This is a genomic window from Rhodococcus sp. DK176 (genome assembly GCF_038447315.2).
GTDB classification, from domain to species: domain Bacteria; phylum Actinomycetota; class Actinomycetes; order Mycobacteriales; family Mycobacteriaceae; genus Rhodococcus_F; species Rhodococcus_F jostii_A.
In genome coordinates this window covers 6,866,364-6,980,073 of sequence record NZ_CP118321.2, presented here as the reverse complement: position 1 = coordinate 6,980,073, position 113,710 = coordinate 6,866,364, and the positions used below count along the sequence as shown (strand labels likewise).

The following is a 113,710-nucleotide window of genomic DNA, read 5'->3' as shown; positions in this document are numbered from 1 at the left end:
TCTGATCGTGATCGTCGGGGCCACCGGCGGCGGCGCGGCCGACCAGTTGCGTGCGGCGCTCGACCGGGCGGAGGCCCGCATCGTGGTGGGGCGGGTGCGGTGCCGCCCGGGCGGTTCACAGGTCACCGCGCTGCTGCCCGACGGGCGGGTGGTAGTCGGGCTGCCCGGGAACCCGTACGCCGCGGTCGTGACGCTCCTGACCACGGTTCCGTCCATCGCGGCCGCACTCACGGGCCGCGGCCCGGCACCGCGTCAGCTGGCGCGAATCGCGAATGCGTCCGAGGTCAGTGGTGACGCCACCCGCATCCTGCCCGCGGTCCCCCAACCGGACGGCACGTGGCGCGTCGACCCCGGAATCCGCACCGCGCATCTCGCGGGCCTGATCGACCGCGAAGCGCTGGCGCTGGTCCCTGCCGGTGCGGCCGACGGTGATCTGGCCGAACTGGTGCCGCTACCGCGCTGACGGGTCAGCGCTGGAACGACAGGGTTCGCTGCGCGGCCGGAATTCCGCTGCGGTAGCGCTCCGCCACGAGGTCGACGATGGCCGGATCGACACCGAGCGGCTCGGCCACTCCGTCCGCACCGGCATCGGCGAGGCGCGCGTGAAACAGTCCGTGGGCCAGGAGATACGACGCGACGAACACGCGCTTCTCGCCGCCCGCACGCAATCCGGCCACCACGTCGGGGACGCGCGGCTGCGCTGTCGCCACGTAGCCGATCCGGACCCGCGACGCGACGAGCTCCGACAGCAACGCCGCGGCGCGCCGGATGTCACGCAGGGCCCGCGGGTCGGACGATCCGGCCGCGGCGAGCACGACCGCGTCGCCGGGCCGCCAGCCCACGTCGACGAGGCGCCGCAGCAGGACCTCCGCGAGGACGGGGTCCGGTCCCAGCGCCCGGGTCACGGCCACCGAGGGGTGACCACTGTCCGCGACTTCCCGCGGAACGTCGGTGTGGACGTGGTAGCCGGACGCGAGGAACGCCGGGACCACGACGGCGGGCCCGGTGATGTCGCGGAGCACCTCGGCCGGTGAGGGCCCGAGAACGTCCACGAAGGACACCCGGGTGGGTCCGACCTGCTCGGCGACGGCGTCGGCGAGCGCGGCGATCATCTCCACGCCCCGGGGACTCCGCGTTCCGTGTGCCACCAGTACCAGTGCTGTCTCGTTCATTGCTGTCCCTCCTCACGTGAATCGACGCAGTCGACGGGGTCGAGAGCGAGGCGGTATCCCCGCTTGACCACCGTCTGAACGGCTTTCGGTGCACCCAGGGACGCCCGCAGCCTCGCCACGGCCGTCTCCACGGCATGGGTGTCGCCGCCACCGCCGGGCAGCGCCGCGAGCAGTTCGTCCCGGGGCACGACCCGGCCGGGCCGGGCGCCGAGCGTGCGAATCAGCGACATCGCGGCGGGGGGCAGCTGCCGCACCTCGCCGTCGACGACGACGCAGCCGCCGCGGATGCTCAGCTCGTGTCCGGCGGTCTGGATCTTGTTCGCCCGCCTGGGCAGTTCGTCGGCGATGTGCCGCGCGAGCGCACCCAGCCGAGAGCGCGCCGGCATCGTCGTCGGCACCTCGAGTTCGCGCAGCGGTCCGGCGGTCACCGGCCCCACGCAGGCCGCGAGCACGCGGTGCCGGAACGAGTGCAGCACCATCTCGATCATTCCGGTCTCCTTGGCGCGGGTCAGCAGCGAGGCCACCGCCGGTGCGCTGGTGAAGCTGACCGCGTCGAGGCCGCCGGAGGCGATCAGTTCGATCATCCGGTCCATCGGGGCCTGGTCCTCGAGCGGCGTCCACCGGTAGACGGGGACGGCGATCACGTCGGCGCCCGCACAGCGGAGCACCTCGCAGAAGTCCGCGACCGGCTCCCATTCCGTGGTGGCACCGTGCAGCTGGACCGCGATGCGCTTGCCTTCGACGCCCTCACCGAGCAGGTGATCGAGCACCTCCGCCGACGACTCCGAGGCGGGTGACCACTCTTCCCGCAGGTCCGCGGCCCGGATCGCGCCCTTCGCCTTGGGTCCGCGGGCCAGCAGGCGGCTCGCCGCCAGTGCGCGGCCCAGTTCCTCCGCTTCACCCCAGCCGTCCGCGGCCTCCATCCAGCCGCGGAAGCCGATCCCCGTCGTCGCGACGACGATCTCCGGCGGGTTGTCGATGATCTGGCGGGTGACGCGCTCGAGTTCGGTGTCGTCGGCCAGCGGGATGATGCGGATCGCCGGAGCGTGCACCACGGTGGCACCACGCCGCGTCAGCAGTGTGGCGAACTCTTCCGCACGCCGGGACGCCGTGATCCCGATCGTGAACCCGCACAGCGGCGTGTCGTCGTTCACGCGTTCGTGCTGTGAACCTGGACGACGCCGGCCCACACCCGCACGTCGTACACGGGCAACCGCACCGACTCGTCGTCGAGGCAGCGACCGTCGACCAGCGAGAACACCTGCTTGAGCAGCGGTGACGCCACGGTGGGCTCGCCTGCCCGGTCACCCACGAGGCCGCGGGACATCACGGCCGCGCGCCCGAACGGGTCGATGTTGCCCACGGCGCGCAGCGATCCGTCCTCGAGCAGGAACAGTGCCACCTGCTCACCGCCCCGCAGCAGCACCGCCACCCCGAGACCGGGAATCAGCTGGCTGAGCGGGCACGCGGACGTCCATTCGAGACGGCCTGACTTGACGCTCTCACGCCTGGTTCCACTGGCACTGTGCACATTCATGTCGACGACGGTCATCACAGTCCTCCTTCGGGCTGGTGTGTATCCGTGCTTGGATACATCGTTCGGGGTCGGTGTTTCCGCAGCGTTAAGTGGGGATTACTCCGATGTAGAAGCTGCGAATTTCGGCATTCCCATCAACACCGGGACCTTCCGGACGCCCGTGTCGTCGAACGAGACGGTCGGATCGGCTTCCTCGGGCGCGTTGACGAACGACACGAACCGCGACAGCTTCTCCGGGTCCTCGAGCACGCCCGCCCACTCGTCCTTGTATCCCAGAACGTGCTTGGCCATGGCAGCCTCGAGATCGGCGGCGATGCCCAGGCTGTCCTCGCACACCACGGCCTTGAGGTGGTCGAGCCCGCCTTCGAGGGACTCGACCCACGGCGCGGTGCGCTGGAGACGATCCGCGGTGCGGATGTAGAACATGAGGTACCGGTCGATGTAGCGGACCAGGGTCTCGTCGTCGAGCCCGCCGGCGAGCAGCTGGGCGTGCTTCGGCGACTGGCCGCCGTTGCCGCCGACGTACAGGTTCCAGCCGTTCTCGGTGGCGATGACGCCGACGTCCTTGCCGCGCGCCTCGGCGCATTCGCGGGCGCAACCCGAGACACCGAACTTGATCTTGTGCGGGGACCGCAGGCCGCGGTACCGGTTCTCGAGGTCGACCGCCATGCCGACGGAGTCCTGCACGCCGTACCGGCACCAGGTGGATCCGACGCAGCTCTTCACGGTGCGCAGCGACTTGCCGTAGGCCTGACCGGACTCCATGCCCGCGTCGACGAGACGCTTCCAGATCGCGGGCAGCTGCTCGACGCGGGCGCCGAACAGGTCGATGCGCTGACCGCCGGTGACCTTGGTGTAGAGGCCGAAGTCGCGGGCCACCTCGCCGATGACGATGAGCTGTTCGGGCGTGCATTCGCCGCCGGGCATCCGCGGCACCACCGAGTAGGTGCCGTTCTTCTGGATGTTGGCCAGGAAGTGGTCGTTCGTGTCCTGCAGGCCCGCCTGGTTACGGTGCAGGATGTGGTCCGAGTCGGTGGACGCCAGGATCGATGCGACGACGGGCTTGCAGATGTCGCAGCCCGAACCCTTCCCGTACTTCGAGATGAGCGCGGAGAACGTGCGCGTGTCGGTGACCTGCACGATCTCGAACAGCTCGGCGCGGGACTGCTCGAAGTGCTCGCACAGCGCCTTCGACATCACCACTCCGGACGACGCGAGGAGCTGCTTGATCGTCGGCAGGCAGCCGCCGCACGTCGTTCCGGCGTTGGTGCAGCTCTTGACCTGTGCGATGTCGCAGGCACCGTCGGCGATGGCGCCGCAGATCGAACCCTTGGTGACGCCGTTGCAGGAGCACACCTCGGCGTCGTCGGGCAGGGACCCGGCGCCGGGCTTCTCCCCCGCCGGCGAGATGAGCGAGGCCGGATCGCCCGGCAGTTCACGGCCGACGAGCGGGCGCAACGACGCGTATGCGGAGGCGTCGCCGACGAGGATGCCGCCGAGCAGCGTCTTCGCGTCGTCGGACACGACCAGCTTGGCGTAGGTGCCCTTGGCCGCGTCGCTGAGCACCACCTCCAGGGCGCCGGGGGTCTCAGCGTGCGCGTCGCCGAAGCTGGCGACGTCCACACCCATCAGCTTGAGCTTGGTGGACAGGTCGGCGCCCGGGAACTCCGCCGCCCCGCCGAGCAGCCGGTCCGCGACGATCTCCGCGGTGGTGTAGCCGGGAGCGACGAGGCCGTAGCACCGTCCCTCCACCGCGGCGCACTCGCCGACCGCGTAGATGCTCTCGTCCGACGTGCGGCAGCCGAGGTCCGTGATGATCCCGCCCCGCTCGGCGACCTCGAGGCCGGCGTCGCGGGCCAGCTGGTCCTGCGGCCGCACACCCGCGGAGAACACCAGCAGCGCGGCCTCGATCACCGAACCGTCGGACAGTTCGACGCTGATCCCGTCCGGACCCTCGGTGATGCCCGCGGTGCCGACACCCGTGTGGACGGTGAGACCCAGGTCGGTGACCAGGTTGGCGAGCAGCGCTCCACCGCCCTCGTCCACCTGCAGCGGCATCAGCCGGGGCGCGAACTCGACCACGTGCGGTGTCATGCCCATCAATTTGAGCGCGTTCGCGGCCTCGAGTCCGAGCAGACCACCGCCGACGACGACACCGACGGCGCCGGGACCGGCCGCGTCGGCACGCTTCCGGATGCCGTCGAGGTCGTCTAGCGTGCGGTAGACGAAGCACTCCGGCCGGTCGTGCCCGGGGATCGGCGGCACGAACGGGTACGAACCGGTGGCCATCACGAGAGCGTCGTACGCGACGACCTCGCCCGAATCGGTGGTGACCTTGCGGGACTCCCGATCGATGGTCGCGGCCCGACGGCCGATCCGGAGATCGACTTGAGCGTCGTCCGGGTAGTCGTTTCCCGCAAGCGCAAGCTCCTTGGGGTCCCACGCCCCCACGTAGGAGGACAGTCCCACCCGGTCGTACGCGGGGAGGGGCTCCTCGCAGAGCACCGTCACCGACCAGTCGTCCGACTCGTCGCGCGCACGCAACGCCTCGACGAATCGATGTCCGACCATTCCGTGCCCGATGACCACTGCTGACTTGCGGCTCATGCCGTCGCTCCTTCTAGCTGAATTACTCGAGTTCATGCGGTACTGCGCGAGGTCACGCCGAAACCGACACCTTTTCGTCGTCGCCGTCGGAGACGGTGAGCCCACGAGTGACGGACGGGCGGCGCAGGAAGACGAACCAGGTGACGAAGATGCACGCGATGTAGAAGGCGAGGAACACCCAGAACGCCATGGTCGCCGATTTCGCGGTGCCGCCGTAGGACGCGCGCAGCACCAGGTTGATGCCGACACCGCCGAGACCACCGATGGCGCCCGCGAACCCGATGAGGGCGCCGGACATCGCCCGCGACCACGCCGCCTTGGCGTCCCGGCTCAGTCCCTCGAGTCCCTGCGCCTTGGCCTCGAAGATCGACGGAATCATCTTGTAGACCGAGCCGTTGCCGATACCCGCCAGCAAGATGAGGGTGATGAAGCCGAACACGAACGCCACCAGCACTCCGGCCGTGGCCGCGCCGGGCGTGCCGTCGTCGATGGTCCCCGCGGTGACCAGCACTGCGGCGGCGAGCGCCATGGCGACGAACGTGTACAGCGTGATCTTGCCGCCGCCGATGCGGTCGGCGAGCTTGCCGCCCATCGGCCGCGCGATGGAGCCGAGCAGCGGTCCGATGAAGGCGATCTGCGCGGCGTGCAGCGCAGCCGCGGCGGGGGTGGCGCCACCGGCGAGGAAGTTGATCTGCAGCACCTGGCCGAACGCGAAGCTGAAGCCGATGAACGATCCGAACGTTCCGATGTAGAGGAAGCTGATGACCCACGAGTCGGAGAACTTCAGCGCCTTGGCCATCGACCGGAGATCGGACTTCTGGTTGCCGAGGTTGTCCATGAACAGGGCGGCGCCGACCGCGGCGACGGCAATGAACACCAGGTAGACGGCGCAGACGATCCACGGCTCCGTGTTACCCAGGGTGGCGATCACGAGCAGGCCGATCACCTGGATCATCGGGACGCCGATGTTGCCGCCGCCTGCGTTGAGGCCGAGCGCCCAGCCCTTGAGGCGCTGTGGGTAGAACGCGTTGATGTTGGTCATCGACGAGGCGAAGTTGCCGCCGCCGACGCCGGCGAGGGCGGCCACGAGAATGAACGTCGTGTAGGACGCGCCGGGGTTCATCATCAGGTACAGCGTGAACAGCGTCGGCACGAGCAGGACCAGGGCACTGAAGACCGTCCAGTTTCGGCCGCCGAAGCGGGCCGTCGCCACCGTGTACGGGATTCGCAGAATCGAGCCGACGAGGGTCGGGACCGCGACGAGGAAGAACTTGCCCGCCGCGTCGATGCCGTAGATGTCGGTCGGCATGAACAGCACCATGACCGACCAGATCGACCAGACGGAGAAGCCGACGTGCTCAGCGACTACCGACCAGATCAGGTTCCGCTTGGCGATGTCCTTGCCGCCCGCCTCCCAGGCGTCGACGTCTTCCGCGTCCCAGTGCTCGATGTAGTGCTTCTTCACCCGGGCCTCCTCGTTGTGTGGGAGACCCAAAGGTAGAAAACCGGTGTTGCGGCGGTGCTGCGGTCGGTGACCGCAGCGTCAACTGATCCTCACTTTTCAGCTGGGCCGATGTGAGGTTTCCCGCATGTTTCCTAGACGTGTCGAAGAGCGTCCTGCGGCTCCGAATCGACGTGCCAGCTGTCCTCGAGCATGCGTGGCTTGCACGCCTGGAACGCTGCGATGAGGAGGATCACCACGCCGAACGTCAAGAATCCGAACGACAGTGTCCACCCGCCGGAGGCATCGTGGAACACCCCGAACAGCAACGGGCCGAGGCACGCGACGGCGTAACCCACACCCTGGGTGAAACCGGACAGCGTCGCCGAGCCGACGTGGCTGCGCGTGCGGAGATTGATCAGTGTCAGCGACATCGGGAACGTGCTGGGCCCGAGCCCGAGCAGCACGATCCACAGGATCGGCGCGCTCATCGGGGCGAGCAGCAGTCCGCTGAAGGACACGAGGTAGCAGACCGCGCAGCCGATCACGATCGGGAACGGGTTGCGCATACGCGCGCACAGCGTCGGGGCGCCGAACGCCGCGACAAGTCCCATGAACGAGAACAGTCCCACCATGGCACCGCCGAACGCCTCACTCGCGCCGGCGTCGGACAGGATGTCGGGGATCCAGGTGAACATCGAGTACGTGATCATCGACGTCATCCCGAACATGCCGGCCATTCCCCAGCCGACGGGCGATCGCCAGGCCTTCCCGTGGGGACGGTCCGCCGGAACGTCCGCGGGCGGTTGCGCCGTCACGACAACGCGACGTCGTTCGCGGGTGAGGAGGAGGATCCACGGGACCGCCGCGACGAAGCCGAGGAGCGCCCACACGCCGATCGAGAACCGCCAGCCGAATGCCTCGGCGAGCGGGACGGCCACGAAGGCGGGCGCGATCGTGCCGATTTGCACGCCGACGATGTACACCGAGCTCATCACGGCCAGCCGGTCGGAGAAGTAACGCTTGACGAGCGGCGGAATCACCACGTTGCCGATTCCCATGCCTGCCAGCGCGAGCGCCGACAGCGCCAGCAACGACCAGGTGTCGCTCATCAGGGCTCTGGTGAGCATGCCGACCGCGGCCATCAGCATCGCGACGAGGGCGGTCCGTTCCAGGCCCCACCGCTTGGCGATGAGCGGCGTCCCCAGTCCGAACAGCGCGAACATTGCCGTCGGCACCATTCCGAACACCCCGACGACCGTCGGTGAGAATCCGATGTCCTCCCGGATCTGCGAGGCAAGTGGGGTGAACGAGGTGACCGCCAGCCTCAGGACGAGAGCCGACATGGCGATCGCACAGAAGACGAGGAGGCGGCCGCGTAGAAGAGTCACATGAGAAATCATAGGATGACAGGATGACCTTTGGAAAACCCGTGCGCCGCTCGAGTCTGATCTCACAGGTCACCGAGCAGCTGCGCGACGAGATCTGCAGTGGCCGGTGGGCGGTCGGCGCGAAGATCCCCACCGAGACCGCGCTGTCCGAACTCACCGGAACGGGACGCAACACCGTCCGCGAGGCAGTGCAGGCCCTCGTCCACACCGGCCTGCTCGAACGGCGGCAGGGATCCGGCACATACGTCGTCGCCACCTCCGACGTCGGGGGCACCCTCGGCAAGTACTTCGCAGGCGCGCACGAGCGCGACGTCACGGAACTGCGGCAGGCGCTCGACGTCACCGCCGCCGCTCTCGCCGCCCGGCGCCGCACCCCGGACGACGTCACACGCCTGCAGAGCCTCCTCGACGAGCGCTCCCGGTGCTGGGCCGAATCCGACACGGAGGCCGCCGTCGCTGCGGACATCAGTCTGCACCGCGCGATCGTCGAAGCGAGTCACAACGCGGTGTACCTGGAGTTCTACGACTCGCTACTGCCCTCGATCGCCCAGACCGTCGACCGGCACGTGCACGCGACCGGTGCAGGGTTCCACGACGAGCACGGGCGGCTGATCCAGGCGGTGGTCGACGGAGACGAGGCCGCCGCGACCGCGGCCGCCCGCGATCTGTTCGCGGAGCTGCTCACCTAGAGCAGGAGGCGTACCACGTCGGCCGTGCGGGCGAGTCCGGGAAACGCCTCCGCGGTCGAGCGTGGGTGCAGCACGTGGACGGCGAGCCTGAACAGCACCGCACGCAGGAGCATCTGCGGCCATTCGGGCAGATCTTCCCAACGTCCGATGAGGGCCTCGTCGGCCCCACCCCAGGAAATGGCATCCACCACGGCCACCGCCGCCGCCCACGACGAGGGACGCCAGTACGGAGTGATGTCGGTGATCCCGGGCGCGAGCGCCCCGGCGAACAGGACGGTGCCGAACAGGTCTCCGTGCACCAGCTGGTCCGGGCTCGTGACGGGCTTGCGCAGCGTCGCGAGTCCGGTGATCAGTTCCAGGCTCTTGCGACCGTCGGGGGACGGCGTCTCGAGCTGTTCCGCACCCTTCGCGCTGCGCAGCGGGATCTTCTCCCAGGCGGCCCGATCCGCCGCCACGAACACGTCGACCTCCGCCCACGGCGCGACCGGGGGCTGCACGAGGAACCGGGGACGGTCGAGCTGCGAGGTGGCGGCGTGGAGCCGACCCGACATCGACACGACCTCGTCGTGACGCGGTTCGGGCGTGCCCTCGATGAACGTGTCGGCGCGCCACCCGGACACCACGTACCGGCCGTCGGTGGACCGCACGGGACGCGCGAGCCGCACCCCGTCCACCTCGAGCGTCTCGCGGACCTTGGCGGACCATGCGGCGCGCGCGTGGTCGGCGACGGCTGACAGGACTACGTCTCCACAGAGCCACCCGCCGTCCCAGTCCGCACCGAGTGGGATGGGCTCGACTTCCCGGAGGCCGAACGTGGAGCACACGTGTTGAGGGGGTTGGCCTGTGCTCACGGACTCAACGCTACCGCCGGGTGGGCCGGTGGCACTGCAAGGCGCGCTGGCCCGGAGACGGCAATCATGCCGTGGCGGAGGTCAGTAGACAGGCAGGCTGGTGTCCACCTGTTTCGCCCATGCGATCACGCCGCCCTGCAGATGTGTGGCGTCGGAGAATCCCGCCTTCTTCAGCGCGGCCAGCGCCTCCGCCGACCGGACCCCGGTCTTGCAGTGCAGCACGATCGGCTTGTTCTGCGGAAGCTCCGACAGCGCCTCCCCCGACAGGATGCGGTCCTTCGGGATCAGCACGGCACCGGGCAGGTGGACGATGTCCCACTCCACCGGCTCGCGCACGTCGATCAGTTCGATCTCCTTGCCGGAATCGAGGAGATCACGCAGCTCCGTGGCCGTGATGGTCGAACCGGCCGCCGCCGCCTGACCCTCGTCGGACACCACGCCGCAGAACGCGTCGTAGTCGATCAGTTCGGTGACCGGGGTCCGCGCCGGATCCCGGCGCAACGTGATGGTGCGGTAGGTCATGTCGAGTGCGTCGTAGACCATCAGCCGTCCGAGCAGCGACTCCCCGATGCCGGTGATCAACTTGACCGCCTCGGTGGCCATGATCGAACCGATCGACGCGCAGAGCACGCCGAGCACACCGCCCTCGGCGCACGACGGCACCATTCCCGGCGGGGGCGCCTCCGGGTACAGGTCCCGGTAGTTGAGTCCGCGACCGTTCGGCGCGTCCTCCCAGAACACGGACGCCTGGCCCTCGAATCGGTAGATCGAGCCCCACACGTACGGCTTGTGCGCGAGGACGGCGGCGTCGTTGACGAGGTACCGGGTGGCGAAGTTGTCGGTGCCGTCGAGGATCAGGTCGTACTGCTCGAACAGTTCGACGGCGTTGTCGGGCTCGAGCCGGAACTCGTGCAACCGGACGTCGACGTTGTCGTTGATCTCGCGGATCGAGTCGCGCGCACTCTCTGCCTTGGGACGGCCCACGTCGGACCGGCCGTGGATCACCTGCCGCTGCAGGTTCGACATGTCGACCTCGTCGAACTCGACGATGCCGAGCGTCCCGACACCCGCCGCCGCCAGGTACAGCAGGGCGGGTGAGCCGAGGCCGCCCGCGCCGATGACGAGGACCTTCGCGTTCTTCAGGCGCTTCTGCCCCGCCATGCCGACGTCCGGGATGATCAGGTGCCTGCTGTACCGCGCCACCTCGTCGCGGGAAAGTTCGGCGTCCGGTTCCACCAGCGGCGGCAGTGCCTCGGTGGTCTTCACAGAACGGTCAAGCGACACGGTCCACTCCTGACGATTGCGCGACAGCTTCCGATACGTCGGACAGCATTGAATTCAACGCTCCGACGGGGTCCATTCTTCCCCTCCCGCCGGCAGTCGCGCGGGGCGGCCCCTGCTCACGCCCTCGGGAACGGCCACGGATTGAAATGGCAGGTCAGACCGTTCATCGGGACGATACCCTCGGGGTCGAGCTGCGCGATGTCGTTGTTGGCCGTGCCGAACGTCTGCTGCATCATCACCGGCGCGAGTCCGCCCTCGGTTTCGCACGGCTGGTGGTCCTGGTAGCCGATGGCGTGCCCGACCTCGTGGTTGATCTGGTACTGCCGGTACGACCCGATGTCGCCCTGGAACGCAATGGCCCCCCGCACCCAGCGCGGCTCGTTGAGGACGACGCGATCGATGCCGGGGTTGTAGCAGGACACCTCCAGCTGGATGTCGTAGCCGCACGCCTCACGGATGGTCATCTGCGACGTCAGCGACACCCGGAAGTCGGGGTCGCCCTGGTCGACGCGGCGGAACGCGAACCGCGGGTCCTTCGTCCAGCTCTTCGGATTCGACAGCGTCTGGTCGACCATCCGGCCGAACGACTCGTCACCGCCGAACCCGGACGTGTCGACCCCGTCCTCGATCTCGACGCTGTACGTGAATTCGCGCTCGGTGCCCTGCCCGATCTTGGTCCCGCTTCCGGGAACCACGTGCCAGGTGCCTGCGCCGACCGCCGTGAACGGGCCTCCCTCGGGCAGCGCGCCCGAGGGAAGTTCGGCGGCGAAGTTACCGTCGGCCTCCGGCGGGATCCCGATGACGCTCGAACCATCGGTGTCGCGGGACAGGGTGCCGAATCCGGGTGTGTCGGTCTCGGCCGTCGTCTCGCTGCCACTGCCGGTGTCCCGGACCGCGTCGACCACCACGAGAACGGTGACCACGAGCAGGATCGGGATCGCGTAGGCCCGCCAGCCGTAGGTGGAGACGAACCGGCCGATGCGGCTCTGCTTCCTCGCCTGCCGCTCGGGGCGCGGGTTCCGGGGCCTGCCGACGTCGCGGCTGGTCGGGTCCCATTGCGCACGGAGCGGCTGATGCGACTGCGCCTGCGGTGCCGACTGCGAAGCGCGGGGACGGACGTCACGCTGGTCGATGCTGCGCGATCGTCGCTCCCCGTCCTCGGAGCTCTGGGGAGCCCGGCCGCGAACCCGCGGTCCTCCTCGGTCAGTCACGCAGCCCAGAATCTCACAGTCCGGCACCGCCTCGTCCCAGCGCACCGTCCGCAGGTCATTCGGCGTGTCACGCAGATGCGATCCGCAACGTCGCGGCTACCCGGATCACCAGGCGCCCCCGAACCCCACAGGACCCCAGTTACCGGTCAGGCAATATCCTTGACCGGGCGAGTCCAGCGAGTCCACCATGAACGGTTCACTACGCGCGGGTATCGTTCAGACAGTTACACAGAATGTGACGCGGAATACTTGTGCAGATTGGAAGCGCTATGACTGAACTCGCGGATCGGACGAACTCCGATCGCGATGCCACGCCCGGAAAGGGCACCGGGGCCCGTCGCAGCACGCGACTCCCCCGTGACGCCCGGCGACTGCAGCTACTCGCCGCAGCCAGCGAGGTCTTCGTCACACGCGGATACCACGCTGCCGGTATGGACGAGATCGCCGAGTGCGCCGGTGTGAGCAAGCCCGTCCTCTACCAGCACTTCCCCGGCAAGCTCGAGTTGTATGTGGCGGTGCTGCAGAGCTATGTCGACAGCCTGATCTCCGGCGTCCGGCAGGCACTGCGCTCGACCACGGACAACAAGCAGCGTGTCCGCGCCGCGGTGCAGGCGTTCTTCGACTTCGTCGACAACGACTCGCAGGGCTTCCGGCTCGTGTTCGAGTCGGACCTCATGGGTGAGCCGCAGGTGCAGAGCCGCGTCGAGCAGGCCACCGAGGCGTGCGTGGACGCGGTGTTCGACCTCGTCAGCCACGACTCCGGTCTCGATCCCTACCGCGCCCGCATCCTCGCTGTCGGCCTCGTCGGCGCCAGCCAGTTCACCGCGCGGTACTGGCTCGAGGCGTCGCGCCCGATCCCGAAGGAAGAAGCGGTCGACACGACGGTCACGCTCGCGTGGGGCGGTCTGTCCCGCGTGCCGCTGCATCCCGAACAGCGCTGACACCGCGCATGGGAAAGGGCCCGCAGTCGAGTCGACTGCGGGCCCTTTCCCGTGTGTTCACTTGGTCGGAGCGAATCCGACCTTGCGGATATCGGACGGGCCGATCTCCACGTAGGCGATCTTGCTGGACTGCACGAGGTACTTGCGTCCCTTGTCGTCTTCCAGAGACAGGATCCCGTCGCCACCGGTGAGGGCGTCCGAGACCAATGTCTCGACCTCGTCCGGGGTCTGCTCGCTGCTGACGATGAGCTCACGCGGGCTGTCGATTACACCGATCTTGACCTCCACGGTCAACCTCCGAACTCTCCGAGAAACATCAGCTGTCCTGGCCAGGCTAATGCAGTGGCCGCCGCCGGTGCGCGTCTGTGGGCTGTGCCCTGAGCGAACATGCCGTCATACCAGGCACGACGGCGGTGCCGTCACACGAGACCCAGCACGGCCATGCGTTCGGCGTGCATCTCCTGCATGCGGTCGAACAGCGCGACGACGCCGTTGAGGTCGCCGGACGCGGAGATGACGAGTTCGGTGAGCGCCTCCCGCTGCGCGAGGACGAACTGTGCCTGGGTGATGGCCTCGCCGAGCAGTCGCCTGCCCCAGAGCATGAGGCGGTCCTTGTCGCGGTTGCTGGCCTTGATCGCCTGCTGTACCTCGTGGACGACGAACTCCGAGTGGCCGGTCTGCGAGAGCACCTCCTCGACCGTCCGCGACACCTCGGCGGGCAGCGAGTGCCCGATCTCGCGGTAGAAGTCGGCGGCGATCCCGTCACCGACGTAGGCCTTCACCAATGCCTCGAGCCACGTCGACGGTGTGGTGGACGCGTGGTAGTTGTTCAGGGGGCGGACGAACGGATCCATCGCTTCGAAGATGTCGAACCCACGCGCGGTCAGCGCCTTCTCGAGCATCTCGAAGTGGCCCATCTCGGCGGCGGCCATGCTGGCGAGCGCCACTTTGCCCTGCAGGGTCCGCGCCATCTGCGCGTCCTCCGACAGCCGGTAGAACGCGGAGATCTCGCCATACGCGAGGACCGCGAAGAGTTCACTGACGCCGGGGTGATCAGCGGGAATGGTGGAATCAGAGGATGCAGGCGTGTTGGGCTCCATGGCGCCACAGCCTAGTGGGTCACCCAGTGATGTTTGCCATGCGAACCGGTTGTGGGGCGTTCTCCAGCTACAATGATCGTGGGCAACCGCTCGTCACCACGTTCGCCTCCACGGAGAACGCGGTTTGAGTGATGATCGATCACGATCCGATCAGCGGTTCCCACCGATAATGTGCGCGCACCTGATCGACGGTCCCAGCCGCGCCTCGCCGAAATCTCCGATTTCAGCGCTGAGGCAGTGGCAGGATCGACTCGGAAGAGGACATCGACGAGCGTCGACTGGGAAATCGGGCCGACCAGCGGCCTGGCCCTTACCTCGTGCGTGCGTGCAGCTACGAGGAAGGCCAGTCCCCTGAGCAAGATCACTGTCGACCATGAAGACGACGCAACCGAGACCACGCTGTCTGCGCAACTCGACTCCACGCACGTCGCCCCCACTTTCGCCGAGCTCGGAGTTCGTGACGAGATCGTCCGCGCTCTCGACGAGATCGGCATCGAGCGGACGTTCGCGATCCAGGAGCTGACGCTCCCCCTCGCCCTCGCCGGCGACGACCTGATCGGTCAGGCCCGTACGGGCATGGGCAAGACGTTCGGTTTCGGCGTCCCGCTGCTCCACCGCATCTCCAGTGGCACCACCGGGACGGCCGCACTCGACGGCACTCCCCGCGCACTGGTCATCGTCCCCACCCGCGAGCTGTGCATCCAGGTCACCAAGGACCTCGAGGGCGCAGCGAAGTACCTGAAGGGCGAGAAGAACAAGCTCGAGGTCCTCGCCATCTACGGTGGCCGCCCCTACGAGACGCAGATCGCGACGCTCCAGAAGGGCGCCGACGTCGTCGTGGGCACCCCGGGCCGTCTGCTCGACCTCGCCAACCAGGGTCATCTGATCCTGGGCAAGGTCGAGGTCCTCGTTCTCGACGAGGCCGACGAGATGCTCGACCTGGGCTTCCTGCCCGACATCGAGCGAATCCTCGGAATGGTGCCGGACAAGCGCCAGACGATGCTGTTCTCGGCGACCATGCCGGGTCCGATCATCACGCTCGCCCGCACGTTCCTCACCCAGCCGACGCACATCCGCGCCGAGCAGGCCGACGACTCGGCGGTGCACGACCGGACCAGCCAGCACATCTACCGGGCGCACGCGCTGGACAAGGCGGAGATGGTGGCCCGCGTGCTGCAGGCCGAGGGCCGCGGCGCGACGATGATCTTCACCCGCACCAAGCGCACCGCCCAGAAGGTCGCCGACGATCTCGCCGAGCGCGGTTTCTCCGTCGGCTCCGTCCACGGCGACCTCAATCAGGTCGCTCGCGAGAAGGCGCTGAAGGCGTTCCGCACGGGCAAGATCGACGTGCTGGTCGCAACGGACGTCGCGGCCCGCGGTATCGACATCGACGATGTCACCCACGTCATCAACTACCAGTGCCCCGAGGACGAGAAGACGTACGTCCACCGGATCGGCCGCACCGGCCGGGCGGGCCGCACCGGCATCGCGGTGACGCTGGTGGACTGGGACGACATCCCGCGCTGGCAGCTCATCGACAAGGCTCTCGGCCTCGGCATCCCCGATCCGGCGGAGACGTACTCCAGCTCCCCGCACCTGTTCGAGGAGCTGTCGATCCCGGCCGGCACGACCGGCACGATCAAGCGCCCCCGGGTGGAGAAGGCCGAGAAGGTCACACCCGAGCGGAGCGAGAACACGGGCGCCGAGCGGAGCGAGAACACGGGCGCCGAGCGGAGCGAGAACACTGATACCGGGCAGGGCGAGAAGGCCGAGCGCACGGAGCGTCCGGCACGCACCCGCACCCGCCGCCGCACCCGTGGTGGCCGCCCCGCGGACTCCGTGGGCCCCAAGTCCGTGTCGCCGGAGCCGACGGCACCCGAGTCTGCCGCTCCGAGCGGGGACACCGACGGCGAGGGTGCCTCCAAGCCCCGCCGGCGTCGCCGCCGCCGGACCACGAAGGTCGGCGCCGCCGCGACGAACGCGGAGTAAACATCCACCGTGCTCGCACCTGAGCGGCGCTCGCGCGCCGATCACGTCGTCGCTGCCGGAATCGCCGTTGCGGTCGTGGTCGCCCTCACCGTGGTGTGGTTCCGCAGCGATGCCCGGGGCACCACCTCGGTCACCGCCGCCGAGCCGCCGCCTGCGCTCGTCACCGCCCTGATGGTTCCGGAGACGCTGCGCCCGATCTGGGACTCCGCCAGTTCCGCCACCTCCGCACCCCTCGTCGTCGGTGGTGCGGTCGTCACCGCCGACGGTGGGGACGTCGTGGGACGGGACCGGATGTCGGGTACCGAACTGTGGCGGTACGAGCGTGATCTCGACCTGTGCGGTGTGACGGCGTCGTGGGGGAAGGTCGTGGCCGTCTACCGTGACGACCGCGGCTGCTCCCAGGTCACCGAACTCGACGGCGGCACCGGCGAGCGCCTGGCGCAGCGGAGCAGCGACGCCGATTCCGATGTGACGCTGAAGGCCGACGGTACGTATGTGGCGTCCCTCGGCGACCGCCGGCTGGAATTGTGGCGCTCCGACCTCGTCCGCACCGTCGAGTACGGCCGGGTGGACGCGCCCGTGAATCCCAGGAAGCAGCCGCGTAGCGGATGCACGCTGATCGACGTCGGTTCGAGCAGCAGCAGACTGTCTGTTCTGGAGCGCTGCCCCGGCGAGGTGGCCGATCGTCTGACGGTCATGAACCCGTCGCCGAAGGACAATCAGGAACCCGAGGAGTACGGGTCGAGCGTCTTGGCGGGGGTGGATGCCGGCGTCGAGGGCGCCCGCATCCTCGGGGTGTCCGGCGAGACCACGGCCGTCTACCTACCCGCGGGCCCGTCGCACGGACCGCGGATCGGCCTGTTCGACGGCACCGGCAACGCCGTGTCCGAATACGCGCTCACCCTCGGGGTCGGCCCGAATCCCGTCACGTCGACGAGCAGTTCGGTGGTCACCTGGTGGACCGGTTCGGACGTGGTGTCGCTCGGCGCCTCCGATCTCGCACCGCACTGGATTTTCCCCGGCGCTCTCGGCCCGGGAGCGGTGATGGCCGGAAACCTGCTGGTTCCGGTGGAATCCGGCATCGCCGTGCTCGACCTGTCGACCGGCGCGTTGCTTCGCACGATTCCGGTGACGCGTGATGCCGCGGCGGGGCCGATCCTCACGACGGTGGCCGGCGACGTCGTCCTCGAACAGCGCGGCGATGCTGTCGTGGCGCTGCGCTGAGGTCGCCCCTCACGCAGGTTCGGCGAATACCACGAGATAGCCGTCGAGGTCGCGGATCCAGATCTCGCGATGTCCTGCATTGGGATTGACGTGCACGTCCGTGACCACGTCGGCACCCGCCTCACGCACCCGCGCGACGGTGCCGTCGAAGTCGGGGGTCTCGAACCAGATCGCCACCCCGTTTCCCCGCGGGAGCGAAGGATCGCCGAGGGGGCCGTGGTGGTGGCCCTCGTCGAGCCGGTGCAGTTGCAGGATCATGTGCCCGTCGACGAGGAGTTGCTCGTAGTCCCGTCCGCCGTGGCCGCGGCGCGCGTCCAGGACCTTCCGGTACCACTCGCCTGCGCGTTCGACGTCGTCGACGGCGAGGAGCGGCTGAGCCCGCATCGTCAGGGTGTTGCTTCGAGGCGTATCCGAGACTGTCATGGCCCCGACGTTAGCGCCGTGCTCTCCCCCGCACTTGGACGAATGAGCATGCCGTCAACGGAAAGTGGCGCGGTACGCGGACGGTGAGACGCCGACCGTGCGCGAGAGGTGTTGTCGCAGAGACGTCGCGGTGCCGAATCCCGCGGCCGCCGCCACGTCGTCCACCGGCAGGTCGGTGTTCTCGAGCAGTTCGCGGGCGCGGATGATCCGCTGTTCGAGAATCCACTGCGTCGGCGACATCCCCGTCTCGGCCCGGAATCGCCGGGTGAACGTGCGCACGCTCATCGACTCCCACGCGGCCAGCTCCCGCAGCGACAGCGGTTGATCGAGATGCGACAGCGCCCGGGCTCGCGCTCGCGCCGTGGACACACCGTCGGCGTCCGGGACGGGTTCGGTGATGAACTGCGCCTGACCACCGCTGCGATGAGGCGGCACGACCGTCCCCCGCGCCACCTCGTTGGCCACCGACGCACCGTGGTCGAGACGAATCATGTACAGGCACAGGTCGATTCCGGACGCGACGCCGGCGGCGGTGAGCACGGCTCCGTCGTGCGTGTAGAGCACGCCGGGGTCCAGGTGCACGTCCGGGTACAGCCGCCGGAACGCGTCCGCCGACTTCCAGTGCGTCGTGGCACGCCGGTCCTCGAGAAGGCCTGCCGCGGCGAGAACGAACGAACCCGTGCAGATCGATGCGACCCGAGTGCCCGGGCGAATGTGCGCGAGGGCGTCCGCGAGGTGACGGGGCAGGCGCCCGTCCTCCGGCGGGTCGTAGTCCTGATCGGACGCCGGGATCACGACGGTGTCGGCTGTGCCGAGCAGTGCCGGGCCGTGCTCGACCGTGATCGTCACGTCGGTGTCGGTCCGGACGGCGCCGGGTGTGAGGGTGCACGTGAGGACCTCGTACAGCGGTTCACCCTCCCGCGATCGCGCCTCACCGAGCAGTCGGTGGACGATTCCGAACTCGATCGGGAGCAGACCGTCGCGCACGAACACGACCACGCGATGACGACGCAGCGTCCGCTTGCCTCTCGAATCGGACATGGCCCGATTGTTTCATATATCGTCCCACCGGCCACTGTCGCGGCCACCGCAACGCGTCCATGATCGGAGAGGTCAGGACGACCGAGCGGAAGGCGAACCATGAAGATCCTGTGGGTATCGGCACATCCCGAACCGAAGTCCCTGAACGCAGCACTCCGCAGCGACGCCCTCGCGGCACTGCGCGGGGCCGGCCACGACATCCGGACATCGGACCTGTACGCGATGCGATGGAACCCGGTGGTGACAGCAGACGATTTCGGACACAACCCCCACCGCCGCCTCCTCGTCGGCGCGCGGTCGGGTCAGGCCCTGACCGAGGGCGCCCTGGCCCCCGACATCCGCGCCGAGCAACGCAAACTCGCGTGGGCCGACGCGGTGGTCGTGCAGTTCCCGTTGTGGTGGTACGGCATGCCCGCGATCCTCAAGGGCTGGTTCGACCGGGTCTTCGTCGAGGGTTACGGCTACGGACTGCGCCGCGAGGACGGCTCCACCCGGCGGTACGGCGACGGAACCCTGGCCGGCAAGCGGGCGATGACGGTCGTCAGTTTCGGCGGCAGCGCCGACAGCGCAGGCCCACGCGGGATCAACGGCCAGATGGACGAGGTCCTGTTCCCGATCCACCACGGAATCTTCTGGTACACGGGGATGTCCGTATTGCCACCGGTCCTTATCGACAGCGCGGACCGGTTGCCCGCCGAGCACTACCCCGGTGTCGCGGCCCGGCTGATCGATCGCCTGTCCGGCCTGTTCACCGACGCGCCGTTGCCTTTCCGCTCCCAGAACGGCGGCGACTACGACGCCCGGTTCGTGCTGCACGAGGACCGGGCGCCCGGCGTCACGGGACTACGCGCCCACTATGCCGACGCGGATTCCGGCACATGCGAATCGGAGGCCGAAGTCCGCATCACCGCGATCTGCAACGTGTTCTAATTCACGGCATGGCAACCTACGTGATCACCGGCGCCGCCTCGGGTATCGGGGCGGCGAGCCGCCGCACACTCGAGTCCGGCGGTCATACCGTCATCGGAGTCGACCTCGCACACACCGACGTGACCGCCGACCTGTCGACCCCCGGCGGACGAACCGCGGCGGCCGACGCCGTGACCGAGGCGAGCGGCGGCGTCGTGGACGGTCTCGTCTGCTGCGCCGGACTCGGGTCGCTGTCGCACGTCCCGGGCGGCACACTCGTCGCGGTCAACTATTTCGGGGCCGTGGAACTCGTGACCGCACTGAAGCCCGCCCTCGAGCGCGCGGGCGGCGCCTCGGTGGTGGTGATCTCGTCGAGCAGCACCACCACGCAGCCGGGGATTCCCGAGAATCTGGTGACCGCGTGCCTCGACGGTGACGAGGCGGAGGCGGTGCGCATCGGCGACCAGGTGACCGCCATCCCGGCATACCCGGCGTCCAAGCTCGCACTGGCCTGGTGGATTCGGCGTGAAGCGGTACGGCCCGAGTGGATCGGCAGCGGCATACGACTGAACGCGATCGCGCCGGGCATGATCGACACACCGATGACCAGCGGGGACGACCTCGACCCCGAACTGGCGAAGGCGCTGGACTTCTATCCGGTCCCGCTGGGCAGGCGCGGACGCCCGGACGAGATCGCCACGCTCGTCGAGTTCCTGCTCGGACCGGGGTCGACACTGTTCTGCGGCAGCGTCGTCTTCGCCGACGGGGGCACGGACGCCCAGTTACGCCAACAGGATTGGCCCGCCGCGTGGAATCCGACGCCGGAAGAACTTACTCGGCACTTCCAGGCGAAAATGTAGCCAGCTCGGATCCCGCCCAGTGCTTGGCGAGGTTCTCGGCCAGGTCCCGGTACGCCTGGGCACCCTTGTTCTTCCGCCCCGCCAGCACCGTGGCACCCGACGCCGTCGCCTCCGCGAATCGCACCGTCCGCGGAATCGGCGGAGCGAGGACCGGCAGGTTGTAGCGGTCGGACACGTCGGAGAGTACGTCTCTGCTGTGCGTCGTGCGGGCGTCGTACAGCGTCGGCAGCGCTCCGAGCAGCACCAGGTCGGGGTTGGTGATCTGCTGCACCTCGGTGACCGTCCTCAGCAACTGCCCCACACCCCGGTGGGCGAGCGTCTCGCACTGCAGCGGCACCAGTACCGACTGCGCCGCCGTGAGCCCGTTGAGCGTGAGCACACCGAGCGACGGCGGGCAGTCGATGATGATCGTGTCGTAGTCGTCCAGCAGCGGCGCCAGAGCGCGCTTGAGAGCGAACTCACGACCGGGACGCATGAGCAGCAACGCTTCCGCGCCCGCGAGGTCGATCGTCGCGGGCAGAAGGGCGACACCGTCCTCGGTGTCGATCACGGCCTCCTGCGCCGTCAGATCACCCGTCAGCACCTCGTGGACGGAGGCGTCCAGGCGGTCCGGGTTGTGCCCGAGGGAGAACGTCAGACATCCCTGCGGGTCGAGATCCACCACCAGAACCTTCTGGCCCAGCCCGACGAGGGCTGCGCCGAGAGAAGCGACCGTGGTGGTCTTCGCGACCCCACCCTTCTGATTTGCCACTGCAAGAACCGTTGTCACGGCTCGATCCTTACCTACTTCGTCCCCGGAGGCGAGCCATACACGCAGATTGACTGACATGATGGATGGATGCCACCCAGTGATTCGCCGCGCGGCCGTCGGATCGTCCTCCTCCGACACGGCGAAACGGAATGGGCCCGTTGGGGTAAACACACCGGTCGGACCGACGTTCACCTCACCGAACTGGGTGAAGCCCAGGCGCGGCGGGTGGGCCCGGCGATGGACGCCCTCGAACTGCGCGACCCCCTCGTCATCGTCAGTCCGCGGCAACGCGCCCAGGAGACGGCGGAGCTGGCGGGATTGAAGATCCAGCGCACCTGGGACGCACTCGCCGAATGGGATTACGGGATCTACGAGGGCATGACGACTCCCGAGATCAGGCAGCAGGTGCCGGACTGGACCGTGTGGACGCATCCGTGCCCTCGCGGCGAACAGGCCGAGCAGGTGCACACCCGGTGCGACCTCGTACTGTCCGTCGCGCATTCGCAACTCGTCGACCGCGACGTGATCCTCGTCGGGCACGGCCACTTCTCGCGGGCGCTCATCGCCCGCTGGGCGGAGCTTCCCATCAGCGAGGGGCGCCGGTTCGCGATGTCGCCGGGCGCGTATTCCGTCCTCGGCTTCGAGCACGGGGCGCAACAGGTGGTCAGCCACAACGTCACAAGCGAGGAAGGTGCCCGATGATCCGACGCGCAGTACCCGAGGACGTCTCCGCGATCACCGCGATGATCTACGAACTCGCCGAACATCAGCGGGCCCGCGACGAGTGCACCGTCACCGCCGACCAGATCGACGACGCGCTGTTCGGCCCGCAGCCATCCACGTTCGCCCACGTCGCGGTGAACGACGACGACCGGGTCGTCGGGATCGCGGTGTGGTTCCGCAACTTCTCCACCTGGGACGGAACACACGGCATCTACCTCGAGGACCTGTTCGTCAGCCCGTCCGAGCGCGGCGCCGGGCACGGCAAGGCCCTGCTCGCCACACTCGCGAAGGAGTGCGTCGACAACGGCTACACCCGACTGTCGTGGTCGGTGGTCAACTGGAACAAGCCGTCGATCGCGTTCTACGAGTCGCTGGACGCGCACCCGCAGGACGAGTGGACCACTTACCGGCTGACCGGGGAGCCGCTCGGCCGCCTCGCGTCCGAGGTGGGCTAGCGGTCCGACGGGTTGTCGTTGTCGGCCTCCTGGCCGTACTCGGCAGCCATCCACTTCGACGTGGGACTGCTGAACAGGCACCCGAGGGCCGCCACGACGACGACGCCGAGCAGCACACCGAAGAACGGCTGGTGCGAATCGGTGAGCAGCGACCACGCCACCGGAAGCAGGAGAAGTTGGGCGACGATCGCGATCGCCCGCCCCCAGCGCCGGCCGAAGATCAGCGCGAGCCCGGCGGCCAGCACGGCGCCACCGAGAATCGCGAACCAGGCTGCGGTGCCGTATCCACTGCTGACGCTCTGGTCGTGCCCGAGCACTCCCCTGATGACCAGCACCACGGCGACACCGACCGCCACCGCGCCCTCGAGCGACACCAGGGCGCCCGCCGCGCGGACCGTGGTGGGCGTGGACTTGCTGAGAGACGGCTTCGGCACGTCGGCCAGCCTAGAACACCCCGTCGCCGGCGGCCTCGGATGGTGACACGTGCCGCCCCCGCTAGGCTTGGGCCCCGTGCGCGCGCTGCTGATCGTCAACCCCAATGCCACATCGACGACTCCGGCCGGGCGTGATCTCCTCGCCCACGCGCTGTCGAGCCGGGTGCGGTTGACGGTCGCGCACACGACACACCGCGGTCACGCCGCGGAACTGGCGCAGCAGGCCTGCGTGGACGGGATGGGCCTGATCATCGTCCACGGCGGCGACGGCACCGTGAACGAGGTGGTCAACGGACTGCTCGGCACCCCGGCACCGAAGTCGATGAGCGCCGTGACGGTGGGGCCGATTCCCCCGATCGCCGTCGTCCCCGGTGGGTCGGCGAACGTGTTCGCCCGCTCGCTCGGCATCGCGCCCGACCCGGTGGACGCCACCAACCAGCTCATCGATCTCCTCGCCCGCAGGCAGCGGCGCCGGATCGGGCTCGCGCACTGCGACAGCCGCTGGTTCACGTTCAACGCCGGTCTCGGCTGGGACGCCCAGGTGTGTGAGGCGGTCGACATGCACCGCAAGAACGGGCGGCCGGCCACACCGGCGCAATATGTCCGCGCGGCGGTGCGCGTGTTCTTCCGATCGAAATACGCCGAGCCGACCCTCACCGTCGAGGTCCCCGATCGCGATCCCGTCGAGGGCGTTCACTACGCATTCGTGTCGAACGCGAGTCCCTGGACGTATCTGAACAAGCGGGAGGTCCACACGAATCCCGACACCACCTACGACACCGGCCTCGGCGTCTTCGCGATGCGGTCCACCGCGATTCTCACCACGCTGCGGGTGGCCCGCCAGCTGTTGACCCCCGGAACCCGTCCGAAGGCGAAGAAGCTGGTCCGGGTCGACGACGTGCCGTCCGTGCGGATATCCGCGTCGGAGCCCATCGGACTGCAGATGGACGGCGACTACATCGGACTGCGCAAAGTCGTCGAGTTCGTGTCGGTGCCCGAGGCGCTGGATGTCGTCGCGCCGGCGCGACCCTGAGCAATTCTCGAGAATTGCCGTTTTCACCTAGCGGGAAGTGCCTGCACCGGGTACAAAGGACGGCGCACCTCGAAGGGCAGCCTAAGAACGTGAGCTCCCCCACGGTGCGGCGGTTTTCTATTGACATCCCGCCAGTTCGTGAAAGCATTCACAAGCAACAGTGCGGAAACATTCTCTACGCACACATGAACTCATGAAGACGAAACGGTGCATTACGCACCCAGTTAAGGAGCAGAAGGATGGACTGGCGCCACAAGGCAATCTGTCGCGACGAAGACCCCGAGTTGTTCTTCCCTGTGGGAAACAGCGGTCCGGCTCTCGCGCAGATTGCTGATGCCAAGGTTGTCTGCAACCGCTGCCCGGTGACCGCCGAATGCCTCTCGTGGGCACTCGAGTCGGGCCAGGACGCCGGTGTGTGGGGCGGCATGAGCGAAGACGAGCGACGCGCACTCAAGCGCCGCAACGCTCGGACGCGTGCCCGCACCACCGTCTGATACTTCAGAAGGAGACGGGCCCGGCACCACATGGTGCCGGGCCTTTTGCTTGCCCGCCGATCAGTACCGCGGCCCACGACGGCCCAGCGGTACGCGTAACACGGCATCCGTTCCACCCTCCGGCCCGGGGTGCAGCCCGAGGGAACCGTTCAGCTCGGCGGCCACCAGAGTCCGGACGATCTGCAGACCGAGACGGTCGGACCGCTCGAGGCTGAAACCGGGCGGCAATCCCCTGCCGTCGTCGTGGATCACGACGTCCAGCCACCGCGCAGAACGCTCGGCCCTCATGGTGACCGTGCCCGGAGCGCCGGGTTCGAAGGCATGCTCGATCGCGTTCTGCACGAGTTCGGTCAGCACCATCACCAGCGGCGTGGCCCGCTCCGCGGAGAACACCCCGAAGCTGCCCTCCCGGCGGACCTTGATCGGCGTACTCACCGTCGCCACATCGGACAGGATCGGCACCAGACGGTCGACGACCTCGTCGAGGTTCACTTCCTCGTCCACCGACATCGACAACGTGTCGTGCACGAGGGCGATCGACGTGACGCGGCGCACCGATTCGCTCAACGCCTGCCGGGCTTCCTCGTTGTTGGTGCGGCGGGCCTGCAGTCGCAGGAGCGCCGCCACGGTCTGCAGATTGTTCTTCACCCGGTGATGGATCTCGCGGATCGTCGCATCCTTGCTGAGCAGGGCGCGATCCCGCCTCTTCACCTCGGTGACGTCCCGCACGACGACGGCGGCGCCGACGCGCTTCCCGCCGGGTTTGAGGACCAGCGCCCGGAGCAGGACGGTCGCTCCCCTGGCCTCGATCTCCATGCGGCGGCCCGGCTTGTCGGCGATGGTGTCGCGGATGTACCCGGCGACCTCCTGCGACTCGAACGGATCCGTGACGAGCGACCGCGTGGTGGCCGCCAGGTTCTGGCCGATCAGGTCCGAGCTGAGACCCATCCGGTGATAGGCCGACAGCGCATTGGGACTCGCGTAGACGACGCGGCCGTCGGTGTCGAGGCGGATGAAGCCGTCGCCGGCGCGAGGACTCGAGTTGGTATCCGACCGGGCCTCCCGGATCGGGAAGGTGCCGTCGCTGATCATCTGGCACAGATCCTCGGCGCAGTCGAGATACGCGACCTCGAGCGGGCTCTGCGCCCGCTGGTGCGACAGGTTGGTGTCCCGGCTCAAGACCGCGATCACTTCGCCGTTCCACCGCACCGGGACCGCTTCCCGGCGCGGCGGCAGACCGGCGTGCCCGCCGCCGTCCTCGGGTCGCACGACGCGGCCCTCGAGCAGCGCCTGCAGCACCTGCGGATGTTCCGACTCCGACACGACGGTCCCGACGACGTCCTCCGGGAAGGCGGTCGACGCGGTGGTGGGCCTGCAGTGCGCGACGCAGATCACGGTGCCGGTCGGGTTGGTGGCCGCGGAATCCGTTCCGACCCAGAGCAGAACGTCCGCGAAGGAGAGGTCGGCGAGCAACTGCCATTCACCCACGACGCGCTGGAGATGATCGACGGCCTCGCCGGGAAGGTCGGTGTGTTCGGCGAGCAGGTCGCTCAGTGTGGACATCGTCGGTGGCTGTCAGCTCAGGAGATCACTGCGATCAGGTCGCCCTGCTGGATCACGTCGCCGACCTTGACGTCCACGGAGGTGACCGTGCCGGGTTCTTCGGCGATGACGGGGATCTCCATCTTCATCGACTCGAGGATGACGAGGGTGTCGCCCTCCTTCACCTCGTCGCCCGCGCTCACCACAACCTGATACACCGTCGAAACCATTTCGGCGCGCACGTCTTCTGCCATTGTGATCCTTCACTCCCGGGTGTCGAGAAAGCCCTGTTGCAAGGACACCCAACCACACGTGGAAGACTGTGGTGAAAAGAAGGGAGATCTACTCATGGGTAAGCGTGGTCGTAAGAAGCGCAGTCGCAAGGGCAACGCCGCAAACCACGGCAAGCGTCCCAACGCCTGACGCGCCGTAGAACGCACCAGGGGCCGGAAAGCAGCGATGCTTTCCGGCCCCTGATTGCTGTTCTGACGAGTTATGCGTCGGGTTCGGTGTTCGTGATGAGGATCGTCCGCCGTAACTCTATGGAGAGCCTCTGACGGAGGCTTTCCGGTGCGTGCTCCCCGCCGCACTTGCGGTTCACGAGAGACTTCACCTTCTCCTCGATGCCGTACGCCTCGAGGCACGACCCGCACTCGTCGAGGTGCCTCTGCAGCCGCGCCCGCGACGCCGCGTCGCATTCACGGTCCAGCATCAGCCAGACGTCCGCGATGACGGCGGAGCAGTCGAGCTGCTCGAATTCGTCCTGCTCGCTCACCGAGAAACCTCCTGTTCCGCGCTCACTACACTGTCGCCGGGCACGTCGTCGGTGCCCCCACGGTTGAATCCACGTTCGCGTGCGACGTCGGCGAGCAGACCCCGGAGCTGCTTGCGCCCGCGGTGCAGTCGCGACATCACGGTCCCGATCGGGGTGCCCATGATCTCGGCGATCTCCTTGTAGGGGAATCCCTCGACGTCGGCGTAGTAGACGGCCATCCGGAACTCCTCCGGCAGGGCCTGGAGTGCCTCCTTGATGTCGTCGTCGGGCAGCGCGTCCAGGGCCTCGACCTCGGCGGATCGCAGCCCGGTCGACGAATGTTCCGCCGTCGCCGCCAGCTGCCAGTCGGTGATCTCGTCGGTGGGGTACTGCGCGGGCTGGCGCTGCTTCTTGCGGTACGAGTTGATGTATGTGTTCGTGAGAATCCGGTACAGCCACGCCTTGAGGTTGGTGCCCTCACGGAACGAACGGAACGCCGTGTAGGCCTTCACGTACGTTTCCTGCACGAGGTCCTCGGCGTCCGCCGGGTTCCTGGTCATCCTCAGAGCAGCGCCGTACAACTGATCCAGAAGTGGGAGCGCGTCCCTTTCGAAACGCGCGATCAACTCGTCCTGTGGCTCGGCCTGGTCTGCCGTCGGACGGTCATGTTCCTGCACGCTGATCCCTTCGGTCGCCGTGGGCGTCAACGTTACCGCCAACTGCAGACGCGACGTGGGCTCCATCACCGAGGACATCACGATACGGACCACTCCCTTCGATGCACTCTGTTCTTCTGCAGGTACCAACACGCCTCCCGTCCGCTGTGTTCCCGACCGCGTGGCAGAGTGTCTGTCCATGGCCGGAACTGCCACTCCCGCGACGAAGCTGCTCGCGAAACACCGCATCGACCACACCGTGCACAGCTACGCGCACGATGCGCGGGCGGAATCGTACGGTTCGGAGGCCGTCGACGCCCTGGGCGAGACGGTCGGCGTCACCGCCCATCAGGTGTTCAAGACGCTGGTGATCAAACTCGACACCGGCAAGCTCGCGGTGGCGGTCGTGCCGGTGCCGGAGAAACTGTCGCTGAAGGCGGCGGCCGCGGCGCTGGGCGCGGGCAAGGCCGTGATGGCGGACCGTACCGAGGCGGAGCGCTCCACCGGGTACGTCTTCGGGGGCATCTCACCGCTCGGGCAGCGCAAGGCACTCCCGACCGTCGTCGACGAGTCGGCGCTCGACTGGGACCGGGTGCTGTGCAGCGCGGGCAGGCGCGGACTCGAGATCGAACTCGCGCCCGCCGACCTGGTGCGGCTCAGCGGAGCCGTCACCGCGGCGGTCACAGCAGGCTGATCTGCTCCCCCACCTGAGCCTCGTCACGACCGGCGGCATCGGGGTCGAGGAGTTCCGGCCCGTTGTTCTTCACGCTGTTGACCAGCGTGGACACCCGCCGGACGGTGATGTCGGCGATGGCGTCGGGTGACACCTCGAGCAGATCCGTCGACGCGGGATGCTCGGGATCGAGCCACGCGGACCAGCGGTCGCGGGGCATCACCAGCGGCATCCGGTCGTGCACGTTCTCGAGCTGGGCGGCGGAGTCGACCGTGATGATGCTGCAGCTCAGGACCGGGTGCGACTCCGCGACCGCGGGATCGTGCCACACCGACCACAGCCCGGCCATGTACAGGCGCGAGCCGTCCTCCGGCGACATGTAGTACGGGATCTTTTTCGCCTTACCCGACTTCTTCCCCGCGGCCGCCGCATCGACCTCGGTCTGCCACTCGTACCAGCCGTCCATCGGAACGAGGCAGCGCTTGTATTTGAACGCGTTCCGGAATGCCGGTTTGTTGTCGACCGAATCCGCTCGCGCGTTGAACAGCACCGGCCCCTTGCCGAGCTCCTTCGTCCACGACGGCACGAGCCCCCACCGCATCCGCCGGATCCGCCGGGCGTCGTGACGGTCGACCACCGTCAGGACCTGCGTGGTGGGCGCCACGTTGTAGTCGGGCGGACTCTCCTCCTCGCCCGCCTCGTTGATCGCATCGAGGTCGGCGGCGAGTGTCGCCGGATTCGCAGTGGTCGCATACCTGCCGCACATGCCCACCAGAGTGGCACGAACCACCGACACCCGCGACACGCCGCCCACCCCGCCCGGCGACCCGCCCGATAGGCGAAGATGGAGACCGTGAGCCTGAGCCTGTGGAACGCCCCCCGCGCCGAAGCGCCCGTCGTCGCGACGGTCGCCCTCCCCGGATCGAAGTCGATCACCAATCGCGCGCTGATCCTCGCCGCACTCGCGGACGGTCCGTCCACCCTCACCGGGGCACTGCGCAGCCGGGACACCGACCTCATGATCGAGGCTCTCCGCACGCTCGGCATCAGCATCGAGACGGTCGGCGCCGACACGACGCTGCGGGTCACCCCCGGACCGCTCCAGGGTGGTGCGGTCGACTGCGGCCTGGCCGGCACCGTCATGCGGTTCCTGCCGCCGGTCGCCGCACTCGCGAGCGGAACGGTTCACTTCGACGGAGACGAGCAGGCGCGCACCCGGCCCCTCGACACGATCCTGGACGCGCTGCGCGGTCTCGGCGCGGACATCGACGGCGACTCCCTCCCGTTCACGGTCCGCGGTGCGGGCTCGCTGCGCGGTGGACGGGTCACCATCGACGCGTCCGGCTCGTCACAGTTCGTCTCCGGGCTGCTGCTGTCGGCGGCCGCATTCGACGAGGGCGTCACCGTGCATCACGACGGCAAGACGGTCCCGTCCATGCCGCACATCGACATGACGGTCGAGATGCTGCGCGAGTCGGGCGTCGAGGTCACGACCCCGGCGACGGGCGGGGAGGCCGACACATGGCGGGTGAGCCCCGGTGTCGTCCGGGCCGTCGACCGCGCGATCGAACCCGACCTGTCGAATGCCACCGCTTTCCTGGCAGCCGCCGCCGTCACCGGCGGTGAGGTGACCGTTCCCCTGTGGCCGAGCAGGACGACGCAACCCGGAGACGCGATCCGCGAGATCCTCCTGGCGATGGGCGCGGACGTCCGACTGGACGGCGCGAATCTCACCGTCCGCGGGCCGCAGCAGCTGACCGGCATCGACATCGACCTGCACGACGTGGGCGAACTCACCCCGACCGTCGCGGCGCTCGCCGCACTGGCGGACGGGCCATCGCACCTGCGGGGCATCGCACACCTGCGCGGTCACGAGACCGACCGGCTCGCCGCGCTCGCACACGAGATCAACTCGCTGGGCGGAAACGTCACCGAGACCGAGGACGGCCTGACGATCGTCCCGGCAGGCCTGCACGGTGGAACGTGGCGCTCGTACGCCGACCATCGGATGGCGACCGCGGGCGCAATCGTCGGGCTGCGGGTCGACGGCATCCGGATCGAGGACGTCGGCACCACGGCCAAGACCCTGCCCGGTTTCGAGAACCTGTGGGCCACAATGCTGTCCGCAGCTGCGGGCACCGAGCGGAAGGCGAGCTTCTGAGTCGCAGGCAGTACGACGAGTCCGACGTCCGGGTACGCCCGGGCCGAGGAACGCGCCCGCGCACGAAGACCCGGCCGGAACACCTCGCCGCGGAGTCGGCGATGGTCGTCTCGGTCGACCGCGGCCGATGGGGTTGCGTGCTGGGCGGCGACCCCGAACGTCCCCTCGTCACCATGCGCGCCCGGGAACTGGGCCGCACCCCCATCGTGGTGGGCGACGAGGTGAGCGTCGTCGGTGACCTGTCCGGCAAACCCGACACCCTGGCGCGGATCGTGCGGGTCGCCGAACGCTCCACGGTGCTGCGACGCACCGCCGACGACACCGATCCGTACGAGCGGATCGTCGTGGCCAACGCCCAGCAGCTGCTGATCGTCGTGGCGCTCGCGGACCCGCCGCCACGGACGGGATTCGTCGAGCGTGCGCTCGTCGCCGCGTACGCGGGCGGGTTGAGTCCCATCGTGTGCCTGACGAAGAGCGATCTCGAGCCGCCCGAGGAGTTCGCGAGCGCGTTCGCCGACCTCGACGTTCCCGTCGTCGTGGCCGGTCGCGACGATCCCGTCGACGAGGTGCTGTCGATGCTGTCGGGCCGGCTCACCGCGCTGATCGGCCATTCGGGGGTCGGGAAGTCGACTCTCGTCAACCGCCTCGTGCCCGACGCCGACCGGGCCGTCGGCGTGGTCTCCGGCGTCGGCAAGGGCAGGCATACGTCCACGCAATCGGTCGCGCTGCCGCTTCCGACGGGCGGCTGGGCGATCGACACTCCCGGCATCCGGTCGTTCGGACTGGCCCACATCTCCCCGGAGAACGTGGTGGCCGCGTTCTCCGATCTGGCCGCGGCCATCGAGGACTGCCCGAGAGGGTGTACCCACCTCGGCCCGCCCGCGGACCCGGAATGCGCGCTCGACCTACTGGAGGGCAAGGCCGCCAAACGCGTCGACGCGGTCCGTCACCTCCTCACGGCCATCGCATCCAACGAAGCCTGGTGAGGGACGAACCGCGTCTGTAGCGGAACTTTTCTAGCGGGACAGCAGCGCGCGCAGACCGCGGCGCTTGCGGGTGCGCTTGATCGCGGTACTCAGCCCCTGACGGCGGCCGGTCACGGGATCGATTGTCGCCGTGGTGTTTCCACCGAACTTGCGTTCCGACGCCGTCTCCGGCGCGTCGTCCGCGGTCGCCTTGAGGTACTTGTTCGGCAACGACAGCTTGGCGATGGTGCGCCACGACTTCGCGTACTGCACGAGGAAGGGCCCGGTGGTGTACGGCAGGTCGTACTTGTCGCACAGTTCCCGCACCCGCACGGCGATCTCCGAGTAGCGGTTGCTGGGCAGGTCGGGGAACAGGTGGTGCTCGATCTGGTAGCTGAGGTTGCCGGACATGAAGTCCATCAGCTTGCCGCCCTCGATGTTCGCGCTACCGAGCATCTGCCGCAGGTACCACTGGGGCTGCGTTTCCTTGTCGATGTCCGCCTTGGTGAACTTCTCGGCGCCGTCCGGAAAGTGCCCGCAGAAGATGATCGCGTTGGTCCACACGTTGCGGATCATGTTCGCGGCGATGTTGGCGGTGAGAGTGCTCTTCCACGCGGGACCCGTGACCGCGGGGTGGATGACGTAGTCCTTGAGGATCTGCTTGCCGACCTTCTCGCCGACCTCGCGGAGCTTGCGCTGGGTGTCCTCGCTCGGCACGCGCCCCTTGGCGACCTTGCCGAGTTCGAGATGCTGCGCCGCGATGCCGTACTCGAAGAACAGCGCGAGCAGCGTGTTGTACAGGAGATTGCCGGTGTTGAACGGCTTCCACCGCTGGTCGCGCGTGACGCGCAGCAGTCCGTATCCCACGTCGTCGTCCATGCCGAGGACGTTGGTGTACTTGTGGTGAATGTAGTTGTGCGTCTGCTTCCAGTGAGCGGACGGTCCCGTCACGTCCCACTCCCACGAGGTGGAGTGGATCTCGGGATCGTTCATCCAGTCCCACTGGCCGTGCATGACATTGTGGCCGAGTTCCATGTTCTCGATGATCTTCGAGAGGGAAAGCATGGCCGTGCCCGCCAGCCAGGCGGGACGCCGCTTGCTCGCGAAGAGGACGGCTCGGCCACCGATTTCGAGGGAACGCTGCAGTCTGATCGTGTTTCGCACGTACCGCGCGTCACGCTCCCCGCGGGACTCTTCGATATCGCGCCGGATCGCATCGAGCTCGCGTCCGAGCGACTCGATGTCGGCTTCGGTGAGATGTGCGTATTCCTTGACGTCTGCAATCGCCATGGGGGACCTCCTCCTGGCTGGGTCGACAGTTCACACCCGTGGGCGCTGACTCGACCTACCGTACCGTAAGTTACGACACCGTAGGTTACCTGGGTGTAGGTGTGAGTGAAATCACCGTCGACGGCGAGGAATCTTGGCCTCCGCGCGGGCGCGCAACGCCGACAGCAGACCGCGCCGCTGCCCCGTGACGGGATCCGTACGCAACGTCTCGACCATGGCGGCGCCCGCATCACGGGCGTCGCGGAACTTGCGTTCCGAGGACGTCTCCGGGGCGTCGTCCGCCGTCGCCCGCAGGAACCGGTCGGGCAGGGCGAGTTTGTGGATCGTGCGCAGAGCCAGCAGGTACTGCTTGGCGAGCGAACCCGTGGTGTACGGCAGGTCGTACTTCTCGCACAGCGCCCGGACCTTCACTGCGATCTCCGGGTACCGGTTGCTCGGCAGGTCCGGGAACAGGTGATGCTCGATCTGGTAGCTGAGGTTCCCGCTCATGAAACCCATGATCTTGCCGGAATCGAAATTCGCACTGCCGAGCATCTGCCGGAGATACCACTCGTGCCTGGTCTCGTTCTCGTATTCGTCCACCGTGAACTTCTCGGCACCATCCGGGAAGTGCCCACAGAAGATCACCACGTAGGCCCACAGATTCCGCACGAGATTGGCGGTGGCGTTGGCCGTCAGCGTCGACTTCCACGCCGGTCCCGCGAGCACCGGGAACAGGAGGAAGTCCTTGCCGACCTGGCGGAAGATCTTGCGCCCGAAATCCTTGTTGGCCTGGGAATTGAGCTGCCCCTTCTCCGCACCCTCGAGCTCGGCGGCGAACGTGAGGTCGTGGAGCGCGATCCCCCACTCGAACGTGGCGGCCAGGATGATGTTGGCGAAGGGCTGCAGCAGGTTGATCGGCCGCCACTCCTCGTCGCGGGTCATCCTGAGGATGCCGAACCCCACATCGGAATCCATTCCGACGATGTTGGTGAACGTGTGGTGGGAGTAGTTGTGCGCCCGCTTCCAATGCTCCGAGGGGCCCGTCTGATCCCACTCCCACGACATGGAGTGGATCTCCGGATCGTTCATCCAGTCCCATTGGCCGTGCATCACGTTGTGGCCGAGCTCCATGTTCTCGATGATCTTCGAGAGGGAGAGCATCGCGGTGCCCGCGAGCCAGGCCGGGCGGTAGCGGCTTCCGAACAACGCAAGCCGGCCGCCGAGCTCCAACAGCCGTTGCGCCCTGATGGCCCGGCGGATGTAGCGGGCGTCGCGAACGCCCCGCGAATCCTCCACGTCGAGCCGGATACCATCCAACTCACGCCCGAGCGATTCGATGTCCGCTTCGGTCAGATGCGCGAACTCTTTGATGTCGGTGATCGCCACCGTGCTCCTCCGTCTGGTGAGAGTCCGAGAATAGCGGAGTCAGGTGAACAACACGCTCACGCTTACGCGTCGAGCGTGCAGTCCCCTGCCGCCGCGGAGATACAAGTCTGGACTCGGTCACCTTCGGCGTGCTGCTTACCCGACCTCAGGTCGATGGCATGCCCGGCGAGAATCGGCACGACACAGGTCTGGCAGATACCCATCCGGCAGCCGAAAGGCATCAGTGCCCCGACCTGCTCCCCGGCCTCGAGGAGAGTGGTGGCACCGTCGACCGACACGGTCTTGTCGGCCTTGGCGAACGTGACGGTCCCGCCCTCGCCGGACGTGTCCGCACGGGAGACGGCGAACCGCTCGAGGTGCAACTTGTTCTCGATGCCCTCGTCGCGCCACAACGTCTCGATCTCGTCGAGCATCGGCAGCGGGCCGCAGGCCCACGTCTGACGTTCGCGCCAGTCGGGGCACACCTCGTCGAGCGAGGACAACGCGAACTTGCCCTGACTACGGGTGAGCTGGATCTTGCACCGGAAGTCGTCGTGCTCCTCGTGGAGCTGGGTGAGTTCGTCGGCGAACATCACGTCGGCGTCGGTGGGCGCCGAGTGGACGTGGAAGACGTCGGGAAGCTGACCGCGCCGGTTCATGGTGCGCAGCATCGCCATCACGGGCGTGATGCCGCTGCCCGCGGTGAGGAACAGGATCCGCTCCGGCGGCGGGTCGGGCAGCGCGAAGTTGCCCGTGGGGGTCGCGAGCCGCACGATCGTCCCCGAGGGCACACCGTTGACGAGGTGACTCGACAGGAATCCCTCGGGCATCGCCTTGACGGCGATGGAGATGAGCTTGTCGTCCCAGTTCGGCGGCGAGGTGAGGGAGTACGAGCGCCAGTGCCAGCGCCCGTCGATGTGCAGACCGATGCCGATGTACTGGCCGGGCTCGTAGTCGAAATCGAATCCCCAGCCCGGCTTGATGACGATCGTGGCCGAGTCCGCGGTCTCCGCGCGCACCTCCACGATCTGTCCACGCAGTTCGCGAGCCGACCACAGCGGGTTGGCCAGATGCAGGTAGTCGTCGGGCAGCAACGGCGTCGTGAGCCGTGCCGCCGCGCCACGCAACCAATTGAGCTTGGACCGCTTGGCGGGCACGACCGCTGCTGCGGGCGCCTCGATCCAATCCTTCAGACCCATCCGACCTCCACCTTTTCCGTCATGACCTACGCTACCGAAGGTTATCAAGTTACGGTACCGTAGGTTACCCCGAGGTAAGCGGGCGTACCGGTCAGAGTAGTTCGAGCAGGAACGGAAGCTCCTGAGTGGCGTACCACGCCAGCACATGATCCTCCGCGTCACCGAGGACGAACTCGGCATCGGGGTCCCCGAGATCCGCCTCGTCGATCGCCGACACGGCCCGCTCGATGTCCGGCTCCGCCTCCGCCAGGTCGACGTGCACGGACGCGACCGTGCCGATCGTCACCGGACCGGGCAACCGGACCACGGCGTCGTCGAGGTCCGGGCGCGGCGTCACGTCGTCCACGTCCGCGGCGACCACGGCGCGACGGAACCGAACCCCGTCGCTCCCGCTCTCCCCCACCCGGCCCGCGATCAGTCGCAGCGAGGCCCGGGCCGCCTCGGCCATCGCGACCTCGGCCAGTTCCTCGTCGTCGCCCGACGAATACGCCTCGCGGAGCGTGGGGGTGACGGCGAACGCGGTACGGCTCATCGGATCGAACTCCCGGTCGGTGACGAGCCGCTGGAGGATCTCGATCGTCGCGGGAACGTACACCCTCGTCATGCGTCACCCGTCATTCGCACCGCGGACTTCTCACCGGCTGGCATCCAACAACTCCTCGAGAGATTCGTACAGCAGCGCCGCCACCACATCCACGTCGGCCATGGCATCACGGTCTGCATTCAAACCGTAGTAGACGTTGCCGTCGTAGGACGTCAGACCGATGCTCAAAGTCTGGTTTTTCAGCAGCGGCGACACCGGATACATCTCGAGCATCCGCGCTCCCCCGACGTACAGCGGCAGCTGCGGACCGGGCGCGTTGGTGATCATCAGGTTGAACATCCGCTGCGAGAAACTGCTCGCGACACGGGCACTCATCGCGTGCAGGGTGGCCGGCGCGAACCCCGACAAACGCACCAGGGTCTCCGCGGTGACCCGCTGACTCTGCTTCGCGTGCGCCTCCATGGCGTGCGCCACGTGTGACAGCCGCACCACGGCATTCGGTTCCCCGACCGGCAGGTCGATGAGGAACGACGACACCATGCTCCGCGGATCCGCCCACTCGCCGCGGCGTGATGCCTCGTCGTCGGCCTCGGGATCCGTCGCGTACACGGACATCGGAACCATCGCGCGGACCGTGGTCGACTCGGCCACCGGCTCGCCGCGGGAGAGCAGCCAGTACCGCATCGCACCCGACACGACCGCGAGGATGACGTCGTTGACCTCGCACCCGTACTGCGCGCGAATCTTCCGGTAGTCACCCAGTTCGGTCTTGACCACCGCGAAGCGCCGATTGCGGGAAATGGTCGCGTTCAGCGGACTCGCCGGCGCCACCTGCGTGGCGGTGCGCACGACGGCGGCCACCTTGCCGACGGCGCGCACGGTCTCACCGAGCGCAGACGCCATGTCGCCCAACGTCATCCGCAGCGCCGCCAGCCCTTCGCCCGGCCGCGCCACCATCTCCGCCAGCGCCCCGGCGATGAGGGTGGACTCACTGGGGGCGGGGCTCGGCATCCACAGTTCCTCGGCCATGGGCCGCCGGGTCTTCGCCGGGTCCAGGATCACCTGGCCGATCTCGAGCGCCGTCTCGCCGTCGACCAGCGAGGAATGGGACTTCGTGAAGATGGCGAAGCGATTGTTCGCCAACCCCTCCACCAGGTACATCTCCCACAGCGGTCGTGTGTTGTCGAGCGGCCGGGACGTGAGCCGCGCGACCAGATCGTGCAACTGGGCATCCGATCCGGGCTTCGGCAGCGCCGACCGCCGGACGTGGTACTCGATGTCGAAGTCCTGGTCGTCCACCCACACCGGCCGCGACAGTCCCAGCGCCACCTCCCGCACCTTCTGCCGGTAGCGGGGCACCAGGCTCAGCCGTTCCTCGACGAGGCTCAGTAATTCCTCGTAGGACAACCCGTTTCGCGGCTTGCGGAAGATCGCGAGCGATCCCACGTGCATCGGCGTGCTGCTCGCCTCGAGAAAGTAGAACGACGCGTCCTGCGTAGTCAGTCTCGTCACCATGTCGGCGCCTGTCCCCCTTGCATCCCGTCTCGATCGACCTCGAGAAGTATCGCTATCTCGTCCGCGGTGGCGCCGCCGTCGACGTGGTGGACACCCACCATCCCGACGGCCACCGCACCCCGGACATTGACCGACAGGTCGTCGACGAAGATACAGTCCGCCGGGGCCAGACCGAGCGCGTCGGCCGTCAGCCGGTAGATCCGCGGATCAGGTTTGGCCACACCGACATCCCCGGACAACACGACCTGATCGACCAGCCGGCCGTCACCGAGTTCTCGCAGCCACTGCGCGCCGGGACCACCGGGATCGTTGCTCAGGATCGCGGTCCGCACCCCACGAGTCCGGGCACCGGCAAGGACGGACGACAGGCCGTCCATGTCCGAACCGGGACCCGCGAGAACTCCTCCGAAGTCCAATATCAATCCCCGCACGTTCCCACCCTAGGGTCCGCTCCCCGGTTCGGCGACACGACGACGGGATCCGTGCGAGTATGACCGCTACGACGGCCGTCTCATGCCGAAACCGGGGGGTAAGAAATGAGTGAGTCCTACACGTTCCTGTCACGGGTGCCGCGCTTCGAGCCGGCCGCCGGTGACGTTCCCGCACCGCCTCTGCCGGGGCATTCGGCGGTGCCGTCGAGCGGGCGGCACGCGGCCGGGCGCAGCAGGCACCGGTCGTCGCCCCACTCGGGGGCGTCGCCACGCACCGCCACGACGCAGCCGGGAACGCTGCCCCTTCCGTCGCCGGACGTCCAGCGATTCACGGAGCAGGCGTTCCGGCTGGTCCTCGAAGTGCTGGATCGGCGCCGCAACGTGCGGCAACTGCGGCCGCTGGTGACGCCGTCGCTCATCGACGTCGTGCGCACGCTCGCGCTGTCGGAGTCGCCCGCCCGGCGACTCGGTGTCGCGACGCTCGTCCGCGTGCACCTGTGCGCCGTGGAGCCGTGCGCGTTCGAGGCCTTCGGCACCTACGGCCGGGGACCGCGGATCTTCGTGATCGCAGCCCGTGTCGAACAACAGTCCGACACGGGCTGGACCGTCACCTCGCTGGTGATCGGCTGATCGACTTCTCCGCGGTCAGCGCCTGCGCTTGGTCCGCGGGGCCTTCTTGCCCTTCGACTGCGACCGCGCGGCCTCACGCCGCTGACGACGGGTTCCGGCGTCGGCGGCATCGTCCGACTCGGCTGCTCCGCGGCGGCTGAGCTGGGCGTTGCCGTCCTCGGCAGGTCCGGAGTACGTGAGCCCGCGGGGCTCGCCGTCGTCCAGCCCCTTCGCGCGGAGGGCGGACGGTGCCGCCGTGCCCTGCGCCTGCTGCGCCGCCTCCTGGGTCGGCAGTGGCCGCGGCGCGGCCGGAGCGGGCGAGGCCGCCGCCGTCGCCGCTGCGGACGCCGCGGTGACGCTGACGCCCGGGGCCTGCGCCGCCTGCGGGGCGGCTGCCTCGACCTGAAGGTTGAACAGGAATCCGACCGACTCCTCCTTCAGGCCCTCGAGCATGCCGCCGAACATGTCGAAGCCTTCGCGCTGGTACTCGACGAGCGGATCACGCTGGGCCATCGCCCGCAGGCCGATGCCTTCCTTGAGGTAGTCCATCTCGTAGAGGTGCTCGCGCCACTTGCGGTCGAGCACGCTCAGCAGGACGCGGCGCTCCAGTTCGCGCATCGATCCCGCGCCGGCAACACCGTCGATCTCAGCCTCACGCCGGGCGTAGGCGTCGTGTGCGTCCGTCAGCAGGGTCTCGCGCAGCTCGTCGGCGGTGATGTCGTTGGTCTCACCGTCGCCGTCGCCGACCAGTTCCTTGTAGTCGACGCCGACCGGGTACAGCGTCTTGAGGGCCGTCCACAGCTGTTCGAGATCCCAGTCTTCGACGTATCCCTCGGCGGTGGCGCCGTCGACGTACGCGGTGACCACGTCGGTGATCATCTTCTCGACCTGGCCCTCCATGTCCTTGCCCTCGAGGATCTGGCGGCGCTCGTTGTAGATGACCGTGCGCTGCTGGTTCATCACCTCGTCGTACTTGAGGACGTTCTTGCGGATCTCGAAGTTCTGCTGCTCGACCTGCGTCTGAGCGCTCTTGATGGCCTTCGAGACCATCTTCGCCTCGATGGGAACGTCGTCGGGCAGGTTGAGGCGGGTCATGATCGACTCGAGCGCCGCGCCGTTGAACCGTCGCATCAACTCGTCGCCGAGCGACAGGTAGAACCGCGACTCACCCGGATCGCCCTGACGGCCGGACCGGCCGCGCAACTGGTTGTCGATACGCCGGGACTCGTGCCGCTCGGTACCGAGGACGTACAGTCCGCCCGCCTCACGAACCTTGTCCGCGTCAGCCTTGACCTCGGCCTTGACCTGGTCGAGGACGTCGTCCCACGCCGCCTCGTAGTCGTCGGGCGTGTGGACGGGGTCGAGTCCCTGCTTGCGGAGCGCGATGTCCGCGATGATGTCGGGATTGCCGCCGAGCACGACGTCGGTACCACGACCGGCCATGTTGGTCGCCACGGTGACGGCGCCCGACCTGCCGGCCTCGGCGATGATCTGAGCTTCCTGCTCGTGGAACTTCGCGTTCAGCACGTTGTGCGCCACGCCGCGCTTGGTGAACTGCTTCGACAGGTACTCGGACCGCTCGACGCTGGTGGTGCCGATCAGGACCGGCTGGCCCTTCTCGTGCCGCTCCACCACGTCGTCGACGACGGCGTCGAACTTGGCTTCCTCGGTCTTGTAGATCAGGTCGCCGTTGTCGACGCGGACCATCGGCCGGTTGGTGGGGATCGGGATGACGCCGAGGTTGTAGATCTGGTGCAGCTCGGCGGCCTCGGTCTCGGCCGTACCCGTCATGCCCGACAGCTTGTCGTAGAGACGGAAGTAGTTCTGGAGCGTGATCGTGGCGAGGGTCTGGTTCTCGGCCTTGATCTCGACCTTCTCCTTGGCCTCGATCGCCTGGTGCATGCCCTCGTTGTACCGGCGGCCGACGAGGACGCGGCCGGTGAACTCGTCGACGATGATCACTTCGCCGTCGCGGACGATGTAGTCCTTGTCCTTGGTGTAGAGCTCCTTGGCCTTGATGGCGTTGTTCAGGTAGCTCACGAGCGGCGAGTTGGCGGCCTCGTACAGGTTGTCGATGCCGAGCTGGTCCTCGACGAGCTCGACGCCGGCCTCGTGGACGCCGATGGTGCGCTTGCGGATGTCGACCTCGTAATGCACGTCCCGCTTGAGCAGCGGCGCGATGCGGGCGAACTCCGCGTACCACTTGCTCGAGGCGTCGGCGGGACCGGAGATGATGAGGGGGGTCCGGGCCTCGTCGATGAGGATGGAGTCGACCTCGTCGACGACGGCGAAGCTGTGACCGCGCTGGACGAGATCGTCCAGGGAGTGCGTCATGTTGTCGCGCAGGTAGTCGAACCCGAACTCGTTGTTGGTGCCGTATGTGATGTCGGCCGCATAGGCTGCGCGACGCTCGGCGGGCGACATGCCGGACAGGATCACGCTGGTGTCGAGTCCGAGGAAGCGGTGGACACGGCCCATCCACTCGGAGTCGCGCTTGGCGAGGTAGTCGTTGACCGTGACGACGTGCACGCCGTCTCCGGCGATCGCATTGAGGTATGCGGGCAACACGCAGGTCAGGGTCTTGCCCTCACCCGTCTTCATCTCGGCGATGTTGCCGAAGTGGAGGGCGGCACCGCCCATGATCTGCACGTGGAAGTGCCGCTGGTCGATCACGCGCCAGGACGCCTCGCGGGCGACCGCGAACGCCTCGGGCAGCAGTTCGTCGAGCGTCTCGCCGTCGCGGTAGCGGGCGCGGAACTCCTCGGTCTTCGCGCGGAGTTGCTCGTCGGTCAGGTCTTCGACCTCGGGCGACAGCGAGGAAACGTGGTCGGCGATGTGCTTGAGCCGCTTGACCATGCGACCTTCACCAACACGGAGCAGCTTCGATAGCGACAGCGACGGCACAGTCTTGTTCGTCCTCAATCTTCGGCAGTGGATGGGTGACACACAAAATCCGGCCGGAGGTCCGAGAACCCCGGCCGGATTCCATGGTAGGCGCTTCCGCGATCGGACGAGTAGACCGACCGCTCGGATCGTCAGGCGGAACGGGAGTACATCACGCCAGACGTATCAATCCGTAGTCGAACGCGTGCCGCCGGTAGACGACGGTCGCCCTGTCCGACTCCTTGTCGTGGAACAGGAAGAAATCGTGTCCTACCAGCTCCATCTCGTACAAAGCATCGTCGACGGTCATCGGCGTGGCCTTGTGTTCCTTGGTACGCACGACATGACCCGGTGTGTGCTCGTCCGGCATCTGACCGTCCAGGGAGATGTCGGGACTGATGCCGAGACTGTCGTCCTCGGCGAGTGCGGCGGTGGCCTCCGCCACCGACACCGGGGTCTTTTCCCCGTAGTGGACCTTTTTGCGGTCCTTGGTGCGGCGGAGCCTGCTCTCGAGCTTGGCGGTCACCGACTCGAATGCTGCATAGAAGCTGTCGGCGCATGCCTCGGCTCGGGCTACCGGCCCCTTGCCTCGGGCAGTGATCTCGACGCGCTGGCAGTTCTTTCTCTGGCGTCGATTAGGTTCGTGGTGAAGTTCGACATCGAACAGAAATATGGAGGGATCGAAGCGCTCGAGGCGCGACAGCTTCTCGGAGACGTACACGCGGAAGTGGTCGGGTACCTCGACGTTGCGTCCCTTGACGACGATCTCGGCGTTGGGGGTATCCGTCTTCTCTTGTGCATCCGTTGTGCGGTCGTCGACGAAAACCGAGGCTTGCGAAGGGGTCGTCACTCGTACCTCCCGATTACGGCCCCGCCCCTTGATGGGCGGCGGCGAGTTTGAGCAATGCCGGAAGGGGGTCCGCCCGGCACCAGGTTCGAAGTTCCACCTCCTACCTGTGTTTTCGGGTGTGTCCGCGACGCTAGTACGTAACGCGCGCGAGTGCCACTGTTCGGCAGAATTTCATCCGACACCCGCCACGACGACCACCGCGCTCACTCGGATACCCACTCGCGACAGCACCCGGACCGACTCGGTGGCGGTCGCCCCGGTGGTCGACACGTCGTCCAGCAATACCACCGATATCCGTTGCAGTGCAGCCGGTTCCGACGCAAGATGTCGCGCGAATCCTTCGCCGCTCCGCGTCAACCGGACACCACCCTCGAGGTTTACTCGACGTTGATCTGCGCTCAGTCCGACCGAATCGCGCACGGCGCGCCGCATCACGAGCGCGGGGCACACGCGCCTGCCCCCCACCGCGGCGACGGCGATCCGGGTGACGGGGTCGCCGCCGCGTCCCCTGGCGGCCCGGGGACGCGTCGGAGCCGGCACCAGAACCACCGGGGCGACGTCCGGCGGGTCGAGTTCACCCCACTGCTGCAGACGGCCCAGGGCGCCCGCGACGGCGGACCCGAGGGGCGCCGCGAGATCACGCCGCCCGCGTTCCTTCGCGGCGATCACGGCCCGACGGCGGGCACCCGAGTACGGACCGAGGGCCCACACCCCGACCCCGGGATCCACGCGGGGCCGGAGCAACACGGGATCGTCGGCCAACTCCGTGGCGCAGCGGGCACACCACTGCGTGCCCGGGACCCCGCACCCGCCGCATTCGGCGGGCAGGATCAGGTCGAGCAGACTCCGGAGGCCGGGCAGGGCGCGCATGCGGGCAGTATCGGCGACCGCACCGACAGCCTCAGCCCGGCAGGACCGGGATCGCCTTCACACCCGTCAACCCGGGAACCTCCCGCCAGTACCGGTCGCCCGCCGGATCGTTGTTGTTCAACTGGAACACCGCCCGCGAGTCGGCGACGAACTCCGTGGTCGTCGACGCGTCCACGGCCACCACCGGCGCGGTCAGATTGCGGCTCGGCAGCGCGTCCATCCGCGAGCCATCGACGGCCACCTGGACCACCGGGATGTCCGAGGCCGCGCGCGCGACGACGATCGTGTCGCTCGTGCTCCAGTCCAGCGACAGCGCCGGGCTGCCCAGACCGATCGCGACCGCACGGGGATTCGTCAACGCGTACTCACCGCCCGGCATCTGGGTGACGATGGCGAGATAGACCTTGCCGTCGACGATCAGCGCCGCGCGCACCCCGTCACGGGACAGCCGCAACTCGGTGATCGTTGCACCCAGCGCGGTGACGGCGCCGGCGTCGACGTTGACCACCGACGTGCGGCCGGTGCCGGGCTCGCGCAACACCCGAATGACGGTGTTACCGTTGACCGCTGCCCAGATCGCCGAATTGTCGGGTGCCCATGTCGGGCGGGTGATCGCGCCGCCCTCGAGCACCGACGCGGCACCGTCCTCGTACGCGCCGACCATGAGCGAACTCGCGGGTTCCGGCGCCGGACGCCCGGTGTCCGCGACGGCGGCGACCAGCTTTCCGTCCTGCGACAGTGCGAGCGAACGCATGTTGCGGGCCGAACCGAAGTACCCGGGCACCGGAGTGACACCGGTCTCGGTGACGCTCACCATCGACCCCTCGCGCAGCGCGTGCAACCCCACGGTGGCACTCGACGTCGCGAACGGATTCATCGACGCGACGTCGGCGGTGGTCCACCCGTTCGGGAACCGCTCGTCGAACGGCTCGCCGTCGGCGAGCAGCACATAGGGGCCCGAGATCTCCGCGTTGGCCAGCGTCCAGATCACCTGCGCCGCGAACAGCTGTTTCGCCTGCGCGTCCATCGGCGGCACGCCGGCGAAGTCGATCCGGATGCCGCCGAGCCCCACCCCCACCTGCGCGGTGCGGCCGTCGGCCTTCGTGATCGGGCCCCGCACGGACACGCCGTCACCGAGCTCGTTGCGCACGGCCGGGGCCAGGGCGGCCTTCGGCCCGTCGATCAGCAGGCCGATCAGCTGGGACGCCATCTGATCCTGAGCGCCCGACACCCAGCGCGGATCGGGCACCACCGTCGTCCCGGCCGGGTCGAGGAAGTACAGCGATTTGCGCTGGTACGTGTTGAGGAACTGCGCTCGGTCGAGGATCACGCCCGCGGGGAGCTCGGAGATCCGCCACTCACCGCCCTGCAGCTCGAGACTGATCTTCGTCTCGAAGCTGCCCTCCTCCGCCACGTACAACCCACCGGGCTCGAGCTGCCCCACCTTGTTGGCGCGGATCGTGTACGTTGCCTGGTCGGCCGACCGTGTCTCCGGGAGGACGTCGACCTTGTCGACGATGGTTGCGCTGGCCGCGTCGTCCCACCTGCCGGACACACCGGGGGTGAGGAACTGGCGGGCCGCGAGATGCCGGTTGGACGGGTCGGTACTGGCCTTGAAGAAGTCGCGCAGCAGCAGGTCGGGTTCACGCCCCGGCGCGGGGGCCGCGACACTCGAGCCCGGTGAGTCACGGTTGATCGTGCCGATCGCCTGCGGCGTGGAGGAGTCCGGGAGGCTCGCGCACCCACTGACCGTCACGAGCACCGCGAGGACGATCGCCCCGCACACCGACCGCGACAGCAGGGCAGATCGCCGGCCGGGCGTCACAGGTCCTGCTCCGGTCGATGCGAACCGTCTCGGTCACCGACGTGTGCTCGCTCACGCTTCTGGGGAATCGTGCGGGACTCGTCGGCCGCCGTCTCCGGGCTCCCGTTACGCACCGGCAACGTGGTGTCGCCCGGGACAGGCTGCCCTTGAACGTATTTCGCGGTTCCCGGCTTCAGCGGCAACGGGCTCGACACGACCTTGCGGCCCCGCACCCGCGGCAGCGTCAACCGGAAGCAGGCACCTTGGCCGGGTTCGCCCCACGCCTCGAGCCTGCCGTCGTGGAGATTCGCGTCCTCCACACTGATCGCGAGCCCGAGGCCGGTACCGCCCGACCGTCGCACGCGCGACGGGTCGGACCGCCAGAACCTGTTGAACACCAGCTTCTCCTCGCCCGGCCGCAGTCCCACGCCCTGGTCGCGCACGATGAACGCCGCGGCGCTGTCGTCGGCGCGCAGGCGCAGCAGCACCGGTTTGCCTTCTCCGTGATCGATCGCGTTCGCGAGGAGGTTCCGCAGAATGCGTTCCACGCGACGCGGGTCCACCTCGGCCATGACTGCCTGATCGGGCAGGTCCACGATCAGTTCGGTCCCGCTCTCGCGCGCGAGGTGACGGACCGTCGAGACCGCCGCACGCGCACACATCCGGACGTCGAGTTGCTCCGCGGCCAGTTCCGCCACACCGGCGTCGTGCCTGCTGATCTCGAGGAGGTCGGCCAGCAACCCCTCGAACCGGTCGAGTTCGGCGACCAGCAATTCCGACGACCGCCGGAGCACGGGGTCGAGGTCGTCGCTGCCGTCGTGGATGAGGTCGGCCGCCATGCGCACGGTCGTCAGCGGGGTCCGCAGCTCGTGGCTCACGTCGGAGGTGAATCTCTTCTGGAGATTTCCGAACTCCTCGAGCTGGGTGATCTGTTTGGACAGGCTCTCCGCCATCTCGTTGAACGACATCGCCAGCCGTGCCATGTCGTCCTCGCCGCGCACAGGCATGCGTTCCTTCAGCCGGCCGTCGGCGAAGCGCACGGCGATCCGGGACGCCGACCGGATGGGCAGAACCACCTGCCGGGCGACGAGGAGCGCGATGGCCGCGAGCAGCACGGCGAGCACCGCACCACCCACCAGCAGCGTGCCGCGGACCAGCGACAGGCTGCGGTCCTCACTGGCCAGTGGGAACACGAGATACAGCTCGAGCGTGGAGATCGCGGACGCGGTCGGGCTCCCGACGATCAACGCCGGCCCCGAATAGCCTTCGGGATCGTTCACGGTGGCGAACTGGTAGGCCACCTGACCGGCCTGGACGAACGCCCGCAGCGATTCCGGGATCTGGTCCGCCGGACCGCTGGACGTCGGGGCGCGGGGGCCGTCACCAGGCACGATCAGCACGGGATCGAACGTTCCCGCCGACCCCGACGCCTGACCGGCGTCGGGCTCCCGGTTCGTCAGCGCGGCCCGGGCACCGTCGAGCTGGGTGGTGGGCGAGCTACTGTCGTCCGCGCCGGCCAGCTGCCCCTCGACCGTGCTGCGGGCACGGTCCATCTCCTCGGTCGCCGCGTTGATCTTCGTTTCGAGCAGACGGTCGGTGATCTGGCTCGTGAGCACGACGCCGAGCACGACGATGACGATGAGCGACAATGTCAACGTCGAGACGACAACCCTCAGCTGCAGCGAACGACGCCACGTGTGCGCGAGGGTATTGCTCAGTGAGTGACCCCACCGAAGGATCGGCGAAACGCGTCGGTTGACACGACGCCGCCATCGGGAAACACCTGTCACGGCGGTCCGGCCTTGTAGCCGACCCCCCTGACCGTCAAAACCACTTCGGGATTTTCGGGATCAGTCTCGACCTTGGCCCGCAGACGCTGAACGTGCACGTTGACCAGTCGGGTGTCGGCTGCATGTCGGTAACCCCACACCTGCTCGAGCAGGACCTCACGGGTGAACACCTGTCGCGGTTTGCGCGCCAGAGCCACCAGGAGATCGAACTCGAGGGGGGTGAGGGAGATCAGTTCTTCGCCCCGGCTCACCTTGTGGGCGGGGACGTCGATGACGATGTCGGCGATGCTGAGCAGCTCGGCCGGCTCGTCCTCGGTCCGGCGAAGCCGTGCCCGGACCCGCGCCACCAGTTCCTTCGGCTTGAACGGCTTCATGATGTAGTCGTCCGCGCCGGATTCCAATCCGAGGACCACGTCGACGGTGTCCGTCTTGGCGGTCAGCATCACGATGGGGACACCGGAATCGGCCCGCAGGACGCGGCACACGTCGATGCCGTTCATGCCGGGCAGCATCAGGTCGAGCAGCACCAGGTCCGGGCGTGTCTCCCGGACCGCGGTGAGCGCCTGGGTCCCGTCCCCCACCACATACGGATCGAATCCTTCGCCGCGGAGGACGATCGTGAGCATCTCCGCGAGCGCAGTGTCGTCGTCGACAACCAGAATCCTTGGCTTCATGTCCCTATCGTTGCATCTTCGGAGGCCGTAACAGCCCGTTCGCCGTTACGGCGTGCCGTGTTCTTTCTCGTCACGGCGTGCCGTGTCGTCACTCAAGAGTGCCAGGTTTTCGGCGAGCGTGATCGGATCGGTGTCCGGGGTGAGCACCCACCACGGCGAAATCCAGTCCTTCACGGCCAGCTCGCGGTACACCTCGCCGGTACGTTCCTGCAGTCCACGGTCGCGTTCGTAGGCGTCCAGCGACCGGCTCGCATCCGCCGATTCGCGGCCGCGGGCGCGTTGCGCGGCGAGCGCCACGGGGACGTCGAGGTACAGCTGCAGGTCGGGCCGGGGCAGCCCCAGCCGCTCGAATTCGAGGTTCTGCACCCAGCCGACGAACTCCCCGTCGGCCCCCTGATGCAACCGGGCCGCACCGTACGCGGCGTTGGACGCCACGTAGCGGTCGAGGATCACCAGGTCGTGTTCGGCGAGCAGCTCCGCGAGCTCCCCGACGGCACCGGACCGGTCCAGCGCGAACATCACGGCCATCGCGTGCACGGAGTCGCTGAGGTCACCGTGCGCGCCCTTGAGGGCCTCGGACGCCAGATCCGCGTGCACGGACCTGCCGTACCGCGGAAAGTCGAGGGTGCCGACCGTCAGGCCCTGTTCGGTGAGGCGTCCCACCACTGCGCCGACGAGTGTTCGCTTGCCGGCGCCGTCCAGGCCTTCCAGCGCAATCAGTTTTCCCACGAGGAAGAAGGCTATCCCCCGGCCCGCACGCGACGGGCCGGGGGACGCCGCGGCCTCTAGTAGCGGTAGTGCTCGGGCTTGAACGGGCCCTCGACGTCGACGCCGATGTACTCCGCCTGCTCCTTCGTGAGCTTGGTGAGCGTGCCACCGAGCGCTTCGACGTGGATCTTCGCGACCTTCTCGTCGAGGTGCTTCGGGAGGCGGTACACCTCGTTGTCGTACTCCTCCGGCTTCGTCCAAAGTTCGATCTGCGCGATCACCTGGTTGGAGAAGCTGTTGCTCATCACGAACGAGGGGTGTCCGGTGGCGTTGCCGAGGTTCAGCAGGCGGCCCTCGGACAGCACGATGATCGAGTGGCCGTCCTTGAATCGGAACTCGTCCACCTGCGGCTTGATGTTGATGCGGGTGACCTCGCCGGAACGCTCGAGGCCGGCCATGTCGATCTCGTTGTCGAAGTGGCCGATGTTGCCCAGGATGGCCTGGTGCTTCATCTGCTTCATGTGCTCGAACGTGATGATGTCCTTGTTGCCCGTGGACGTGATGACGATGTCGGCCCAGCCGATGGCCTGCTCGACGGTCTTCACCTCGAAGCCGTCCATCAGCGCCTGGAGGGCGTTGATGGGGTCGACCTCGGTGACCGCGACGCGGGCTCCCTGTCCGCGCAGAGCCTCCGCGCAACCCTTGCCGACGTCGCCGTAACCGCAGACGAGCGCAGCCTTGCCGCCGATCAGCACGTCGGTGCCGCGGTTGATGCCGTCGAGCAGCGAGTGCCGGGTGCCGTACTTGTTGTCGAACTTGCTCTTGGTGACCGAGTCGTTGACGTTGATGGCCGGGAACGTGAGCTCACCGGCGGCCGCGACCTGGTAGAGACGCAGGACACCGGTGGTGGTCTCCTCGGTGACGCCCTGGACCGACTGCGCAACCTTGGTCCACTTGGTCTTGTCCGCTTCGAGGGACTGACGCAACAGGGCGAGGAACACCTTGTACTCGTCGGAATCCTGCTCGTCGTCGGTGGGCGGCACGACGCCGGCCTTCTCGAACTGCGCGCCCTTGAGGACGAGCATCGTGGCGTCGCCGCCGTCGTCGAGGATCATGTTCGCGGGCTTGTCGGCGTCCGGCCAGGTGAGCATCTTCTCGGCGGCCCACCAGTACTCCTCGAGCGTCTCGCCCTTCCACGCGAAGACCGGGGTGCCCTGCGGCTCCTCGGGCGTGCCGTGCGGGCCGACGACGATCGCGGCGGCGGCGTGATCCTGCGTCGAGAAGATGTTGCACGAGGCCCAGCGGACCTCGGCGCCCAGAGCGGTGAGCGTCTCGATGAGGACGGCCGTCTGGATGGTCATGTGCAGCGAACCGGAAATGCGAGCGCCCTTGAGCGGCAGCACCTCTGCGTACTCGCGGCGAAGCGCCATCAGTCCCGGCATCTCGTGCTCGGCGAGCCGGATCTCCTTGCGGCCGAACTCGGCAAGCGAAAGGTCCGCCACCTTGAAATCGATCCCGTTTCGGCTCTCGGCCACGGGCGTGGTTGAAACTGAGGTCGTCATCTGCCTCTCCTGTTTGACTGCTGTTTCGGTCAAGGCTATCGGTACTGCGGCCCGAGGGTCACACTCACGTGAGGCTGCGCCGCGGGGCGGTCACTCCCGATCGGCCCCGTCGACCGCCTCGTCCACGAAAGGCCCCAGAAGAGCTCCCAGATCCTCGGCGACGTTGGCCTCGGATTCGGGTGGCATCGAGATGTAACTCATAGCGAGGCGCACGATGGCGCGGCTGAGAATCCCCGCGTCCGACGGGTTCGCCCGCACCCAGCACCGCTGGAAGACGTCGGCGAGCCGCCTGGACGCCCGCTCGATGATCGGCGCGCTCTCGGTCGTGATCAGACGCAGCAGATCGGGCTTGGTCTCGCCGCGCAGAAGTGATTGCACGAGCGGGTCGGACAGGCTGGCCGCGAAGAACGCGGTGAACCCGGAGAGCAGCGCGGCACGACCTTCCCCGACATTCGCCACGAGCGCCTCGTCGACGGCGTCGACTAGTTCGTCGGCCAGCCGGAGGGCGTACGCCTCCGCCAGCCCCTGCCGGGACTTGAACTCGTTGTAGAGCGTCTGCCTGCTCACCCCGGCGCCGGCCGCGACATCCGACATCGTGATGTCCGACCAGTCCTTCTCGAACAGGAGATCTCGCATCGCATCGAGTACCGACTGACGCAGCAGCAGGCGCGCAGCCTCCTGATAGGGCACCCGGACACGCGACGAAGTCATGGCCAAGACACTAGTGCCCGCTGCCTCCGGGGTACTCGCCCGGTACTGCCGCTCCGGCACCCGGACGTCGAATCCCGTTGCGTGTCAGACCTCGCCGCGGCTTCGTCTCTCCATCATCGAGTGGCGGCGGCTGTAGGCGAAGTAGATGATCACGCCGAGCGCCATCCACACGATGAACCGGATCCACGTCTCGACGGACAGATTCACCATCAACCACAGGCAGGCGAGGACGGCGAGGACGGGCACCCACGGGACCAGTGGGACACGAAATCCGCGGGGCAGGTCCGGTCGCGTCCGGCGCAGCACGATCACGCCGACCGACACGAGGACGAACGCGAACAGCGTTCCGATGTTGACCATCTCCTCGAGGGTGCCGATCGGGAAGATCCCCGCGAGCACCGCCACCACGACACCGACGAGCACGGTGATCCGAACGGGTGTGCCGTGCTTGCCGGTCGGCGCGAGCCGCCTCGGCATCAGTCCGTCGCGGGACATGGCGAACAGCACCCGGGTCTGCCCGAGCATCAGCACCATCACCACGGTGGTGAGGCCCGCGAGCGCACCGAACGAGATCAGGTTCTTCGCCCACGTGATCCCGTGGATGCCGAACGCGGTGGCCAGATTGGAACTGTCCCCGGCCAATTCGTGGTAGTCGACCATGCCGGTGAGCACCAGCGTCACCGCCACGTACAGGATCGTCACGATCAGCAGCGATCCCAGAATTCCGCGGGGCAGCGCCTTCTGCGGATCCTTCGTCTCCTCGGCGGTGGTGGCGACGATGTCGAAACCGATGAACGCGAAGAACACCAGGCTCGCCGCCGCCAGCAGGCCGTACCAGCCGAACGTGCTGCCGCCGGCGCCCGTGACGTAGGAGAACAGGGACTGGTGGATGCCCTCGCCCGTGCTGCCCGCCTCGGACGGGGGAATGTACGGGGAGTAGTTGTCGGTGTCGATGTAGAACGCGCCGACGACCACCACCACGAGCACCACGGCCACCTTGATCGAGGTGATCACGAGGGAGACCCGCGACGACAGCTTGGTGCCCGTCGCCAGCACGACGGTGATGATCGCGACGATGAGTACCGCACCCCAGTCGAACGTGACCGAGCCGATCTGCGCCACCGGCGTGTGGTTGCCGATCACCTCACCGAGATAGAGCGACCAGCCCTTGGCCACGACCGACGCGGCGAGCGCGAATTCGAGGATGAGGTCCCATCCGATGATCCACGCGATCAGTTCACCGAACGTCGCGTAGGAGAACGTGTACGCACTGCCCGCGACCGGAACGGTGGAGGCGAATTCGGCGTAGCAGAGCGCGGCGAGCCCGCACGCGATGGCGGCGATCACGAACGCCGCCGACACCGAGGGACCGGCGACGTTGCCTGCCGTGCGCGCGGTGAGCGTGAAGATGCCGGCACCGATGACCACGGCGACACCGAAGACGGTCAGGTCCCACGCCGTCAGATCCTTGCGGAGTTTGGTCTCCGGTTCGTCCGTGTCTCGGATCGACTGCTCGATCGACTTGGTGCGGAACAATCCGGTCGGCCTGCCGCCGAGGTGCGGTTCTCCGCTGCCTTTGTCCTGGATGGCCACATCAGCCTCCTCAATCGAAAGTTGCCGTTCAGCCTATGCCTTCGGTTGCCCGGAACAGGTCGGGTTCGATGTAGATGCGGCGAGCCGCGGGGACTGCGCCGCGCACTCGCGCCTCGGCCTCGTCGATGGCTTCGGCGACCGCGCTGATGTCCGATCCGGCGGCCACGGCCACTTTCGCGGCCACGAGGATTTCCTCGGGTCCGAGGTACTGAGTCTTGCAATGGATGACGCGCTCGATCTTCTCGCCGTCGACGAGGGCTGCGAGAATGCGCGACTCCTCGTCGGCGGTGGCTCCTTCACCGATCAGCAGGCTCTGCATCTCGACGATGAGGATGATCGCGATGATTCCGAGCAGGGCGCCGATGCAGAGGGTGCCGACACCGTCCCACACCGGATCCCCGGTGAGCATCGTCAGTCCGACACCACCGAGCGCGAGAACCAGACCGACCAGTGCACCGGTGTCCTCGAGCAGCACGACGGGAAGCTCCGGGCTGCGCGACGTGCGAATGAATCCCCACCAGCTCGCTGTCCCCTTGAGGGGACGCGACTCCCGCACGGCGGTGAGGAAGCTGAACGTCTCGAGCCCGATGGCGATCACCAGGATGACCACCGCCACGAGGGGCGACGTGAGTTCCTCGGGGTGCTGGATCTTGTGGATGCCCTCGTAGATCGCGAACAGCGAACCGAGGCTGAACAACACGAGCGCGACGACGAACGAGTAGAAGTAGCGGCTACGCCCGTACCCGAACTGGTGCAGATCGTCTGCGGCGCGTTCGGCCTTCTTCTGGCCGAGCAGGAGCAGGCCCTGGTTGGAGGTATCGGCCACCGAGTGCACGGATTCCGCCAGCATGGACGACGAGCCGGTGATCAGGAAGCCGGCGAACTTGGCTACCGCGATACCGGCATTGGCGCCGAGCGCGGCGAGAATCGCCTTCTTTCCCCCATGAGCCGACAACTGACTTCTCCTCTCGGTCGCGCACGACCCTCACGACGGGCCGCGGAGCCCTTCTCGGATCGCAGGGCGGGTCACAGGCTACGCGATCGGCGGGCCGACCCTCGCACTGAACAACTGGGCACACTCGGTGCCCGCGGTCACCACCACTTCGGGGTCCTCGGCCGCGATCCAGACGGCGTTGCCCTGGGACAGTTCGAGGGCATCGGTTCCGCACCGCAACTCCACCGAACCCGAGGTGCACAGCAGAATATGCGGTCCCTCCGAGTCGAGCCGGTGCTCCGTGGGGCCGTCCGGTGACAGATCGATCCGCGCGAGAACGAATTCCGGCGCCGGCGTGGAGTACACGAATTCGCCACTGCCCGGGCGCTCTTGCGCCTCCAGTATCGGAATGTCGACGGTGTCGAAGTCGAGGACGCGCAGCAACTCCGGAACGTCCACGTGCTTGGGTGTGAGTCCCCCGCGCAGCACGTTGTCGGAGTTGGCCATGATCTCCACGGCCATTCCGTGCAGGTAGGCGTGGAGGTTGCCCGCGTCGAGGTACAGGCCCTGCCCCGGTTCGAGGGTGACCCGGTTCAGGAGGAGCGCGGCCAGCACCCCCGCGTCTCCCGGGTACACCTCACTCAATTCGAGGGCCGTGCGGATCTCCGCTGCGAACTCGCCGTCCTTCGTATTCGACAGATAGGCGACGCATCCGTCGAGCACCCTCGGCATCAGCGCGCCGAGCACCGGCTGCGGCAACGTGATCCACGTGGTGAACAGCGCGCGGAGACCGTCCGAGTCGGGTTGTCCGGCAATCAGGCCGACGTAGGGCTGCAGCTCCGGAACCGCGATCGCCTCGAGCAGCTTGACCGTCCGCTGAGGGTCCCGGAAACCAGCGAGCGCGTGGAACCGGCTGAGGGCCACGACGAGTTCGGGTTTGTGGCTGGCGTCCTTGTAGTTGCGCACCGAGGATTCGAGCGGGATTCCCGCCTCGTTCTCCCGGGCGAACCCCTCCCACGCCTGCTCGGTGCTCGGGTGGGCCTGCAACGACAGGGGTTCCTCCGACGCGAGCAACTTCAGCAGGAACGGGAGGCGATCGCCGAACGTCTCCACGCTCCGCTTGCCGAGCTGGCGTTCGGGTTCCGAGTGCACCAGGTCCAGAAGGGACCGGGGCCCCTCCTCGGTGAGGACGCGGGCGGGATCACCCGGGTGCGCGCCCAACCACAGTTCCGCCTCCGGATGCGCGGTGGGAACCGGAAGTCCACGCAGCTGTGCGATGGCTGTGCGCGATCCCCACGCGTAGGACCGGAGCGCACCTTCGAGTCGGTGCACTAGATACCGCCGATCAACTGGAGATACGCGGCAGTCATGTCGAGCCTGCCGACGAGAACCGCCGCCTGTTCCAGCTCGGGACGCTGCGATGGAACCTGGCCCTCGTCCGAGGATGCGACGACGAGGTCGACGTCGCCCAGGGCGGCGATCCTGCGTTCGACGAGCATCCGATCGGCGTCGGCCGACAACACGAACGTGCGCACCGGGCTGGCCGAGGGCGGACCGTCCAACTCGGGATCGTGGAATATCGAGTCGTGCGCGGAGAGCGCCTGGTCGACACGGAACGTGCCCGCCGCGCTCAGAACGTCCGGAAGTTCCGACGCGGTCGCCACACGACCCGCGTGCAGCAGCGCCTCGGCGCCGTGCCGGGCCAGTTCCACCGTGCTCTCCGTGTCACCCGTGAGCACGATGCGGCGTCCCTGCATGCGGGAGGCCAACGATTTCGCGGGATTGTGGAACACCTCGCTGTTCGGCCTGTCACGCAGCGCCTCACCGTCGACGGCGTCGGCGATCTGCTCGAGGTCGGGAACCTCGTCGCCCCAGCGTTCCGAACCGACCACCCGAAGGACGGCCAGCAGTACGGCGAAGTACCGCAGCAGACCGTGCCGGGTGAGTGCCCGGACCCGCGGCGCGAACATGACGACCCGTCCGGCCGCCGCGGCCTGCAACGGCCCTTCGTCCGGCGCCGCCACCACCACTTCGGCGCCGCGGCGCACCGCCGCGTCGATGGCCTGCACGAGCCGGGGGTCGCCTGCGTCGTCGCCGGCCACCACCACCACGTCGAGCGGGCCCACCCACACGGGGGTCCGGGTGGCGCGCACCAGCGGGAAACCGATCCGTTCGGCGAGGACCGCCGTCAGGATCGCCGCCCCGCGGCTGGCACGCCCCGCGCCGGTCACCACCACCACGCTGCGCGGACGCAGCCCCTGCAGTCGTTCGAGAGCCCCCTCCTCGACCGCGGACCGGGTGGCCCGGATCTGGGCACCCCCCATGGCGGCGGACCGCAACACGCCCTCGGTGTCCGCCGCGACCAGTGCGTCCCCGTCGTCCAGATCGAACAGGGGCGTCGGCGCTGTCATGACACCGCACCCCCTTTCTTCGTCAGTGCAAGCCACATTCGCAACACGTGCAGAACCTGTAGTTCCAACTATGGCAGTCAGGCTCGGACGATGCCCAGTATCTCGGTAACGAGTGCATCTACCTCGGCCGCCGTCGCCGCCTCCACGTTGAGCCGCAGGAGCGGCTCGGTGTTGGAGGCCCGCAAGTTGAACCACGCACCGTCCGCGAGTTCGACCGTGACACCGTCGAGCCGGTCCACGACCGTGGTGCGGTCTGCGAACGCCGACAACACCGCGTCGGTCCTTTCGGCGGCGTCCGCGACGGTCGAGTTGATCTCTCCCGACGCCGCGTACCGCTCGTACTTCGCCATCAGCTCGGACAGCGGACGATCCTGCTCCCCCAGCGCCGCGAGAACATGCAGTCCGGCGAGCATCCCGGAGTCGGCGCCCCAGAAGTCGCGGAAGTAGTAGTGCGCGGAGTGCTCGCCGCCGAAGATCGCGCCCGTCTCGGCCATCTGCTGCTTGATGAACGAATGCCCCACCCGGGTGCGGACCGGGTGTCCGCCCAGCTCCGTCACCAGCTCGGGCACCGCGCGGGACGTGATGAGGTTGTGGATGACGGTGGCGCCGGGCTCCTTGGCCAGCTCCCGCTCCGCGACCAGGGCGGTGACGGCGGACGGCGACACGGGGTTGCCGAGCTCGTCGACCACGAAGCAGCGGTCGGCGTCGCCGTCGAAGGCCAGACCGATGTCGGCACCGGTCTCACGGACGTATCGCTGCAGATCCACGAGGTTCGCCGGGTCGAGCGGATTCGCCTCGTGGTTCGGGAACGTGCCGTCGAGCTCGAAGTACAGCGGCTCCAGCTTCACCGGCATCGGCTCGAACACCGCGGGAACGGTGTGCCCGCCCATGCCGTTGCCCGCGTCGACGGCCACCGTCAGCGGGCGGAGGTCGGACAGGCTCACCAGTCCGCGGACGAAGCTCGCGTACCGCTCGAGCACGTCCTCCTCGGACACCGCGCCGGGAGCGCCGTCGAACACCGGAACCCCGTCGATGACCTCGGCCGCGATCGTGGCGAGGCCCGTCTCCTGCCCCACCGGCTTCGCGCCTGCGCGGCACAGCTTGATGCCGTTGTACCTCGCCGGGTTGTGGCTCGCCGTGAACATCGCACCCGGGCAGTCGAACAGCCCCGACGCGAAATACAGCTGATCGGTGGACGCGAGACCGATGAGTACGACGTCCAGGCCCTGGGCGGTGACGCCGTCGGCGAATGCGCGGGCCAGTTCCGGGGACGACGCGCGCATGTCGTAGCCGATCACGACCTTCGTGGCGCTGTCCTCGCGAACGAGTCGTGCGAATGCGCCACCCACATCCTGCACGAACGCGGCGTCGATGTGTTCACCGACGACACCCCGCACGTCGTAAGCCTTGATCACGGCATGTACGGACTCGGCTGATCGCGCCACTTCTTGTTTCTCCTTTACGAGCACCAGTGCTGGCGCAAGCCTAATGCCTGCCCGTCGCGGGCACGGCACGCCGCGGGCCGCAGGCCCGGAAGCAGGCGGGGACGTCAGTTGGAAGGGTCGGGAAGTACCCGCAGGTGGCCGCGGCGACCGGTGCGCGCCGGGCCGGGCTGGGTGCCGGTCTCCGCGCGATCCTCGGTGGACACGGTCCGTTCGGACCGCCAGCGATCGCCGAGGCCCGCCTCCCGCACGGCCTCCGCCAGCGCGGTCAGGTCGTCCTCGTCCGGGGTACTCGACGAGAACCCACCCTCGTACCGAACCAGTTCCCAGCCCTTGGGTGCGGTGATCCTCGACGCGTGCGTTTCGCACAGATCCCACGAGTGCGGCTCGTCGACCGTGGCGAGCGGGCCGACGACGGCGGTGGAGTCGGAGTAGACGTACGTGAGCGTCGCGACAGCGGGGTTCTTACACCCGGGGCGGCAGCATCGACGCAGAGATCTCACAGCTAGGGAGCCTAGCCCCACGAAGGCCCGACACCTACTCGGACACACCGAGAGTGTGCGGCTGTCGTAATGTCCACACCATGTCCAGAGCACGACGCAGGCGTCCCGTGACCACCCGATCCGTCGACCGACGGGGACGGGGAATCCGCGGGTCCGTGTTCCCTCCGGACGCGCCGGCACGACGGAGCCGCGCAGAGAAGTTCGATCTGGTGGTGCTCGAGGCGTTCGCGCCGATCGACGCGCGCTGGCGCGAACGCCTGACGAAGCTGGACATCGCGGTCGACGAGGTCCCGAAGATTCATGCTCTCGACCCGGATTCGGTCAACTGGCCCGCCGAGGTCGTGGCGGACGGGCCCGTGCCACTGTCCCGACTGATCCCGGCCGGCATCGACCGGCACGGATCCACGACGCGGGCGCGAGTCGTCCTGTTCCGGCGACCGCTCGAACAGCGCGCCAAGGACCCGGACGATCTCACCGACCTGGTGCACGACGTGCTCGTACAGCAGGTGAGTACGTACCTCGGAGTCGAACCCGAGGTCATCGACCCGGATCTGCCGGGCGACGAAGACTGAACTAGACGATCCCCCGCTTCAGGCGCCGGCGCTCACGCTCCGACAAGCCACCCCAGATACCGAACCGCTCATCGTTGGCCAGTGCGTAGTCGAGGCATTCGTCCCGCACCTCACAGCCCAGGCAGATGCGCTTCGCTTCCCTGGTGGAGCCTCCCTTTTCGGGGAAGAAGGCCTCAGGGTCGGTCTGCGCACAGAGCGCGCGCTCCTGCCACTGATCCTCGATGGTCTCGAACAATTCGTCGAAACCGGTCACCAGACTCAACGCCGGGCGGGGGCCCGTCGTCTCGACTTCCTGTGCAACGAGTTCCGGCACAGAAATTACTTTCACACTGTCTTCTTGCACACTGGCTTCTTGCACACAGACTTCTTGAACACAGACGCCGTCCGCTGCGCCTGCTTCGGAATTGGTCTGCGGTTCGTCGCTTACTGTGCTCCAGCGAGTCTCCGACTCGATCTGCTCATTGGGCATCGTTCCGCCTCCTCACCTGTGATAGCGCAGAAAATTTCGATCGATCATGTACCCCGAACCGAACACCCCTGCCACCCGTTCGAACAACCGTTCGAATTGATCCCCGCTGCAAGCGATCCCACGCCCACAACGTCGGAATGACATATTTGTGATTAGACACGCCCAGCGTGTCGCGGTCAAGCTAACCGTTGAAAGTCGATTACTATTTCGCGCTCTCGATTCGCTCCGGGGAAGCAGCACACGGGAGGCGGGCGGCCACCGCCTAGGCTTGCACCGTGAACGTGACTGTATTGGTTGGCGGGGTGGGTGGGGCCCGGTTCCTGCAAGGCGTGCGGAGACTTCTGGGGGCCGATGCGCCCGGTGGTGGGGGCGCCGATTCCGCGCACCGGATCACTGCGGTGGTCAATGTCGGTGACGATGTGTGGATGCACGGGTTGCGGATCTGCCCGGACCTGGACACCTGCATGTACACCCTCGGCGGTGGTATCGACACCGAGCGTGGGTGGGGGCATGCCGGGGAAACCTGGAACGCCCGGGAGGAACTCGCCGCCTATGGTGCGAAACCGGATTGGTTCGGGCTCGGGGACCGGGACATCGCCACCCATCTGATCCGCACCCAGATGCTGCGGACGGGGTATCCGTTGTCGGCGGTGACCGAGGCGTTGTGCAACCGGTGGCAACCGGGTGTGAGCTTGCTGCCGGTGACCGATGATCGTAGTGAAACTCACGTCGTGATCACCGATCCCGAGGACGGGGAGCAGCGGGCGATCCATTTCCAGGAGTGGTGGGTGCGGTACCGCGCCCAGGTGCCGACGCACAGCTTCGCGCACATCGGCGCCGAGCAGGCCGCGCCGGCGCCGGGGGTGCTCGAGGCGATCGAGACTGCCGACATCGTGTTGCTGGCGCCGTCGAATCCGGTGGTCAGTGTGGGGGCGATCCTGGCGGTGCCGGGGATCCGGGGCGGCCTGCGCACCACCGCCGCGAAGGTGGTCGGGATTTCGCCGATCGTCGGCGGAAAACCGTTGCGGGGCATGGCCGACGAATGCCTCGACGTGATCGGGGTGGACACCTCGGCGGAGGCGATCGGCCGCTGGTACGGGGCCCGGTCCGGGACCGGGATCCTCGACGGCTGGCTGGTGCACGACACCGACACCGCGGAGGTCCCCGGGGTGCAGGTGCGGAGTGTGCCGCTGATCATGACCGACCCGGACGCCACCGCGGCGATGGCGCGGGCGGCGCTGGACGTGGCGGGGGTGACGTTGTGACCGAACCCGCGGGTGCGTCCGGGCTCGATCACGCCCCGGGCGGTGCGATCGAAATCCGGCCCATCGCGGGCCTGCCCGAGTTCCGGCCCGGCGACGACCTGGCGGCCGCGATCGTCGCGGCCGCGCCGTGGCTGGCCGAAGGCGACGTGCTGGTGGTCACCAGCAAGGTGTTCTCGAAGGTCGAGGGCCGGATCGTGTCCTCCCCGACCGACCCGGAGGAACGCGACGCGGCCCGCCGACGCCTCGTCGAGCAGGAAGCGGTCCGGATCGTGGCCCGCAAGGGCCGGACCCTGATCACCGAGAACCGGCTCGGGATCGTGCAGGCCGCGTCGGGGATCGACGGCTCGAACGTGGCGGGTTCCGAACTGGCGTTGCTGCCGGAGGATCCCGATGCCAGCGCCGCCGCCCTGCGCGAGGCGATCGAGGTGGCGTTGGGGGTGCGGGTGGCGGTGGTGGTCACCGACACCATGGGCCGGGCGTGGCGCAACGGTCAGATCGACGCCGCGATCGGTGCGGTCGGGTTGCCGGTGCTGCACGGGTACGCCGGGTCCCGCGACAGTCAGGGCAATGAACTGGTGGTGACGGAGGTGGCGGTCGCCGACGAGATCGCCGCCGCGGGCGATCTGGTCAAGGGCAAGCTCGGTGGGGTACCGGTCGCGGTGGTGCGGGGCCTGGATCTGGTCGACGACGGTTCGCGGGCACAAGATCTGATCCGCCGCGGCGCCGAGGACCTGTTCTGGCTCGGCACCGCCGAATCCGTCGAGCTGGGACGGGCGGAGGCGGTGCTGCTGCGCCGCTCGGTTCGCCACTTCGCGACCGACCCGGTCGACCCGGACGCGGTGCGGGCGTCGATCGCGGACGCGCTGACCGCGCCCGCCCCGCACCACACCCGACCGGTCCGGTTCGTGTGGATCCGCACCCGCACGGTCCGCGACGCACTGCTGACCCGGATGCGGGAGCAGTGGCGCACCGACCTGGCCGCCGACGCGATGAGCGCCGACGCGATCGACACACGGGTGGCCCGCGGCAACATCCTGCTCGACGCACCCGAGGTGATCATCCCGTTCTGCGTCCCCGACGGCGCCCACCACTACCCCGATCAGCGCCGGCGGGCGGCGGAGTCGACGATGTTCACCGTCGCGGTCGGTGCCGCGGTGCAGGGGCTGCTGGTGTCGTTGGCGACCAAGGGAATCGGCAGCTGCTGGATCGGGTCGACGATCTTCGCCCCGGACACCGTCCGCGGCACCCTCGACCTGCCCGCCGACTGGCAACCCCTCGGCGCGATCGCCGTCGGCCACCCCCTCGAACCACTGACCCCCCGACACGCCGCCGACCCCGGCGACGCCCTGATCGAGAGATGACCCACGCGCAATGAGCGCCGAATCACTGCACCGCACCGCGACCGCCGCACTCGAGGGCTGGAAGACGCTCGACGAGAACGACGAATCATTGCGGCACACCATGCTCGCGTTCCTCGCGTCGGCGCCGCTCGGGTGCCTGCGGGAGCACGCACCCGGACACATCACGGCGTCCTCCCTCGTCCTGGACGAGGGAGGATGTCACGTGCTCCTGACCCTGCACCCCAGGGTCGGCCGGTGGATCCAATTGGGCGGGCACTGCGAGCCTTCCGACGAGACCGTCGTCGACGCCGCGCTGCGGGAGGCGTGCGAGGAATCGGGAATTCCCGACCTCCGGATCGATCCCGACCTGCTGTCGGCGCACACCCACCCGATCACATGCTCACTCGGACAACCCACCCGGCACCTGGATCTCCGCTTCCTCGTCCGCGCGCGGCGCGACGCCCACATCGTGCGCAGCTCCGAATCGACGGACCTCCGCTGGTGGCCGGTGGCCGCACTGCCGCCGAACGCGGAGAAGTCCACGATCGACCAGCTCGTGCACCTGGCCGGACTGCGCTAGCGGCGCTGTTCCGACGTCGGGCGTTTCGCCGAGATACGGTCGCCGGGGGATGTTCCCCAGATCGCCGGGTCGGCGTAGCCGAGATCCCCCGAACGGGCCGCACGTTGCTCGGCAACCCGATCCGATCATCCGCGTAATCCGTTGGGACGCCTCGGGTCCGGATCGCCGATCCCTCCGTAAACGAATCGTCGGGCGCCACTTAGCGTGTGAAGCCGTGCGTCACTTCACCAGCGCTTCGGCGGAAGCCGGGCCCTTCATGGCCGGAGGTAGCCGATCAGAGTTGCGTGGTAGAGCTGGGACTGCACGACTCCCCCGGGATCAGGGCTGTTTCTGGTTGGTGATGTATGGGGCGACGTTTGATTGCGGGGTCTCTCCGGCGGAGGCAACGAAATACGATGGTGGCGAAGAGTGACTGCAGAGGTTTGCCCGGGTGTGGTCGGGGGAAATTGCTGTCGCGGATGCCGTGCCGAGACACCCTCGAGGCTGGTGCCAGAATTGACGGTTCAACTGTCGGTGGGTCGTGGGTCGTGGATCGGCAGATGCACGTGATCGTGCTTCGCGTTGAACTCGGTCAGCGCCACACCGAACGCGTCACACACCTCTGCCATGATCTCCTCACAGCGGGTGAGCATCGGACGGGTGGTGAAGATCAAACTTGCCCCCACCGACGCGCAGGCGCATGCGCTGCACGACACGCTGATGTTGTGTAACACCGCCGCAGGCGTGGCGTCACGGGTCGCGCAAGCGAGCGAGGATTGCCGCGCGTTCGCCCTGCAGAAGGCCGTCTACCACCAGTTGAAGGCGTTGGGACTGTCGGCGCAACCGGCGGTCCGCACGATCAAGAAGGTCGCGGACGCCTACGCGACGCGGGGCGCGAACCTCGAGGCCGGTAATTATGGTCCGCGTGGCGGCAAACGCGCCACGGATATCGCCGCCGCGGCGATCGGGTTCCGGGCGTTGGCGGCGCAACCGTTCGACGATCGGTGCCTGTCCTGGAAACAGCAGGGCTCGACGATCAGTATCTGGACAAGCGAAGACCGACTCAAAGCGGTGCGGTACGTGTGCGCGCCGTGGCAGCGTGCACTCCTGGAACACTGTTGTGGTGAGACAGATCTCGTGTTCCGCGACAACATGTGGTTCCTCCACGCGACGGTCGACGTCCCGGCACCCGAACCGGTAGTGGTCGAGGAGTTCCTCGGCGTGGACCTGGGGATCGTGAACCTCGCGGTCACCTCCGATGACACCGCTGCGTCGGCGGACTGGTCCGGTGGGGCGGTCACCGCACGCCGCGGCAAGTACACGCGGACAAGGCGAACCGGATCACACAGGATCGGTTTGTGTGCCGGGTGTGTGGACATGTCGATCAGGCAGATCACAATGCCGCGTTGAACATCGCCTACCTGGGATACGCGAAGTACATGACCACGACGCACGGCTATTGGGCCGCCTAATCAACCGGCCTACGGTCGGCGCGCACCTGACAGCCAGTCGGGGACGCGACTGGCAAACCCGGCCCTTCAGGGCAGGGGTACGTTGATCTCTCACACGTCCGTGCTGAACCGGACCCCGCCGTCGGGCAACGTCACGCCCGGCCACACCCGGGCCCCGCGCAGGAGTTCGCACCGGGCGCCGATGTCCGCTCCGTCACCGATCACCGCGTCACGCACCAGAGCCCGCGGCCCGATGCGCGCGCCGAAACCGATGATGGACCGTTCGACGGTCGCTCCGGCCTCGACCACGGCGCCGTCGAACAGCACCGCGCCGTCGAGTCGCGCGCCCGCACCCACCTCGGCGCCGCGGCCGACTACGGTCCCGCCGATCAGCAGCGCGCCCGGGGCGACACCCGCGCCCGGGTGGACGAGCGATTCGCCGCGCGGTCCGTCGAGCGCAGGCGACGGAGCGATGCCGCGCACCAGGTCCGCGGAACCGCGCACGAAGTCCTCGGGGGTGCCCATGTCGCGCCAGTACGAGGAGTCGACGTGTCCGTAGATGCGGGCGTCCTCGGCCAGCAGCGACGGGAACACCTCGCGCTCCACCGACACCGGACGGCCCTCGGGGATCCGTTCGATGATCTCGCGCTTGAAGACGTAACAGCCGGCGTTGATCTGGTCGGTCGGCGGGTCCTGCGTCTTCTCCAGGAACGCGGTGACCCGGCCGTCGGCGTCGGTGGGCACGCAGCCGAACGCCCGCGGATCCCCCACTCGCACGAGGTGCAGGGTGACGTCGGCGTCCCGGTTCCGGTGGGTGTCGAGGATCGCGCCCAGGTCGGTACCGCCGAGAACGTCGCCGTTGAAGACCATGGCGTGGTCACCGCGCAGCTTCGGCAGAACGTTGCGGATGCCGCCACCGGTGCCGAGTGGTTCGGTCTCGGTGACGTAGTCGATCTCGAGCCCGAGCTTGGAACCGTCGCCGAAGTACTCCTCGAAGACCTCCGCCTTGAAGGACGTCCCGAGGACCACGTGCCTGATCCCGGCCGCCCCGATCCGCGCGAGCAGATGCTGGAGGAACGGCAGACCCGCCGTCGGCAGCATGGGTTTGGGCGCCGACAACGTCAGCGGGCGGAGCCTCGTTCCCTGACCGCCGACCAGCACCACTGCGTCGGTCGTCTTCTCAATTGCCATGAGTCGTTCCCCCCTCGTTCTGGTTCGTGCGTCGTTCCCGGACTGCGGCAGCCACGGCGATCTTCGACCGCACTGCCAATCCTCCCCGAAGTGCCCACCGAAGCGGCGCCTGCCACCAGTGGGGATGACGATCGGCCTGGAACCGGTACGCGCTCTGATGGTGAGCGGGCAGCATCAGTTCCGGATGCTTGCCCGCGGCGTGCCCCTTCGCGTGGGTGACCTCGGCGGAGGGCACGTACACGTTCAGCCACCCGGCCTTGCCCAGGCGGTCGCCGAGGTCGACGTCCTCCATGTACATGAAGTAGCGGGAATCGAAGCCGTTGATCGAGTCGAAGGCCGCGCGCCGCATCAGCAGGCACGAACCGGACAACCAGCCGACCGACCGCTCGCTGACCGTCTCGTTCTCCTGGCGGTAGCCGGCAGTCCACGGGTTGGACGGCCACACCGTGCCCAGAATCGCGTGCCCGGCACCCGACACGAGGTCGGGCACCTGGCGCGCCGACGGGTAGATGCTCCCGTCGGGTTCCAGAACGAGAGGTCCGAGCGCCCCCGCTCGCGGCCAGCGCTCGGCGGCCGCGAGAAGTACGTCGATCGATCCGGGCGCCCAGCGAACATCCGGATTGGCGATGACGACGAATTCGATCTCGTCGTCGATCTCCGCCACAGCCCTGTTGATGGCACCGCCGTAGCCGATGTTCCCGCCGGTGCGCAGCAGGCGCACGTGCTCGTGCGCCGCGTCCGCGGCCTCGGGGGCGCCGTCCGTCGATCCGTTGTCGGCCATCACGACCTGCGGATCTTCTTTCGTCGCCTCGGCGAGAGTGCCCAGGAACTGCTCCAGATGCTCACCTGGCGAAAAGGTCACCGTCACCACGGCCAGCTTCGAACTCACGCGGGCAAGCGTAGCCGTTGGGAGCAGGTCCGCCTCACACCGCTTCACGCACAGCCGCATGCAACGCGTCTCGCCACGGCCGCAACGGGGTCAGCCCGGCGTCGGCCCACGCGCGGCCGGACAGCACCGAGAACGCCGGTCGCGGGGCGGGCCGCACGAACTGGGCACTCGTGCACGGCCGGACTCGCTCCGGGTCCGCGCTTGCTTCCTCGAACACGGCGCGCGCGAGGTCGAACCAACTCGCCCGGCCCGAATTGGTGGCGTGCAGCACCGGCGCGTCGACGTCGCTGCGCCCCGCGAGTTCGAGCAGTGCATCGGCCAGGTCGCCGGCGAATGTGGGCGAGCCCACCTGATCGTCCACGACGTCGACCGTGTCACGTTCGCGCTCGAGCCGGAGCATGGTGGAGACGAAGTCGGAGCCGACCCCCGTGTAGACCCATGCTGTGCGCACGACGTGGGCGGACGGAAGCGCTGCGTGGACGGCGCGTTCGCCGGCGAGTTTGGTGCGTCCGTAGGCGGTCGCCGGACCCGTCGGGGCGTCCACCTCGTACGGCGTGTCGCCCTGCCCGGCAAAGACGTAGTCGGTGGAGACGTGAATCAGCCGGGCACCCACCCGGGCGCACGCCGCCGCCAGGTTCCCCGGCCCTGTCTCGTTCACCGCCCGGGCGGTGTCCTCGTCCGACTCCGCAGCGTCGACCGCCGTGTACGCCGCGCAGTTGATCACCACCGATCCGGGTTCGACCTGCTCGTTCACCGCGCCGGGGTCGGTGATGTCGAGCTCAGCGGACCCCACCCCCCGGGCGGGAATTCCCGTCGCCTCGGCTCGTCGGAGGAGGTGCCCACCCAGCTGTCCCCGGGCGCCGGTCACAAGGATCTTCGTCACGGGGGTCAGTCTGGCACGCCGATCGACGCCTCCCTGCTCCCGGCGCGTCGACCAGTAGCCTGGTTTCCGTGTCACACGAGCAACCCGCACCAGACGCACCCCCGAGCACGGCTCGGCGGCCGATTCACATCGCTGTGGCGGTGCTGTCGGTGCTCGCCCTCGTCGTGACGGGATTCGCCTGGCGGAGTATCGACTCGCTGCGCAACAATCTGGCAACCGCGGGCGGTCTGGGACTCGGCGGAAGCGCCGACGGCGCCGTCGACATCCTCATGGTCGGCACCGACAGCCGCACCGACGCCCACGGTAACCCCCTGTCCCAGGACGAACTCGACTCGCTTCGGGCCGGCGAGGAAGTGGCGTCCAACACCGACACCATCGTCCTCATCCGCGTGCCCAACGACGGGAGTTCCGCCACCGCCATCTCGATCCCCCGCGACTCCTACGTCGACGTGCCGGGCATCGGCATGTCGAAGATCAACGCCGCGTACGGGGCCACCAAGGAGACCGAGCGGCTCGAACTCGTCGAGGACGGCGCCACCGACGAGGAAGCCGAGGAGGAGTCGACGAAGGCCGGCCGCGAGGCGCTCATCCAATCGGTGGCCGACCTCACCGGGATCACCGTCGACCACTACGCCGAAGTCGGGCTGCTCGGGTTCGTCCTCCTCACCAACGCCGTCGGCGGCGTCGACGTCTGCCTCAACGAACCGGTGGACGAGGACATGTCCGGCGCGCACTTCCCCGCCGGTGAGCAGACGTTGAAGGGTGCCGACGCACTGAGCTTCGTCCGCCAGCGCCACGACCTTCCCCGCGGCGACCTCGACCGCATCGTGCGTCAGCAAGTGTTCATGGCCTCGCTCGTCGGCAAGGTGCTGTCCGCGAAGACGCTCAGCGACCCCGGCAAGCTGAACGAACTCAGCGGCGCCGTGCAACGCTCGGTGGTGCTCGACGACGACTGGGACATCATCGAATTCGCCACCCAACTGCAGGACCTCGCCGGCGGCAAGGTGCAGTTCGAGACGATTCCGGTCGCGGATCTCAACGGCATGACCGATTACGGCGAGTCCATCGTCGAGGTCAAGCCGAAGGACGTGAAGAAGTACGTGGCCGGTCTCGTCGGCGAGGAGCCCACCGACTCGGAAGACACCACAACGTCCGAGACGCCCAAGATCGACGCCTCGACCGTCACCGTCGACGTCGCAAATGCCAGCGACGTCGGGGGCCTCGCGAACGGCGTCGCCGACGCCCTCACGTCGCTCGGCTACGGCCAGGGCGAGGTCGGCAACTACACAGGTCAGTCGGTGAGCGAGACCACCGTCTTCGCGCACTCCGCGGACGACAACAGCGCCAAGGCGGTCGCCGCAGCACTCGGCGGACTCCCCACCGACACCGACGCGACACTGCCCGAAGGCTCGGTGCGGGTGGTGCTGTCGAGTGACTACCAGGGCCCGACGTCCGCCGAGACCACCGGCACCACCACGTCGTCCGAGTCCTCGGAGACAGGCCTCGAGCCCGCGTCCGCAGCAGGAACGACCCCCACCCCGGCACCGCCCGGCCCGCCCATCGATGCCGGCTCGTCGGGCCCGCGTTGTGTGAACTAGAAAACGAGAGACGGATCGTGTCCATGAACCATGCGTCCCGCACGCTGACCGACGCCCTGCTCGACCCCATCCTGAAGAACGACCCGGCCGGCCCGCGCGTCACGTTCTATGACGACGCGACCGGCGAACGGGTCGAACTCTCGGCCCTCACCCTCGCCAACTGGGCGGCCAAGACCGCCAACCTGCTGCGTGACGAGTTCGGCGTCGAGCCCGGCGCCCGCGTCGCGGTGCTCCTTCCCGCGCACTGGCAAACCGCCGCAGTTCTGCTCGGCGCATGGTGGGCCGGCGCCGAGGTCGTCCTCGAAGCCGATGCGGACGCCGAGATCGCACTCGTCTCGGCCCAGCACCTGGGCGACGTCGAGGACGTACCCGAGGTCGCGGCGCTGTCGCTGGACGCGTTCGGCAGGCCCGTCCCCGACCTCCCCGTCGGCATCACCGACTACGCCACGTCCGTGCGCGTCCACGGCGACCAGTTCCGGCCGACGGTCGCCGGACCCGCACTGGCGGGCAAGAGCGTCGACGACGTCCTCGCCGCAGCACTCGCCTCCGCCGAATCGCAGGGAATCACCGGGACCGACCGGGTGCTGTCCGAAGAGGCGTGGGACTCCCCCGACGCCCTGATCGACGGTCTGGTGGCGGTCTTCGCGGCCGGCGCGTCACTCGTGCAGGTCACCAACGCCGACGCCGCAGCCCGGTCGAGGCGCGTCGACACCGAGAAGATCACCCGTCAGCTCACCCGGTAGCCGCCGTCCGCGAGGCCCGCGGCGACCTCGAACCTGTTCCGGGCACCACGGTGCCGCAACTCCTCGAACAGGTACCGCAGAGCGAAGGTCCACCCGTACGTAGCCCATTGGTCGGCGTGGACCGCTTCGTGTCGCACGAGCGATCTCGCCGGTTCCCGGCCGGTGAGAAATGCGCCGCCGATCGTCGTCCCGCCGCGCGCGTACCCACCCCGCATCCCGCTGCACACGAAGATGCCGAACTCGGCGTCGAACGCGATGCGCGCACCCCACAGCCGGGCATACGCTAACGCCAGCCGTGTGATCGCCGCGGACTGCGAGCTCCCCCGCGACGCTCGGATCATCGGCACACCGCGGCTGCGTTTCACAGGCGCAGGATAAGTGCTCGAGGCGACGTTCATCCACAACTTCTCGCCCATCCACAGACCAACCTGAAGTCTCAGTTCGCGCGCGGCAGGGATGACGCGCCCGCCACGATGCTGCCGATCATGACCGCACGCATTCGTACCCTGAAAGAACTCACCGACGCCGGATCCCCCGCAGCACCATCGCCGCCCTGTGCCGAGGTGGCAGCTACCACCGCGTGCTGCCCACGGTGTACTCCCGCGTCGAACCCGACACGTACATCCGGTGCGCCGCCGTGTCGGCGTGGCGGCCGGCCGCGGTCCTGAGCCACCGCACCGCGGCCTGGCTCTACGGCTGGTTGCCCGAGCCGGCGGTCGTCGAGGCGACGGTTCCCCGGGGCTGCGCGTCACGCCGCCGGACTGGCTTCGGCTGTTACCGCCGCGACCTCGCACCGCACACGGTGTCGATGGTGTCCCTTCTTCCGGCGGTGTCGCCCGCCCAGGCGCTCTTCGATTGCGCAGGCGTCATGCCCGAAGGAGACGTGGCGTCCCTCGTCGACAGCGAACTCGACCGGAGCGTCGGTCCGCACCGTGACCTCTGCGCCGCTCACCACGGCCGGCACGGCGCGCCCGCGGCACGACGGCTGTTACGCCACGCTCCCCTCTTAGCCGCGTCGGAACCCGAGCGGGTACTCGGTCGCGAGCTCAGCCTTCGCGTTTTCCCGCTCGAGGCCGGATCGTGGTCGAGGTCGACGGCCGCGAGTTCCACAGCGAGAACGACCGACGGCGTCAGAACTGGCTCGTCAGTGAGGGGTGGATGGTGCTCCGCTTCGCGGCCTACGACGTGCTGGCGCATCCCGATGTGGTCGCCGGCGAGATCTTCGATTCGGTGCGTCGACGGCGTCGCAGTCGGCGCCCGAAGTGAACTGAGCCGCCACTCCTTGCTCCCCCAGGGCTGATTCGGCCCCCGGAGCAGCGAAGAGTGGCGGCTCAGTTCGACGCGCTCAGCCCAGCAGCTTGTCGCGGAGTGCCTTGTCCTTGTCCAGGACCATCTTCTCGAGCCCGTCCTGGAACGCGACCATCTGCTGCTGCAGGGCGGGGTCGGAGGCGCCGAGGATGCGGACGGCGAGCAGGCCCGCGTTGCGGGCGCCGCCGATGGACACGGTCGCGACGGGGACACCTGCGGGCATCTGCACGATCGAGAGCAGCGAGTCCATCCCGTCGAGGTATTTCAGCGGGACGGGCACACCGATGACGGGCAGTGGGGTGGCCGATGCCACCATGCCCGGCAGGTGTGCGGCACCACCGGCGCCGGCGATGATCACCTGGATGCCGCGGCCGGCCGCGTCCTTCGCGTAGTCGAGCATGCGCTGCGGTGTGCGGTGCGCGGACACGACACCGACCTCGAAACGCACCCCGAACTCGGCGAGCGCCTCGGCGGCAGCCTCCATGGTGGGCCAGTCGGAGTCGCTGCCCATGATGAGCCCGACCTGTGCGCCCTGCCGTGCTGCCGTGTCACTCACCGTGTACATCCCATCCGTCGGTCCATTCAGCGTGCGAGAGCCAATGCGCGGCGCGCTCGGCGCGCTCGCGCACCCGCGCCACGTACTCGGGGTCGTCGATCGAGCCGGGTCCGCCGACGATGTTCACGTGGCCGATCTTCCGGTCCTCACGTTCCCCCTTGCCGTACAGGTGGATCTTTGCGTCGGGCATTCGGGCGAAGAGGTGGTGGACGCGTTCGTCCATGCTCATCTCGGGGGCCGTCGGTGCACCGAGCACGTTCGCCATCACCGTGATCGGTGCGAGCGGTGCGGTGTCGCCGAGCGGATAGTCGAGGACCGCGCGCAGGTGCTGCTCGAACTGTGAGGTGCGGGCGCCGTCCATGGTCCAGTGGCCCGAATTGTGCGGGCGCATCGCTAGTTCGTTGACGACGAGCGTGCCGTCGGTGGTTTCGAACAGTTCGACGGCCATCGCGCCGACCACTCCGAGTTCGGACGCGATGCGCAGCGCCAGTTCCTCGGCGGCCTCGGCGACCGAGTCGGGCAGCGCCGGGGCGGGGGCGAGGACCACGGCGCACTGTCCGTGGCGTTGCACCGTCTCCACGACGGGCCACGTGGCGCCCTGACCGAACGGTGACCGCGCCACCATCGCGGACAGCTCACGCCGCATCTCGACCTTCTCCTCGACGATGAGGGAGACACCCTGGTCGAGTTGCTGGGTGACGATGCGCTCGGCTTCGTCGGAATCGTCGGTGATCCACACGCCGCGACCGTCGTATCCGCCGCGGACGGCCTTGATCACGACGGGCCATCCGTGTTCGGCGCCGAACTTGACGACGTCCTCGGCCCAGGTCACCTCGGCGTAGGCCGGGACCGGTGCGCCGAGTTCGGCGAGCTTGCGGCGCATCGCCAGCTTGTCCTGTGCGTAGATGAGCGCCGTCGGCGGCGGCTGCACGTTGACGCCCTCGGCGACCAGGACGTCGAGGTGCTCGGTGGGCACGTGCTCGTGGTCGAAGGTCAGCGCGTGCGACCCGACCGCGGCCCTGCGGAGCGCGTCGAGGTCGGTGTGGCTGCCGAGGACGACGTCGGGGCTCACCTGGGCTGCGGGTTCGTCGGCGGTGCCGGAGAGCACCCGCAGGGTCTGGCCGAGCGCAATCGCGGCCTGGTGGGTCATCCGCGCGAGTTGGCCGCCACCGATCATCGTCACGACGGGTTGCCCGGCGGTCAGATCGCGGGGTGTCGTGGGACGCGGTGTGGAGTCAGAGTTGCCGGTCACGGGTCACTAGTTTGTCACGTCCGGCGCTGGGTTCCGCCGCCGAGGTGCCGGTGGGCAGTTTCTGTGATTCTCCTGATGATCTCGCCGCCAATTGGTGGTATCCGGTCCGACTTTCGTAAACTCATCCGTTGTGTCATTTGTCGACGGCGTCCTAGCACGCGTTCCCCAGCCTTTTCGGGCTCTCGCGTTGCGGCATCACGAACTGATCAAGTTCGCGATTGTGGGCGGCACCACCATGATCTTCGACCTCGCGATCTTCTATTCGCTGAGCCTGACGATCCTCGAAGAGAAGCCCGTTGTCGCAAAAGTTCTGTCCGGAATTCTCGCGACGGTCCTGAGTTATATTCTCAATCGCGAATGGTCGTTCAAGAACCGTGGCGGGCGTGAACGTCACCACGAGGCCCTGCTGTTCTTCACGATCAGCGGGATCGGTGTGCTCCTCGCGGCGGCGCCGCTGTGGATCGCCAACAACGTGTTCGACATCCGCGCCAGCCAGGAGAACCTGACCACGCTGGTGGTCGTCGACTTCGTGCTCAACTACATCATCGGAAACCTGCTGCAGATGGTGTTCCGCTTCTGGGCACTCCGCCGGTTCGCCTTCCCCGACGAGAACGTGCACATCATCGATCCGGACCTCGTCGACGAGGCCGTCGAGGAAGAGTTCGGCCACTCCTGATCGTCAGCGCGGTTCCCGGATCCCGGTGACCCGCGTCGGCACGTGCTCGCGGGCGATGGGAACGAAGATCGCGAACAGGGCCGGGCGGCGACGCTGCAGTTCCAGCCGGCCGCCGTCGGCCTCGATGAGCGCACGGGCCAGCGCCAGGCCCACACCGGTCGAACCGGCCCCCGAGAATCCGCGGTCGAAGATGTGCGGCGCGAGGTCGTTGCTGACCCCGACTCCTTCGTCCGACACCTCGACGCACACCATGGTCTCGCGGGGCGACGTCTCCTCGCCGGGCGTCCTGAGATTCTGACCCTGGATCAGGCGCACCGCCACGGTGCACGTTCCCGCCCCGTGCATGAGTGCGTTGTCGACGAGCACCGCGACGGCCTCGCGGAGCCGGGAACCGGTGGTCGACGCCATCACGTTCGTGTCCCCGCGCAGCAGCAACTCGCGGTCGGCGTCTTCGAACGGACGCTTCCAGTCCGCGATGACCACGCCGAGCTCCCGGATCACCGACACCTGGGTCTCGGTGCCGCTGCTGCGTGACGAGCGGACCAGTTCGTCGATCGCGATGGTGAGACGGTCCACCTGCGCCATCGCCTCGTCGGCCTCGACCACGACCGCGGGGTCCGAGTGCACGGACAGCTCGTCGAGCCGGAGTCGGACGGCTGTGAGGCGGCTGCGGAGCTGATGGGAGACGTCCGCGACGAGCGCGTGTTCGCGCTGCAGCCGTCCCGCGATCTCGACGGTCGCGGAGTCCAGGACGTCGGAGACGCGGTCGAGTTCGGGGATGCCGTGACGCCGGGTGTCCGGCCGGAAATCGCCCTCCGCGAGTCGGGCCGCCCGGTTGGCGACGTCCCGCAGTGGATCGGCGAGCCGCTTCGCGGTGACGTAGGCGACCACGGTGCCTGCGGCGATGGACACGAGCACCAGCAGCGCGACGGCACCGACCGCCTGGCGTTGCTGGGTGCGCATCTCGTCGGACGGCACCTCGAGGCGTAGCGAACCGGATGTGCCCATCGCGAGTGATTCCACGAGAGGCGACTGCACGGACGATTCGCCGATGTCCACTCGCGCTGCGCCGTCGTCGGTGGTCGGGTAGACCACCACCAGGCGGCCCCCGGCGGGCGTCAGCAGACGCAGGGAGTTCGTGTCGAGATCTCCCTCGACGACGCCGTTGACGCCCTCCTGGGTGATGATCTCCGTCGCCATCCGATCGAGCCGGACCTGGAGATCGCTCCGGTTGAAATCCTCGACCCACAACCACGCCGTGTAGATGAGCGGCACCCCGAGCAGCAGCGCCGTCAGGATCACGACTGCGAGGATCGACTGGAGAATTCTGCGGCGCACTACCCCGCCTAGTCGGTGTTGATGCGGAAGCCGACGCCGCGGACCGTCGCGATGCGACGCTCGGCGGCGGGGCCTTCGTCACCGATCTTCCGGCGAAGCCACGACATGTGCATGTCGAGTGTCTTCGAGCCGCGCAGTTCCACGTCGCCCCAGACCTCCGCGAGGATGGTGTCGCGGGACACCACCTGCCCCGCGTGCTCGAGCAGCACCCGGAGAAGCTCGTACTCCTTGTTGGCGAGGGCGATCTCGGTGCCGTTCACGAGCACCCTCCGGGCTGCCGGCTCGAGCCGGATGCCGCCGACCTCGACGACGGAATCCTCGCCGCCGCCGCGACGGCGCAGCAGGGCGCGCACCCGTGCCATCAACTCCGCCAACCGGAACGGCTTGCCCACGTAGTCGTCGGCGCCCGCGTCGAGTCCGACGACGAAGTCGACTTCGTCGGTGCGTGCGGTGAGCATGAGCACCGCCAGTTCCGAACTGTGGGCGCGTACCTGCCTGCACACCTCGAGACCGTCCATCCCCGGGAGTCCGAGGTCCAGGATCAACAGGTCGTACGCTCCGTCGAGCGCCTGCTCCAGCGCTGCCGGGCCGGTCTGCTCGATGGTGACGTCGTATCCCTCCCGGCCCAGTGCTCGCGACAGCGGGGCGGCAATGGCTTCGTCGTCTTCGGCAAGCAATACAGCAGTCACCTCCACAGCGTACGGAGGTGCGAAGACGGCTGTGACCGGTTACCAGCCTTTGCCGGTGTCGGCGTCGCCGCGCGGGTCGTCACGCTCCCGTTCGCGGTGGAGATCCATCGCGTCGAACACCTGGTGATAGAGCAGCGAGTGGACGCGCTGCACGTCGGGGATGTCGTCGAATTCCAGTGGATCGTCCGAGGACGACACGATGACCAGCGTTCCGGTGCGCAGCATCCGGTCGAGGAGGCCGTGCCGGAACTGGACGTTGCTGATGCGCCCCATCGGAATGTCGATCCCGGTGTGCGTCATCACACCCTGGCGGATGAGGACACGCCGGTCGGTGACGATGAAGTGGGTGAACTTCCAGCTGAGAAACGGCGCGACACAGCGCCAAACGACGAGGCCCAGCCATGCCACGAGGACGACGACGAGCACGACGTTCAGCGCGGAGCCGTCCAGCTTGTCCTCGGCGAATCCCGCCGCGAAACCCGCCACGGCCGTCGCCAGCAGAAACGTGACGGCGGGAAGCAGCAGCATCTTCCAGTGTGGATGACGGTGAAGCAGCAGTTCCTCGTCCTCGGCGAGGGCGTCCTCCGGATATCCCATGCGAAGAGTGTGCCTCTATCGCATGCGGCTGAGCACTATCGGGGTGATGACGATGATGATGCCGTACAGCACCATCCACACTCCGACCACGATCACGAACACCTCGAGCGACAGTTCGGGCTGCAGGAGAACGAAGCCGCCGGCGACGACGCTGATCACGCCGAGCACGATGGTCAGCCCACGATCCGCGACCGAACCCGAGGCGCCTTCCACGATCTCGAGCACACCCCGGAACACCCACCACGCACCGACGACGAGCGCGATGATCACGACGGTCTGGAGGGGGCTCCTCAGCACGAGGAACGCCAGAAGTATTGCCAGGGCGCCGGATACGCCCACCAGGGTCCGCGCGGCTGCCCCGGCCTCGACGTCGGCGAACGCCCGGATGATCTGGACGATCCCGAAGCCGAAGAACTGGATGGCGATCAGGACCGCCAGCACTGTGAGCGTCACGTGCGGCCACACGAGCACCGCGATGCCGAGACCCAGTGTGAGCAGACCGAGCACCACCGTGAGACCGGTCAACGTGCGCCGGGCTGCGGTGACGGAGGACTCCGGAATTGAGGTACTCATGTACCACAGTGTCGCACTACTCGGTGCGCACCGGGCGTAAATGTGTGATGTCACCTGCGGCGACGGCGATCGTGCCGGGCTGACCGTCGGGGGCGATCACGACCCGGCCCTCCGCGTCGACGTCCGTTGCGATGCCGATCAGTTCACGCCCGCCGGGCAGTTCTGCGCGCACTCGCTGGCCGAGCGTGCCGCAGCGGGCGCGGTAGGCCTCGGCGAGTTCCGTGACGTCCCAGTTGGCGTCGTGCCATTGCTGCCAGCGATCGGCGATGGCGCGCAGCACCGCCCGCACGAGGGTGTCGCGGTCACTGACCTCGGCACCTTCGAGGACGAGCGACGTGGCGTGCTCGACGGGCAGTTCGTCCCTCGTGAGACTCACGTTGAGACCGATTCCGACGACCACCGCGGGATCCGGTGCGGTGGCGGACACCTCGGCGAGGATGCCGGCGACCTTGCGGCCGTCGATGAGCACGTCGTTGGGCCATTTGAGTTCCGCAGGAACCTTGGCGGCAGCGCGGAGCGCGTCGACGACGGCGACACCGGTCAGCAGTGGCAGCCACCCCATGTCCTGGACGCTCATCCCCGGCATCGTCAGCAACACGGAGACCGCGATCTGCGCCTGCGGCGGACTCACCCAGGCGCGTGAGTGGCGGCCCCGGCCGCTGCCCTGGAATTCGGCGAGCAGCACGTGCCGGTCGCAGTTCGACGTCGCGGCCCGCGCGAGAAGATCGGCGTTGGTGGACCCGGTCTCCTGCACCACGTCGAGCCGCGCCCAGAACCTGCGGGTGTCGCTGTCGTCGTCACCTCGGACGAGCGCCGCGCGCAGATTGTCGGCGTTGAGAGGGGGTCGGTTCAGGTCGGTCCACATCACCACAGCCTAGGACGAGCTGTAAAAGGTACTGGTCAGTAGCCGGGTCCGGGCAACCCGCCGCCTGACCACCTCCCTTGGCAGAAGCTCGCCGGCTCTCGTTAAGCTGACCTGTCATGACCACTGTTCAGGAGCCGAGCGCGGCGGAGTCGGCGAGTACGCCCGATATTCACACGACGGCGGGAAAGCTCGCCGACCTGCGTAATCGTCAGGCCGAGGCGCAGCACCCGAGCGGTGAAGCCGCGGTCGAAAAGGTCCACGCCAAGGGCAAGCTCACCGCCCGCGAACGCATCACCGCCCTGCTCGACGAGGGCAGCTTCGTCGAACTCGACGCCCTCGCCCGGCACCGCTCGGTGAACTTCGGCCTCGCCGACAACCGCCCCGTCGGCGATGGCGTCGTCACCGGCTACGGCACCGTCGACGGCCGCGACGTCTGCGTGTTCTCCCAGGACGCCACCGTCTTCGGCGGCTCCCTCGGCGAAATCTACGGCGAAAAAATCGTCAAGGTCATGGACCTCGCCCTCAAAACCGGGCGCCCCCTGATCGGCATCAACGAAGGCGCCGGCGCCCGCATCCAGGAAGGCGTCGTCTCCCTCGGCCTCTACGGCGAAATCTTCCACCGCAACGTCCAGGCCTCCGGGGTCATCCCGCAGATCTCCCTGATCATGGGCCCCGCCGCCGGCGGCCACGTCTACTCCCCCGCCCTGACCGACTTCGTCGTCATGGTCGACCAGACCTCCCAGATGTTCGTCACCGGCCCCGACGTCATCAAAACCGTCACCGGCGAAGACGTCACCATGGAAGATCTGGGCGGCGCGCACACCCACATGGTCAAGTCCGGCGTCGCCCACTACGTCGCCTCCGGCGAACAAGACGCCCTCGACTACGTCAAGGACCTGCTGTCCTACCTGCCGTCCAACAATCAGGCCGCGGCCCCCCGGATGCTGCCCACCGACCCGATCACCGGCTCCATCGACGACTCGCTGACCGCCGAGGACCTCGAACTCGACACCCTCATCCCGGACTCGGCGAACCAGCCCTACGACATGCACGAGGTCATCCGCCGCATCCTCGACGACGACGAATTCCTCGAGGTCCAGGCCGAACGCGCCGGCAACATCGTCGTCGGCTTCGGCCGCGTCGACGGCCGTAGCGTCGGGATCGTCGCCAACCAGCCCACCGTCTTCGCCGGCTGCCTCGACATCGACGCCTCCGAAAAAGCCGCCCGCTTCGTGCGCACCTGCGACGCGTTCAACGTCCCCATCATCACCCTCGTCGACGTCCCCGGCTTCCTGCCCGGCACCGACCAGGAATACAACGGCATCATCCGCCGCGGCGCGAAACTGCTCTACGCCTACGGCGAGGCCACCGTCGGGAAGATCACCGTCATCACCCGCAAGGCCTACGGCGGCGCCTACGACGTGATGGGCTCCAAGCACATGGGCGCCGACGTCAACCTCGCCTGGCCCACCGCCCAGATCGCCGTCATGGGCGCCTCCGGCGCCGTCGGCTTCGTCTACCGCAAACGCCTCCTCGAGGCCGCCCGCAACGGCGACGACGTCGACGCCCTGCGCCTGCAACTGCAACAGGAATACGAGGACACCCTCGTCAACCCGTACGTCGCCGCCGAACGCGGCTACGTCGACGCCGTCATCCCCCCGTCCCACACCCGCGGACAGATCGTGGCCGCCCTGCGCCTCCTCGAACGCAAGATGGTCACCCTCCCGCCCAAGAAGCATGGGAACATCCCCCTATGACCGCTATCACCGAGGACGACGTGCGCACCGCGACAGGTTCGGACGCGACGTCGTCAGTCAACGGTTCCGCAGCGGACACCACGCTCGCGGACGGTGCGGCCACCGACTTGCCGACTGACACGGACGGGACAGCCGCCGACGCGGCCCGTGAGCCTTTCCTGAAGGTGGTCAAGGGCTCACCGTCCGACGAGGACATCGCGGCGCTCGTCGCGGTGCTGTCCGCGGTCGCCGCCGCCGGCAGCGGTGAACCGGATTCGCACGTCCCGCCCGAGTCCTGGGGCGCCCCGACGCGGATGCACCGGAGCGTCGCGCCGTTCTCGCCGTACGCGTTCCCGAACGTGTCGGCGTACCGGCGTTGATCAGGATCCGGTGACGTCCTTCGTTCTCGCCTCGGCTTCCCCGGCGCGGCTGGCTGTTCTGCGCAGCGCCGGGGTGGAGCCGATCGTGCGAGTCTCCGGAGTCGACGAGGATGCCGTCATCGCGGCACTCGGTGCCGACGCAGCCCCCGAGCACGTCGTCACCGAACTGGCCCGCGCCAAGGCCAGCGACGTCCTCCCTGTTCTCGCGCGGGACGGGATCTCGGACGCCGTCGTCGTCGGATGCGACTCCATGTTGCTGATCGACGGGTCCCTGCAGGGCAAGCCCGGAACCGTCGACGTCGCCCGCGCGCGGTGGTCGGCGATGGCCGGCCGTAGCGCGACCCTGCTCACCGGGCACAGCGTCCTGCGGATCGCGGAGGGCGCGGTGGTGGGTGACGCACACGATCACAGCGCCACCGTCGTCCATTTCGCGAGCCCGCCGGACGCCGATCTGGAGGCCTACCTCGCCACCGGGGAGCCATTGCAGGTCGCGGGCGCGTTCACTCTGGACAGCCTCGGGGGTTGGTTCGTGGACCGCATCGAGGGCGATCCGTCCAGCGTGATCGGTATCGGCCTGCCGCTCGTCCGGAGGTTGCTCGCGGAGGTCGGTGTCGGCGTCGCCGAGCTGTGGGCGTCGTCAGGCCGCGTCGACTGACTGTTCGTCGACCGACAGGTTCCGGCGCGGAAGCGTCAACGACGCCACACCGATAGCCGCCGCGACGGCCGCGATGATCCACAGGATGCGGCGCTCTGCCTGGAGAAACGCCTCGCCTGCCGCTGATCGGGTCGATTCCCGTGCGGCTACCACAGCGGAGTCGGCGGTTTGCTGCTGAGCGGCGCCGAGCGCCGCACCCCCGGATGCCGGCGAACGGCATTCGTCGGGCACCTTCATCGGGGACGTGGACCCGAGTTGCTCCGTCGCGCAGCGCACGAACGTGTCCTCGGCGCGCGGGATCAGCGCCGGCGGCACCCCGGCCTCGGCGAGTTGCGCGGTCAACGCAGGCCGCTCGGCTTGCACCGCGTCCGCCGACTGCGTCGCGACGAGGTTGAAGAACACGACGCCGATCACCGCGAGGCCGATCGAACTACCCACCTGCTGGACGGTCGGGAGCAGCCCCGACACCGACCCGGCGTTCCGCGGTTGCACGGTCGCGAGGATCGCCGTCTGCAGTGGCGCCACGAACAGCCCTAGCCCGGCTCCCCCGATGAACAGCGGCCCGGCCAGCGCCGACCACCGCGGATCGGTGCCCTCGTGCTGCAGTTGCGCCGCCAGCACGACGAGGGAGCCGGCGAAGAGCAGCATCCCGAGAGGCAGGACGAGGTTGCCGATGCGCCGGTACACGGCAGCGGAGGCCAGCGCGGCGAGCCCGGTTCCCAGCGCCCACGGCAGCGTCATCACCCCGGCCCTGAGCGGGGAGAACCCGAACCCGAACTGCAGGGTGAGGGAGATGGTGAAGATCAACGACGTGAGAGTCCCGAAGAACACGAACGCGATGGCCGCGCCGAGCGAGAACGCGCGGTCGGTGAACAGCTCGAGGCGCAGAACCGGGTCGCCGCCGCGGCGCCCGAGCCGCCACTCGTAGACGACGAACGCGATCAGGACCGGTACCGAACACAGCAGCATCACCACGAGCGACGTCGGCCAGCCGCGTTCCCGGCCCTCCGCGAGCGGAAAGATCAGGAGGAACAGTCCGAGCGCCGACAGCACGGCGCCGCCCACGTCGAGCCGGCGGATGCCGTCGGGCTTCGCGTCGACGAGATAGAAGTAACCGAGGACCAGGGCCGCGAACCCGATCGGGAGATTGACGAAGAAGATCAGCCGCCAGCCCCAGTCGAAGAGATCCCATTGGATGAGAAGTCCGCCGACGAGCGGACCGCAGATTGTGGCGAGCCCGATGGTCGCGCCGTAGATTCCGAATACGCGCGGGTGCGAGCGTTTCGGAAAGAGTCCCGAGATGATGGCGAACGTCTGAGCCGACATCGACCCCGCCGCGAGGCCCTGCAACGCCCGCGACACGACGAGCGCGGTCGGCGACTGGGCCAGTCCGCAGAGCAGAGAGGCAACGATGAAGGCGGCCAGTGCGGTGAGGAAGACCCGTCGTCGGCCGAGCAGATCCCCCAGCCGCGCCCCTGTGATCAGCGAACATGCGAACGACAGCGTGTAGACGCTCACCATCAGCAGCTGCGCCGACACCGAGGCGCCGAGATCGACCGCGATGCTCGGAAGCGCGACGTTGACGATGGTCGCGTCCAGGAGTTGCATGAACACGGCGGCGAGACTGGTGGCCAGACCCAGCCACGGGACCCAGCGACCGAGTTCGCCTCGATAGAGTGCGTCACGCTGAGTCACAAGCATCCGGACAGGCTAGCGGCTCGAACCTCACAGAATGCTGTGAGGTAGTTCAAAGGTTGCTGGATAATACGCGAAGAACTTGCAGCGTAGAACCCTTTTGCCCGACACTTGACGGGACCGGGACCGACCTGTAATCAGTCTCATACTTCTTTACCTCTCGCGGTAAGGCACTCGGTGCCGCATCCTGTTGCGAGAAAGTCCGTGCCACACCCGACCGAACTCGCAACTCGAATCCGACCAGGAGCCGCTCGATGGACTTGAACTTGATCACCCACTGGAAGCCAGAGCCTGGGAGGGTCGTCGAGTGGAAAGTCACGGACGCGAGTGCACGAGCGGCTGCCGATGCGCCGGTGGATCCGGCACTGCCGACCACCATGCAGGAGCGGCACCTGCGCCGGGCTCGGCTGGCGGCGAACAACGGCGAGACGCAGTCCCCGTGGATCGGCATCGCCTTCGACTTCCCCGGTCGCCTCGACATCGCCGCGATGACGCGAACCCTGGAGCGCTACGTCCTGCGGCACGACACGTTGCACAGCTGGTTCTCGTTCGAGAACGCGGACGCCGACCCCACGGACACCACCAATGCCGTCCGACGGCACGTCGTGCCCGCAGGCTCCATCGCGCTCACAGCGCACGAGGGCGAGACCCTCACCACCCCTGAGCAGGTCCGTGACCACGTCGCCGCGCGCTTCGCGAACGATACGAGCGCGCTGGCCTGGCCCGCATTCGTGTTCGGGGTGGTCGAGCACTACGACACCGGGGCGCCCGGGAGCGAGGACAGCTTCACCCTGTTCCATGCCGTCGATCATGCGCACACCGACATGCAGTCGATGATCCTCACGTTCGCCGAGACCCGGACCATCTATCAGGCCGAACTCGACGGCGAGGAGCCCGAACTGCCGGACCCGGGCAGCTACGTGGAATACAGCCGGCGGGAACGGGAGAAGGCGGCGACGCTGACCCTCGCCTCCCCCGAGGTCCACGGCTGGATCGGTCACCTCACCCGAAACGGCGGGACCTTCCCGAGCTTTCCCCTCGACCTCGGCGCTTCCGACGAACCCCAACCAGCCATCGGCAGCCGGTTCGACCTCGCCGACGCCGACGAGTGCGAGCGGTTCGGTGCCGTGTGCAAGGCCCACGGTTCCAACTTCATCGGCGGCGTGTTCGCGGCCCTCGCCATCACCGAACACGAACTGGTCGGGCGCGACCGCTACATGGCGCTGTCGCCCCTCACCACTCGCAACGACCCGCAGTTCTATTGGTCCCAGGGGTGGTTCATCAATCTCATTCCGGTCGGGTTCGCCCTCGAGGACGCCACGACGTTCACGGGCCTTGCCCAGCGCGCGCAGGACGCCTACCGGTCCGGCAAGGCACTCGGCGAGGTGTCCGTGCAGCAGGTGATCGACACCGTGGTCGCTCACGCCGGCCCCGAGGCGATGTCGCAACATGCCACAACACTCGCACCGCCGCCGATCGTGTCGTACATCGACGGCAGGCGGTTGCCGCAGACCGAGAGTTTCACGTCGACCCGGGCGACCGGCATCGTCGGCGGCAAGGCCACGCAGATCGCGTCGATCTGGGTGAACCGCATGCTCGAGGGCACGTGGATGGCCGTCTCGCACCCCGATACCGAAGAGGCGCACAGGTCCGTGACCGCATATGCGGAACGGTTGTCGGCCATCATGAAAACCGTTGCCCGCGAGGGCGATTACACGGTGACATCGTTCGCGCCGGCGGCGGACTCCGCGACTGCCGCAGGGGTGGAGTAGTGCACGTCACGTCGATCGACCGGTACATGCTCGAACCCGGCCTGGTGACGGAATGGTCCGTCGCGCCGGGCAAGGTCTCCCCGTCCGCGGTGCCGCCGTCGTACAACCAGCAATTCCATCTCGACACCGCCCGCACCCACGGCGTCGGCCGAAGCGTATGGATGGCAGCAGCTTTCGACCTTCCCGGGCGACTCGACCGGGATGCTCTCGCGCAGGCACTGGTGCACTTCATCCGCCGGCACGACACGCTGCAAACCGGCTTCGACGTGAGCCCGGACGCGATGGCGCGCGTGGATCTCGACCCCGAGGACATCACCGTCGTCGCGTCCGAGTCCTCGGTGACGACGTCACCGCACGAGCTCCGCGACCATCTGCGGTACCGGTTCACCGAGGCGTGCGACCCGCTGACCTTCCCCGCGTACCTGTTCGCCACCATCGAGCGCGACTCGCACTACACCGTGGTCAGTGCGTTCGATCACACTCTCGTCGACGGATACTCGCTCGTCATCGCGCTGGGCGAACTCCGGCAGATCTACCAGCGACTCACCGGGCTCGGCGGCTCGGCCGAACTCACGGAAGCGGACCTGACGAAAGAACTCGGCGATCCCGGGAGCTTCCTGCGGTACTGCGAACTCGAGGCCGAGACGCCCGTCACCGAGATCGGCGACCCCCGGGTGCGCGAATGGGCACGCTTCTACGAACGCTGCGGCGGCACCGCGCCCAGTTTCCCGCTCGATCTGGGTGTCGAAGCGGGCAGGCCTGCACCACAGGGAGCGGACGTCCGGCCCCTCCTCGACGCCGCCGACACCGAGCGGTTCGAGGAAATCTGCCTGGACTCGGGTGGAAGCCTGTTCACCGGGACGCTCACCGCGATGGGCATGGCAGTGCACTCGATCAACGGCATCTCCCGGATGCCGTTGCAGTTTCCGCTGCACATTCGCCAGGACCCGCAGTGGGCCAATGCGATCGGGTGGCTCACGACGAGCGCGCCGCTGACGGTCGAACTGACCCCCGACTGCGACTTCCAGTCCTCCCTGGCGCACACTCACGCCTCGTTCCGCACAGCCCTCACGCTCAAGGGTGTGACGATGGCCCAGGTGCGGGAGGCGCTCGGTGACGGATACCGCCGCACCCGCACCGACGTGTTCATGGTCTCGTACATCGACTACCGCAGACTGCCCGGCACCGACGATCACGACGAGCTGAACGCACACCACATCAGCAACGTGACGGTCGCGGACGACGCGCAGTTCTGGATCTCCCGCACCCAGCGGGGTCTCGCGCTGCGGTCGCGGTTCCCGGAGACGGCGACGGCACGCCGCGCGGTCACGGAATTCCTGGTGCGGTTGCGGGAGATCATGCACGACATCTGCGAGAACGGCGTCACTCCCATCGCGGAGCTCACCAGTCAACTGAACCTGGAAGGCACTCCGGTCGTCTGACCGCCGGAGGCTCGAACAGTCGTCGCCGCATCGCGCGGGCAATCTTGCCGGCCTCGACCTTGGCCCGCCCCGCGACGTCGCCTGCGAACAACTCGTCGACGCTGGACGACCACAGTTCGACCCAGCGGTCGAAGTGCCGGTCGGTGAATCCGTGCCGGCCGTGCAGCGCCCGGTGCACGGCGAACGCGCTGCCTCGGTAGACGCCGGTGCGCAGCAGGATCGTCTCCCAGAAGTCGCACATGACGGGCAGGTGGTCGTCCATGCCGATCACCGCGAGCGTCTCGAAGGCCGGCTCGAGGACCGGGTCGGCGAATGCCCGGCCGTAGAAGTGCCGGAGCAGCAGTTCCAGGTCGGCGCGCGTCGAGATGTCGGGCATGAGGCCTCCGTTCGGGTGCGAATCTACGCGTCCGGCCGGCCTCCCTCACCGTCCACGGAAGGTAAGTGTGAACGCCGGTCGGAAGAACCTCCGGCGTCCGCCTAGAATTGACGCCGTCCCCGTCGCATCTGCCCCAGGAGCCCACCCGTGCCCGTAGCGCCAGATCCAACCCAGTCCTTCGCCGAGTACGCCAACCCCGGTCGGCTCGTGTCGACGGAGTGGCTGTCCGCGAATCTGGGCACACCCGGCCTCAAGGTGGTGGAGTCGGACGAGGACGTGCTCCTCTACGACGTCGGCCACATCCCCGGCGCCGTCAAGGTCGACTGGCACCTCGACCTCAACGATCCGGTGACCCGTGACTACATCGACGGCGAGCAGTTCGCCGACCTGATGAGCCGCAAGGGCATCAGCCGCGACGACACCGTCGTGATCTACGGCGACAAGAGCAACTGGTGGGCGGCATACGCCCTCTGGGTGTTCACGCTGTTCGGACACGAGGACGTCCGTCTCCTCGACGGCGGCCGCGACGCGTGGATCGCCGAGAACCGGGACACCGCGTTCGACGTCCCCGAGACCTCCCCCACCGACTACCCGGTGGTCGAGCGCAACGACGCCCCGATCCGCGCGTTCAAGGACGACGTGCTCGATCACCTCGGCAAGGGTCCGCTGATCGACGTGCGTTCGCCCCAGGAATACACCGGCGAACGCACCCACATGCCCGACTACCCCGAGGAGGGCGCGCTGCGCGGCGGCCACATCCCGAGCGCGCTGAGCATTCCGTGGGCCAAGGCCGCAGCCCCCGACAGCCGTTTCCGCTCGCGCGGTGAACTGAACGAGATCTACGGCGGCGTGTCCGCCGACGACGACATCGTGGCGTACTGCCGCATCGGTGAGCGTTCCAGCCACACCTGGTTCGTCCTCACCCACCTGCTCGGTTACCCCAGCGTCCGCAACTACGACGGTTCGTGGACGGAGTGGGGCAACATGGTTCGCGTTCCGATCGTCAGGGGTGAAGAGCCGGGAGACGTTCCCGGCGCATCGTCATGACCGAACTACCCGATTCGCTTGCCGAGATCGTCGACGACTTCGCTGCCGTCGACGGCTCGGACAAGCTGCAGTTGCTGCTCGAGTTCAGCCGCGAACTGGCGCCTCTGCCTGCCGAACTCGAGCAGGACGCGATGGAACCGGTGCCCGAGTGCCAGTCTCCGCTCTTCCTGTCGGTCGACGACTCCGATCCGGAACACGTGCGTCTGCATTTCAGCGCGCCCGCGGAAGCGCCGACGACGCGGGGTTTCGCGTCGATCCTGCACCAGGGCCTGGACGGGCACAGTGCTGCCACCATCCTCGGCGTTCCGGACGATTTCTATTCCGCGCTCGGGCTCGCCGACGCCGTCAGTCCCCTGCGACTGCGCGGCATGTCCGCGATGCTCGCGCGAATCAAGCGGCATCTTCGCGGCTAGGCAGGGTCTGAACACACACTGATGGAATTCACCGAACTTGCCGACTACCCCGTTCCGGTGGGCGCGCTCACCGAGTGGTTGCCGTGCGCCCGCTCGGAATGGGTGGACGATCCCCGCCCGGCCTCGTACATCCACGAGGCGCACCTGCGCCGGTGCTCCGACTCCGGTGGTCGCGAATCCTGGCTGGGCACCGCCTTCGAGATCCACGGCACGCTGAACGTCACCGCTTTCCGGTCGGCGCTGGAGAAGTGGACCGATCGTCACGAGGTGCTGCGCTCCCACACGGCGTTCGACGCGGAGACCGAGCGCGTTAGCCGGCGCACCGTGCCGCAGGGCGGGCTGCACGTCGGGGTCGTCAGCCACGGGTACGACGCCGCCGGCGGCGACAACTTCGCGCACCTGCAGCAACTGTTCGACGAGTACGCCTCGCCGCACAGTTGGCCGTCGTACGTCTTCGCGACGCTCGAAACCGTCCAACGCGACCGATTCACGGTGTTCTTCGCGGCAGACCACTCGATCATCGACGGGTTCTCCATCGTGCTCGTCGCCCACGAGTTGACCGCCCTGTACGAGGAGGCACTGTCCGGTCGCACGGCCAACCTGTTCCCCGTCGGCAGCTACATCGACTTCGGGCGTGAGGAACGTGAGAACTCCACCGACGCCGAGGTCAAACGGGAGGCGCTCGACGTGTGGCGGTCGGCACTCGAGGGACCGGGACTCCCCGAGTTCCCGCTCGAGGTCGGCCCGCGCACCTCGTACGCCCAGCAGAACCTGTCTGCCTGGATTCTCGATGCCGACCAGGCTGCGGCGTTCAACTCGGCGTGCCGCGAAGCGGATGTGGGTTTCTTCCCCGGCCTGCTCGCGTGTCTGGGGATGGCCGGGTCGGAAGTGGCGGGGCATCAACGCTTTCGGACGGTCACTCCGGTCCATACGCGGCATTCCCCGCAGTGGGCGTCCGCGCTGGGATGGTTCGTGGGTCTGAGCCCGATCGACTTCGAGGTGACGTCGGACGACTTCGCCGCCGTCGCCCGCGAGGCCGCCGAGAGCGTGGCCCGGACGAAACCGATCTCGGTGGTCCCGTTCGACCGGATCGAGAAGGAACTCGACATCCCCATCCGGCCGCGCTTCGTCGTCTCCTACATGGACGTCAGGTTCGTGCCCGAAGCAGGCCGCTGGCACGAGCGCAACGCCCGGGCGCTGCGGAGTCGGCAGTACACCCACGACGTGTACGCGTGGATCAATCGCACCCCCCGAGGCGTCAATCTGGCGGTCCGATATCCGGGCAACGACATCGCTGCCGCGAGCGTCCACACGTGGGTCGGAAGCCTCCGCCGGCAACTGGAACAGGTTTCAACCAGCTACCCATCGGTAGGGTTGCGAAGCGTCGGACAGCCCTGACCGGGAAATTTCGGTCCGGTGACAACACGGATCGGTTCGGTGCCTAGACTCCGAAGTGACGCCGTAAACGACCGCTGGTGACACCCACGGGAGCCACCGCGGAGACAGACCATGCGAACCACAGGAGGCTCAGTGCCCAGTCATGCCAGCGCGCACATCACGAAGGTGCTCGTCGCGAACCGCGGTGAGATTGCAGTGCGGGTGATCCGGGCCGCCGCCGATGCCGGCCTGGCCAGCGTCGCCGTCTACGCCGAACCCGACGCCGACGCCCCGTTCGTGCGCCTGGCCGACGAAGCATTCGCCCTCGGCGGGCAGACCTCCGCCGAGTCCTACCTGGTGTTCGACAAAATCTTGGACGCCGCCGCCAAGTCCGGTGCCGACGCCATCCACCCCGGCTACGGCTTCCTCTCCGAGAACGCCGACTTCGCGCAGGCCGTGATCGACGCCGGCCTGATCTGGATCGGCCCCTCCCCGCAATCGATCCGCGACCTCGGCGACAAGGTCACCGCCCGGCACATCGCCGAAAAAGCCAAGGCCCCGATGGCCGCCGGCACCAAGGACCCGGTCAAGAACGCCGACGAGGTCATCGCCTTCGCCCAGGAATACGGGGTCCCCGTCGCCATCAAGGCCGCGTTCGGCGGCGGCGGCCGCGGCATGAAGGTCGCCCACACCATCGAGGAAATCCCCGAACTGTTCGACTCCGCCACCCGCGAGGCCGTCGCCGCGTTCGGCCGCGGCGAATGCTTCGTCGAACAGTATCTGGACAAGGCCCGCCACGTCGAAGCCCAGGTCATCGCCGACCAGCACGGCAACGTCATCGTCGCCGGCACCCGCGACTGCTCCCTGCAACGCCGCTTCCAGAAACTCGTCGAGGAGGCCCCCGCCCCGTTCCTCACCGACGACCAACGCCACCGCATCCACACCTCCGCCAAGGCCATCTGCAAAGAGGCCGGCTACTACGGCGCCGGCACCGTCGAATACCTCGTCCAGGGCGACACCGTCTCCTTCCTCGAGGTCAACACCCGCCTGCAGGTCGAACACCCCGTCACCGAGGAAACCGCCGGCATCGACCTGGTCCTGCAACAGTTCAAGATCGCCAACGGCGAACGCCTCGACCTCACCGAGGACCCCACCCCCCGCGGCCACGCCTTCGAATTCCGCATCAACGGCGAGGACGCCGGCCGCGGCTTCCTGCCCGCCCCCGGCCCGGTCACCAAGTTCGTGCCCCCCACCGGCCCCGGCGTCCGGATGGACTCCGGCGTCGAAACCGGCTCGGTGATCGGCGGCCAGTTCGACTCCATGCTCGCCAAACTCATCGTCACCGGCGCCACCCGCGACGAGGCCCTGGCCCGCGCCCGCCGCGCCCTCGCCGAATTCCAGGTCGAAGGCCTGGCCACCGTCATCCCGTTCCACCGGGCCGTCGTCTCCGACCCCGCCTTCATCGGCGACGGCACCTCATTCGACGTCTACACCAAGTGGATCGAAACCGAATGGGACAACCAGATCGAACCGTTCACCGGCACCCAGCCGATCGACGAGGACGAAACCCTGCCCCGGCAGAACGTCGTCGTCGAGGTCGGCGGCCGCCGCGTCGAGGTGTCCCTGCCCGGCCAGTTCACCCTCGGCACCGGCGGCGGTGCCGCACCCGGGGCGGTCCGCAAGAAGCCCAAGGCCCGCACCCGCGGCGGCGCCCACGGCGGCGCCGCCTCCGGTGACGCCGTCACCGCCCCCATGCAGGGCACCGTCGTCAAGGTCGCCGTCGAAGAAGGCCAACAAGTCGCCGAGGGCGACCTCATCGCCGTCCTCGAGGCCATGAAGATGGAAAACCCCGTCAACGCCCACAAGGCCGGCGTCGTCACCGGCCTCGCCGTCGAACCCGGCGCCGCCATCACCCAGGGCACCGTCCTCGCCGAACTGAAATAGGCGTCTGCACCACTCGTGAGTCCTTCTCGGCCCCCGGGGTCGAGAAGGACTCACAGTAGTCTGTACGCATGTCTGACGTTCCCGAGATCCGTATCGGCACTGCCGAACGTGAGCAGGCCCTGAACGTGTTGAGCGAACATTTCGCGGCGGGCCGTCTGACGGTCCCCGAGTTCGACGAGCGCAGTCGCGCGGTCACGAATGCCACCACCCGCGGCGAGCTCGATCGAGTGTTCACCGACCTCCCCGCGACCACGGTCGGCACGCCCGCCAAGGCCGAGTCGGCCGGCGCCGACAACGACCAGAACTGGCGCCGCATCGTGATGTCGGTGATCCCGCTGGTCGCTCTCGTGCTGTTCTTCGTCGTCCCTGTCGACAACAGCTGGCTGTTCTTCCTGATGATCCCTGCCGCCGGCGCCATCCTGTTCGGCACCCGCGACGACCGCCACGGCCGGGATCGCCGCCGAGACCGGGACCGCTGACGTGGAACCTGTCGAGGTCAATGCGGGTGGCTGGTACCTGCGCGCGCTGCGGGCTGACGAACGGGTCGACGATCGTCCGGCGCTCGCGGACGGTGGAATCGCCGAACCCGAATATGTCGCCCGCCGAACCGCGCAGTGGTTGAGCGACGAGCACTATTCGTGGGCGATCTGCCAGCCCAACACCGGCGAACTGCTCGCCGAGGTGGGGCTCACTCCGTCCGGGGACTCCGCGACCCTCACCGGCTGGGCGCGGACCGGCCACGAGGACGCGCTCGCGAGCGGATCGGATGCGGTGCAACGGTTTGCGGAGGGCGCGTTGGGGTTGACGGTCGAGCGGTGAGTATGCGATCCGTTCCGGTGGCAGCCCTCACCGCGCTGGCACTGGTCATGCTGCTGTCCCCCGCGTCCGCGACGCCGTCGGGTCCCGAGCATGCCGACAAGGTGGTGCACGCCCTGCTGTTCGCGGCGCTCGCGGCCGCCTCCCGGTATGCGCTTCTGACGCCACGGATCACCGTGCTCTGGCTCGCGGCGTTCGCGGTGATCACCGAGATTCTGCAGGGCGTGCTGCCGATCGGCCGGCACGGATCGGTCTGGGATCTCTGCGCCGACATGGTCGGCGTGGCGCTCGGCTTGTCCGCTCAGTCCGCGATCATGCGCTCCCGCAGCAGGGTCTGAACCCCGGCGTCGAGGCCGAGTCCGTCGGAGAAGTACCGCTCGACGGTCCCGTACTGCTCCCGCATGACGGCCAGGGACACCTCCAGATACTGCTCACGGACTCCGAGCACGGGCTCGAGCAACGCCGGATCTCCACCCGCGTCGACGAACTTCTCGAACACGCCCGCGAACGACGGAAGCAGGAGTTCGTTGGTCAGCAGGTAGTCGTGGAACACGTCTTCCTCGCTGACTCCGAGGAGCAGCAGTAGTGCCGCCGTGGCCCATCCTGTCCGGTCCTTGCCGGTGGTGCAGTGCACGAGAGCAGGAGTGTTGCTGTTCGAGGCCAGGCCGCCGAACAGCTCCCGGTAGGAGGAGACCGCGCTCGGCATCACGACGAAGTCGCGGTAACTGCCCTCGAAGTATTCGATCGCGCGCCCGCCGCCGAGTTCCCGTTCGGCGATCATCGGGTCGGCGATCACCTGGAGCATCTGCGCGGGAATCGACCGGATCCCCTTGTCGGCGAGCACGTCCAACGCAACCGCGCGGGCGCCGTCCGGGAGTTTGTCGGGTGCCGCGTCACGCTCGTCCGCGGTGCGCAGGTCGTACACCGTCCGGATCCCGAGACCGTCGAGCAGCGGCATGTCCGTGTCCGCGACCCGGCTGAGATCGGTCGAACGGAAGTACACGCCGGTGCGCACTTTCGCGCCGTCCCGGGTTCGGTAGCCACCGACGTCTCGCAGATTGGGCACGGACGTGAGCGGTATCGGCGTCATGCGTCGACGGTACCGCCCAGCACTCGGGCCAGTGCATCCACGGCGGCGTCGAGTTCGGCCGTCGTCACCGTCAGCGGCGGACGGAACCTGATCCCGCGCTTGCCGGTCGGCAGGATCAGCACACGCTCCCGGTCCCTGAGGTCGGCGACGACGCGGTCCCGCCGCTGCGGGGTGGGAAGCGTGATCGCGCACATGAGGCCGCGTCCCCGCGGCTCGGTCACCTCGGCGTTCGCGCGTGCGAGTTCCCGCAGTCGTTCGAGAAGATGCGCCCCGGTCATCCGGGCTCGGTCGACGAGCCTGTCCTCCTCGACGATCTCGAGGATCCGGCGGGATCGCACCATGTCGGTGAGGTTGCCACCCCAGGTGGAGTTGATCCGGGAGCTCACGGCGAACACGTTGTCGGGGATGTCGTCCACCCGGCCGCCGGCCATGATGCCGCAGACCTGAGTCTTCTTGCCGAACGCGACGACGTCCGGGTGTACTCCCAATTGCTGGTACGCCCAGGCGGTGCCGGTGAGACCGCATCCGGTCTGCACCTCGTCGAATATGAAGAGGGCGTCGTTCTCCCGGCAGAGCGCCTCCATCGCCTGGAAGAACTCCGGGCGGAAGTGGTGGTCGCCGCCCTCACCCTGGATCGGTTCGGCGATGAAACACGCCACGTCCGAGGGGTTCTCGGCGAACGCGCGCCGCGCCTGGTCCAGCGCATGGCGCTCGGCTTCCACGACGTCCCGCCCGTCCGCGAGGTATGGGGAGTCGATGCGCGGCCAGTCGAATTTGGGGTACCGCGCCACCTTGCCCGGCTCGGTGTTGGTCAGCGACATGGTGTATCCACTGCGCCCGTGGAACGCCTCGGTCAGATGGAGCACCTTGGTGCCGAGCGCCGGGTCGAGGCCTCGGCTCTCGTTGAGCCTGCTCTTCCAGTCGAACGCCACCTTCAGAGCGTTCTCGACGGCGAGTGCGCCACCGTCGATGAAGAAGAGATGCGGCAGCGCGGGATCGCCCAGCACCCGGGCGAACGTCTCGACGAACCGTGCCATCGGGACGGTATAGATGTCGGAGTTGCTCGGTTTGTTGATCGCCGTCGCTGCCAGTTCCCGGCGAAAGGCGTCGTCGTCCGCCAGTGCCGGATGGTTCATCCCCAGCGCCGACGAGGCGAAGAATCCGAACATGTCCAGATAGCTGGTGCCGTCCCGCTGGTCGACGAGATGCGTACCGCGTGAGCGTTCCAAGTCGAGCACCAGGTCGAAACCGTCGACCAGAATGCGCTCGCGCAGCACGTCGTGTACCTGGCTAGCCGGCAGCCCGCCCCCATCTCCGGTAAATCGAATCGCTGTGCTCATACCCAGAGATTACGTCAAAATTCCTGTGAACCGGCGACGATTCGGAAACATATCCGGCACATCGCTCACCTGTCGTAAAATGTTTGCAAGATAATAGTGCTGCGCGTGTGTACGTTGGCGGTGGCACGGATCTCCTGCAGCAGGTGTTCCAGCTCCCGTGGGGAGGCGACGCGCACCAGCAGCACGTAGCTCTCCTCCCCCGCGACCGAGTGACACGCTTCGATCGCAGGGAGGTTCCGCAACCGGGCCGGGGCATCGTCGGGCTGCGACGGATCGAGAGGGGTGATCGCGACGAATGCGGACAGACCGTGCCCGAGCGCATCCGGATCGATCTTCGCGGTGTACCCGCGGATCACTTTGCGGGCCTCGAGCCTGCGCACCCTGGACTGCACGGCGGAGATCGACAGCCCTGCCTTCTCGGCGAGTGTCGCCAGAGTCGCCCGGCCGTCGGCCACCAACTCCTGCATCAGTACCCGATCGATGTCGTCGAGAGGAGTATGGGGTGCGTCGCTACGAAAAGAATCCACCACCAGCGCAGGCTAGCCCAGCGGAGATGCCTCATGCTCGAAACGTCAGACCTGCGCGCCCGTCTTACCCCGGCGCGGAAGCCGAATTCGAGGCGAGGGCGCCGGCGTACTTCTCCCACCTACCGCGGCTCGCCGAGACACTCGGCCGGCCCGTGCACGACCCGTTCACGCTCCATTGACAGCAGCAGGATCGAACCCGAGAGGACAGCATCGTGAACCTTCCCGCCCCCGAGGAGTTGTGCCGCCGCGCCGAGGAAGCACTGATCAGGTGCGGCGCCGAGATCACCGACGCCGGTGGACCGCTCGTCGCGCGCACCCCGATCACCGGGACCGAACTGCGCACGGTGACAGCGAGCAGCGCGGACGACGTGGACCGGGCGATCACCGCGGCGCACGAGGCCTTTCTCGAGTGGCGTACCGTCCCCGCACCCCAGCGCGGCGCGGTCGTGCGTCGCCTGGGTCAGTTTCTGACGGAACACAAGACGGATCTGGCGGAGCTGGTCACCCTCGAGGCGGGCAAGATTCCGTCCGAGGCGCAGGGTGAAGTGCAGGAGATGATCGACATCTGCGAATTCGCGGTCGGTCTGTCACGCCAGTTGTACGGCAGGACGATGGCCTCGGAACGTCCGGGACACCGGCTGATGGAGACGTGGCACCCGCTGGGAGTCGTCGGGGTGATCTCCGCGTTCAACTTCCCCGTGGCCGTGTGGTCGTGGAACACCGCCGTCGCGCTGGTCTGCGGTGACACGGTGGTGTGGAAGCCGTCGGACCGGACTCCGCTCACCGCAATCGCCTGCGATGCGCTGCTGGCGCGCGCCGCCCGTGACGTCGGTGCACCCGCGGGGATCCACGCCGTGGTCCAGGGCTCGGGGGACGTCGGTGAGCGTCTCGTCGACGACGCACGCGTGGCTCTGGTCAGCGCCACCGGGTCGGTGCGGATGGGTCGCGCCGTGGGTCCGCGCGTCGCCGCGCGGTTCGGCAAATGCCTGCTCGAACTGGGCGGCAACAACGCCGCGGTGGTAGCTCCGTCCGCCGATCTCGACCTCGCCGTGCGGGGAATCGTCTTCTCCGCCGCGGGCACCGCGGGCCAGCGATGCACGTCACTGCGGCGGCTGATCGTGCACTCGTCCGTCGCCGACGAACTGGTGCAGCGCATCTCTTCCGCGTACGGCCAGTTGAAGGTCGGGAATCCGTTCGACGACGGCGTCCTCGTCGGTCCGCTGGTGAACGGCTCCGCGTTCGAGGCCATGCAGACCGCGTTGGACAAGGCCCGCGCCGACGGCGGGACCGTCGTCTGCGGCGGCGAACGCAGCGGAGGTAGCGACTCCGCCTACTACGTCTCGCCCGCCCTCGTCCGGATGCCTGCGCAGACGTCGGTGGTGCAGGAGGAGACGTTCGCACCGATCCTCTACGTCCTCACCTACGACGACTTCGATCAGGCGATCACATTGCACAACGAAGTGCCCCAAGGCCTCTCGTCGTCGATCTTCACCACCGATCAGCGTGAGGCCGAGAGATTCCTCGCGGCAGACGGTTCCGACTGCGGCATCGCGAACGTCAACATCGGCACGTCGGGTGCGGAGATCGGCGGCGCATTCGGTGGCGAGAAGGAGACGGGCGGCGGACGCGAGTCCGGATCCGACGCATGGAAGGCGTACATGCGCCGCGCGACGAACACCGTCAACTACTCCGATCGACTCCCGCTCGCACAGGGGGTGGAGTTCACCTGATCGGCGGCGTCGACCGGCTACTCTCGGGGCGTGAGCAACTGGACCGAGATGGCGCGTGAGATTGCCGAGAACGTGTTGTTCCCGGTGGCCGACAGCGTCGATGCCGACGGCGAGATTCCCGACAGTCACTTCGAGACTCTTGCCGCCGACGGCTTCTACGGACTCGCGGCACCGGGCGAAGAAGGTGTGACGCCGTCGGTGCTGGTCGACGTGATGGAGACGTTGTGCGGCGGCTGCCTCGCGACGGCGTTCACGTGGATGCAGCATCACGGCGTCGTCGCCGGTCTCGCCGCGTCCCCGAACACGGCCCTGCAGGATCGCTATCTCGACGGACTCGTCGACGGCACCGTGCGGGCCGGTGTCGCCCTGGCCGGCGCGATTCCCGTCCCGCCCACGCTGTGGGCACGCAGCGTCGACGACGGCTACGTGCTCGACGGGGTGTCGCCGTTCGTCACCGGCTGGGGCATCGTCGATCTGCTCCAGGTGTCGGCGCGCGACGAATTCGACGACTCCATCGTGCATGTCATCATTCCCGCACAACCGCTTCGGGGACTCACCGCCGAGGAACTCCCACTGATCGCGGCCCGCGGGTCCAACACGGTCCGGTTGAAATTCGACGGACTCGCCGTGCCACGCGATCTGGTGAGTGCCGTCGTCTCCCCCGAGGATTTCGCGAAGAGCCAGCTGTTCGGGTCGTGGATCAACGGGTGCATGGCGATGGGGATCACCCGGCGGGCGATCAGCGAACTGGAGGCTCTCGGCGTCGACGCCGACCCGTTCGAAGAGCAGGCCGCGCGGGCACGACTCGACCTCAACGCCGCACTCGAAGGCCGGGCGGAGATCGCCGAAGCACGGGCCCGCGCTTCGGAACTCGCCATCCGCACCGCCACCGCCCTCGTCACGGCGAAGGGCAGCTCGTCACTGCTCGCCGGGAACACCGCCGAACGTCTCATGCGTGAAGCCACCTTCACGCTCGTCGCGGCGGGACGTCCGGCGATCAAGTCGGCGTTACTGCAGCGCCTGGGCCGCGACTAGCGGGTGTGGACCCTCAGGTCACCGAACAGTGTGACAAGCGTGATCGTCGATGTGCGGGCGCCGATCACGGCCGACCGGAGGTCGAGCTTCACGTCCCCGAACACGAGCAGGGCCAGTGTCTTCACGGCGAGCGACCAGCGGCCGGAACGCTTGGTGTCGCCGAAGATTCCGATGATCGTGGACTGAGGTCGCGACACCGGTGCCGTCGGAGCCTCGACGGGAACCAGCCGCCGAAGACGCTCGACGTCGACGTCACGTGACCAGACGATCGCGGCGTGCTCCGAATACTCCTCCCATGTGAGCTTTCCGTCTCCCACCCCCTTCTCGAGGCGGGCTTGCGCGGCCTCGCGGAGTCGATCGAGTTCATGGCTGTCCCCTGCAGCAGTCATGGCTCCACCGTAGCTGTCGGTGCCCTCGCCTACTGTGTGACGGCTCCACCCGTGACGCACCGCCCCTTCGACCGAAGCGAGACAACGTGTTCAGGATGATCCGCGCAGTTGCTCTGGCGCTGCTCGCTGTGGGCGCCTATGCGGTGGTCTCCGAGCACGAGCCCGCCACCGTCGAGTTGCCGCCGCCGTCGTTCGTTCCGGCGACAGCGGACCTCACGACCGCGTGAGGGGCGGCGCACTGCTAGGGCACACCGTCCTCGGCACGTGCCCGGTCACGGGCTTTCCGGCGAGCGCGAGCGATCAGCTCACCGGCGTGATGTCGGTGATTGATTCGCGGGTTTCCGTCCGGGTCGATGTGCGGTGGCGGAATCCATTCGGTGCACCCCGCATACGTGTCACCCGCTGCCGCGCGGGTGGTCGCCCAGCCTGTGGGCCCGTCGTGGACCTGGGCGTGGCAGGCATCGCACGCGAGCGTCAGTGAGTCGATGTCGGTGGATCCGCCGTTGCGCCACTCCAGCACGTGGTGCACCGCGCACATGCTGGCCGGGGCCGCCGCGCAACCAGGTCGTGTGCATCCGCCTTCGGCGCCGATGAGAGCGCGGCGTTGGTCCGTGCTCGCCACTCGTCGGCGCCGTCCCAGATGCAGGGGCCGGCCGTCGTGGTCGAACAGGACGAGCACCGGGTGGGCGCGTTCGGCGAGCTTCAGCGCGTCGCCGAGGGGAAGGAGTCCGCCGCTGGCCGTGGTGGTCACGCCGCCTGCGTCCTTCTCGAGTTGGTCGAGAGTCGTGGTGACGATCACCGTGACGGGCAGACCCCGATGCCGGCCCAGGATCCCGGATTCGGAATCTTGACGGCCCAACGAAACACCACGCCGCCGGAAGCGATCACGATCGTCACCCAGGTTTCCGTCGGGATCGAGATGAGCGAGGAGTCGGTGGCCGGCACTCTCGACATCTTCGGGCGTACCTCCTCTCGCACACTGCGCCAGGATCGACTCCGCCGATGCGACGTCGGCGTTGGTGACCGCATGCGGGATCTTTCACATGATCTTCCGGATTACGCGTGCATGGTCGGCACCGATGTCGCCATCCCGTTGCGCGGAGGCGGTTTCCGGCAGCGCTGCCTCCATCTGCTCGCCCGAAGTTGTATGAAACAGACCGAGGTCGCGGGCGGCCGCCACCCGTGCCGACGCGTCTGCCGCCGACACGCGCAGCACCTCGACCAGGAGCTTGTTCGGTGAGTTGTACCCGAGCGTCGCGGGTAACGAGCGCTCGGCACTCTCGACGATCAGCCGTAGCGAGACTGCACCGGCGCGGCGGAGGGACTTCTCGAGCTGCTGCATGATCAGCACCACGTCAGAATCCGACACAGCACTGAGGTCTGCGTCGAGCAGGCCTGACACGGCATCGTCCAACGCCGTCAGGTGTTCCCTCACCTGATCTGCCGCCAACCCCCCAGTCGAACTCATGTTCGAATAATACTGCGCCCCACCGACACGTTCGCCGAACCGGGTTGTGGACCGCACGGTATGTTCCCGCTGCCTGTCGTACCCCCGGTGCACTATGGAACGGTGACCGACGTCCTGGGCAGGTTCTCCGCTGCCACCCGCGAGTGGTTCGACGGCGCCTTCCCGGCGCCGACGGCCGCGCAGCTCGGTGCGTGGGAGTCGATCGCCAGCCGGGCGCACACGCTCGTCGTGGCACCGACCGGTTCGGGCAAGACGCTGTCCGCGTTCCTGTGGTCCCTCGACCAACTCGCCGCCACCGACGGGAAGGACCGCAAGACCAAGGTCCTCTACATTTCTCCGCTCAAGGCCCTGGGTGTCGACGTCGAACGCAACCTGCGCGCCCCACTGGTCGGGATCACGCAGACGGCCAAGCGGCTCGGGCTCACGCCGCCGGAGATTTCGGTGGGCGTCCGCTCCGGCGACACACCGGCGGGCGATCGGCGCGCCCTGATCAAGAATCCGCCCGACATCCTCATCACCACCCCCGAGTCGCTGTTCCTCATGCTCACGTCCGCCGCGCGCGAGACGCTGACCCAGGTCGACACCGTCATCGTCGACGAGGTGCACGCGGTGGCAGGCACCAAGCGCGGCGCCCACCTGGCCCTGTCGCTCGAACGCCTCGACCAGCTGCTCGCCACCCCGGCGCAGCGCATCGGGCTGTCTGCGACGGTGCGGCCACACGAGGAGGTGGGCCGGTTCCTGTCCGGTTCGGCGCCCATCCGGATCGTCGCACCGCCGTCGCCGAAGACGTTCGACCTCACCGTGCAGGTGCCGGTCGAGGACATGACCGAACTCGGACTCGCCGAACCCGCCGAGGGTTCCGCGTCGGCGACCCCGCAGGCGGGGTCGATCTGGCCGCACGTCGAGGAACAGATCGTCGACCTCGTTCTCGCGCACCGGTCGTCCATCGTGTTCGCCAACTCCCGGCGGCTCGCGGAGCGCCTGACCGCGCGGCTCAACGAGATCTACGCCGAACGCGCCGGGACCGCCGTCGACAAGAACCCGAAACCGGCCTCACAGATCGGCACGCCGTCCGAGGTCAATTTCGGCGCGGACCCTCTGCTCGCCCGCGCCCACCACGGGTCGGTCAGCAAGGACCAGCGGGCCCTGATCGAGGACGACCTGAAGTCGGGGCGGCTGCGGTGCGTGGTCGCGACGAGCAGCCTCGAACTCGGAATCGACATGGGCGCGGTCGATCTGGTGATCCAGGTCGAGGCACCACCGTCGGTGGCGAACGGCTTGCAACGGGTCGGCCGCGCAGGACACCAGGTCGGGGAGATCTCCCGGGGTGTCGTGTTCCCGAAGCACCGCACCGACCTCGTGCACTGTGCCGTCACCGTCGAGCGCATGGTCACCGGCAAGATCGAGGCGCTCGCCGTCCCCGCCAACCCGCTCGACATCCTCGCCCAGCACACGGTGGCGGCCACCGCACTCGAGCCGCTCGACGTGGACGACTGGTTCGAGACGGTCCGGCGCAGCGGCTCCTTCGCGACGCTGCCGCGCTCGGCGTACGAGTCCACCCTCGACCTTCTCGCGGGCCTCTATCCGTCCGACGAGTTCGCCGAGCTCAGGCCCCGCCTCGTCTGGGACCGCGAGGCCAACACGCTCACCGGACGCCCCGGCGCGCAGCGGCTGGCGGTCACGTCGGGCGGCGCCATCCCCGACCGCGGTCTGTTCACGGTCTACATGGTCGGTGAGAAGGCGTCCCGCGTCGGCGAACTCGACGAGGAGATGGTGTACGAATCGCGGGTCGGCGACGTCTTCGCGCTCGGGGCCACCAGCTGGCGGATCGAGGAGATCACGTTCGACCGGGTGCTGGTCAGCCCCGCGTACGGGCAGCCGGGGCGGCTGCCGTTCTGGCACGGTGACGGTCTCGGCAGGCCGGCGGAACTGGGCGAGGCGCTGGGGCAGTTCCTGCGGGAGATCTCACTCGGGCACGAGACCGAGGTGCAGGAACGCTGCCGCACCGGCGGGCTCGACGAGAACGCCACGAACAATCTCGTTCAGCTCGTCGCCGAGCAGAAGACCGCCACCGGGCAGGTCCCGACCGATCGCACCCTGGTGGTCGAACGATTCCGTGACGAGCTCGGCGACTGGCGTCTGATCCTGCACTCGCCGTACGGCCAGCGAGTTCACGCTCCGTGGGCGCTGGCCGTGAGTGCGCGGCTGAGCGAGCGCTACGGCCTCGACTCGAACGCGACGGCGTCCGACGACGGCATCATCGTGCGCCTTCCCGACACGGAGGACACCCCGCCCGGCGCCGACCTCTTCGCCTTCGACACCGACGAGATCGAGGACATCGTCACCGAACAGGTCGGCGGGTCGGCGCTGTTCGCCTCCCGGTTCCGTGAGTGCGCGGCCCGGGCGCTGCTGCTGCCGCGCCGCACACCGGGAAAGCGTGCACCGCTCTGGCAGCAGCGGCAGCGGTCCGCCCAGCTGCTCGACGTGGCCCGCAAGTATCCGACGTTCCCGATCCTGCTCGAGACCGTCCGTGAGTGCCTGCAGGACGTATACGACCTACCGGCCCTGAAGGACCTGCTCCGCCGGCTGGCGCGTCGCCAGATCCGCATCGTCGAGGTAGAGACGCAGTCGCCGTCACCGTTCGCCGGCGCCCTGCTGTTCAACTACGTCGGCGAGTTCATGTACGAGGGCGACAGCCCGCTCGCCGAACGCCGGGCGGCGGCCCTGTCCCTGGATTCGACGCTGCTGGCGGAATTGCTCGGCCGGGTGGAGCTGCGTGAACTGCTCGACGCCGACGTCATCGCACACGCCGAACTCGAACTGCAGCGCCTGCTTCCCGACCGCAAGGCGAAGGATCTCGAGGGCGTCGCCGACCTGCTGCGCCTCCTGGGTCCGCTCACCTCCGACGAGGTCGCCGCACGGTCGGCCAGCGATCCCATCCCCTGGCTCGACGAACTCGTCCGCGCGAAGCGGGCGCTCGCCGTCTCCTTCGCGGGTCGCGAATGGTGGACGGCCATCGAGGATGCGGCGCGCCTGCGCGACGGGCTCGGGGTGCCGCTGCCCATCGGTGTTCCCGCCGCGTTCATCGAACCCGTCGACGATCCGCTGGCCGACCTGATCAGCCGGTACGCCCGCACCCACGGTCCGTTCACCATCACCGACGCCGCCGCCCGTTTCGGGCTCGGTTCCGCCGTGGCCCGCGACGTGCTGCAGCGGCTCGCGCAGGGCAAGCGGGTGGTCGAGGGCGAGTTCCGTCCCGGCGCGACGGGAAGCGAATGGTGCGACGCCGAGGTTCTGCGGCGTCTCCGCAGGCGCTCGCTGGCCGCGGCGCGTCAGGAGGTCGAACCGGTCAGCACCGCGACGCTCGGCCGCTTCCTCCCGGGTTGGCAGCACGTCGGGGGCACGTTGCGCGGCATCGACGGCGTCGCGACCGTGGCGGAACAGCTCGCCGGTGTCCCGGTGCCCGCCTCGGCACTCGAGTCGCTGATCCTGCCGTCCCGGGTGGCCGACTACTCCCCCGCCATGCTGGACGAACTCACCTCCACCGGCGAGGTGCTGTGGTCGGGCGCGGGCAGCATCTCCGGGAAGGACGGGTGGGTGTGCCTCCACCCCGCCGACACCGCACCGCTCACGCTGACCACGCCCGCGGAGTCGGACCTGTCCGATGTTCAGCGCCGGGTGCTCGACACGCTGTCCGGTGGCGGCGCGTACTTCTTCCGGCAACTCGCGGACACCCTCGAGATGTCCGACGACACCGCGCTGGCCACGGCTTTGTGGGATCTGGTGTGGCTGGGCCACGTCGGTAACGACACGCTTGCCCCGGTCCGTGCCCTGCTGTCGGACACGTCCAGGACCACCACGAGCCACCGGTCGCCGCGACGACCGCCGCGCGCCCGCGCGTACCGCAGCCTGACCGTTCCGGTGCGGACCGCACCGCCCACGGTCGGGGGACGGTGGTCGATACTCCCCGCCGCCGAATCCGATGCCACGCTGCGTGCCAGCGCCACCGCCGAACTCCTGCTGGAGCGGTACGGGGTGGTGACGCGTGGGTCCGTGATGACCGAGAACGTGCCCGGCGGATTCGCGCTGATGTACAAGGTCCTGGGAACGTTCGAGGACAACGGCCGCTGCCGGCGCGGACATTTCGTCGAGTCGCTCGGCGGTGCACAGTTCTCCACTCCGCCCGTGGTGGACCGACTCCGCAGCTACGGCGACTCGCTCGAGGGCAGGCACACGACCCTGCCCGCGGTGACTCTCGCCGCCAGCGATCCCGCGAACCCGTACGGGGCGGCTCTCCCCTGGCCGAAACGCAGCGACGACGCGCCCGCGCACCGGCCGGGACGCAAGGCCGGCGGCCTGGTGGTGCTCGTGGAGGGTGAACTGATCCTGTTCGTCGAACGCGGCGGCCGCACGATCCTCACCTTCACCGACGACCCCGGTGTGCTCCGCACCGCGGCGGTCACACTCGCCGGTGTGGTCAAGCGTGGCGGGATCGACAAGATCGTGGTCGAGAAGGTCGACGGCGACACCATCCACGGCAGCGACTTCGCGCCGATCCTGACCGAGGCCGGTTTCTCGCCCACCCCTCGCGGATTCCGGTTGCGAGCCTGAGATGCCCGAAGGCGACACCGTCTGGCGCACCGCCAACTCGCTTCGCGACGCCCTCGAGGGCAAGGTGCTGACCCGCTGCGACGTGCGCGTCCCCCGGTACGCCACCGTCGACCTGTCCGGCCAGCTCGTCGACGAGGTGGTCAGCCGCGGGAAGCACCTCCTCATCCGGGTCGGCGACTACTCGATCCACACCCACCTGAAGATGGAAGGCGCGTGGCACATCTACGCGCCGGACACGAAGTGGCGCCGTCCCACTCACCAGGCCCGGATCGTGCTCGCCACCGAAGACAGGGTGGCGGTGGGATTCTCGCTGGGCATCACCGAGATCCTGGGGCGGGACGACGAAGAGTCCGCGGTCGGCCACCTCGGCCCCGACCTGCTGGGACCGGACTGGGACGCCGACAGAGCGATCCGCAATCTCCGGGCGGCCGGCGACCAGCCCATCGGTCTCGCCCTGGTCGATCAGCGCAACCTGGCCGGTCTCGGCAACGTGTACCGGAACGAAGTGTGCTTCCTCCGCGGCGTCCACCCCTACACGCCGTCGAGCGAGGTGGCCGACCTGCCCGCACTGGTCACGCTCGCGCATCGCATGATTCACATCGACAAGAACAACTCGATCCGCCATCGGCCGTGGGTGTACGGGCGTGCCGGGAAACGTTGCCGCCGGTGCGGGACGGTGATCGAAGGCCACGACCTCGGTCAGCAGCAGATCTTCTTCTGCACGTACTGCCAGCCACCGATCGTGGGCTAGCGGAGGACGGTGGTCGGCGGCCCGAGCGGCGGCGGCCTGCGAGTCCGTCTGCGGCCGAGCAACCACGCGGCACCGTCCGGCACCCACAGCACCGCGGCCGTGGCGATCGTCAGCAGATATGTCGGCGCGATGACGGGCAGGAGGATGCACCCGAGTAGCGCGACGGGAAAGTCTCTGCGCCACAACAGCGACAGCACGACCGGAAGCACGAGAAAGAGGGCGGCCAGGCCGAAGTGCGAGGTCGCCGTCGCCCAGGGCACGCCCACCACCCAGCACATCATTCCGAGCACCTGGTGCGCGATGAGCAGGAACCGGGCGACGTCGGTGAACGTCCAGAACCGGCCGACCTCGACGCCGACCCAGAAGATGCGGCTGCGGAACGGTCCGACTCCCTCGTCGAGCAGGGCGAGCCGGAACAGTTCGTCCGCGTGCCGGCGCAGCGTGTTTCCGTCCGGTCCCTGCGCACTCGCACGTTTGCAGAGGTCGTCGTGCATGATCGCGGGGAGTAGCTGCCGACCGTACGGGGTGAGCAGGCCTTGCAGCGGCGCGGGGATCGATGCCAGATCCGTGCGCAGAAGGCACGGCATGGGGGCGCATCCCGGCACCGTCACCACCGTGTCGCCGTGGACGTAGACGAACTCCCCGACGAGTTGGAAGAACTTGCGGTCGAGTACCCGGAGCTCGGGTTGCGGGCGAGTCGGATCGTCCACGGATACCTGGAACGGCATGCGCACCTCACTCGTGGCCGGCCTTGTTTGCCTCCACCACCAGAGTGACGCAATGAGCGACGAATTGCTCGCGCGACGCGGCAACAGTTCCGTCGAGATATCCGATGAACAGCGTCGTGAGGGCTCCCACCACACCGACCGCGACGAGCTGTTTCTCCACCTCGTCGTCGACGGCGGACAGCTGGTCGTGCACGAGTGCGACGAAGCCGGGCATCAGGTCGATGCCGCGCCTGCTCAGCGCGGGTTCGGACAACGGTGCGAGCAGCAGCACCCGTCCCATGGCGGGATCGTCGACCATGAGTTTCACGAATGCATCCACGGCGGCTTCGGCCCGTTGGCGCGCGGTCTCGGTGGACGCCACCGCCTCCACGAGGGCGGCCTGCGCCTCGTCGCCCACGGCGGTGTAGACCGAGCGCACGAACTCGTCCCGGTCCCGGAACGACTCGTAGAAGTACCGTTCGGTCAGCGCGGCGGCACGGCAGACTGCGCGCACGTTCACCGCGGGACCGTCCGGGGCTCCGAGCAGCGCGACGCCCGCACGGAGCAGCGAATTCCGCCGTGCTTCCCGCCGGTCCTCCAGCGTCACTCTTCTCGCTCCGATCCTTGACTACGTGTGTTGTCAGATCCTAGTCTGACAACGTGCGTAGTCACTTGAACGCGGACGGTACGCCCGTCCCGACCTCCGCTCCCGTCCCCCTCGGCCCCGACTCCCTGACTTGGAAGTATTTCGGCGACTGGCGCGGAATGCTGCAGGGCGTCTGGGCCGGTTCGATGCAGAACATGCATCCCGGACTCGGCGCCGGCGTCGAGGAACACTCCCGCTTCTTCGACGAGCGCTGGGAGCGGCTCTACCGGTCGCTGTACCCGATCGGCGGCGTCGTCTTCGACGGCGAACGCGCCCAGCAGACCGCGGAGCAGGTGCGGGGGTATCACGACAACATCAAGGGAATCGACAAACACGGCCGCCGGTATCACGCCCTCGACCCCGACACGTTCTACTGGGCGCATGCCACGTTCTTCATGGGCACCATCCTCACGGGCGACCATTTCATGGGTGGCCTCACCGAAGACCAGAAGCGCCGCCTGTTCACCGAGCACATCCAGTGGTACCGCCTGTACGGAATGAGCATGCGCCCCGTCCCGGAAACCTGGGAGGCGTTCCAGGAGTACTGGGATCACATGTGCCGCAACGTCCTCGAAGACAACAAGGCCACCCGGGACGTCCTCGACCTGTCCGGTCTCGGCGTTCCCCCGTTCCTGTCGTGGCTACCCGCCCCGATCTGGGCGGTCCTCCGCATCCCGGTGGCGAAGGGCTTCGTGTGGCTGACGGTCGGCATGTACGACCAACCGGTCCGCGACCTCCTCGACTATCGCTGGACCGCGCGCGACGAGCGCCTGCACACCGTCGTCGGTCGCGCCGTCGACGCGGTCTTCCGTCTCGTCCCCTGGCGATACCGCTACCACCCGCGCGCCCGCGCAGGCTGGGATCGCGAGACCGGACGCGCCCCCGCGCACGCTCCGCTCGTCCACACGCCCCGGCGCAATCTTCCCCCGCTCGGCCGGCGCGACGACCCCCAGCACTACAGCCCGAAGGCCTGAGTTCCCAGGGAGCTCACAGACAACGCCCACATCGCTCACGGGTTCCGGGACGATGCTCGATCACATGGAATTCATCGCTGTCGCAGCCCTCGTCGTCATGGCCCTGTCGGGAGTCGTCGCCACCCACGCCCCGAAATCGCTCGTCCACACCCGCTGACCGACGGAATCGTGGAATGCTCGGAGGATGGAGTGGGACCTTCCGAGGCTCTTGAACCGCCCGCCGCTGACCAGCGACGAGCCGCTGTCGCCCGACCATGCGGCGAGCCGCATCAGCGCCTACATCTACGGCAACATTCTGGTGCTCGCCGCGCTCATTCCGGTGACCAAATCCCAGGAGACCCTGGGCATCGCCATCGTCCTCGGTGCCGCCCTGTCCACGTTTCTCGCCCACGTGTTCGCCGAGTCCGTCGGCCAGACGCTCCGGCTGGGCAGATCACTGTCCGGCACCGAACGCGTACGGGAACTGCGGGACAGCGTCCCCGTCCTGACGTCCGCGGTGGTGCCTGCCGTGATCCTCTGCACAGCCCTGCTGGGCTGGCTTGAACCGAGAACCGCGCAATTGATCGCCGAGATCGTGATGATCGCCCGTATCGGGTCGATCAGCTACGTGATCAGCCGTCTCCGCCGCGAAAGGGTCACGAACGGCACGCACCTCGCCGCGTTCGGCCTCGCCGTAATTGCGACGATCATCGTGGTCATCAAGGTATTTCTGACACACTGACCGGTGGTTCGAGCAGTTCGACCCGCGACTCGGGCGCCGCAGCCCGCAACGCGTCGGCCGACAGGTCGTCCGGCTGTGCCTGCGACTGCACCTCCGCCTCCACCCGCGCCTGATACGTCTTCACCTCGCGGTCGACGGCGTCGGCATCCCAGCCGAGGACCGGGGCCACCAGTTGCGCCACCTGCTCGGCGCAGTTCACACCCCGATGCGAGTACTCGATGGCGATGCGCGTGCGCCGGGCGAGGATGTCGTCGAGATGCAGGGCACCCTCGGCCGCCGCCGCGTACACGACCTCGACCTGCAGGTAGGCGGGCGCGTCCGTGAGGGGCTGGAGAAGTTCCGGTTTCCCGCGCGCCTGGTCGAGGACTTCGTCGATCAGCGAACCGTATCGGTCCAGCAGATGCTTCACGCGGTACGGGTGCAGGCCGTACATCTCTCCGAGATGGACGGTCTGATTGACGAGCGCGAAATAGCCGTCCGCACCGACGAGCGGCACCTTCTCCGTGATGGACGGTGCCATCCGCGCGGGAATGTCGTCGGCGGCGAGATCCACGGCGTCCTCGGCCATCACCCGGTAGGTGGTGTACTTGCCGCCCGCGATGGCGACCAGACCCGGCGCCACGCGCGCGACGGCGTGTTCCCGCGAGAGTTTCGACGTTTCGTCGCTCTCCCCCGCGAGCAGTGGGCGCAGACCCGCGTAGACGCCGTCGATGTCGTCGTGAGTCAGCGACGTCACCAGCACCTTGTTGACGTGACCGAGGATGTAGTCGATGTCGGCCTTGGTGGCCGCCGGGTGCGCGAGGTCGAGATTCCAGTCCGTGTCGGTGGTGCCGATGATCCAGTGGCTGCCCCACGGGATCACGAACAGCACCGACTTCTCGGTGCGGAGGATGATCGCGGCGTCGCTCACGATCCGATCGCGCGGCACCACGATGTGGACGCCCTTCGACGCGCGGACGCGGAACCGGCCGCGTTGCCGCGACAACGCCTGGATCTCGTCGGTCCACACCCCGGTGGCGTTGATGACGACGTGCGCCTTCACGTCCGCCGTGCGGCCGTCCTCGCAGTCCCGGACGCGCACTCCGGAGACCCGGTCCGCCTCCCGGAGGAATCCGACCACCTGCGTGGACGTGCGCACGACCGCCCCGTAGTGAGCGGCGGTGCGGGCGACGGTCATGGTGTGGCGGGCGTCGTCGACCACGGTGTCGTAGTACTGGATGCCGCCGGTCAGCGAGTTGCGCTTGAGCCCCGGCGCCATCCGCAGCGCACCCGCCCGCGTCAGATGCTTCTGCGCCGGAACCGATTTGGCCCCGCCCATCCGGTCGTAGAGGAAGATGCCCGCCGCCATGTAGGGGCGCTCCCACACGCGGTGGGTGATCGGGAACAGGAACTTGAGCGGCTTCACCAGGTGCGGTGCGAGGGTCGTCAGCGAGAGCTCACGCTCCCGGAGCGCCTCCCGGACCAGCCCGAACTCGAGCTGCTCGAGATAGCGCAGACCGCCGTGGAACATCTTCGACGAGCGACTCGACGTCCCGGACGCGTAGTCGCGTGCCTCCACCAACGCCACCTTCAGCCCGCGGGTGGCCGCGTCGAGGGCCGCACCGGCTCCGACCACACCACCGCCGATCACGACGACGTCGAACTGTTCGGTCTGCAGCTTGTCCCATGCGGCATCACGCTGCCGGGGACCGAGGAACTGCACACCTGGCTGACTACTCAACTCGGGCTCCTGTGAGATGACGACGGATTCTCTGCCAGGCTAGTAGCTTCATGCGTGTGATTCAGTACATCGCCGCGATAGACCAGGGCACCACCTCCAGCCGCTGCATGATCTTCGATCACGACGGCGCCGTGGTCAGCGTCGCCCAGAAGGAACACGAGCAGTTCTTTCCGCGCGCAGGCTGGGTGGAGCACGACCCGAAACAGCTGTGGATCAACACCCGCGAAGTGGTGGCGTCCGCGCTCGCGAAGGCCGATCTCACCAAACGCGACATCGCCGCGATCGGCATCACCAATCAGCGGGAGACGGCGGTGGTGTGGGACCGCAACACCGGAGAACCCGTGTACAACGCCATCGTCTGGCAGGACACGCGCACCGACGAACTGTGCACGGAACTCGGCGGCGACGAGGGTTCCGGCCGGTACCAGAAGCGCACCGGGCTGCCGCTGTCCACGTATTTCTCGGGGCCGAAGGTCCGGTGGATTCTGGACAACGTCGACGGCGCCCGTGAGAAGGCGGACGCGGGTGAGCTCTGCTTCGGCACGATCGACAGCTGGATTCTGTGGCACATCACGGAGGGCACCCACGTGACGGATGTCACCAACGCCTCCCGCACCCTGCTGATGAATCTCGAGACCCTCGACTGGGATCCGGAGATCTGCGCCGATTTCGGCATCCCGATGTCGATGCTGCCCGAGATCCGCAGCTCTTCCGAGATCTACGGCGTCGGACGCCCCCACGGGACGCTGCCCGGTGTGCCGGTGGCCGGAATCCTCGGCGACCAGCAGGCCGCCACGTTCGGTCAGGCCTGCCTGTCGGAGGGCGAAGCGAAGAACACGTACGGAACGGGGAACTTCCTGCTGCTCAACACGGGGACCACTCCCGTGCACAGCAAGCACGGCCTCCTGACCACCGTCTGCTACAAGATCGGTGACGCGCCGGCCGTCTACGCGCTCGAGGGATCCGTGGCCGTCACCGGCTCACTGGTGCAGTGGTTGCGCGACAACCTGGGAATCATCGAGTCCGCCAAGGACATCGAGGATCTGGCCAAGTCGGTCGAGGACAACGGCGGCGCCTACTTCGTGCCCGCGTTCTCCGGACTGTTCGCCCCACGCTGGCGGCCCGACGCCCGCGGGGCCATCGTCGGGCTCACCCGGTTCGTGAACAAGGGCCACCTCGCCAGGGCCGCCCTGGAGGCCACCGCGTATCAGACCCGCGAGGTGATCGAGGCGATGCGCGCCGATTCGGGCGTCGAACTCGCCTCCCTCAAAGTGGACGGCGGCATGGTCGTCAACGAGACCCTCATGCAGTTCCAGTCCGACATTCTCGCCGTGCCCGTCATCCGTCCCGTCGTCAACGAGACGACGGCGCTGGGCGCCGCATACGCCGCGGGGCTGGCCGTCGGTTTCTGGGAGAGCGAGGACGACATCCGCGCGAACTGGGCCGTGGACAGGACGTGGGAACCCGCGATGGACGAGGCCGAGTCCACCCGGCTCTACGCCGAGTGGAACAAGGCGGTCGAACGGACCTACGACTGGGCGTGAGCGGTGTACGCGTCACCGAGTCTCGCCACCGCACCCGTCAGCACGTCCTCCGAGCAGGTCGCGAAGCACAGCCGCACAGCGCTCCGGTGCTCCGCGGCGACGCCGAAAGCCGATCCGGGGACGAAGGCGACACCGTGGTCCACGGCGGTCTGCAGCAGTGCCGACGTGTCGAGGTCCGCGTCCGTGAACTCGGTCCAGCAGAACATCCCGCCCGCCGCCGAAGACACGCGGACGCGGTCGCCGAACGTCGAGGTGACGCCGTCCGCGATCGCCCGGGCCCGGGACCCGTAGCGGGCCCGCAGCGTCTCCAGGTGCAGATCCAGCCACGGCTCGTCCGACAGCAGTCCGGCGGTGATCTGGTGCGTCAGCGACGACCCGCAGAGGTCCGCGCCCTGCTTGAGCAGCTCGACGGCCTCGCACACCCGCCGGTCGCCGTGCAGCCACCCGACCCGCAGCGCCGGTGCCAGGATCTTCGACGCGCTGGACAGCCGGATCACCCGGTCCGAGAGCGCCGCGACGGGCGCGGGCGGTGGTCTGTCGAAGAAGAGTTCGCCGTACGGGTCGTCCTCGATCACCCAGAATCCGTAGCGGTCGGCCAGTGCGGCGAGATGTTCCCGGCGGCCGGGCGTCAGGACGACGCCGCGAGGGTTGTGGAAGTTGCTCACCGTGTGGACCACGGTGGGCCGCAGCCCGTCCTCGAGCATGCCCTGCAGGGCGGCGGTGTCCATCCCGTCGGCGTCGAGTGCGACGGACCGGACGTCGGCCTCGGCGGCCCGGAACACCTGCAGCGCTCCGGTGTAGGCGGGTTCCTCGACGATCACGACGTCGCCGGGATCGAGCAGCACCTGCGCGAGCAGGCTCAGTGCCTGCTGCGAGCCGTGGGTGACGACGACGTCGGCGGCGCCCAGCGGCCGGCCGATCCTGGCGCCCTCCCGTGCGGCGAGCACGTCGCGGAGCCGGCGCAGCCCGGTGGTCTCGCCGTACTGGACGGACGCCGGATCCGTGAGCGCGAGTTCGGCTTCCTTCCGGATCCGTTCCCGTGGAATGAATTCGGGGTCGGGAAGCCCGCCTGCGAGGCTGACCACGTCGGGCCGGGCGGTGAGGGTGAGAAGGTCACGGATGGCGGAGCTGTGCAGACCATCCATGCGGCGGGCAAGTGATTGCGGCATGTCGACTCCCAGGAGGCACGTCAAAGCAGGGATCAGGTGAGGAACACCCTGTCCGTCCTGGGTCTGCGGGGCGGGAGAGCGCCGAGGCACGGGTCGATGATTTCGAACCGTGCCTCGACTATCTCACCGGAGGAGCCACTATGTGAAATACGAATCCCACACTTCGGGATCAGTCCAGGTCGTCGTGCCGCATCAGCTGGCGTGCCGCCTCGGTGATCGAACCCGTCAGCGACGGGTACACCGAGAACGTCGCGGCGAGATCGTTGACGGTGAGATTGTTCTGCACGGCGATGGCGATGGGCAGGATCAGCTCCGACCCGTTGGGGGCGACCACCACACCGCCGATGACCACACCGGTGGCCGGGCGGCAGAAGATCTTCACGAAGCCGCGGCGCAGACCGGACATCTTGGCGCGCGGGTTGGTGTTGAGCGGGAGCATGACGGTACGGGCAGGCACCTCGCCGTCGTCGATCGCGGCCTGGCTGACGCCCACGGTGGCGATCTCGGGGCGGGTGAACACAGCCGAGGCCACGGTCTTCAGCTTGATGGGGCTCACGCCCTCACCGAGCGCGTGGTACATCGCGATGCGGCCCTGCATGGCGGCGACGGACGCCAGCGGCAGCAGTCCGGTGCAGTCGCCCGCCGCGTAGATCCCGGACACCGGCGTCCGCGACACACGGTCCACGCGCAGGTATCCGCCCTTGTCGAGCTCGATGCCGACCTTCTCCAGTCCGAGACCCTGGGTGTTGGGAACCGAACCGACGGTCATCAGGGCGTGGCTGCCCTCGACCGTCCGGCCGTCGGCGAGCACGACGACGATGCCGTCCTCGGTGCGCTTCACGGCATCGGCCCTGGCGTGCTTGACCAGGGTGACGCCGCGTTCCGCGAGGACGTCCTCGAGCACGAGGGCGGCGTCGGCGTCCTCACCGGGGAGGACGCGGTCGCGGCTGGACACCAGTGTGACCTTGACGCCCATCTCGGTGTAGGCGGACACGAACTCGGCACCGGTCACACCGGAACCGACGACGACGAGGTGCGTGGGCAGCTCGTCGAGGTCGTAGAGGTCACGCCACGTCAGGATGCGCTCGCCGTCCGGCTCCGCGCCGGGGATCACCCGGGGGCTCGCACCCGTGGCGATGAGGACGACGTCCGCGTCGAGCGTCTTCTTCTCGCCGTTCTCGAGAGTCGCACACACCTGGTGGGACGCCATGCCCAGTCGTGGGTCGGCGATCTCGGCGGTGCCCGACAGCAGTTCGACACCCACCGTCTGCAGGCGGGTGCGGATGTCGGAGGACTGCGCCTGCGCGAGGCTCTTCACGCGGGCGTGGATCTGCGGCAGGGCGACCGTGGCCTGCTCGGGATCGAGCGCAATGCCCAGGTCGGAGGCGCGCCGCATGTCGGTGCGCACGCCGGTGGAGGCGATGAACGTCTTGGACGGCACGCAGTCGAACAGAACACAGGCGCCGCCCACCCCGTCCGAATCGATCAAGGAGACGGAGGCGCCGTGCTGTGCGGCCACCAACGCTGCCTCGTATCCGGCAGGCCCGCCACCAATGATCACGATTCGGGTCATCTGTCCTCCAATTCAACTGTCGACCGGGGTCTCCGGCCGGCTTTTTCTGCAATCGCAGCGCGTCGTGTCGTGCACTGCATGCAACAGATTACTAGCCACCGTTTAGGCTTGCCGCCGTGTCGATCTATGCCGCCTACGGGTCCAACATGCATCCCGAGCAGATGTTGCAGCGCTGCCCACACTCGCCGATGGCGGGGACGGGCTGGCTGCACGGCTGGCGACTGACGTTCAGTGGCGGGGACATCGGCTGGGAGGGCGCACTCGCCACCGTGGTCGAGGACCCCGATTCCAAGGTGTTCGTCGTGCTCTACGACGTTCCCGAAGAGGACGAGGTCAGCCTCGACCGATGGGAGGGCTCCGAACTCGGCATCCACCGCAAAATCCGCGTCCGCGTGGACACCGAGGGCGAACCCGCGCTCGCCTGGTTGTACGTGCTCGACGCGTACGAGGGCGGTCTGCCGTCCGCCCGCTACCTCGGGGTGATGGCCGACGCCGCAGAGATCGCCGGGGCGCCCGCCGACTACGTGCGCGACCTGCGCACCCGCAACAGCCGCAACGTCGGACCAGGCACCGAATAGAACCGCCTGACGCCGCGCCTCAGCCCAGCACGAGGCTCGACAGCACCCGCACCCCGATGCCCAGCGCCCGCTCGTCCAGATCGAACGTGGGCTGGTGGATGTCGAGCTGATCGCCGACGCCCGACCAGACGCCGAGCCGGGCCATCGCACCGGGAACCTCTTCGAGATACCAGGAGAAGTCCTCGCCGCCGCCGGACTGCGGCGTGTCGGCGAGGGCGTCCGGGCCGACCGTGCGGATGGCGTCCTCGAACATGCGCGTCGACACCTCGTCGTTGACGACGGGCGGAACGCCGCGGCGGTAGTTCAGCTGGTAACGCACCCCGGTGGGCGCGAGCAGACCATGGACGATCTCCCGGACCAGTGGCTCGAGCATCTCCCACGTCTCGTGATCGCCGGTCCGCACGGTGCCGGTCATCATGCCGGTCTGCGGAATGGCGTTGGGCGCCCGGCCTGCGCTCACAGCACCCCACACCATCACGGTGCCGGTGCGCGGGTCGATCCGTCTGCTGAGCATGCCCGGCAACCCGGTCACGACGGTGCCCAGCGCGAACACGAGGTCGGTGGTCAGGTGGGGACGCGACGTGTGGCCGCCCGGTGAGTCGAGCACGACCTCGATCGTGTCGGCCGCGGACGTGATCGCACCGAGCCGCACCCCGACCCGCCCGGCCGCGAGCCGCGGATCGCAGTGGAGGGCGAAGATCCTCGACACCCCCTCGAGCCGTCCGGCGGCAACGACCTCGAGGGCACCGCCGGGCATGACCTCCTCGGCGGGCTGGAAGATCAGCCGGACACCCACCGGGAGGTCGGGGATCTCGCTGAGCGCCAGACCGGTTCCCAGGAGGATGGTGGTGTGGGCGTCGTGGCCGCACGCGTGCGACACGCCCGGCACCGTCGACGAGTACGTGGCGCCGGTCAGTTCCTGCAACGGAAGGGCGTCGATGTCGGCGCGCAACGCGATGCGGGGACCGTTCGACGGTCCGAGATCACACGTGAGGCCCGTTCCGCCGGGCAGCAGTTCGGGCGACAGACCGGCCGCGGCCAGCCGGGTCCCCACGAATTCCGTCGTCGCGTATTCGTGTCGCGCGAGTTCGGGATTGGCGTGGATGTGTCGACGCCACTGGGAGAGTTCGTCGGTGTGAGCGAGAATCCATTTGTCGACTGCCGCGTTCACCGGCGATCAACTCCTTCCAACAACCGCACCCGCTGTGTGTCGTCCGTCGCCGCGCGAACTGCCGTGCGAGCCAGCGCAATCGCTCCGTCGATCACGGCGCGGTCGGCGGACTCGGTGATGCACGCCGCCGCGAACCGAGGCTGATGCGTCACCGCGCCGTCCGAATCGAGGCCGATGACGGGATGAATTCCGGGCAGGACGTTGGTGACGTTGCCCATGTCGGTGCTGCCCAGCGGACGGACGCCTTCCCACTCGAGCGGCAACGGTGTCCGTCCCATGTCGATGATCTGCTCCCGGTACGTCGCGACCAGCCACGGGTCCGGCGTCAGTTCCGTGTACGTCGGCGAAACCGTGCGGATCTCGTGCGTGCACCCGGTGGCGAGTGCGCCTGCCGCGAAACACGCCTCCGCGCGTGTCGTCAGCTCGGACAGCGCCCACGCCGTCTCGGCGCGCAGGTAGTACAGCATTTCGGAGCGTGCGGGAACGATATTGGGCGCGGTGCCGCCGTCGGAGACGAT

At 68.1% G+C, this 113,710-nt stretch carries 115 protein-coding genes and 1 pseudogene (2 of these 116 only partly in view); 47 read left to right on the top strand and 69 right to left on the bottom strand.

The genetic code is table 11. The features are described 5' to 3' along the window. Positions 1-463, top strand: partial view of an NTP transferase domain-containing protein gene (locus PSR88_RS32455; protein WP_029539451.1) — the 3' end only. Its footprint begins 1,286 nt before the window's first position; the window shows 463 of its 1,749 coding nt (coding positions 1,287-1,749); its start codon lies off the left edge, out of view; it ends in the stop codon at positions 461-463. 4 nt (positions 464-467) lie between these two features. Here the strand turns inward: PSR88_RS32455 and PSR88_RS32450 are convergent, their stop codons facing one another. The 6 genes from PSR88_RS32450 to PSR88_RS32425 form a co-directional block, all read right to left on the bottom strand. Then, on the bottom strand, positions 468-1,172 hold the full coding sequence (locus PSR88_RS32450) for a sirohydrochlorin chelatase (protein ID WP_016883156.1): 705 nt from the start codon (positions 1,170-1,172) through the stop codon (positions 468-470). Beyond that, on the bottom strand, positions 1,169-2,326 hold the full coding sequence (locus PSR88_RS32445; RefSeq protein WP_011598290.1) for a uroporphyrinogen-III synthase: 1,158 nt from the start codon (positions 2,324-2,326) through the stop codon (positions 1,169-1,171). Before PSR88_RS32445 ends, PSR88_RS32450 begins: the two co-directional genes overlap by 4 nt. Beyond that, a complete protein-coding gene (nirD, locus tag PSR88_RS32440; RefSeq protein WP_011598289.1) occupies positions 2,323-2,724 on the bottom strand; it encodes a nitrite reductase small subunit NirD in 402 nt (133 codons plus the stop codon). Before nirD ends, PSR88_RS32445 begins: the two co-directional genes overlap by 4 nt. 81 nt (positions 2,725-2,805) lie before the next feature. After that, positions 2,806-5,316, bottom strand: coding sequence for a nitrite reductase large subunit NirB (nirB, locus tag PSR88_RS32435; protein WP_016883157.1), 2,511 nt, complete (start codon positions 5,314-5,316; stop codon positions 2,806-2,808). A gap of 52 nt (positions 5,317-5,368) precedes the next feature. Next, positions 5,369-6,781 carry an MFS transporter gene (locus PSR88_RS32430; protein ID WP_009479568.1) on the bottom strand — a complete coding sequence of 471 codons (1,413 nt, stop codon included), beginning with the start codon at positions 6,779-6,781 and terminating at the stop codon, positions 5,369-5,371. Positions 6,782-6,912: 131 nt separating this feature from the next. After that, entirely contained in the window at positions 6,913-8,160 is a 1,248-nt protein-coding gene (locus PSR88_RS32425) for a CynX/NimT family MFS transporter (RefSeq protein WP_011598287.1), read from the bottom strand. An 11-nt stretch (positions 8,161-8,171) separates the two neighbouring features. On the opposite strand from PSR88_RS32425, the gene PSR88_RS32420 reads away from it, so the two are divergent. Next, on the top strand, positions 8,172-8,837 hold the full coding sequence (locus PSR88_RS32420) for a FadR/GntR family transcriptional regulator (protein ID WP_009479566.1): 666 nt from the start codon (positions 8,172-8,174) through the stop codon (positions 8,835-8,837). Here PSR88_RS32420 and PSR88_RS32415 read toward each other — a convergent pair. The 3 genes from PSR88_RS32415 to PSR88_RS32405 all read right to left on the bottom strand — a co-directional run bounded on the left by PSR88_RS32415 (position 8,834) and on the right by PSR88_RS32405 (position 12,228). Continuing rightward, the gene (locus PSR88_RS32415; protein WP_011598286.1) at positions 8,834-9,688 is read right to left on the bottom strand and encodes a TIGR02569 family protein; all 855 of its coding nucleotides are present in this window, start codon (positions 9,686-9,688) and stop codon (positions 8,834-8,836) included. The two genes, PSR88_RS32420 and PSR88_RS32415, sit on opposite strands and share 4 nt — an antisense overlap. A gap of 81 nt (positions 9,689-9,769) precedes the next feature. Further along, on the bottom strand, positions 9,770-10,954 hold the full coding sequence (gene moeZ / locus PSR88_RS32410; RefSeq protein ID WP_016883159.1) for an adenylyltransferase/sulfurtransferase MoeZ: 1,185 nt from the start codon (positions 10,952-10,954) through the stop codon (positions 9,770-9,772). A gap of 134 nt (positions 10,955-11,088) precedes the next feature. After that, positions 11,089-12,228, bottom strand: coding sequence for a DUF3152 domain-containing protein (locus tag PSR88_RS32405; protein WP_016883160.1), 1,140 nt, complete (start codon positions 12,226-12,228; stop codon positions 11,089-11,091). A 224-nt stretch (positions 12,229-12,452) separates the two neighbouring features. On the opposite strand from PSR88_RS32405, the gene PSR88_RS32400 reads away from it, so the two are divergent. Then, positions 12,453-13,124 carry a TetR/AcrR family transcriptional regulator gene (locus PSR88_RS32400; protein WP_009479561.1) on the top strand — a complete coding sequence of 224 codons (672 nt, stop codon included), beginning with the start codon at positions 12,453-12,455 and terminating at the stop codon, positions 13,122-13,124. Between the two features lie 57 nt (positions 13,125-13,181). Here PSR88_RS32400 and PSR88_RS32395 read toward each other — a convergent pair whose 3' ends face one another. Continuing rightward, positions 13,182-13,412 carry a DUF3107 domain-containing protein gene (locus PSR88_RS32395; RefSeq protein WP_009479560.1) on the bottom strand — a complete coding sequence of 77 codons (231 nt, stop codon included), beginning with the start codon at positions 13,410-13,412 and terminating at the stop codon, positions 13,182-13,184. A 131-nt stretch (positions 13,413-13,543) separates the two neighbouring features. Further along, positions 13,544-14,224 (bottom strand): ferritin-like fold-containing protein, encoded by a 681-nt coding sequence (locus PSR88_RS32390; protein WP_009479559.1) that lies wholly within the window; start codon positions 14,222-14,224, stop codon positions 13,544-13,546. A 321-nt stretch (positions 14,225-14,545) separates the two neighbouring features. Here PSR88_RS32390 and PSR88_RS32385 point away from each other — a divergent pair, with 321 nt between their 5' ends. After that, the gene (locus PSR88_RS32385; protein ID WP_016883161.1) at positions 14,546-16,213 is read left to right on the top strand and encodes a DEAD/DEAH box helicase; all 1,668 of its coding nucleotides are present in this window, start codon (positions 14,546-14,548) and stop codon (positions 16,211-16,213) included. 9 nt (positions 16,214-16,222) lie between these two features. After that, positions 16,223-17,437, top strand: coding sequence for a hypothetical protein (locus PSR88_RS32380; protein WP_011598282.1), 1,215 nt, complete (start codon positions 16,223-16,225; stop codon positions 17,435-17,437). A 9-nt stretch (positions 17,438-17,446) separates the two neighbouring features. Here the strand turns inward: PSR88_RS32380 and PSR88_RS32375 are convergent, their stop codons facing one another. Both PSR88_RS32375 and PSR88_RS32370 read right to left on the bottom strand, forming a co-directional pair. Next, positions 17,447-17,860 (bottom strand): VOC family protein, encoded by a 414-nt coding sequence (locus PSR88_RS32375; RefSeq protein WP_016883162.1) that lies wholly within the window; start codon positions 17,858-17,860, stop codon positions 17,447-17,449. Between the two features lie 54 nt (positions 17,861-17,914). After that, a complete protein-coding gene (locus PSR88_RS32370) occupies positions 17,915-18,901 on the bottom strand; it encodes a GlxA family transcriptional regulator (protein ID WP_016883163.1) in 987 nt (328 codons plus the stop codon). A gap of 99 nt (positions 18,902-19,000) precedes the next feature. On the opposite strand from PSR88_RS32370, the gene PSR88_RS32365 reads away from it, so the two are divergent. Both PSR88_RS32365 and PSR88_RS32360 read left to right on the top strand, forming a co-directional pair. After that, a complete protein-coding gene (locus PSR88_RS32365; protein ID WP_016883164.1) occupies positions 19,001-19,831 on the top strand; it encodes an NAD(P)H-dependent oxidoreductase in 831 nt (276 codons plus the stop codon). Positions 19,832-19,839: 8 nt separating this feature from the next. Beyond that, a complete protein-coding gene (locus tag PSR88_RS32360; protein WP_011598278.1) occupies positions 19,840-20,670 on the top strand; it encodes an SDR family oxidoreductase in 831 nt (276 codons plus the stop codon). On the opposite strand, the gene PSR88_RS32355 is transcribed toward PSR88_RS32360, so the two are convergent. Next, a complete protein-coding gene (locus tag PSR88_RS32355) occupies positions 20,642-21,439 on the bottom strand; it encodes a ParA family protein (RefSeq protein ID WP_009479551.1) in 798 nt (265 codons plus the stop codon). The two genes, PSR88_RS32360 and PSR88_RS32355, sit on opposite strands and share 29 nt — an antisense overlap. Before the next feature lie 69 nt (positions 21,440-21,508). Here PSR88_RS32355 and PSR88_RS32350 point away from each other — a divergent pair, with 69 nt between their 5' ends. Both PSR88_RS32350 and PSR88_RS32345 read left to right on the top strand, forming a co-directional pair. Further along, positions 21,509-22,123, top strand: coding sequence for an acid phosphatase (locus PSR88_RS32350; RefSeq protein ID WP_029539453.1), 615 nt, complete (start codon positions 21,509-21,511; stop codon positions 22,121-22,123). Then, a complete protein-coding gene (locus tag PSR88_RS32345) occupies positions 22,120-22,599 on the top strand; it encodes a GNAT family N-acetyltransferase (RefSeq protein ID WP_009479549.1) in 480 nt (159 codons plus the stop codon). The genes PSR88_RS32350 and PSR88_RS32345 overlap by 4 nt, the downstream gene beginning before the upstream one ends. Here the strand turns inward: PSR88_RS32345 and PSR88_RS32340 are convergent. Continuing rightward, positions 22,596-23,033 carry a hypothetical protein gene (locus tag PSR88_RS32340; protein ID WP_016883166.1) on the bottom strand — a complete coding sequence of 146 codons (438 nt, stop codon included), beginning with the start codon at positions 23,031-23,033 and terminating at the stop codon, positions 22,596-22,598. The two genes, PSR88_RS32345 and PSR88_RS32340, sit on opposite strands and share 4 nt — an antisense overlap. Before the next feature lie 76 nt (positions 23,034-23,109). Here PSR88_RS32340 and PSR88_RS32335 point away from each other — a divergent pair, with 76 nt between their 5' ends. Together PSR88_RS32335 and PSR88_RS32330 are read left to right on the top strand one after the other, a co-directional pair. Continuing rightward, positions 23,110-24,066, top strand: a complete 957-nt coding sequence (locus PSR88_RS32335) for a diacylglycerol/lipid kinase family protein (RefSeq protein ID WP_009479548.1) — start codon at positions 23,110-23,112, stop codon at positions 24,064-24,066. A 239-nt stretch (positions 24,067-24,305) separates the two neighbouring features. Then, a complete protein-coding gene (locus PSR88_RS32330; protein ID WP_005240099.1) occupies positions 24,306-24,560 on the top strand; it encodes a WhiB family transcriptional regulator in 255 nt (84 codons plus the stop codon). Positions 24,561-24,620: 60 nt separating this feature from the next. Here the strand turns inward: PSR88_RS32330 and PSR88_RS32325 are convergent, their stop codons facing one another. Both PSR88_RS32325 and PSR88_RS32320 read right to left on the bottom strand, forming a co-directional pair. After that, the gene (locus PSR88_RS32325) at positions 24,621-26,123 is read right to left on the bottom strand and encodes a sensor histidine kinase (protein WP_011598274.1); all 1,503 of its coding nucleotides are present in this window, start codon (positions 26,121-26,123) and stop codon (positions 24,621-24,623) included. Between the two features lie 17 nt (positions 26,124-26,140). Next, positions 26,141-26,356, bottom strand: coding sequence for a biotin/lipoyl-binding carrier protein (locus tag PSR88_RS32320; protein ID WP_005240095.1), 216 nt, complete (start codon positions 26,354-26,356; stop codon positions 26,141-26,143). A gap of 94 nt (positions 26,357-26,450) precedes the next feature. On the opposite strand from PSR88_RS32320, the gene PSR88_RS32315 reads away from it, so the two are divergent. Continuing rightward, entirely contained in the window at positions 26,451-26,525 is a 75-nt protein-coding gene (locus PSR88_RS32315; RefSeq protein WP_022597109.1) for a 50S ribosomal protein bL37, read from the top strand. 70 nt (positions 26,526-26,595) lie between these two features. On the opposite strand, the gene rsrA is transcribed toward PSR88_RS32315, so the two are convergent. Both rsrA and PSR88_RS32305 read right to left on the bottom strand, forming a co-directional pair. Beyond that, positions 26,596-26,877, bottom strand: a complete 282-nt coding sequence (gene rsrA / locus PSR88_RS32310; protein ID WP_009479546.1) for a mycothiol system anti-sigma-R factor — start codon at positions 26,875-26,877, stop codon at positions 26,596-26,598. Continuing rightward, a complete protein-coding gene (locus PSR88_RS32305) occupies positions 26,874-27,611 on the bottom strand; it encodes a sigma-70 family RNA polymerase sigma factor (protein ID WP_050787536.1) in 738 nt (245 codons plus the stop codon). The genes rsrA and PSR88_RS32305 overlap by 4 nt, the downstream gene beginning before the upstream one ends. Positions 27,612-27,711: 100 nt before the next feature. Here PSR88_RS32305 and ybaK point away from each other — a divergent pair, with 100 nt between their 5' ends. Further along, on the top strand, positions 27,712-28,206 hold the full coding sequence (gene ybaK / locus PSR88_RS32300; RefSeq protein ID WP_016883168.1) for a Cys-tRNA(Pro) deacylase: 495 nt from the start codon (positions 27,712-27,714) through the stop codon (positions 28,204-28,206). On the opposite strand, the gene PSR88_RS32295 is transcribed toward ybaK, so the two are convergent. Further along, positions 28,193-28,951 (bottom strand): SOS response-associated peptidase, encoded by a 759-nt coding sequence (locus tag PSR88_RS32295; protein ID WP_029539454.1) that lies wholly within the window; start codon positions 28,949-28,951, stop codon positions 28,193-28,195. The genes ybaK and PSR88_RS32295 overlap by 14 nt on opposite strands. Positions 28,952-29,029: 78 nt before the next feature. On the opposite strand from PSR88_RS32295, the gene aroA reads away from it, so the two are divergent. Next, on the top strand, positions 29,030-30,346 hold the full coding sequence (gene aroA, locus PSR88_RS32290; RefSeq protein WP_016883170.1) for a 3-phosphoshikimate 1-carboxyvinyltransferase: 1,317 nt from the start codon (positions 29,030-29,032) through the stop codon (positions 30,344-30,346). Then, positions 30,292-31,332, top strand: coding sequence for a ribosome small subunit-dependent GTPase A (gene rsgA / locus PSR88_RS32285; protein WP_081437487.1), 1,041 nt, complete (start codon positions 30,292-30,294; stop codon positions 31,330-31,332). Before aroA ends, rsgA begins: the two co-directional genes overlap by 55 nt. A gap of 30 nt (positions 31,333-31,362) precedes the next feature. Here the strand turns inward: rsgA and PSR88_RS32280 are convergent, their stop codons facing one another. The 6 genes from PSR88_RS32280 to PSR88_RS32255 form a co-directional block, all read right to left on the bottom strand. Further along, a complete protein-coding gene (locus PSR88_RS32280; protein ID WP_016883171.1) occupies positions 31,363-32,601 on the bottom strand; it encodes a fatty acid desaturase family protein in 1,239 nt (412 codons plus the stop codon). A 111-nt stretch (positions 32,602-32,712) separates the two neighbouring features. Beyond that, positions 32,713-33,969, bottom strand: coding sequence for a fatty acid desaturase family protein (locus PSR88_RS32275; RefSeq protein ID WP_011598268.1), 1,257 nt, complete (start codon positions 33,967-33,969; stop codon positions 32,713-32,715). Between the two features lie 62 nt (positions 33,970-34,031). After that, the gene (locus tag PSR88_RS32270) at positions 34,032-35,147 is read right to left on the bottom strand and encodes a ferredoxin reductase (RefSeq protein ID WP_011598267.1); all 1,116 of its coding nucleotides are present in this window, start codon (positions 35,145-35,147) and stop codon (positions 34,032-34,034) included. 91 nt (positions 35,148-35,238) lie between these two features. Beyond that, positions 35,239-35,751: a DUF6912 family protein gene (locus PSR88_RS32265; RefSeq protein ID WP_020476818.1), complete on the bottom strand. Its 513-nt coding sequence runs from the start codon at positions 35,749-35,751 to the stop codon at positions 35,239-35,241. 30 nt (positions 35,752-35,781) lie between these two features. Then, on the bottom strand, positions 35,782-37,206 hold the full coding sequence (locus PSR88_RS32260; RefSeq protein ID WP_009479536.1) for a WS/DGAT/MGAT family O-acyltransferase: 1,425 nt from the start codon (positions 37,204-37,206) through the stop codon (positions 35,782-35,784). Beyond that, the gene (locus PSR88_RS32255) at positions 37,200-37,637 is read right to left on the bottom strand and encodes an HAD-IA family hydrolase (protein WP_009479535.1); all 438 of its coding nucleotides are present in this window, start codon (positions 37,635-37,637) and stop codon (positions 37,200-37,202) included. The genes PSR88_RS32260 and PSR88_RS32255 overlap by 7 nt, the downstream gene beginning before the upstream one ends. Before the next feature lie 105 nt (positions 37,638-37,742). On the opposite strand from PSR88_RS32255, the gene PSR88_RS32250 reads away from it, so the two are divergent. Continuing rightward, the gene (locus tag PSR88_RS32250; RefSeq protein WP_016883172.1) at positions 37,743-38,267 is read left to right on the top strand and encodes an Rv3235 family protein; all 525 of its coding nucleotides are present in this window, start codon (positions 37,743-37,745) and stop codon (positions 38,265-38,267) included. 15 nt (positions 38,268-38,282) lie between these two features. On the opposite strand, the gene secA is transcribed toward PSR88_RS32250, so the two are convergent. From secA to PSR88_RS32175, 15 genes are all read right to left on the bottom strand, one after another. Then, positions 38,283-41,150 carry a preprotein translocase subunit SecA gene (gene secA / locus PSR88_RS32245; RefSeq protein ID WP_342338952.1) on the bottom strand — a complete coding sequence of 956 codons (2,868 nt, stop codon included), beginning with the start codon at positions 41,148-41,150 and terminating at the stop codon, positions 38,283-38,285. A 151-nt stretch (positions 41,151-41,301) separates the two neighbouring features. After that, positions 41,302-41,979: a ribosome hibernation-promoting factor, HPF/YfiA family gene (gene hpf / locus PSR88_RS32240; protein ID WP_009479532.1), complete on the bottom strand. Its 678-nt coding sequence runs from the start codon at positions 41,977-41,979 to the stop codon at positions 41,302-41,304. Between the two features lie 171 nt (positions 41,980-42,150). Further along, on the bottom strand, positions 42,151-42,849 hold the full coding sequence (locus tag PSR88_RS32235) for a ComF family protein (protein ID WP_009479531.1): 699 nt from the start codon (positions 42,847-42,849) through the stop codon (positions 42,151-42,153). 31 nt (positions 42,850-42,880) lie between these two features. After that, positions 42,881-44,674 (bottom strand): MtrAB system accessory lipoprotein LpqB, encoded by a 1,794-nt coding sequence (gene lpqB, locus PSR88_RS32230; RefSeq protein WP_009479530.1) that lies wholly within the window; start codon positions 44,672-44,674, stop codon positions 42,881-42,883. After that, positions 44,671-46,443, bottom strand: coding sequence for an MtrAB system histidine kinase MtrB (mtrB, locus tag PSR88_RS32225; protein ID WP_011598263.1), 1,773 nt, complete (start codon positions 46,441-46,443; stop codon positions 44,671-44,673). Before mtrB ends, lpqB begins: the two co-directional genes overlap by 4 nt. Further along, on the bottom strand, positions 46,440-47,117 hold the full coding sequence (mtrA, locus tag PSR88_RS32220) for an MtrAB system response regulator MtrA (protein ID WP_005240059.1): 678 nt from the start codon (positions 47,115-47,117) through the stop codon (positions 46,440-46,442). Before mtrA ends, mtrB begins: the two co-directional genes overlap by 4 nt. Before the next feature lie 45 nt (positions 47,118-47,162). Beyond that, positions 47,163-47,846 carry a dTMP kinase gene (locus tag PSR88_RS32215; protein WP_009479528.1) on the bottom strand — a complete coding sequence of 228 codons (684 nt, stop codon included), beginning with the start codon at positions 47,844-47,846 and terminating at the stop codon, positions 47,163-47,165. A gap of 56 nt (positions 47,847-47,902) precedes the next feature. Continuing rightward, positions 47,903-49,387 carry an adenosylhomocysteinase gene (ahcY, locus tag PSR88_RS32210; protein ID WP_009479527.1) on the bottom strand — a complete coding sequence of 495 codons (1,485 nt, stop codon included), beginning with the start codon at positions 49,385-49,387 and terminating at the stop codon, positions 47,903-47,905. 90 nt (positions 49,388-49,477) lie between these two features. Then, positions 49,478-50,098: a TetR/AcrR family transcriptional regulator gene (locus PSR88_RS32205; RefSeq protein WP_016883174.1), complete on the bottom strand. Its 621-nt coding sequence runs from the start codon at positions 50,096-50,098 to the stop codon at positions 49,478-49,480. A gap of 84 nt (positions 50,099-50,182) precedes the next feature. Further along, positions 50,183-51,691, bottom strand: coding sequence for an amino acid permease (locus PSR88_RS32200; RefSeq protein ID WP_009479525.1), 1,509 nt, complete (start codon positions 51,689-51,691; stop codon positions 50,183-50,185). Positions 51,692-51,719: 28 nt separating this feature from the next. Next, positions 51,720-52,646 carry a cation diffusion facilitator family transporter gene (locus PSR88_RS32195; protein ID WP_016883175.1) on the bottom strand — a complete coding sequence of 309 codons (927 nt, stop codon included), beginning with the start codon at positions 52,644-52,646 and terminating at the stop codon, positions 51,720-51,722. A gap of 78 nt (positions 52,647-52,724) precedes the next feature. Continuing rightward, complete coding sequence (gene manA / locus PSR88_RS32190) at positions 52,725-53,957, bottom strand: mannose-6-phosphate isomerase, class I (RefSeq protein ID WP_009479523.1); 1,233 nt, start codon at positions 53,955-53,957, stop codon at positions 52,725-52,727. After that, positions 53,957-55,036, bottom strand: coding sequence for a hypothetical protein (locus PSR88_RS32185; protein ID WP_009479522.1), 1,080 nt, complete (start codon positions 55,034-55,036; stop codon positions 53,957-53,959). The genes manA and PSR88_RS32185 overlap by 1 nt, the downstream gene beginning before the upstream one ends. 77 nt (positions 55,037-55,113) lie before the next feature. Then, a complete protein-coding gene (locus PSR88_RS32180) occupies positions 55,114-56,481 on the bottom strand; it encodes a phosphomannomutase/phosphoglucomutase (RefSeq protein WP_011598258.1) in 1,368 nt (455 codons plus the stop codon). 104 nt (positions 56,482-56,585) lie between these two features. Then, positions 56,586-56,981, bottom strand: a complete 396-nt coding sequence (locus tag PSR88_RS32175; protein ID WP_009479520.1) for a DUF3499 domain-containing protein — start codon at positions 56,979-56,981, stop codon at positions 56,586-56,588. Positions 56,982-57,061: 80 nt separating this feature from the next. On the opposite strand from PSR88_RS32175, the gene PSR88_RS32170 reads away from it, so the two are divergent. Continuing rightward, on the top strand, positions 57,062-57,553 hold the full coding sequence (locus PSR88_RS32170) for a metallopeptidase family protein (protein WP_029539455.1): 492 nt from the start codon (positions 57,062-57,064) through the stop codon (positions 57,551-57,553). Between the two features lies 1 nt (position 57,554). Here the strand turns inward: PSR88_RS32170 and PSR88_RS32165 are convergent, their stop codons facing one another. Then, on the bottom strand, positions 57,555-57,815 hold the full coding sequence (locus PSR88_RS32165) for a WhiB family transcriptional regulator (protein ID WP_166680705.1): 261 nt from the start codon (positions 57,813-57,815) through the stop codon (positions 57,555-57,557). Between the two features lie 482 nt (positions 57,816-58,297). Here PSR88_RS32165 and cofD point away from each other — a divergent pair, with 482 nt between their 5' ends. From cofD to PSR88_RS32150, 3 genes are read left to right on the top strand one after another with little or no spacing between them, the layout of a single operon-like run. Then, positions 58,298-59,287: a 2-phospho-L-lactate transferase gene (cofD, locus tag PSR88_RS32160; RefSeq protein WP_029539457.1), complete on the top strand. Its 990-nt coding sequence runs from the start codon at positions 58,298-58,300 to the stop codon at positions 59,285-59,287. Next, complete coding sequence (locus PSR88_RS32155) at positions 59,284-60,648, top strand: coenzyme F420-0:L-glutamate ligase (RefSeq protein WP_011598255.1); 1,365 nt, start codon at positions 59,284-59,286, stop codon at positions 60,646-60,648. Before cofD ends, PSR88_RS32155 begins: the two co-directional genes overlap by 4 nt. 10 nt (positions 60,649-60,658) lie before the next feature. Further along, entirely contained in the window at positions 60,659-61,207 is a 549-nt protein-coding gene (locus tag PSR88_RS32150; RefSeq protein ID WP_016883177.1) for an NUDIX hydrolase, read from the top strand. A gap of 503 nt (positions 61,208-61,710) precedes the next feature. Here PSR88_RS32150 and PSR88_RS32145 read toward each other — a convergent pair. After that, the gene (locus PSR88_RS32145) at positions 61,711-61,815 is read right to left on the bottom strand and encodes a hypothetical protein (protein ID WP_016883178.1); all 105 of its coding nucleotides are present in this window, start codon (positions 61,813-61,815) and stop codon (positions 61,711-61,713) included. Between PSR88_RS32145 and PSR88_RS32140 the strand changes: the two genes are divergently transcribed. Both PSR88_RS32140 and PSR88_RS32135 read left to right on the top strand, forming a co-directional pair. Then, complete coding sequence (locus PSR88_RS32140; protein ID WP_016883179.1) at positions 61,814-62,596, top strand: transposase; 783 nt, start codon at positions 61,814-61,816, stop codon at positions 62,594-62,596. The two genes, PSR88_RS32145 and PSR88_RS32140, sit on opposite strands and share 2 nt — an antisense overlap. Further along, complete coding sequence (locus PSR88_RS32135) at positions 62,545-62,658, top strand: hypothetical protein (RefSeq protein ID WP_337461514.1); 114 nt, start codon at positions 62,545-62,547, stop codon at positions 62,656-62,658. Before PSR88_RS32140 ends, PSR88_RS32135 begins: the two co-directional genes overlap by 52 nt. Positions 62,659-62,748: 90 nt before the next feature. Here PSR88_RS32135 and PSR88_RS32130 read toward each other — a convergent pair whose 3' ends face one another. From PSR88_RS32130 to rfbD, 3 genes are read right to left on the bottom strand one after another with little or no spacing between them, the layout of a single operon-like run. Continuing rightward, a complete protein-coding gene (locus tag PSR88_RS32130) occupies positions 62,749-63,828 on the bottom strand; it encodes a sugar phosphate nucleotidyltransferase (protein ID WP_009479513.1) in 1,080 nt (359 codons plus the stop codon). Continuing rightward, positions 63,818-64,717 (bottom strand): glycosyltransferase family 2 protein, encoded by a 900-nt coding sequence (locus tag PSR88_RS32125; RefSeq protein WP_005264672.1) that lies wholly within the window; start codon positions 64,715-64,717, stop codon positions 63,818-63,820. The genes PSR88_RS32130 and PSR88_RS32125 overlap by 11 nt, the downstream gene beginning before the upstream one ends. Positions 64,718-64,751: 34 nt before the next feature. Beyond that, positions 64,752-65,600: a dTDP-4-dehydrorhamnose reductase gene (gene rfbD, locus PSR88_RS32120; RefSeq protein ID WP_016883181.1), complete on the bottom strand. Its 849-nt coding sequence runs from the start codon at positions 65,598-65,600 to the stop codon at positions 64,752-64,754. A 134-nt stretch (positions 65,601-65,734) separates the two neighbouring features. Between rfbD and PSR88_RS32115 the strand changes: the two genes are divergently transcribed. Together PSR88_RS32115 and PSR88_RS32110 are read left to right on the top strand one after the other, a co-directional pair. Beyond that, positions 65,735-67,198, top strand: a complete 1,464-nt coding sequence (locus tag PSR88_RS32115) for an LCP family protein (RefSeq protein ID WP_016883182.1) — start codon at positions 65,735-65,737, stop codon at positions 67,196-67,198. 23 nt (positions 67,199-67,221) lie between these two features. Beyond that, the gene (locus PSR88_RS32110; RefSeq protein ID WP_011598249.1) at positions 67,222-67,941 is read left to right on the top strand and encodes a TIGR03089 family protein; all 720 of its coding nucleotides are present in this window, start codon (positions 67,222-67,224) and stop codon (positions 67,939-67,941) included. Here the strand turns inward: PSR88_RS32110 and PSR88_RS32105 are convergent. Beyond that, positions 67,926-68,339, bottom strand: coding sequence for a hypothetical protein (locus PSR88_RS32105; RefSeq protein WP_050787535.1), 414 nt, complete (start codon positions 68,337-68,339; stop codon positions 67,926-67,928). The two genes, PSR88_RS32110 and PSR88_RS32105, sit on opposite strands and share 16 nt — an antisense overlap. Before the next feature lie 682 nt (positions 68,340-69,021). Between PSR88_RS32105 and PSR88_RS32100 the strand changes: the two genes are divergently transcribed. Continuing rightward, positions 69,022-69,207, top strand: coding sequence for a DUF559 domain-containing protein (locus PSR88_RS32100; protein ID WP_016883185.1), 186 nt, complete (start codon positions 69,022-69,024; stop codon positions 69,205-69,207). Positions 69,208-69,286: 79 nt separating this feature from the next. Here PSR88_RS32100 and purE read toward each other — a convergent pair whose 3' ends face one another. Beyond that, positions 69,287-69,814, bottom strand: coding sequence for a 5-(carboxyamino)imidazole ribonucleotide mutase (purE, locus tag PSR88_RS32095; RefSeq protein ID WP_005563291.1), 528 nt, complete (start codon positions 69,812-69,814; stop codon positions 69,287-69,289). After that, positions 69,798-71,057, bottom strand: coding sequence for a 5-(carboxyamino)imidazole ribonucleotide synthase (locus PSR88_RS32090; protein WP_009479505.1), 1,260 nt, complete (start codon positions 71,055-71,057; stop codon positions 69,798-69,800). Before PSR88_RS32090 ends, purE begins: the two co-directional genes overlap by 17 nt. A gap of 130 nt (positions 71,058-71,187) precedes the next feature. On the opposite strand from PSR88_RS32090, the gene PSR88_RS32085 reads away from it, so the two are divergent. Continuing rightward, complete coding sequence (locus PSR88_RS32085; protein WP_037179117.1) at positions 71,188-71,733, top strand: GtrA family protein; 546 nt, start codon at positions 71,188-71,190, stop codon at positions 71,731-71,733. Positions 71,734-71,736: 3 nt separating this feature from the next. Here PSR88_RS32085 and PSR88_RS32080 read toward each other — a convergent pair whose 3' ends face one another. Genes PSR88_RS32080 through PSR88_RS32060 form a run of 5 tightly spaced genes read right to left on the bottom strand, consistent with a single transcriptional unit; the run spans position 71,737 to position 75,795 of the window. Then, the gene (locus tag PSR88_RS32080; protein ID WP_011598244.1) at positions 71,737-73,071 is read right to left on the bottom strand and encodes a sensor histidine kinase; all 1,335 of its coding nucleotides are present in this window, start codon (positions 73,069-73,071) and stop codon (positions 71,737-71,739) included. Positions 73,072-73,079: 8 nt separating this feature from the next. After that, on the bottom strand, positions 73,080-73,760 hold the full coding sequence (locus PSR88_RS32075) for a response regulator transcription factor (protein WP_025432276.1): 681 nt from the start codon (positions 73,758-73,760) through the stop codon (positions 73,080-73,082). 39 nt (positions 73,761-73,799) lie between these two features. Continuing rightward, a complete protein-coding gene (locus tag PSR88_RS32070) occupies positions 73,800-74,357 on the bottom strand; it encodes a PH domain-containing protein (RefSeq protein WP_016883186.1) in 558 nt (185 codons plus the stop codon). Positions 74,358-74,372: 15 nt separating this feature from the next. Then, positions 74,373-74,930, bottom strand: a complete 558-nt coding sequence (locus tag PSR88_RS32065) for an HdeD family acid-resistance protein (RefSeq protein ID WP_009479500.1) — start codon at positions 74,928-74,930, stop codon at positions 74,373-74,375. Positions 74,931-74,946: 16 nt separating this feature from the next. Further along, a complete protein-coding gene (locus PSR88_RS32060) occupies positions 74,947-75,795 on the bottom strand; it encodes a biotin--[acetyl-CoA-carboxylase] ligase (RefSeq protein WP_029539458.1) in 849 nt (282 codons plus the stop codon). 116 nt (positions 75,796-75,911) lie between these two features. Between PSR88_RS32060 and PSR88_RS32055 the strand changes: the two genes are divergently transcribed. Genes PSR88_RS32055 through PSR88_RS32045 form a run of 3 tightly spaced genes read left to right on the top strand, consistent with a single transcriptional unit; the run spans position 75,912 to position 78,566 of the window. Next, entirely contained in the window at positions 75,912-77,552 is a 1,641-nt protein-coding gene (locus tag PSR88_RS32055; protein ID WP_342338683.1) for an acyl-CoA carboxylase subunit beta, read from the top strand. After that, entirely contained in the window at positions 77,549-77,911 is a 363-nt protein-coding gene (locus PSR88_RS32050; RefSeq protein ID WP_016883188.1) for an acyl-CoA carboxylase subunit epsilon, read from the top strand. Before PSR88_RS32055 ends, PSR88_RS32050 begins: the two co-directional genes overlap by 4 nt. A 10-nt stretch (positions 77,912-77,921) precedes the next feature. Continuing rightward, positions 77,922-78,566 (top strand): Maf family protein, encoded by a 645-nt coding sequence (locus PSR88_RS32045; protein WP_009479497.1) that lies wholly within the window; start codon positions 77,922-77,924, stop codon positions 78,564-78,566. On the opposite strand, the gene PSR88_RS32040 is transcribed toward PSR88_RS32045, so the two are convergent. Further along, the gene (locus PSR88_RS32040; protein WP_016883189.1) at positions 78,549-80,267 is read right to left on the bottom strand and encodes an MFS transporter; all 1,719 of its coding nucleotides are present in this window, start codon (positions 80,265-80,267) and stop codon (positions 78,549-78,551) included. The two genes, PSR88_RS32045 and PSR88_RS32040, sit on opposite strands and share 18 nt — an antisense overlap. A gap of 248 nt (positions 80,268-80,515) precedes the next feature. Between PSR88_RS32040 and PSR88_RS32035 the strand changes: the two genes are divergently transcribed. Then, positions 80,516-82,033, top strand: a complete 1,518-nt coding sequence (locus PSR88_RS32035; protein WP_029539459.1) for a condensation domain-containing protein — start codon at positions 80,516-80,518, stop codon at positions 82,031-82,033. Beyond that, positions 82,033-83,475 carry a condensation domain-containing protein gene (locus PSR88_RS32030; protein WP_016883191.1) on the top strand — a complete coding sequence of 481 codons (1,443 nt, stop codon included), beginning with the start codon at positions 82,033-82,035 and terminating at the stop codon, positions 83,473-83,475. The genes PSR88_RS32035 and PSR88_RS32030 overlap by 1 nt, the downstream gene beginning before the upstream one ends. Here the strand turns inward: PSR88_RS32030 and PSR88_RS32025 are convergent. Next, on the bottom strand, positions 83,435-83,851 hold the full coding sequence (locus PSR88_RS32025) for a group III truncated hemoglobin (protein ID WP_016883192.1): 417 nt from the start codon (positions 83,849-83,851) through the stop codon (positions 83,435-83,437). The genes PSR88_RS32030 and PSR88_RS32025 overlap by 41 nt on opposite strands. Before the next feature lie 147 nt (positions 83,852-83,998). On the opposite strand from PSR88_RS32025, the gene PSR88_RS32020 reads away from it, so the two are divergent. The 7 genes from PSR88_RS32020 (at position 83,999) to PSR88_RS31990 (ending at position 89,786) form a co-directional block, all read left to right on the top strand. Beyond that, entirely contained in the window at positions 83,999-84,898 is a 900-nt protein-coding gene (locus tag PSR88_RS32020; RefSeq protein ID WP_011598236.1) for a sulfurtransferase, read from the top strand. Next, on the top strand, positions 84,895-85,311 hold the full coding sequence (locus tag PSR88_RS32015) for a SufE family protein (RefSeq protein ID WP_009479492.1): 417 nt from the start codon (positions 84,895-84,897) through the stop codon (positions 85,309-85,311). Before PSR88_RS32020 ends, PSR88_RS32015 begins: the two co-directional genes overlap by 4 nt. 21 nt (positions 85,312-85,332) lie before the next feature. Next, complete coding sequence (locus tag PSR88_RS32010; RefSeq protein ID WP_016883193.1) at positions 85,333-86,709, top strand: condensation domain-containing protein; 1,377 nt, start codon at positions 85,333-85,335, stop codon at positions 86,707-86,709. A gap of 132 nt (positions 86,710-86,841) precedes the next feature. Next, entirely contained in the window at positions 86,842-88,632 is a 1,791-nt protein-coding gene (locus tag PSR88_RS32005; RefSeq protein WP_342338679.1) for an acetyl/propionyl/methylcrotonyl-CoA carboxylase subunit alpha, read from the top strand. Positions 88,633-88,700: 68 nt separating this feature from the next. Beyond that, on the top strand, positions 88,701-89,111 hold the full coding sequence (locus PSR88_RS32000; RefSeq protein ID WP_011598232.1) for a DUF1707 domain-containing protein: 411 nt from the start codon (positions 88,701-88,703) through the stop codon (positions 89,109-89,111). A gap of 1 nt (position 89,112) precedes the next feature. Beyond that, a complete protein-coding gene (locus tag PSR88_RS31995) occupies positions 89,113-89,451 on the top strand; it encodes a hypothetical protein (protein ID WP_009479487.1) in 339 nt (112 codons plus the stop codon). 2 nt (positions 89,452-89,453) lie between these two features. After that, positions 89,454-89,786 (top strand): VanZ family protein, encoded by a 333-nt coding sequence (locus PSR88_RS31990; protein WP_009479486.1) that lies wholly within the window; start codon positions 89,454-89,456, stop codon positions 89,784-89,786. Here the strand turns inward: PSR88_RS31990 and PSR88_RS31985 are convergent. From PSR88_RS31985 to PSR88_RS31975, 3 genes are all read right to left on the bottom strand, one after another. Beyond that, the gene (locus PSR88_RS31985) at positions 89,750-90,538 is read right to left on the bottom strand and encodes a tyrosine-protein phosphatase (protein ID WP_011598231.1); all 789 of its coding nucleotides are present in this window, start codon (positions 90,536-90,538) and stop codon (positions 89,750-89,752) included. The two genes, PSR88_RS31990 and PSR88_RS31985, sit on opposite strands and share 37 nt — an antisense overlap. Further along, entirely contained in the window at positions 90,535-91,878 is a 1,344-nt protein-coding gene (lat, locus tag PSR88_RS31980) for an L-lysine 6-transaminase (protein ID WP_016883194.1), read from the bottom strand. Before lat ends, PSR88_RS31985 begins: the two co-directional genes overlap by 4 nt. Positions 91,879-91,943: 65 nt before the next feature. Beyond that, positions 91,944-92,408, bottom strand: a complete 465-nt coding sequence (locus tag PSR88_RS31975) for an Lrp/AsnC family transcriptional regulator (RefSeq protein ID WP_011598229.1) — start codon at positions 92,406-92,408, stop codon at positions 91,944-91,946. A 209-nt stretch (positions 92,409-92,617) separates the two neighbouring features. On the opposite strand from PSR88_RS31975, the gene PSR88_RS31970 reads away from it, so the two are divergent. Together PSR88_RS31970 and PSR88_RS31965 are read left to right on the top strand one after the other, a co-directional pair. Further along, on the top strand, positions 92,618-94,135 hold the full coding sequence (locus tag PSR88_RS31970) for an aldehyde dehydrogenase family protein (RefSeq protein ID WP_016883195.1): 1,518 nt from the start codon (positions 92,618-92,620) through the stop codon (positions 94,133-94,135). 30 nt (positions 94,136-94,165) lie between these two features. Further along, positions 94,166-95,170: an acyl-CoA dehydrogenase family protein gene (locus tag PSR88_RS31965; RefSeq protein ID WP_009479481.1), complete on the top strand. Its 1,005-nt coding sequence runs from the start codon at positions 94,166-94,168 to the stop codon at positions 95,168-95,170. Here PSR88_RS31965 and PSR88_RS31960 read toward each other — a convergent pair. Next, a complete protein-coding gene (locus PSR88_RS31960) occupies positions 95,167-95,559 on the bottom strand; it encodes a hypothetical protein (RefSeq protein WP_011598227.1) in 393 nt (130 codons plus the stop codon). The two genes, PSR88_RS31965 and PSR88_RS31960, sit on opposite strands and share 4 nt — an antisense overlap. A 95-nt stretch (positions 95,560-95,654) precedes the next feature. Here PSR88_RS31960 and PSR88_RS31955 point away from each other — a divergent pair, with 95 nt between their 5' ends. Next, entirely contained in the window at positions 95,655-95,786 is a 132-nt protein-coding gene (locus tag PSR88_RS31955; RefSeq protein WP_009479479.1) for a hypothetical protein, read from the top strand. Between the two features lie 14 nt (positions 95,787-95,800). Here PSR88_RS31955 and PSR88_RS31950 read toward each other — a convergent pair whose 3' ends face one another. Then, the gene (locus tag PSR88_RS31950; RefSeq protein WP_085990445.1) at positions 95,801-96,418 is read right to left on the bottom strand and encodes an HNH endonuclease signature motif containing protein; all 618 of its coding nucleotides are present in this window, start codon (positions 96,416-96,418) and stop codon (positions 95,801-95,803) included. A gap of 6 nt (positions 96,419-96,424) precedes the next feature. Beyond that, positions 96,425-96,901 (bottom strand): annotated as a pseudogene (locus PSR88_RS31945) (DUF222 domain-containing protein); the annotation flags it as partial. Positions 96,902-97,129: 228 nt separating this feature from the next. Between PSR88_RS31945 and PSR88_RS31940 the strand changes: the two are divergent. Both PSR88_RS31940 and PSR88_RS31935 read left to right on the top strand, forming a co-directional pair. Next, positions 97,130-101,638 carry an ATP-dependent helicase gene (locus PSR88_RS31940; RefSeq protein ID WP_192815079.1) on the top strand — a complete coding sequence of 1,503 codons (4,509 nt, stop codon included), beginning with the start codon at positions 97,130-97,132 and terminating at the stop codon, positions 101,636-101,638. Position 101,639: 1 nt separating this feature from the next. Continuing rightward, positions 101,640-102,389: a DNA-formamidopyrimidine glycosylase family protein gene (locus tag PSR88_RS31935; RefSeq protein ID WP_009479475.1), complete on the top strand. Its 750-nt coding sequence runs from the start codon at positions 101,640-101,642 to the stop codon at positions 102,387-102,389. Here the strand turns inward: PSR88_RS31935 and PSR88_RS31930 are convergent. Beyond that, a complete protein-coding gene (locus tag PSR88_RS31930) occupies positions 102,386-103,117 on the bottom strand; it encodes a DUF1353 domain-containing protein (RefSeq protein ID WP_011598224.1) in 732 nt (243 codons plus the stop codon). The two genes, PSR88_RS31935 and PSR88_RS31930, sit on opposite strands and share 4 nt — an antisense overlap. A 7-nt stretch (positions 103,118-103,124) precedes the next feature. Then, positions 103,125-103,703: a TetR/AcrR family transcriptional regulator gene (locus tag PSR88_RS31925; protein WP_016883200.1), complete on the bottom strand. Its 579-nt coding sequence runs from the start codon at positions 103,701-103,703 to the stop codon at positions 103,125-103,127. 53 nt (positions 103,704-103,756) lie between these two features. Between PSR88_RS31925 and PSR88_RS31920 the strand changes: the two genes are divergently transcribed. Then, the gene (locus tag PSR88_RS31920) at positions 103,757-104,716 is read left to right on the top strand and encodes an oxygenase MpaB family protein (protein WP_011598222.1); all 960 of its coding nucleotides are present in this window, start codon (positions 103,757-103,759) and stop codon (positions 104,714-104,716) included. A 184-nt stretch (positions 104,717-104,900) separates the two neighbouring features. Beyond that, the gene (locus tag PSR88_RS31915) at positions 104,901-105,437 is read left to right on the top strand and encodes a hypothetical protein (RefSeq protein ID WP_009479471.1); all 537 of its coding nucleotides are present in this window, start codon (positions 104,901-104,903) and stop codon (positions 105,435-105,437) included. Here PSR88_RS31915 and glpD read toward each other — a convergent pair. Continuing rightward, on the bottom strand, positions 105,415-107,157 hold the full coding sequence (glpD, locus tag PSR88_RS31910) for a glycerol-3-phosphate dehydrogenase (protein ID WP_011598221.1): 1,743 nt from the start codon (positions 107,155-107,157) through the stop codon (positions 105,415-105,417). The genes PSR88_RS31915 and glpD overlap by 23 nt on opposite strands. A gap of 50 nt (positions 107,158-107,207) precedes the next feature. On the opposite strand from glpD, the gene glpK reads away from it, so the two are divergent. Further along, positions 107,208-108,701, top strand: coding sequence for a glycerol kinase GlpK (gene glpK / locus PSR88_RS31905; protein ID WP_011598220.1), 1,494 nt, complete (start codon positions 107,208-107,210; stop codon positions 108,699-108,701). On the opposite strand, the gene PSR88_RS31900 is transcribed toward glpK, so the two are convergent. Both PSR88_RS31900 and PSR88_RS31895 read right to left on the bottom strand, forming a co-directional pair. Next, on the bottom strand, positions 108,686-109,870 hold the full coding sequence (locus PSR88_RS31900; RefSeq protein ID WP_016883202.1) for a PLP-dependent aminotransferase family protein: 1,185 nt from the start codon (positions 109,868-109,870) through the stop codon (positions 108,686-108,688). The genes glpK and PSR88_RS31900 overlap by 16 nt on opposite strands. A 169-nt stretch (positions 109,871-110,039) precedes the next feature. Further along, entirely contained in the window at positions 110,040-111,443 is a 1,404-nt protein-coding gene (locus PSR88_RS31895) for an NAD(P)H-quinone dehydrogenase (RefSeq protein ID WP_011598218.1), read from the bottom strand. 116 nt (positions 111,444-111,559) lie between these two features. On the opposite strand from PSR88_RS31895, the gene PSR88_RS31890 reads away from it, so the two are divergent. Further along, the gene (locus PSR88_RS31890) at positions 111,560-112,021 is read left to right on the top strand and encodes a gamma-glutamylcyclotransferase (RefSeq protein ID WP_011598217.1); all 462 of its coding nucleotides are present in this window, start codon (positions 111,560-111,562) and stop codon (positions 112,019-112,021) included. 19 nt (positions 112,022-112,040) lie between these two features. Here the strand turns inward: PSR88_RS31890 and PSR88_RS31885 are convergent, their stop codons facing one another. Both PSR88_RS31885 and PSR88_RS31880 read right to left on the bottom strand, forming a co-directional pair. Beyond that, entirely contained in the window at positions 112,041-113,192 is a 1,152-nt protein-coding gene (locus tag PSR88_RS31885; protein WP_011598216.1) for a M20 family metallopeptidase, read from the bottom strand. Then, a protein-coding gene (locus tag PSR88_RS31880) for a M20 family metallopeptidase (RefSeq protein ID WP_011598215.1) crosses the window boundary here: on the bottom strand, positions 113,189-113,710 show its final stretch. Its footprint extends 639 nt past the window's final position; 522 of the gene's 1,161 nt are visible here — the last part of the coding sequence; the start codon falls outside the window, past its right edge; its stop codon occupies positions 113,189-113,191. Before PSR88_RS31880 ends, PSR88_RS31885 begins: the two co-directional genes overlap by 4 nt.

Excerpts from the sequence above, each read along its gene's own strand:
- PSR88_RS32390 (WP_009479559.1), bottom strand. The coding sequence starts at position 14,224 with ATGGAGCCCAACACGCCTGCATCCTCTGATTCCACCATTCCCGCTGAT.
- PSR88_RS32320 (WP_005240095.1), bottom strand. The coding sequence starts at position 26,356 with ATGGCAGAAGACGTGCGCGCCGAAATGGTTTCGACGGTGTATCAGGTT.
- PSR88_RS32420 (WP_009479566.1), top strand. The coding sequence starts at position 8,172 with ATGACCTTTGGAAAACCCGTGCGCCGCTCGAGTCTGATCTCACAGGTC.
- PSR88_RS32425 (WP_011598287.1), bottom strand. The coding sequence starts at position 8,160 with ATGATTTCTCATGTGACTCTTCTACGCGGCCGCCTCCTCGTCTTCTGT.
- nirB (WP_016883157.1), bottom strand. The coding sequence starts at position 5,316 with ATGAGCCGCAAGTCAGCAGTGGTCATCGGGCACGGAATGGTCGGACAT.
- PSR88_RS32050 (WP_016883188.1), top strand. The coding sequence starts at position 77,549 with ATGACCGCTATCACCGAGGACGACGTGCGCACCGCGACAGGTTCGGAC.
- PSR88_RS32105 (WP_050787535.1), bottom strand. The coding sequence starts at position 68,339 with ATGAACGTCGCCTCGAGCACTTATCCTGCGCCTGTGAAACGCAGCCGC.
- PSR88_RS32350 (WP_029539453.1), top strand. The coding sequence starts at position 21,509 with ATGCCACCCAGTGATTCGCCGCGCGGCCGTCGGATCGTCCTCCTCCGA.
- PSR88_RS32015 (WP_009479492.1), top strand. The coding sequence starts at position 84,895 with ATGACCGAACTACCCGATTCGCTTGCCGAGATCGTCGACGACTTCGCT.
- purE (WP_005563291.1), bottom strand. The coding sequence starts at position 69,814 with ATGTACACGGTGAGTGACACGGCAGCACGGCAGGGCGCACAGGTCGGG.
- ahcY (WP_009479527.1), bottom strand. The coding sequence starts at position 49,387 with ATGACGACCTCAGTTTCAACCACGCCCGTGGCCGAGAGCCGAAACGGG.
- PSR88_RS32250 (WP_016883172.1), top strand. The coding sequence starts at position 37,743 with ATGAGTGAGTCCTACACGTTCCTGTCACGGGTGCCGCGCTTCGAGCCG.
- PSR88_RS32295 (WP_029539454.1), bottom strand. The coding sequence starts at position 28,951 with ATGTGCGGCAGGTATGCGACCACTGCGAATCCGGCGACACTCGCCGCC.
- PSR88_RS32035 (WP_029539459.1), top strand. The coding sequence starts at position 80,516 with ATGGACTTGAACTTGATCACCCACTGGAAGCCAGAGCCTGGGAGGGTC.
- PSR88_RS32070 (WP_016883186.1), bottom strand. The coding sequence starts at position 74,357 with ATGGGATATCCGGAGGACGCCCTCGCCGAGGACGAGGAACTGCTGCTT.
- PSR88_RS32270 (WP_011598267.1), bottom strand. The coding sequence starts at position 35,147 with ATGGGTCTGAAGGATTGGATCGAGGCGCCCGCAGCAGCGGTCGTGCCC.
- PSR88_RS32330 (WP_005240099.1), top strand. The coding sequence starts at position 24,306 with ATGGACTGGCGCCACAAGGCAATCTGTCGCGACGAAGACCCCGAGTTG.
- PSR88_RS31985 (WP_011598231.1), bottom strand. The coding sequence starts at position 90,538 with ATGACGCCGATACCGCTCACGTCCGTGCCCAATCTGCGAGACGTCGGT.
- PSR88_RS32140 (WP_016883179.1), top strand. The coding sequence starts at position 61,814 with ATGATCTCCTCACAGCGGGTGAGCATCGGACGGGTGGTGAAGATCAAA.
- PSR88_RS32040 (WP_016883189.1), bottom strand. The coding sequence starts at position 80,267 with ATGCTTGTGACTCAGCGTGACGCACTCTATCGAGGCGAACTCGGTCGC.
- PSR88_RS32025 (WP_016883192.1), bottom strand. The coding sequence starts at position 83,851 with ATGCCCGACATCTCGACGCGCGCCGACCTGGAACTGCTGCTCCGGCAC.
- PSR88_RS32110 (WP_011598249.1), top strand. The coding sequence starts at position 67,222 with ATGAACCATGCGTCCCGCACGCTGACCGACGCCCTGCTCGACCCCATC.
- PSR88_RS32370 (WP_016883163.1), bottom strand. The coding sequence starts at position 18,901 with ATGTCCGATTCGAGAGGCAAGCGGACGCTGCGTCGTCATCGCGTGGTC.
- PSR88_RS32450 (WP_016883156.1), bottom strand. The coding sequence starts at position 1,172 with ATGAACGAGACAGCACTGGTACTGGTGGCACACGGAACGCGGAGTCCC.
- PSR88_RS32305 (WP_050787536.1), bottom strand. The coding sequence starts at position 27,611 with ATGTCCTCGGTGATGGAGCCCACGTCGCGTCTGCAGTTGGCGGTAACG.
- PSR88_RS31895 (WP_011598218.1), bottom strand. The coding sequence starts at position 111,443 with ATGACCCGAATCGTGATCATTGGTGGCGGGCCTGCCGGATACGAGGCA.
- PSR88_RS31935 (WP_009479475.1), top strand. The coding sequence starts at position 101,640 with ATGCCCGAAGGCGACACCGTCTGGCGCACCGCCAACTCGCTTCGCGAC.
- PSR88_RS32325 (WP_011598274.1), bottom strand. The coding sequence starts at position 26,123 with ATGTCCACACTGAGCGACCTGCTCGCCGAACACACCGACCTTCCCGGC.
- aroA (WP_016883170.1), top strand. The coding sequence starts at position 29,030 with ATGGAGACCGTGAGCCTGAGCCTGTGGAACGCCCCCCGCGCCGAAGCG.
- PSR88_RS32400 (WP_009479561.1), top strand. The coding sequence starts at position 12,453 with ATGACTGAACTCGCGGATCGGACGAACTCCGATCGCGATGCCACGCCC.
- lat (WP_016883194.1), bottom strand. The coding sequence starts at position 91,878 with ATGAGCACAGCGATTCGATTTACCGGAGATGGGGGCGGGCTGCCGGCT.
- PSR88_RS32170 (WP_029539455.1), top strand. The coding sequence starts at position 57,062 with ATGTCCAGAGCACGACGCAGGCGTCCCGTGACCACCCGATCCGTCGAC.
- PSR88_RS32150 (WP_016883177.1), top strand. The coding sequence starts at position 60,659 with ATGAGCGCCGAATCACTGCACCGCACCGCGACCGCCGCACTCGAGGGC.
- PSR88_RS32260 (WP_009479536.1), bottom strand. The coding sequence starts at position 37,206 with ATGGTGACGAGACTGACTACGCAGGACGCGTCGTTCTACTTTCTCGAG.
- ybaK (WP_016883168.1), top strand. The coding sequence starts at position 27,712 with ATGGCCGGAACTGCCACTCCCGCGACGAAGCTGCTCGCGAAACACCGC.
- PSR88_RS32265 (WP_020476818.1), bottom strand. The coding sequence starts at position 35,751 with ATGACGAGGGTGTACGTTCCCGCGACGATCGAGATCCTCCAGCGGCTC.
- PSR88_RS32130 (WP_009479513.1), bottom strand. The coding sequence starts at position 63,828 with ATGGCAATTGAGAAGACGACCGACGCAGTGGTGCTGGTCGGCGGTCAG.
- PSR88_RS31930 (WP_011598224.1), bottom strand. The coding sequence starts at position 103,117 with ATGCCGTTCCAGGTATCCGTGGACGATCCGACTCGCCCGCAACCCGAG.
- PSR88_RS32280 (WP_016883171.1), bottom strand. The coding sequence starts at position 32,601 with ATGGCGATTGCAGACGTCAAGGAATACGCACATCTCACCGAAGCCGAC.
- PSR88_RS31960 (WP_011598227.1), bottom strand. The coding sequence starts at position 95,559 with ATGACTGCTGCAGGGGACAGCCATGAACTCGATCGACTCCGCGAGGCC.
- PSR88_RS32360 (WP_011598278.1), top strand. The coding sequence starts at position 19,840 with ATGGCAACCTACGTGATCACCGGCGCCGCCTCGGGTATCGGGGCGGCG.
- glpK (WP_011598220.1), top strand. The coding sequence starts at position 107,208 with ATGCGTGTGATTCAGTACATCGCCGCGATAGACCAGGGCACCACCTCC.
- PSR88_RS31900 (WP_016883202.1), bottom strand. The coding sequence starts at position 109,870 with ATGCCGCAATCACTTGCCCGCCGCATGGATGGTCTGCACAGCTCCGCC.
- PSR88_RS32235 (WP_009479531.1), bottom strand. The coding sequence starts at position 42,849 with ATGCGCGCCCTGCCCGGCCTCCGGAGTCTGCTCGACCTGATCCTGCCC.
- PSR88_RS32185 (WP_009479522.1), bottom strand. The coding sequence starts at position 55,036 with ATGACAGCGCCGACGCCCCTGTTCGATCTGGACGACGGGGACGCACTG.
- PSR88_RS32205 (WP_016883174.1), bottom strand. The coding sequence starts at position 50,098 with ATGACTTCGTCGCGTGTCCGGGTGCCCTATCAGGAGGCTGCGCGCCTG.
- PSR88_RS32065 (WP_009479500.1), bottom strand. The coding sequence starts at position 74,930 with ATGAGTACCTCAATTCCGGAGTCCTCCGTCACCGCAGCCCGGCGCACG.
- PSR88_RS32000 (WP_011598232.1), top strand. The coding sequence starts at position 88,701 with ATGTCTGACGTTCCCGAGATCCGTATCGGCACTGCCGAACGTGAGCAG.
- PSR88_RS32375 (WP_016883162.1), bottom strand. The coding sequence starts at position 17,860 with ATGACAGTCTCGGATACGCCTCGAAGCAACACCCTGACGATGCGGGCT.
- PSR88_RS31915 (WP_009479471.1), top strand. The coding sequence starts at position 104,901 with ATGGAGTGGGACCTTCCGAGGCTCTTGAACCGCCCGCCGCTGACCAGC.
- PSR88_RS32060 (WP_029539458.1), bottom strand. The coding sequence starts at position 75,795 with ATGTGGACCGACCTGAACCGACCCCCTCTCAACGCCGACAATCTGCGC.
- PSR88_RS32145 (WP_016883178.1), bottom strand. The coding sequence starts at position 61,815 with ATGGCAGAGGTGTGTGACGCGTTCGGTGTGGCGCTGACCGAGTTCAAC.
- PSR88_RS32055 (WP_342338683.1), top strand. The coding sequence starts at position 75,912 with ATGACCACTGTTCAGGAGCCGAGCGCGGCGGAGTCGGCGAGTACGCCC.
- mtrA (WP_005240059.1), bottom strand. The coding sequence starts at position 47,117 with ATGAAGCCAAGGATTCTGGTTGTCGACGACGACACTGCGCTCGCGGAG.
- PSR88_RS32365 (WP_016883164.1), top strand. The coding sequence starts at position 19,001 with ATGAAGATCCTGTGGGTATCGGCACATCCCGAACCGAAGTCCCTGAAC.
- PSR88_RS31990 (WP_009479486.1), top strand. The coding sequence starts at position 89,454 with ATGCGATCCGTTCCGGTGGCAGCCCTCACCGCGCTGGCACTGGTCATG.
- nirD (WP_011598289.1), bottom strand. The coding sequence starts at position 2,724 with ATGACCGTCGTCGACATGAATGTGCACAGTGCCAGTGGAACCAGGCGT.
- PSR88_RS32345 (WP_009479549.1), top strand. The coding sequence starts at position 22,120 with ATGATCCGACGCGCAGTACCCGAGGACGTCTCCGCGATCACCGCGATG.
- PSR88_RS31955 (WP_009479479.1), top strand. The coding sequence starts at position 95,655 with ATGATCCGCGCAGTTGCTCTGGCGCTGCTCGCTGTGGGCGCCTATGCG.
- PSR88_RS32010 (WP_016883193.1), top strand. The coding sequence starts at position 85,333 with ATGGAATTCACCGAACTTGCCGACTACCCCGTTCCGGTGGGCGCGCTC.